The organism is Lutibacter agarilyticus, from assembly GCF_900188235.1.
Lineage (GTDB): Bacteria > Bacteroidota > Bacteroidia > Flavobacteriales > Flavobacteriaceae > Lutibacter > Lutibacter agarilyticus.
Genome location: NZ_FZNT01000005.1, coordinates 173,015 through 283,867, shown reverse-complemented (window position 1 = coordinate 283,867; position 110,853 = coordinate 173,015). Strand labels below are relative to the sequence as shown.

General features: G+C 32.0%; 105 protein-coding genes, 1 pseudogene and 1 riboswitch (1 of these 107 running past the window's edge). Of the genes and pseudogenes, 53 read left to right on the top strand and 53 right to left on the bottom strand.

Annotated features, from left to right (window positions below):
• The 4 genes from CHB67_RS10630 to CHB67_RS10615 all read left to right on the top strand — a co-directional run.
• Positions 1-4,349: tandem-95 repeat protein (locus tag CHB67_RS10630; RefSeq protein ID WP_141119703.1), on the top strand; the 4,349-nt coding region annotated here is incomplete at its 5' end.
• A gap of 66 nt (positions 4,350-4,415) precedes the next feature.
• Positions 4,416-5,318 carry a PorP/SprF family type IX secretion system membrane protein gene (locus tag CHB67_RS10625; protein WP_089381752.1) on the top strand — a complete coding sequence of 301 codons (903 nt, stop codon included), beginning with the start codon at positions 4,416-4,418 and terminating at the stop codon, positions 5,316-5,318.
• 21 nt (positions 5,319-5,339) lie between these two features.
• Complete coding sequence (locus CHB67_RS10620) at positions 5,340-6,956, top strand: OmpA family protein (RefSeq protein WP_089381751.1); 1,617 nt, start codon at positions 5,340-5,342, stop codon at positions 6,954-6,956.
• Between the two features lie 111 nt (positions 6,957-7,067).
• Entirely contained in the window at positions 7,068-8,168 is a 1,101-nt protein-coding gene (locus CHB67_RS10615; protein ID WP_089381750.1) for an OmpA family protein, read from the top strand.
• A 54-nt stretch (positions 8,169-8,222) separates the two neighbouring features.
• On the opposite strand, the gene sufD is transcribed toward CHB67_RS10615, so the two are convergent.
• The 4 genes from sufD to CHB67_RS10595 form a co-directional block, all read right to left on the bottom strand.
• Positions 8,223-9,545 carry a Fe-S cluster assembly protein SufD gene (gene sufD, locus CHB67_RS10610; protein WP_089381749.1) on the bottom strand — a complete coding sequence of 441 codons (1,323 nt, stop codon included), beginning with the start codon at positions 9,543-9,545 and terminating at the stop codon, positions 8,223-8,225.
• Between the two features lie 6 nt (positions 9,546-9,551).
• Positions 9,552-10,289 (bottom strand): Fe-S cluster assembly ATPase SufC, encoded by a 738-nt coding sequence (gene sufC, locus CHB67_RS10605; protein WP_089381748.1) that lies wholly within the window; start codon positions 10,287-10,289, stop codon positions 9,552-9,554.
• A 12-nt stretch (positions 10,290-10,301) separates the two neighbouring features.
• The gene (gene sufB, locus CHB67_RS10600; protein ID WP_089381747.1) at positions 10,302-11,750 is read right to left on the bottom strand and encodes a Fe-S cluster assembly protein SufB; all 1,449 of its coding nucleotides are present in this window, start codon (positions 11,748-11,750) and stop codon (positions 10,302-10,304) included.
• A gap of 174 nt (positions 11,751-11,924) precedes the next feature.
• Positions 11,925-12,254 carry a HesB/IscA family protein gene (locus tag CHB67_RS10595; protein WP_089381746.1) on the bottom strand — a complete coding sequence of 110 codons (330 nt, stop codon included), beginning with the start codon at positions 12,252-12,254 and terminating at the stop codon, positions 11,925-11,927.
• A 144-nt stretch (positions 12,255-12,398) separates the two neighbouring features.
• Between CHB67_RS10595 and thiL the strand changes: the two genes are divergently transcribed.
• Positions 12,399-13,445 carry a thiamine-phosphate kinase gene (gene thiL, locus CHB67_RS10590; RefSeq protein WP_089381745.1) on the top strand — a complete coding sequence of 349 codons (1,047 nt, stop codon included), beginning with the start codon at positions 12,399-12,401 and terminating at the stop codon, positions 13,443-13,445.
• Positions 13,446-13,447: 2 nt separating this feature from the next.
• Here thiL and CHB67_RS10585 read toward each other — a convergent pair whose 3' ends face one another.
• The 4 genes from CHB67_RS10585 to CHB67_RS10570 form a co-directional block, all read right to left on the bottom strand.
• The gene (locus CHB67_RS10585) at positions 13,448-13,963 is read right to left on the bottom strand and encodes a DUF4251 domain-containing protein (RefSeq protein WP_089381744.1); all 516 of its coding nucleotides are present in this window, start codon (positions 13,961-13,963) and stop codon (positions 13,448-13,450) included.
• A gap of 61 nt (positions 13,964-14,024) precedes the next feature.
• Positions 14,025-14,699, bottom strand: coding sequence for a YiiX/YebB-like N1pC/P60 family cysteine hydrolase (locus CHB67_RS10580; protein WP_089381743.1), 675 nt, complete (start codon positions 14,697-14,699; stop codon positions 14,025-14,027).
• Positions 14,683-15,477, bottom strand: coding sequence for an alpha/beta fold hydrolase (locus CHB67_RS10575; RefSeq protein WP_089381742.1), 795 nt, complete (start codon positions 15,475-15,477; stop codon positions 14,683-14,685). The genes CHB67_RS10580 and CHB67_RS10575 overlap by 17 nt, the downstream gene beginning before the upstream one ends.
• 25 nt (positions 15,478-15,502) lie before the next feature.
• The gene (locus CHB67_RS10570; RefSeq protein ID WP_089381741.1) at positions 15,503-16,159 is read right to left on the bottom strand and encodes a hypothetical protein; all 657 of its coding nucleotides are present in this window, start codon (positions 16,157-16,159) and stop codon (positions 15,503-15,505) included.
• Between the two features lie 104 nt (positions 16,160-16,263).
• Here CHB67_RS10570 and CHB67_RS10565 point away from each other — a divergent pair, with 104 nt between their 5' ends.
• Positions 16,264-17,586 carry an aspartate kinase gene (locus tag CHB67_RS10565; RefSeq protein WP_089381764.1) on the top strand — a complete coding sequence of 441 codons (1,323 nt, stop codon included), beginning with the start codon at positions 16,264-16,266 and terminating at the stop codon, positions 17,584-17,586.
• Between the two features lie 114 nt (positions 17,587-17,700).
• Here CHB67_RS10565 and CHB67_RS10560 read toward each other — a convergent pair whose 3' ends face one another.
• A complete protein-coding gene (locus CHB67_RS10560; protein WP_089381740.1) occupies positions 17,701-18,993 on the bottom strand; it encodes an aminopeptidase P N-terminal domain-containing protein in 1,293 nt (430 codons plus the stop codon).
• Positions 18,994-19,148: 155 nt separating this feature from the next.
• Between CHB67_RS10560 and CHB67_RS10555 the strand changes: the two genes are divergently transcribed.
• The 4 genes from CHB67_RS10555 (at position 19,149) to CHB67_RS10540 (ending at position 23,891) form a co-directional block, all read left to right on the top strand.
• Positions 19,149-20,003 carry a ChaN family lipoprotein gene (locus tag CHB67_RS10555; protein ID WP_089381739.1) on the top strand — a complete coding sequence of 285 codons (855 nt, stop codon included), beginning with the start codon at positions 19,149-19,151 and terminating at the stop codon, positions 20,001-20,003.
• Between the two features lie 442 nt (positions 20,004-20,445).
• Positions 20,446-21,123: a succinate dehydrogenase cytochrome b subunit gene (locus CHB67_RS10550; RefSeq protein WP_089381738.1), complete on the top strand. Its 678-nt coding sequence runs from the start codon at positions 20,446-20,448 to the stop codon at positions 21,121-21,123.
• Positions 21,124-21,135: 12 nt separating this feature from the next.
• Positions 21,136-23,139: a fumarate reductase/succinate dehydrogenase flavoprotein subunit gene (locus CHB67_RS10545; protein WP_089381737.1), complete on the top strand. Its 2,004-nt coding sequence runs from the start codon at positions 21,136-21,138 to the stop codon at positions 23,137-23,139.
• Between the two features lie 8 nt (positions 23,140-23,147).
• The gene (locus tag CHB67_RS10540) at positions 23,148-23,891 is read left to right on the top strand and encodes a succinate dehydrogenase/fumarate reductase iron-sulfur subunit (protein WP_089381736.1); all 744 of its coding nucleotides are present in this window, start codon (positions 23,148-23,150) and stop codon (positions 23,889-23,891) included.
• Between the two features lie 86 nt (positions 23,892-23,977).
• Here the strand turns inward: CHB67_RS10540 and moeB are convergent, their stop codons facing one another.
• From moeB to thiS, 8 genes are all read right to left on the bottom strand, one after another.
• Positions 23,978-25,042: a molybdopterin-synthase adenylyltransferase MoeB gene (moeB, locus tag CHB67_RS10535; protein WP_089381763.1), complete on the bottom strand. Its 1,065-nt coding sequence runs from the start codon at positions 25,040-25,042 to the stop codon at positions 23,978-23,980.
• 25 nt (positions 25,043-25,067) lie between these two features.
• Positions 25,068-26,180, bottom strand: a complete 1,113-nt coding sequence (gene thiH / locus CHB67_RS10530) for a 2-iminoacetate synthase ThiH (protein WP_089381735.1) — start codon at positions 26,178-26,180, stop codon at positions 25,068-25,070.
• A gap of 1 nt (position 26,181) precedes the next feature.
• A complete protein-coding gene (locus tag CHB67_RS10525) occupies positions 26,182-26,955 on the bottom strand; it encodes a thiazole synthase (protein ID WP_089381734.1) in 774 nt (257 codons plus the stop codon).
• Between the two features lie 15 nt (positions 26,956-26,970).
• On the bottom strand, positions 26,971-27,615 hold the full coding sequence (gene thiE / locus CHB67_RS10520; RefSeq protein ID WP_089381733.1) for a thiamine phosphate synthase: 645 nt from the start codon (positions 27,613-27,615) through the stop codon (positions 26,971-26,973).
• On the bottom strand, positions 27,605-28,372 hold the full coding sequence (locus CHB67_RS10515) for a bifunctional hydroxymethylpyrimidine kinase/phosphomethylpyrimidine kinase (protein ID WP_089381762.1): 768 nt from the start codon (positions 28,370-28,372) through the stop codon (positions 27,605-27,607). The genes thiE and CHB67_RS10515 overlap by 11 nt, the downstream gene beginning before the upstream one ends.
• A 92-nt stretch (positions 28,373-28,464) precedes the next feature.
• Positions 28,465-29,058, bottom strand: a complete 594-nt coding sequence (locus tag CHB67_RS10510) for a thiamine phosphate synthase (RefSeq protein WP_089381732.1) — start codon at positions 29,056-29,058, stop codon at positions 28,465-28,467.
• Between the two features lie 260 nt (positions 29,059-29,318).
• Positions 29,319-31,178, bottom strand: coding sequence for a phosphomethylpyrimidine synthase ThiC (gene thiC, locus CHB67_RS10505; protein ID WP_089381731.1), 1,860 nt, complete (start codon positions 31,176-31,178; stop codon positions 29,319-29,321).
• A gap of 66 nt (positions 31,179-31,244) precedes the next feature.
• The gene (gene thiS, locus CHB67_RS10500) at positions 31,245-31,448 is read right to left on the bottom strand and encodes a sulfur carrier protein ThiS (RefSeq protein ID WP_089381730.1); all 204 of its coding nucleotides are present in this window, start codon (positions 31,446-31,448) and stop codon (positions 31,245-31,247) included.
• 90 nt (positions 31,449-31,538) lie between these two features.
• Positions 31,539-31,631: riboswitch (TPP riboswitch) on the bottom strand.
• A gap of 192 nt (positions 31,632-31,823) precedes the next feature.
• Between thiS and CHB67_RS10495 the strand changes: the two genes are divergently transcribed.
• The gene (locus CHB67_RS10495) at positions 31,824-32,981 is read left to right on the top strand and encodes a methionine aminotransferase (RefSeq protein ID WP_089381729.1); all 1,158 of its coding nucleotides are present in this window, start codon (positions 31,824-31,826) and stop codon (positions 32,979-32,981) included.
• Positions 32,969-33,748, top strand: coding sequence for an amidohydrolase (locus CHB67_RS10490; protein ID WP_089381728.1), 780 nt, complete (start codon positions 32,969-32,971; stop codon positions 33,746-33,748). Before CHB67_RS10495 ends, CHB67_RS10490 begins: the two co-directional genes overlap by 13 nt.
• 52 nt (positions 33,749-33,800) lie before the next feature.
• On the opposite strand, the gene CHB67_RS10485 is transcribed toward CHB67_RS10490, so the two are convergent.
• The 3 genes from CHB67_RS10485 to CHB67_RS10475 are packed head-to-tail and all read right to left on the bottom strand — an operon-like array spanning position 33,801 to position 36,041.
• The gene (locus CHB67_RS10485; protein WP_089381727.1) at positions 33,801-34,802 is read right to left on the bottom strand and encodes an acyl-ACP desaturase; all 1,002 of its coding nucleotides are present in this window, start codon (positions 34,800-34,802) and stop codon (positions 33,801-33,803) included.
• A gap of 27 nt (positions 34,803-34,829) precedes the next feature.
• The gene (locus CHB67_RS10480; protein WP_089381726.1) at positions 34,830-35,561 is read right to left on the bottom strand and encodes a lysophospholipid acyltransferase family protein; all 732 of its coding nucleotides are present in this window, start codon (positions 35,559-35,561) and stop codon (positions 34,830-34,832) included.
• 45 nt (positions 35,562-35,606) lie between these two features.
• Entirely contained in the window at positions 35,607-36,041 is a 435-nt protein-coding gene (locus CHB67_RS10475) for a hypothetical protein (RefSeq protein WP_089381725.1), read from the bottom strand.
• Positions 36,042-36,184: 143 nt separating this feature from the next.
• Between CHB67_RS10475 and CHB67_RS10470 the strand changes: the two genes are divergently transcribed.
• Positions 36,185-38,005 (top strand): endonuclease, encoded by a 1,821-nt coding sequence (locus CHB67_RS10470; protein WP_089381724.1) that lies wholly within the window; start codon positions 36,185-36,187, stop codon positions 38,003-38,005.
• Positions 38,006-38,576: 571 nt separating this feature from the next.
• Here the strand turns inward: CHB67_RS10470 and CHB67_RS10465 are convergent.
• The 10 genes from CHB67_RS10465 to CHB67_RS10420 all read right to left on the bottom strand — a co-directional run bounded on the left by CHB67_RS10465 (position 38,577) and on the right by CHB67_RS10420 (position 49,068).
• Entirely contained in the window at positions 38,577-39,683 is a 1,107-nt protein-coding gene (locus tag CHB67_RS10465) for a hypothetical protein (RefSeq protein WP_089381723.1), read from the bottom strand.
• Positions 39,684-39,698: 15 nt separating this feature from the next.
• The gene (locus CHB67_RS10460; protein WP_089381722.1) at positions 39,699-42,236 is read right to left on the bottom strand and encodes a TonB-dependent receptor; all 2,538 of its coding nucleotides are present in this window, start codon (positions 42,234-42,236) and stop codon (positions 39,699-39,701) included.
• A gap of 240 nt (positions 42,237-42,476) precedes the next feature.
• The gene (gene pgi / locus CHB67_RS10455) at positions 42,477-44,045 is read right to left on the bottom strand and encodes a glucose-6-phosphate isomerase (protein WP_089381721.1); all 1,569 of its coding nucleotides are present in this window, start codon (positions 44,043-44,045) and stop codon (positions 42,477-42,479) included.
• A gap of 3 nt (positions 44,046-44,048) precedes the next feature.
• Entirely contained in the window at positions 44,049-45,320 is a 1,272-nt protein-coding gene (locus tag CHB67_RS10450; RefSeq protein WP_089381720.1) for a peptidoglycan DD-metalloendopeptidase family protein, read from the bottom strand.
• A gap of 56 nt (positions 45,321-45,376) precedes the next feature.
• Positions 45,377-46,177 (bottom strand): DUF3108 domain-containing protein, encoded by an 801-nt coding sequence (locus CHB67_RS10445; protein WP_089381719.1) that lies wholly within the window; start codon positions 46,175-46,177, stop codon positions 45,377-45,379.
• A gap of 126 nt (positions 46,178-46,303) precedes the next feature.
• Positions 46,304-46,552: a NifU family protein gene (locus CHB67_RS10440; RefSeq protein ID WP_089381718.1), complete on the bottom strand. Its 249-nt coding sequence runs from the start codon at positions 46,550-46,552 to the stop codon at positions 46,304-46,306.
• Between the two features lie 19 nt (positions 46,553-46,571).
• Positions 46,572-47,693: an Mrp/NBP35 family ATP-binding protein gene (locus CHB67_RS10435; protein WP_089381717.1), complete on the bottom strand. Its 1,122-nt coding sequence runs from the start codon at positions 47,691-47,693 to the stop codon at positions 46,572-46,574.
• Positions 47,694-47,801: 108 nt separating this feature from the next.
• On the bottom strand, positions 47,802-48,137 hold the full coding sequence (locus CHB67_RS10430; protein ID WP_089381716.1) for an MGMT family protein: 336 nt from the start codon (positions 48,135-48,137) through the stop codon (positions 47,802-47,804).
• Between the two features lie 16 nt (positions 48,138-48,153).
• Positions 48,154-48,825, bottom strand: a complete 672-nt coding sequence (trmB, locus tag CHB67_RS10425) for a tRNA (guanosine(46)-N7)-methyltransferase TrmB (protein WP_089381715.1) — start codon at positions 48,823-48,825, stop codon at positions 48,154-48,156.
• 45 nt (positions 48,826-48,870) lie between these two features.
• Positions 48,871-49,068 carry a DUF6341 family protein gene (locus CHB67_RS10420; RefSeq protein WP_089381714.1) on the bottom strand — a complete coding sequence of 66 codons (198 nt, stop codon included), beginning with the start codon at positions 49,066-49,068 and terminating at the stop codon, positions 48,871-48,873.
• Positions 49,069-49,108: 40 nt separating this feature from the next.
• On the opposite strand from CHB67_RS10420, the gene CHB67_RS10415 reads away from it, so the two are divergent.
• Complete coding sequence (locus CHB67_RS10415; RefSeq protein WP_089381713.1) at positions 49,109-50,032, top strand: DUF6427 family protein; 924 nt, start codon at positions 49,109-49,111, stop codon at positions 50,030-50,032.
• Here the strand turns inward: CHB67_RS10415 and upp are convergent.
• On the bottom strand, positions 50,027-50,677 hold the full coding sequence (gene upp, locus CHB67_RS10410; protein ID WP_089381712.1) for a uracil phosphoribosyltransferase: 651 nt from the start codon (positions 50,675-50,677) through the stop codon (positions 50,027-50,029). The two genes, CHB67_RS10415 and upp, sit on opposite strands and share 6 nt — an antisense overlap.
• A gap of 332 nt (positions 50,678-51,009) precedes the next feature.
• Between upp and CHB67_RS10405 the strand changes: the two genes are divergently transcribed.
• From CHB67_RS10405 to CHB67_RS10380, 6 genes are all read left to right on the top strand, one after another.
• On the top strand, positions 51,010-51,867 hold the full coding sequence (locus CHB67_RS10405) for a YicC/YloC family endoribonuclease (RefSeq protein ID WP_089381711.1): 858 nt from the start codon (positions 51,010-51,012) through the stop codon (positions 51,865-51,867).
• A 2-nt stretch (positions 51,868-51,869) separates the two neighbouring features.
• Positions 51,870-52,442 carry a guanylate kinase gene (gmk, locus tag CHB67_RS10400; protein WP_089381710.1) on the top strand — a complete coding sequence of 191 codons (573 nt, stop codon included), beginning with the start codon at positions 51,870-51,872 and terminating at the stop codon, positions 52,440-52,442.
• A complete protein-coding gene (nadD, locus tag CHB67_RS10395; protein ID WP_089381709.1) occupies positions 52,443-53,024 on the top strand; it encodes a nicotinate (nicotinamide) nucleotide adenylyltransferase in 582 nt (193 codons plus the stop codon).
• Between the two features lie 84 nt (positions 53,025-53,108).
• On the top strand, positions 53,109-53,978 hold the full coding sequence (locus CHB67_RS10390) for a M23 family metallopeptidase (protein ID WP_089381708.1): 870 nt from the start codon (positions 53,109-53,111) through the stop codon (positions 53,976-53,978).
• Complete coding sequence (locus CHB67_RS10385; protein WP_089381707.1) at positions 53,978-55,474, top strand: GH3 auxin-responsive promoter family protein; 1,497 nt, start codon at positions 53,978-53,980, stop codon at positions 55,472-55,474. The genes CHB67_RS10390 and CHB67_RS10385 overlap by 1 nt, the downstream gene beginning before the upstream one ends.
• Positions 55,471-56,025, top strand: coding sequence for an MOSC domain-containing protein (locus CHB67_RS10380; protein WP_089381706.1), 555 nt, complete (start codon positions 55,471-55,473; stop codon positions 56,023-56,025). The genes CHB67_RS10385 and CHB67_RS10380 overlap by 4 nt, the downstream gene beginning before the upstream one ends.
• Positions 56,026-56,183: 158 nt before the next feature.
• On the opposite strand, the gene mscL is transcribed toward CHB67_RS10380, so the two are convergent.
• From mscL to CHB67_RS10365, 3 genes are all read right to left on the bottom strand, one after another.
• The gene (mscL, locus tag CHB67_RS10375) at positions 56,184-56,600 is read right to left on the bottom strand and encodes a large conductance mechanosensitive channel protein MscL (RefSeq protein WP_217900266.1); all 417 of its coding nucleotides are present in this window, start codon (positions 56,598-56,600) and stop codon (positions 56,184-56,186) included.
• Between the two features lie 62 nt (positions 56,601-56,662).
• Complete coding sequence (alr, locus tag CHB67_RS10370; RefSeq protein ID WP_089381704.1) at positions 56,663-57,772, bottom strand: alanine racemase; 1,110 nt, start codon at positions 57,770-57,772, stop codon at positions 56,663-56,665.
• A complete protein-coding gene (locus CHB67_RS10365; protein WP_089381703.1) occupies positions 57,762-58,379 on the bottom strand; it encodes a thymidine kinase in 618 nt (205 codons plus the stop codon). The genes alr and CHB67_RS10365 overlap by 11 nt, the downstream gene beginning before the upstream one ends.
• 178 nt (positions 58,380-58,557) lie before the next feature.
• Between CHB67_RS10365 and CHB67_RS10360 the strand changes: the two genes are divergently transcribed.
• The 4 genes from CHB67_RS10360 (at position 58,558) to CHB67_RS10345 (ending at position 61,837) form a co-directional block, all read left to right on the top strand.
• On the top strand, positions 58,558-59,391 hold the full coding sequence (locus CHB67_RS10360) for a hypothetical protein (RefSeq protein WP_089381702.1): 834 nt from the start codon (positions 58,558-58,560) through the stop codon (positions 59,389-59,391).
• Between the two features lie 4 nt (positions 59,392-59,395).
• Positions 59,396-60,031, top strand: coding sequence for a hypothetical protein (locus CHB67_RS10355; protein WP_089381701.1), 636 nt, complete (start codon positions 59,396-59,398; stop codon positions 60,029-60,031).
• A gap of 68 nt (positions 60,032-60,099) precedes the next feature.
• The gene (locus CHB67_RS10350; RefSeq protein ID WP_089381700.1) at positions 60,100-61,104 is read left to right on the top strand and encodes a DNA adenine methylase; all 1,005 of its coding nucleotides are present in this window, start codon (positions 60,100-60,102) and stop codon (positions 61,102-61,104) included.
• Positions 61,094-61,837 (top strand): glycosyltransferase, encoded by a 744-nt coding sequence (locus CHB67_RS10345; protein ID WP_089381699.1) that lies wholly within the window; start codon positions 61,094-61,096, stop codon positions 61,835-61,837. The genes CHB67_RS10350 and CHB67_RS10345 overlap by 11 nt, the downstream gene beginning before the upstream one ends.
• A 75-nt stretch (positions 61,838-61,912) precedes the next feature.
• On the opposite strand, the gene CHB67_RS10340 is transcribed toward CHB67_RS10345, so the two are convergent.
• Both CHB67_RS10340 and CHB67_RS10335 read right to left on the bottom strand, forming a co-directional pair.
• Positions 61,913-62,833 carry an outer membrane beta-barrel protein gene (locus CHB67_RS10340; RefSeq protein ID WP_089381698.1) on the bottom strand — a complete coding sequence of 307 codons (921 nt, stop codon included), beginning with the start codon at positions 62,831-62,833 and terminating at the stop codon, positions 61,913-61,915.
• Positions 62,834-62,920: 87 nt separating this feature from the next.
• A complete protein-coding gene (locus CHB67_RS10335) occupies positions 62,921-63,256 on the bottom strand; it encodes an arsenate reductase family protein (RefSeq protein ID WP_089381697.1) in 336 nt (111 codons plus the stop codon).
• 75 nt (positions 63,257-63,331) lie between these two features.
• Here CHB67_RS10335 and CHB67_RS10330 point away from each other — a divergent pair, with 75 nt between their 5' ends.
• Together CHB67_RS10330 and CHB67_RS10325 are read left to right on the top strand one after the other, a co-directional pair.
• Positions 63,332-63,787: a DinB family protein gene (locus CHB67_RS10330; protein ID WP_089381696.1), complete on the top strand. Its 456-nt coding sequence runs from the start codon at positions 63,332-63,334 to the stop codon at positions 63,785-63,787.
• A 46-nt stretch (positions 63,788-63,833) separates the two neighbouring features.
• Positions 63,834-64,568 (top strand): zinc-dependent peptidase, encoded by a 735-nt coding sequence (locus CHB67_RS10325; protein WP_245813511.1) that lies wholly within the window; start codon positions 63,834-63,836, stop codon positions 64,566-64,568.
• Positions 64,569-64,602: 34 nt separating this feature from the next.
• Here CHB67_RS10325 and CHB67_RS10320 read toward each other — a convergent pair whose 3' ends face one another.
• From CHB67_RS10320 to CHB67_RS10310, 3 genes are all read right to left on the bottom strand, one after another.
• On the bottom strand, positions 64,603-65,397 hold the full coding sequence (locus tag CHB67_RS10320) for a THC0290_0291 family protein (protein WP_089381695.1): 795 nt from the start codon (positions 65,395-65,397) through the stop codon (positions 64,603-64,605).
• A 69-nt stretch (positions 65,398-65,466) separates the two neighbouring features.
• On the bottom strand, positions 65,467-67,068 hold the full coding sequence (locus CHB67_RS10315) for an Ig-like domain-containing protein (protein WP_089381694.1): 1,602 nt from the start codon (positions 67,066-67,068) through the stop codon (positions 65,467-65,469).
• Between the two features lie 32 nt (positions 67,069-67,100).
• A complete protein-coding gene (locus tag CHB67_RS10310) occupies positions 67,101-67,787 on the bottom strand; it encodes a ComF family protein (RefSeq protein ID WP_089381693.1) in 687 nt (228 codons plus the stop codon).
• 199 nt (positions 67,788-67,986) lie between these two features.
• On the opposite strand from CHB67_RS10310, the gene CHB67_RS10305 reads away from it, so the two are divergent.
• Together CHB67_RS10305 and CHB67_RS10300 are read left to right on the top strand one after the other, a co-directional pair.
• The gene (locus CHB67_RS10305; RefSeq protein WP_089381692.1) at positions 67,987-68,871 is read left to right on the top strand and encodes a hypothetical protein; all 885 of its coding nucleotides are present in this window, start codon (positions 67,987-67,989) and stop codon (positions 68,869-68,871) included.
• Between the two features lie 107 nt (positions 68,872-68,978).
• The gene (locus CHB67_RS10300) at positions 68,979-70,520 is read left to right on the top strand and encodes a glycine--tRNA ligase (protein ID WP_089381691.1); all 1,542 of its coding nucleotides are present in this window, start codon (positions 68,979-68,981) and stop codon (positions 70,518-70,520) included.
• 71 nt (positions 70,521-70,591) lie between these two features.
• On the opposite strand, the gene CHB67_RS10295 is transcribed toward CHB67_RS10300, so the two are convergent.
• The 5 genes from CHB67_RS10295 to CHB67_RS10275 all read right to left on the bottom strand — a co-directional run bounded on the left by CHB67_RS10295 (position 70,592) and on the right by CHB67_RS10275 (position 76,331).
• Positions 70,592-71,089 (bottom strand): hypothetical protein, encoded by a 498-nt coding sequence (locus CHB67_RS10295; protein ID WP_089381690.1) that lies wholly within the window; start codon positions 71,087-71,089, stop codon positions 70,592-70,594.
• Between the two features lie 21 nt (positions 71,090-71,110).
• Positions 71,111-71,617 carry a DUF3575 domain-containing protein gene (locus tag CHB67_RS10290; RefSeq protein WP_089381689.1) on the bottom strand — a complete coding sequence of 169 codons (507 nt, stop codon included), beginning with the start codon at positions 71,615-71,617 and terminating at the stop codon, positions 71,111-71,113.
• Positions 71,618-71,675: 58 nt separating this feature from the next.
• Entirely contained in the window at positions 71,676-75,002 is a 3,327-nt protein-coding gene (locus CHB67_RS10285) for a hypothetical protein (RefSeq protein WP_141119702.1), read from the bottom strand.
• A gap of 89 nt (positions 75,003-75,091) precedes the next feature.
• Positions 75,092-75,574 (bottom strand): methylated-DNA--[protein]-cysteine S-methyltransferase, encoded by a 483-nt coding sequence (locus CHB67_RS10280; protein WP_089381687.1) that lies wholly within the window; start codon positions 75,572-75,574, stop codon positions 75,092-75,094.
• On the bottom strand, positions 75,564-76,331 hold the full coding sequence (locus CHB67_RS10275; RefSeq protein ID WP_089381760.1) for a TatD family hydrolase: 768 nt from the start codon (positions 76,329-76,331) through the stop codon (positions 75,564-75,566). Before CHB67_RS10275 ends, CHB67_RS10280 begins: the two co-directional genes overlap by 11 nt.
• Before the next feature lie 198 nt (positions 76,332-76,529).
• Between CHB67_RS10275 and CHB67_RS10270 the strand changes: the two genes are divergently transcribed.
• The 5 genes from CHB67_RS10270 (at position 76,530) to katG (ending at position 81,855) form a co-directional block, all read left to right on the top strand.
• The gene (locus tag CHB67_RS10270) at positions 76,530-77,246 is read left to right on the top strand and encodes an energy transducer TonB (RefSeq protein WP_089381686.1); all 717 of its coding nucleotides are present in this window, start codon (positions 76,530-76,532) and stop codon (positions 77,244-77,246) included.
• A gap of 91 nt (positions 77,247-77,337) precedes the next feature.
• Complete coding sequence (locus tag CHB67_RS10265; RefSeq protein ID WP_089381685.1) at positions 77,338-77,790, top strand: retropepsin-like aspartic protease; 453 nt, start codon at positions 77,338-77,340, stop codon at positions 77,788-77,790.
• A gap of 53 nt (positions 77,791-77,843) precedes the next feature.
• A complete protein-coding gene (rbfA, locus tag CHB67_RS10260; protein ID WP_089381684.1) occupies positions 77,844-78,236 on the top strand; it encodes a 30S ribosome-binding factor RbfA in 393 nt (130 codons plus the stop codon).
• A 1-nt stretch (position 78,237) separates the two neighbouring features.
• A complete protein-coding gene (locus CHB67_RS10255) occupies positions 78,238-79,440 on the top strand; it encodes an ABC transporter permease (protein WP_089381683.1) in 1,203 nt (400 codons plus the stop codon).
• Between the two features lie 189 nt (positions 79,441-79,629).
• Entirely contained in the window at positions 79,630-81,855 is a 2,226-nt protein-coding gene (gene katG / locus CHB67_RS10250) for a catalase/peroxidase HPI (RefSeq protein WP_217900265.1), read from the top strand.
• A 74-nt stretch (positions 81,856-81,929) separates the two neighbouring features.
• Here katG and CHB67_RS10245 read toward each other — a convergent pair whose 3' ends face one another.
• From CHB67_RS10245 to CHB67_RS10220, 6 genes and pseudogenes are all read right to left on the bottom strand, one after another.
• A complete protein-coding gene (locus tag CHB67_RS10245) occupies positions 81,930-82,655 on the bottom strand; it encodes an SdiA-regulated domain-containing protein (RefSeq protein WP_141119701.1) in 726 nt (241 codons plus the stop codon).
• Between the two features lie 9 nt (positions 82,656-82,664).
• The gene (dusB, locus tag CHB67_RS10240; protein WP_089381758.1) at positions 82,665-83,645 is read right to left on the bottom strand and encodes a tRNA dihydrouridine synthase DusB; all 981 of its coding nucleotides are present in this window, start codon (positions 83,643-83,645) and stop codon (positions 82,665-82,667) included.
• Positions 83,646-84,039: 394 nt separating this feature from the next.
• Positions 84,040-84,665, bottom strand: a pseudogene (locus CHB67_RS10235) (carbonic anhydrase family protein).
• 27 nt (positions 84,666-84,692) lie between these two features.
• On the bottom strand, positions 84,693-85,493 hold the full coding sequence (locus tag CHB67_RS10230; RefSeq protein ID WP_089381681.1) for a universal stress protein: 801 nt from the start codon (positions 85,491-85,493) through the stop codon (positions 84,693-84,695).
• Positions 85,494-85,499: 6 nt separating this feature from the next.
• A complete protein-coding gene (locus CHB67_RS10225) occupies positions 85,500-87,092 on the bottom strand; it encodes a SulP family inorganic anion transporter (protein ID WP_089381680.1) in 1,593 nt (530 codons plus the stop codon).
• Between the two features lie 84 nt (positions 87,093-87,176).
• The gene (locus CHB67_RS10220; RefSeq protein WP_089381679.1) at positions 87,177-87,476 is read right to left on the bottom strand and encodes a hypothetical protein; all 300 of its coding nucleotides are present in this window, start codon (positions 87,474-87,476) and stop codon (positions 87,177-87,179) included.
• Positions 87,477-87,621: 145 nt separating this feature from the next.
• Here CHB67_RS10220 and CHB67_RS10215 point away from each other — a divergent pair, with 145 nt between their 5' ends.
• The 6 genes from CHB67_RS10215 (at position 87,622) to lepA (ending at position 94,624) form a co-directional block, all read left to right on the top strand.
• The gene (locus CHB67_RS10215) at positions 87,622-88,299 is read left to right on the top strand and encodes a TetR/AcrR family transcriptional regulator (protein WP_089381678.1); all 678 of its coding nucleotides are present in this window, start codon (positions 87,622-87,624) and stop codon (positions 88,297-88,299) included.
• Positions 88,300-88,506: 207 nt separating this feature from the next.
• Positions 88,507-89,175: a TetR/AcrR family transcriptional regulator gene (locus tag CHB67_RS10210; RefSeq protein ID WP_089381677.1), complete on the top strand. Its 669-nt coding sequence runs from the start codon at positions 88,507-88,509 to the stop codon at positions 89,173-89,175.
• A gap of 5 nt (positions 89,176-89,180) precedes the next feature.
• Positions 89,181-91,034 (top strand): SulP family inorganic anion transporter, encoded by a 1,854-nt coding sequence (locus tag CHB67_RS10205; protein WP_089381676.1) that lies wholly within the window; start codon positions 89,181-89,183, stop codon positions 91,032-91,034.
• A 59-nt stretch (positions 91,035-91,093) separates the two neighbouring features.
• On the top strand, positions 91,094-91,705 hold the full coding sequence (locus tag CHB67_RS10200; protein ID WP_089381675.1) for a carbonic anhydrase family protein: 612 nt from the start codon (positions 91,094-91,096) through the stop codon (positions 91,703-91,705).
• A 74-nt stretch (positions 91,706-91,779) separates the two neighbouring features.
• A complete protein-coding gene (locus tag CHB67_RS10195; protein ID WP_089381674.1) occupies positions 91,780-92,757 on the top strand; it encodes a Gfo/Idh/MocA family protein in 978 nt (325 codons plus the stop codon).
• A 70-nt stretch (positions 92,758-92,827) separates the two neighbouring features.
• A complete protein-coding gene (gene lepA, locus CHB67_RS10190; RefSeq protein WP_089381673.1) occupies positions 92,828-94,624 on the top strand; it encodes a translation elongation factor 4 in 1,797 nt (598 codons plus the stop codon).
• Positions 94,625-94,715: 91 nt separating this feature from the next.
• On the opposite strand, the gene CHB67_RS10185 is transcribed toward lepA, so the two are convergent.
• Positions 94,716-95,066 carry a 4Fe-4S binding protein gene (locus tag CHB67_RS10185; protein ID WP_089381672.1) on the bottom strand — a complete coding sequence of 117 codons (351 nt, stop codon included), beginning with the start codon at positions 95,064-95,066 and terminating at the stop codon, positions 94,716-94,718.
• Positions 95,067-95,236: 170 nt separating this feature from the next.
• On the opposite strand from CHB67_RS10185, the gene CHB67_RS10180 reads away from it, so the two are divergent.
• The 14 genes from CHB67_RS10180 (at position 95,237) to CHB67_RS10115 (ending at position 108,876) form a co-directional block, all read left to right on the top strand.
• Positions 95,237-97,093 carry a 2-oxoacid:acceptor oxidoreductase subunit alpha gene (locus CHB67_RS10180; protein WP_176461256.1) on the top strand — a complete coding sequence of 619 codons (1,857 nt, stop codon included), beginning with the start codon at positions 95,237-95,239 and terminating at the stop codon, positions 97,091-97,093.
• Between the two features lie 2 nt (positions 97,094-97,095).
• Positions 97,096-98,106 (top strand): 2-oxoacid:ferredoxin oxidoreductase subunit beta, encoded by a 1,011-nt coding sequence (locus CHB67_RS10175; protein WP_089381670.1) that lies wholly within the window; start codon positions 97,096-97,098, stop codon positions 98,104-98,106.
• A gap of 174 nt (positions 98,107-98,280) precedes the next feature.
• Positions 98,281-98,631, top strand: coding sequence for an NADH-quinone oxidoreductase subunit A (locus CHB67_RS10170; protein WP_089381669.1), 351 nt, complete (start codon positions 98,281-98,283; stop codon positions 98,629-98,631).
• Positions 98,622-99,218: an NADH-quinone oxidoreductase subunit B gene (locus CHB67_RS10165; RefSeq protein WP_089381668.1), complete on the top strand. Its 597-nt coding sequence runs from the start codon at positions 98,622-98,624 to the stop codon at positions 99,216-99,218. Before CHB67_RS10170 ends, CHB67_RS10165 begins: the two co-directional genes overlap by 10 nt.
• An 8-nt stretch (positions 99,219-99,226) precedes the next feature.
• A complete protein-coding gene (locus tag CHB67_RS10160) occupies positions 99,227-99,688 on the top strand; it encodes an NADH-quinone oxidoreductase subunit C (protein ID WP_089381667.1) in 462 nt (153 codons plus the stop codon).
• A gap of 5 nt (positions 99,689-99,693) precedes the next feature.
• Positions 99,694-100,815 (top strand): NADH-quinone oxidoreductase subunit D, encoded by a 1,122-nt coding sequence (locus tag CHB67_RS10155; protein ID WP_089381666.1) that lies wholly within the window; start codon positions 99,694-99,696, stop codon positions 100,813-100,815.
• A gap of 10 nt (positions 100,816-100,825) precedes the next feature.
• Entirely contained in the window at positions 100,826-101,890 is a 1,065-nt protein-coding gene (gene nuoH / locus CHB67_RS10150; RefSeq protein WP_089381665.1) for an NADH-quinone oxidoreductase subunit NuoH, read from the top strand.
• A gap of 3 nt (positions 101,891-101,893) precedes the next feature.
• Positions 101,894-102,370, top strand: a complete 477-nt coding sequence (locus CHB67_RS10145; protein WP_089381664.1) for a 4Fe-4S binding protein — start codon at positions 101,894-101,896, stop codon at positions 102,368-102,370.
• A 4-nt stretch (positions 102,371-102,374) separates the two neighbouring features.
• Positions 102,375-102,923 (top strand): NADH-quinone oxidoreductase subunit J family protein, encoded by a 549-nt coding sequence (locus tag CHB67_RS10140; protein ID WP_089381663.1) that lies wholly within the window; start codon positions 102,375-102,377, stop codon positions 102,921-102,923.
• Between the two features lie 50 nt (positions 102,924-102,973).
• A complete protein-coding gene (gene nuoK / locus CHB67_RS10135; RefSeq protein ID WP_089381662.1) occupies positions 102,974-103,291 on the top strand; it encodes an NADH-quinone oxidoreductase subunit NuoK in 318 nt (105 codons plus the stop codon).
• Between the two features lie 158 nt (positions 103,292-103,449).
• Positions 103,450-105,369: an NADH-quinone oxidoreductase subunit L gene (gene nuoL / locus CHB67_RS10130; protein ID WP_089381661.1), complete on the top strand. Its 1,920-nt coding sequence runs from the start codon at positions 103,450-103,452 to the stop codon at positions 105,367-105,369.
• 167 nt (positions 105,370-105,536) lie between these two features.
• Positions 105,537-107,024 carry a complex I subunit 4 family protein gene (locus tag CHB67_RS10125; RefSeq protein ID WP_089381660.1) on the top strand — a complete coding sequence of 496 codons (1,488 nt, stop codon included), beginning with the start codon at positions 105,537-105,539 and terminating at the stop codon, positions 107,022-107,024.
• A 117-nt stretch (positions 107,025-107,141) separates the two neighbouring features.
• Positions 107,142-108,545, top strand: a complete 1,404-nt coding sequence (locus CHB67_RS10120) for an NADH-quinone oxidoreductase subunit N (protein WP_245813509.1) — start codon at positions 107,142-107,144, stop codon at positions 108,543-108,545.
• Positions 108,546-108,549: 4 nt separating this feature from the next.
• On the top strand, positions 108,550-108,876 hold the full coding sequence (locus CHB67_RS10115; protein WP_089381658.1) for a hypothetical protein: 327 nt from the start codon (positions 108,550-108,552) through the stop codon (positions 108,874-108,876).
• An 11-nt stretch (positions 108,877-108,887) separates the two neighbouring features.
• Here CHB67_RS10115 and CHB67_RS10110 read toward each other — a convergent pair whose 3' ends face one another.
• Positions 108,888-109,493, bottom strand: coding sequence for an alpha-ketoglutarate-dependent dioxygenase AlkB family protein (locus CHB67_RS10110; protein ID WP_089381657.1), 606 nt, complete (start codon positions 109,491-109,493; stop codon positions 108,888-108,890).
• A gap of 56 nt (positions 109,494-109,549) precedes the next feature.
• A protein-coding gene (locus tag CHB67_RS10105) for a cation:proton antiporter (RefSeq protein WP_089381656.1) crosses the window boundary here: on the bottom strand, positions 109,550-110,853 show its 3' portion. 514 nt of this gene lie beyond the right edge of the window; the window shows 1,304 of its 1,818 coding nt (coding positions 515-1,818); its start codon lies off the right edge, out of view; it ends in the stop codon at positions 109,550-109,552.

Below are 110,853 nucleotides of genomic sequence, written 5' to 3'. Positions count from 1 at the left end.
TTCAACCAGCGGTAGTGAATTGTTGGGATAATTTTGTATTCAACACAACAACTTGTTCTTGGGAAAACACAGGAGTTCAAGATGTTCAACCAGCGATAGTGAATTGTTGGGATAATTTTGTATTCAACACAACGACTTGTTCTTGGGAGAATGATCCAATAAATGATATTGATAGTGATGGTATTTGTGATAATGTAGACAACTGTTCAAGTATTTCAAATCCATTACAAGAAGATGCAGATGCAGATGGATTAGGTGATGTTTGTGACTCTGATGATGATAATGATGGTAATCCAGATAGTAGTGATCCAAATCCATTTGTTCCTACTGCATTCGATGACAACATGAATGTTCTTGGAGGAATACCAACTACTTATGATATAATTAATAATGATGATTTTTCAGATAATTTAGACATAAATAATACAGGTATAATCGCAATAACTCAAATTGGAGCTACTGCAGCAGGTTCAGTTATATTTGATGAAAACACAGGTGAAATATCTTATACTTCAGTAGCAGGAGAAGAGGGTACAACAGTAACAGTAAATTATCAAGTTTGTAACATAAATTTGACACCTAATGTTTGTTCTTCAGCCACCGTTTATATAACTATAGTGGTTACACCAGTGAACGATGGGCCAGTCGCAGTAGACGATGCAATCAATGCTACAGAAGATACGTTATTTACATCAACAGTAGACTTAGATTCAAATGACACCGATTTAGATGGAGATGCCTTAAGTGTAACAGCAGGGACATTTACCACAGCACAAGGCGGAACAATTGTTATTGCAACAGATGGTTCTTATGCGTATACCCCAGCTACAAACTTTAATGGAACAGATAGTGTTGATTACATAGTAACAGATGGAAACCTTACGGATATGGGTACATTAACCATTACGGTAGCTTCTCAAAACGATGGACCAGTCGCAGTAGACGATGCAATCAATGCTACAGAAGATACGTTATTTACATCAACAGTAGACTTAGATTCAAATGACACCGATTTAGATGGAGATGCCTTAAGTGTAACAGCAGGAACATTTACCACAGCACAAGGCGGAACAATTGTTATTGCAACAGATGGTTCTTATGCGTATACCCCAGCTACAAACTTTAATGGAACAGATAGTGTTGATTACATAGTAACAGATGGAAACCTTACGGATATGGGTACATTAACCATTACGGTAGCTTCTCAAAACGATGGGCCAGTCGCAGTAGACGATGCAATCAATGCGACAGAAGATACGTTATTTACATCAACAGTAGACTTAGATTTAAATGACACCGATTTAGATGGAGATGCCTTAAGTGTAATAGCAGGAACATTTACCACCGTACAAGGCGGAACAATTGTTATTGCAACAGACGGTTCTTATACGTATACCCCAGAGGTGAACTATACTGGACCAGACATTGTTGATTATACGGTTACTGATGGCTTTTTAATCGATACAGGAACCTTAAACATTACGGTCAACCCCTTGAATGATGCACTTGTAGCAGAAAATGATGTTATCAGTGGTATAGATGGACTAAACGGAGGAACAGCTATTATAAATGCTTTTGATAACGATACATTTGAAAATGTCGCTGTAAATTCTAATGACATTACTCTAACAATTGTTAATGCTGATCCAACAGGTTATGTCACATTAAATCCAAACGGTTCCGTTGATGTTTTAGATGGAACCCCTGCGGGAAACTACAGTATAACTTATAGTATTTGTGAAAATGCAAATATGAGTAATTGTGATACAGCTATGGTGACTGTGAATGTGATATGTAATTCAACTAAGATATCAGGTGTTGTAATGAATATTGGTACAAATACGCCTTTGGCAAATGTACCGGTAACATTGATACCAAATAATGGAACGGCAGGACCAACATTATTGATGGTAACAGGGGCTGATGGATATTATAACTTTACAGGGTTTATTCCTGGGAATTATATTGTACAGGTTCAGGATGCAAATTTAAATACAGCGTATGACTTGTATAATGTAAATTCAAGTTTAGGTTTCTATGATATTGAAAATTGTGATTACGTAGTTAATAACTTTACGTATGATGCCTCAGATCTTCCTGTTCTTGGAAATTTTGTTTGGTATGATGTAAATAACAACGGAATACAAGATGAATGGTTTGATGCTAATAATGACGGGGTGGTAACTCAAAATATTCCAAATGCGAATGGTTCTATAGATTATAGTACTTGGGAATGGATTGATTTTAACGGAGATGGAAGTTATGAAGGGGCTAATAATGAAGGAGAATTAAATGCAGCAGGATTTGGCAGTACAACAACAAGTGTTCCTAACATATATGTAACCGGGCCAAATGGTTTTTCAAAAGAAATTATAGTTGGTATTCAAGGATATTGGCGTACTAGAGGTGAATTAAATGAATGGGGTGAATATGAAGTGCGATTTGATTTTGAAGCAGGTATTGTAGCTGCTGCCAATTTAATGAGAGAAAGTGGATTGGTAAAAGTATTACCTACAGCAGTGTTAGCTAAATCAGGGAAAGTTGTTGAAGCTAAAACATATTCAGTTTGTGGTGTGACAACGGATGATATTAAACTAGCGCAATTAACAGCAACAGAATCAGTTGATAACACATTAGATTTTGGTTTGGTTTGCCAAGTGTTTAATTCGGCTCCAATTGCGAATACAGATGCAATTACAGCCAATGAGGACACGATTATTACCATTGATATAATAGGCAATGACACGGATGAAGATGGTTCTGTAGATATAGCAACAGTTGATTTAGATCCTACAACTCCAGGAATTCAAACAACTTGGAATGTTGAGAATGAAGGGACTTATACGGTGAGTCCACTAGGAGTAGTAACATTTACTCCAGTAGCTGATTTTAATGGAATTGTGACACCTGTTGAATATGTTGTGAATGACAATGAAGGATTAACCTCTAACATTGCTAACATAATGATTACGGTAAGTCCGGTAAATGATTCACCAGTCGCAGTAGATGATGTTGCTGAAGCTGTTGAAAATGTTCCTTTTTTAGGTGGTTTATTGTTGAACGATAGTGATATAGACGGAGATATACTAGTGATAAATACATTACCAATAACTCTTCCAACTAATGGTACAGTAGTTATCAATCCTGACGGCACATATATTTACACGCCAAGCCTTGATTTTGTTGGAACAGATAGTTTTGTATATGAGGTTTGTGATGATACTATTACTCCTATTTGTACAACAGCGAATGTGACAATTACAGTACTTTCTGATAATGAAGGTGATGGTATTGCTGATATTTATGATATTGATGATGACAATGATGGAAATCCTGATGTCACAGATCCTAATGTATTAAAAATAGTTGTTGAGAATGATAATGGTATAATCATGTTTAATGAAACAGGGATTATTGATGTTTTATTAAACGATGATTATTTGCCAAGTACTAATACAACTTTAATCCAAATAGGTGGAAATGCACTTGGAGTTGTGAGTTTTGATTCTTTAACAGGTGAAATGACCTATACACCAAACCCTTCCGAAGCAGGTAAAACAGTAATAGTTGAATATGAAGTTTGTTACATAGCAACTATTGGTGATTCAGCACCAGGAACTTGTCAAACTGCACAAGTAAATATTACTATTCCTGAGGCATCAGATTTAATGTTAAATAAACAAGTGAATAACGATAGTCCAATATCAGGAGAGAATGTAATTTTTACCATTACTTTAACTAATAATGGCCCAAGTAACGCTACAGGTGTTGAAGTAACAGATTTGTTACCTTCAGGATATTCATTTGTAAGTGCATCAGTAACTAACGGAATTTATGATGAATATAGCGGTTTGTGGGATGTTGGAAGTGTTGTAAGTGGAGAAGAAGAAATTTTAACAGTTACGACTAGAGTGAATTCATATGGGGATTGGTTAAATGTTGCAGAAGTAACAGCTGCAAATGAATATGATCCTGATTCAACTCCTGGAAATGGAGATCTTAATGAAGATGACATGGCGAGTGTTATTACAAAACCTCAAGTTTTATTAGTGATTTCTGAAGAGTTTACACCAAATGGAGATGGTATTAATGATGTATTTGAAGTTAGAAATTTACAGGTCTTATATTCAGATTTTAGTATGGGAATTGTGAATAGGTGGGGTAATAAAGTATATGAATATAAACATAATGGGAACTCAACAACAATACCGGATTGGTGGGATGGATATTCAGATGGACGATGGAATATTGGTGCTGGTGAACTACCAGTAGGAACTTATTTCTATACAATTTATTTTAACGATAGAGAAAGAAAACCGCAAACAGGTTGGGTCTATTTAAAACGATAAAAAATTATCTGGAGATATAATATTAAACAATGCTATCTCCTAAACTATATTATTTAAATGAAGTTTATGAAACAAATAAAATTACTTTTAGGAATTTTAGCTTTAATGTCTGCAACAACCATTTTTGGACAGCAAGATGCACAATATACCCAGTATATGTACAATATGGTGGTTATCAACCCAGCGTATGCAGGATCTAAAGGAGTTCCAGCTATTGGCTTGTTAGGTAGAACACAATGGGTAGGAGTTGAAGGTGCCCCAAAAACAGCGACACTTTCATTCAATTCACCTATAGGAAAAGCTACAGGGCTAGGTCTTTCTGTAATTTATGATGAGATAGGTCCTGTAAAGGAAAGTAATGTGTATGCAGATTTTTCGTATACTATTTTCACAAGTGAAGAAGGTCGTTTGGCATTTGGACTAAAAGCGGGAGTTAGTCTTTTAGATATAGGTTATTTAGATACCGTTGATCCAGATCCATTAAACGAACCTATCAATCAAGCTTCTCCTAATTTTGGAGCAGGTGTATATTATTATACAAATAAATTTTATGCTGGTTTTTCAGTACCAAATTTTTTAGAGACACGACATTTAGAAAGTGGTAATGGGTATGTTAGCACAGCTTCAGAAAAGATGCATTATTTTTTAACTGCGGGGTATGTGTTTGACTTGTCAGAAAATTTATTATTGAAGCCTTCAACAATGTTTAAAGCAACTTCAGGGGCACCTTTATCAGTTGATCTTTCATTAAACTTATTGGTAAATCAAATGTTTGAAGTGGGTATGTCGTACCGATTTGATGATTCTATCAGTGGTATGGTTGGTTTCCAAGTAAACGATGATTTTAGAATTGGGTATGCTTATGATTACACAACTAGCAATTTTGGTGATTTTAATTCAGGATCGCACGAGATTATAATGTTGTTTGAATTTAATAGAAAAAATTTAAAGAGTCCAAGATTCTTTTAAATAAAACCAGAGAAACTAGATATGAAAAAATTTACCATACTATTATTATTGTTCTGTATAAGTTTATTAAGAGCACAAGGATTACAAAATACAACTAAAGAGGTTACATTAAAAGGGAATTATACTATAAAAAATATAGCTGTAAACACTAAATACCAAGATTATGGTGTTTCGTATGCAGGTGATAGTACTGTGATATTTACTTCCTCAAGAAAAAGTAAAACGATAAAAAATAGAGTATGGAAAGGTAATGATCAACCTTTTTTACAATTGTATAAAGGAGTGTGTAGTGAAGATGGTGAGATTTCGGAGGTAACACTTTTTTCGAAAAAAGTAAATTCAAAATTTCATGATGCTGATGTTACTTTCTCTAAAGATTTAAAAACGATATATTTTACTAGAAATAACTATTTAAACAAAAAGTTTAAAAAAGATACATTAAATAGGAACCTAAATCAGTTATACAAAGCCAAAATAAAAAATAAAGATGATTGGGAAGTAAAACAAATGCCTTTTAATAATGATAATTACCAAACCGGTCATCCAGTATTAAATGCTGCAGAAGATAAGTTATACTTCATTTCTGATATGTTAGGCGGTTATGGTGAAACAGATATTTATGTAGTAGATATTTTGAATGACAGTACATACAGTGCGCCAAGAAATTTAGGTCCAAATGTAAATACTCAAGGAAAAGAAATGTTTCCTTTTGTAGATGAAAATGATGTGTTATATTTCTCATCAAATGGTTACGTTGACGGTAAAGGAGGGTTAGATATTTACGTGGCCCCTATTCAGCATGGAGAAGTTGTTAAAAAAGCACAAAACATAGGTGAGCCTTTAAACAGTAATAAAGATGATTTTAGTTTTGTACAAAAACCAAATACCAATCTAGGTTATTTTTCATCCAATAGAGATGGAGGTAATGGTGACGATGATATCTACTCATTTGTAGAATTAACGCCTTTAACTTTTAAATGTAATCAGCTGGTACAAGGTGTAATTAGAGATAAAAATACAAACGAATTATTGCCAGGAGCTTTGGTTGAATTATTTGATCATCAAGGAGTTTTGTTAGAAAGTAAAATAACCGATGCTAATGCAACTTTCAGTTTTAACTTAAACTGTGAAACTAATTATAAATTGGTAGGTTCAGAAAAAGATTATACAATTGATGATGAGGAAATTAGTACTTCAAATGTATACAATTCAGAATTTAAAGTAGATTTAAATTTAGCAATAAGTGAATTTGTTTATGTTAGAGATTCGTTAATGATAAAGATTAATCCACTATATTTTGATTTAAACAAATCATATATACGTTCAGATGCAGCTGTTGAGTTAGAAAAAGTAGTTGCAATAATGAGGAAATATCCTGAAATTAAAATTCAATTGAATTCTCATACCGATAGTAGAGCTCCAGATGCCTATAACTTAAAACTGTCTAACCGTAGAGCAAAATCATCTATTGATTGGATTATCAAAAAAGGTATTGATCCTTCAAGAATCACAGGGCAAGGTTATGGAGAAACGCAATTAGTTAATAAATGTTCTAATGATGTTCCTTGTACAGAAGCAGAACATCAATTAAATAGAAGAACAGAATTTGTGATTGTAAATCCAGAAGCTATTAAGTAAAAGCTCTTGTAAAATTGGTAAAAATACTCACTTAAAGCTAAGCTCAATATTTAGTTTTTAAGTGAGTATTTTTTTGTAAATTGTATGAAGTTTCACCACAACTAGTTTCATTTGAAATTTACCACAAAAATAGGTTGTTTAATTATTATTGCTTTATTTTTTTACGGAAATAAATTAGTAGCTCAAGGTTATGAATTAGTGACTATTACGGGGGTTATTTCAGGTAATGAAACTAACAATGCATTATTTAAAGCCTACTCTAAAACCATTCCATCTTTAGCTTACATAAAAGCACAAAGAATAGATGGGCCGCAAAATGGTTTGTTTACACAAAGTGATGATAATATAAGGTATACATCTATTTCGAAGGCTAAAGGAATTCCGGCAAATCTTAGCCGAATTAGATTTACATTTTTACAAGCAGATAAAATAACACCTATTGAGCCCGCAAATTTTAGATTTGGAATTAATGATATTGATGGCCCAAACAATGAAGCGTTGGCTACTAATTGCAATGAAAATTTAAGGTTTTTAGGAACAGCAAATCCTACAAATTTAATTGTTGTTAATATGCCTCCAACTATTATTGCAGTTGGGGCTATTGAAGAAAGTGAAGGTCCAACAAGTAGAGTAATGTTTGAGTTTGATAATGTATCGGTAATTGAGTTAGATAATTATGCCAACGACGGCTATTTAAAGGATTTTGATATGAATGATGATTACCATATCACAAAACCTGTGTTAGTTAGGTGTAAAGGGTATTCAAGTAGTATATATACAGAGCTTGACACCATAAATTCAAAAGAAGAGCCTAGCGAATTTAAAAGTGAAAGAAACTTATTAATGGTAAATACACCTCCAATTTATTTTGATAAAGATAAATTTGAGATTAAAAAGGCGGCCGAAGAAGCCTTAAATAAAGTATTGCATTTACTAAATAAATACCCCAATCTCATTATTGAAATAGGTTCACATACCGATTCTAGAGCTAGTGACACCTATAATTTAGAGCTTTCAGACAATAGAGCAAAAGCGACTATAGGTTGGTTTGTAAGCAAAGGAATTAAGCCTTCAAGAGTCTTTGGAAAAGGCTATGGCGAAACTCAATTAGTAAATAAATGTTCTAATGGAGTTGAGTGTAAAGATTCCGAACATCAATTAAACAGAAGAACAGAATTTGTAATTGTAAATCCAGAAGTTTTAAAACATTAAATCATAAAAAATGTCGCAATTAGCGACATTTTTTATGATTTAATTTGAAGTGTTTTATAATTCAAAACCTAAATTAACACCCAGATTTTTGGCAATTAATTTAGTAATTCGTGTTTTTAATTGTGGAATTTTAATTTTTTCAACTACGTCATTTCCAAAGGCAAATAATAATAAAGCTTTGGCCTCTTTTTTAGGAATACCACGTGATTGCATATAGAATAACGCACTTTCATCCAATTGCCCAATAGTACAACCGTGAGAACACTTTACATCATCAGCAAAAATTTCTAATTGTGGTTTTGCATTGATAGTTGCTCCATCACTAATTAAAATAGTGTTATTTTGTTGAAAAGCGTTGGTTTTTTGCGCTGCTTGTTGTACCAATACCTTTCCGTTAAATACACCGGTTGATTTATCATCATAAATACCCTTATACAACTCGTGGCTTTCACAATTTGGATATTTATGGTTTACTAAGGTGTGATTATCTACGTGCTGCTTATCGTGTAAAATTGAAATTCCATTCAAATTTGAAGTAATATGTTCACCTTCATGATAAAACTCTAAATTATTTCTTGTCATTTTTCCACCAAAAGAATAGGTATGAACCGACGCTACACTTTGTTGTTTTTGCGAAACAAAGGTACTATCAATCATAGATGAATCTTTAGTGTCATCTTGAATTTTATAAAAATCAACAATTGCTCTTTTATGAACAAAAATCTCAGTTACCGAGTTTGTTAACGTTGTGTTTTTTGAAAGATTTTGATGACGTTCAATAATTTGAACATGTGAATTTTCACCAACAACAACCAAATTTCTTGGCTGAAGCATTACTTCGCTTTCTTTTCCTGTAGAAAAGTTTAATATTTGAATTGGCTTTTGAACAATCGTATTTTTTGGAATGTTTATAAAAGCACCTTCTTTGGTAAATGCAGTATTTAATTCCGTTAAACTATTGTTGTCTTTTGCAATGGTGTTGAAATAATTGTCAACAATCATTTTATACTTTGGACGTGTTAAAGCTGAAGATAATACACAAACATCACAGTCGTCATGAGTGGTACTCGATAAAAATGAATTGAAAACACCGTCAATAAAAATAAGGGTGTATGATTCAATATCATTTAATATGTATTCTTTAATATCTTTAAATCCAATAGACGTATCTGTAGAGGGAAATAGGCCTAAATCTTTTTTTAAAATAGATTTTAAGCTTGTATATTTCCATTCTTCATCTTTTTTAGTAGGAAAACCTCTCTTTTCAAAATTTTGAATAGCTTGTAATCTTGTAGCATGTGTTTTAGAATCTAAATCTAATCCACCTTTGTTTTCAAAAGCTAAAAATGAAGCAACTAATTTTTCTTTTAATTCCATAGTATTTTATTTCAACCAGTCGTACCCTTTTGCTTCTAATTCTAATGCCAATTCTTTTCCTCCAGATTTTACAATTTTACCATTGTATAAAACATGTACAAAATCAGGTACAATATAATCTAACAAACGTTGGTAATGCGTAATAACAAGTACAGCGTTGTCGTTGCTTTTTAATTTGTTTACACCATTGGCAACAATTTTTAACGCGTCAATATCTAGTCCAGAATCAGTTTCATCTAGAATGGCTAATTTAGGTTCTAACATGGCCATTTGAAAAATCTCATTTCGTTTTTTTTCACCACCTGAAAAACCTTCGTTTAATGAACGTGATAAAAACTTACGATCAATTTCTAATAAATCTGCTTTTTCACGAATTAACTTCAACATATCCTTAGCAGGTAAATCTTCTAAACCTTTTGCTTTTCTAGTTTCGTTAATGGCCGTTTTAATAAAGTTTGTAACGGTAACTCCAGGGATTTCAACAGGATATTGGAAAGATAAAAAGATACCTTTATGTGCTCTTTCTTCTGGAGCTAAATCTTCCAAATCTTCACCGTTTAAAATAACGGAACCTTCGGTAACATCAAATTCTTCTTTTCCTGCAATAACTGCTGAAAGCGTGCTTTTTCCAGAACCATTTGGTCCCATTATAGCATGAACTTCACCTGGTTTAATATCAAGATTTATTCCTTTTAAAATCTCCTTATCGTTAATACTTGCGTGTAAATTTTTTACTTCTAACATTCTTTATATTTTTTATCCTACGGATCCTTCTAAACTAATTTCTAATAATTTTTGTGCTTCAACAGCAAATTCCATTGGTAATTTATTTAGTACTTCTTTACTAAACCCATTTACAATTAATGCAATTGCTTTTTCAGTATTTATACCACGTTGATTACAATAAAATAGTTGGTCTTCACCAATTTTACTTGTAGTTGCTTCGTGTTCAATTTGAGCAGTTTTGTTTTTTACTTCAATATATGGAAACGTATGAGCTCCACATAAATCTCCCATTAATAATGAATCACATTGTGAGAAGTTACGAGCGTTTGTTGCTCTTGGTCCAATTTGAACCAAACCTCGATAAGAGTTTTGTGAATGCCCAGCCGATACACCTTTTGAAATAATGGTACTTTTGGTATTTTTACCTAAGTGAATCATTTTGGTACCTGTATCTGCTTGTTGAAAATTGTTAGTTACTGCTATTGAGTAAAATTCACCAACAGAGTTATCTCCTTTTAAAATACAACTTGGGTATTTCCAAGTTACTGCACTACCAGTTTCAACTTGTGTCCAAGAAATTTTTGCATTCTTTTCGCACAAACCACGTTTGGTTACAAAATTGTAGACTCCACCTTTTCCTTCAGCATCTCCAGGGAACCAGTTTTGTACCGTTGAATATTTTATTTCAGCGTCATCTAAAGCAATTAATTCTACAACGGCAGCGTGTAATTGATTTTCATCACGAGCAGGAGCAGTACAACCTTCTAAATAACTCACAAAACTTCCTTCATCAGCAATTACGAGCGTACGCTCAAATTGTCCTGTACCACCTTCATTAATTCTAAAATAGGTTGAAAGTTCCATAGGGCAAGTAACGCCTTTTGGAATGTAACAGAAAGATCCATCAGAAAACACGGCTGAATTTAAAGCTGCATAAAAGTTATCGGTAGTTGGAACAATTGTTCCTAAATATTTTTTTACCAATTCAGGGTGTTCTTGAATTGCTTCTGAAATTGGCATAAAAATTATGCCTTTTTCATTCAATGTTTTTTTGAAAGTAGTTGCCACTGAAACAGAGTCAATAACAATATCAACTGCCACATTTGATAAACGCTTTTGCTCATCAATTGAGATACCTAGTTTTTCAAAAGTTTTTAATAATTCTGGGTCAACTTGGTCTAAGCTATCTAATTGTTTTTTTTGAACTGGTGCGGAGTAATAACTTATTCCTTGAAAATCAGGTTTTTCATAATTCACATTTGCCCAGTCTGGCTCTTTCATTTCTTTCCAAACCTTAAAGGCTTCTAAACGCCATAGGGTCATCCAATCTGGTTCGTTTTTCTTTTTAGAAATTGCAATTACAACTTCTTCACTTAAACCTACAGGAAATTTATCAGCTTCAATATCAGTATAAAATCCGTACTCGTACTCTTTGGTTTCGAGTTCTTTTTTTAAATCGTCTTCAGTAAATTTGTTCATAAATTTTATTTAATGATTGAATGTTTAATGATGAAATAGTTCAATCAATTTTACGCTTTCTTAAAATAATTAATAAAAATAGGTAATAGTTAAGAAATATCCTTAATTATTTTCAATAAAAAACAATAGCATTTTAACCTATTATTGTGCTAATTAAGATGTTTCGATCTTAATTTATAATGAAAATGATTCTCCACAGCCACAAGTTCTTGTAGCGTTAGGGTTGTTAAAAACAAATCCGGTACCATTCAATCCTCCAGAATATTCTAACGTAGTTCCTACTAGGTATAAAAAGCTTTTTTTATCTACAATAATTTTTACACCATTGTCTTCAAATACCTTATCATCGTCTTGGTTTTCTTTGTCGAAATTTAAATCATATGAAAGTCCAGAGCATCCACCGCTTTTAACCCCAACTCTTACAAAATCTACCTCAGGATTAAAACCATCGTCTTTCATCAGCTCTACCACCTTCTTTTTTGCTATGTCTGATACTTTTATCATAATTTCTTATATAGATTAATTCTAAATTACCGCAAATATAAGTACAAAAATTCATTTTAACATAGGTTTTAATATGAATATATTTAATAGTACTATAGTTGTAACTTATATAAATGTTTAAAGGAAACGTATTATCTTTGCAAAATGATAGAAGATAAAAACCAATCACGTACTAGTATTTCGGAATTAGGAGAATTTAAGTTGATAGACCATTTAACTCAAAATTTTAAAATAAAGCATACTTCAACCGTAAAAGGAGTTGGAGATGATGCTGCTGTTTTAGCTATCAATGCTAAGCAACAACTGGTAACTACCGATTTGTTAATTGAAGGTGTACATTTTGATTTAAGTTATATGCCATTAAAACATTTAGGATATAAAGCGGTAATGGTTAATTTATCTGATGTGTATGCAATGAATGGTAAAGCTTCACAAATAACAGTGTCTATTGCAATTTCAAATCGTTTTCCTTTAGAAGCGGTAGAAGAGTTGTATGAAGGTATTTATTTGGCATGTAAAGGGTATAATATTGATTTGGTTGGTGGTGACACAACATCATCTGTTACAGGTTTGGTGATTAGTATTACCGCAATTGGCGAGGTTGAAAAAGAAAATGTAGTGTATAGAAATACTGCAAAACCTAACGATTTGTTAGTTGTTACAGGCGATTTAGGTGCGGCATATTTAGGGTTGCAAGTGTTAGAGCGCGAAAAGCAAGTGTTTGAAGTAAATCCAAATTCACAGCCCGATTTATCGGAATATTCTTATTTAATTGAGCGTCAGTTAAAACCTGAAGCGAGAAAGGATATGGTAAAATTATTAAGTGATTTAGAAGTGAAACCTACAGCTATGATTGATATTTCTGATGGTTTGTCTTCTGAAATTTTACATATTTGTACGCAATCAAAAGTAGGATGTAATTTGTACGAAGAAAAAATTCCATTAGACCCACAAGTAATTTCAGCCTGTGAAGAATTTGAATTAAACAGTACTACAATTGCATTAAGTGGAGGTGAAGATTATGAATTGTTGTTCACTATTTCACAAGAAGATTTTCCTAAAATTAAAGGAAATCCACATTTAACTGTTATAGGTCATATCACCGACGAAAGTTTAGGTGCCAATTTAGTAACCAGAGCAGGACAACAAATTAAACTAACTGCACAAGGTTGGAATTCATTAAAACAATAAGTTTATTTAGCTTCTTTTTTTTCTAAAGCTATTGTTTTACCAGAATAGTTCATAACACTTCGGTTATTACTAGTAATGGTAATTGAAGTGTTTCCACCTGCAAAAACGCGAACAATAACATCATAATAGTCGCTTTCACCTTTTACTTTAAATTTTATAGAAACCTCCTGTTTTTTATCATTAAAAGTAACGGTGTAATTTTCTAATTCGTTTTTAAATTCAATTCCACCGCCGTTATAGGCAGATCCTGAAAAGCCAGTACCAAAAAATGGTAAATAACCATCGCCGGTAGTATTGTCAATCTTCATATAAGTAGGATTTGACATTAAATTAATGCGTCTTCCTTTGCTAGATGTAGCCCATTCACCAGTAAACTCGTATTGTTTAGAATTTATTAATTCTTTTGTGCTAATATATTCTTCTTGTTTTTTTGCTGCTTTTAGCTCCTTTTTAGTTTGAGCTATGGATGGACTCACAAAAAAAAGAGTCATTAATAAAAGTAAAAATAATTTATTCATAATTCTATTTTTAAAGACATAAATATAACAAAAAATGTGCCAACATTTTTAAAGATGCAAATTACCTTAATTGCTCTTTTTTTAAGAAATCATAAACAAGCACAATATTTGGTGAAACAGACATTCCATTAGGATTTAAACCGAGTTCACCTTCAGGAATTTCATGATTTAATTCGGCGTAATAATTTAGCCAAAACGTTAGCGTTTCATTGGTTTTAGGATCTTTAAAAGTCATTGGATTTAACTTAAAAGGAATGTTGTTAGGGTTTGAGTAGTGAAACATTTCATACAATAATTCTGAACAATAATAGCTATTGTCTCCAATTATATAAATAGCATCATAAGGTAATCCAATTAAAGATTTTCCGTGTTCAATAGCTTTACTTAGCATAGGTTTAAATTCGGGTTTTAACTCTCCAACAACTACTTTTGGTTTGCCTTTAATCAGGTTTCGATTTAAAAAAACTTCAATATCAGTCAATTGAACTCCAGTTGAAATTGCCTCTAAAACTTTTAAGGTATCCTGTTGTTTAACTACAATGCCAACGTGGGTAAAATTATACGCTAAATTTGTTTTAGTTACTTTTTCAATGGCGTTGTCAATGGCGTCTTTATCTAAATCTTGAAAAAGTATGTCGCCTTCTTTAAACTCAAAATTACTGGAATTACATCCTATTGTTAATATTAGAATTAAAACGAATTTACAAACAGCTAAAAATTTATTTTTTAAAAGCATTTTTTATGAATTTTTGAAATGCGAAAATAAGCTCGTTGGTATTTTCAAAATGACTCATATGTCCGTCAGGAAATTCTGCAACTTCAACCTTGGTGTTCTCTGTTTGAGCAACTAACGAAGCGTAATTCAATGCAGGATCTTGTTTACCAATAATTAACTGAATTGGAAATGTTGCTGAGTTGTAAATTGAAGTTAAGTCTTCTCTAATTTTCATACCTTCTAAGGCTGCAATTATTCCTTGTGGTGAAATTTTTAAAGCCTCATTAGTAATTGTAGTTATTTCTGAAGAAAAAACGGTTCTATTTCCTTCGGAAAACAACATTGGAATGGCTATTCTAACAAAGGTTTTATGGTTTTGTTTCACAGCTACTATGGCTCTGTCTCTGTTTGTTTTTTTCTCTTCATTATCAGGTAAAGCAGTTGAATTCATTAAAGAAATTCCTTTCATATTTTCTGGAAACAGCTTTGCAAATGCCAAGGCAATATACCCACCCATACTATGACCAATTAAAATATATTTTCTAAGTTTTAAGTGATTTAGTACTGCTTTTACCATTTCAGCTTGCGCTTCCATAGTATGTATATATCCTAAATTTTCTGTTTCACCATGACCTAACAAATCAATACAAACAACCCTATATTTTTTTGAAAGTGCTTCTGAAATTGACTTCCACATAGTGCTATTTTCTAAAAAACCGTGCAACAATACCACAGATTTTCCTTGCCCTTTATCTTCATAATGGATGTTGATATTCTTGTAGGTGAGAAAACTAGACATACAATAAATAGTAAATTAAAAGTGCTTAATTTTTCAATCCTTTAATGGCTGAAAAAGCTTTGTCAACTACATCGTCTTCAACTAAAATAGTAAATTCGTTGGTTGTTGAAACCACTTCATATAAGGCAATACCTTCCCAAGCAAGTCGTTTAAAAAATTGATAATACAACCCGGCAATTTTGGTATTTTCCTTCGGAAGACCAATAGTAATTGCAGATAAATGATCTTGGACTGAAGTACAAATTTCAGTTTTGTAATTTTCTTCAATATGTTTTGTTAATCCTGTGGTAATTAGAATGTTACTTTCGTGAACACCGCGTGTAAATGTGTAAAAAATATGCGGATCATCCTTGATTATTTCTAGCGTTTTTAAATGTGCTTGTACTAAACTTGAAGAGTTTTTATACGTGTAGTCAGAAAGATCTGATCGTACGGTAATATCTCCTAAATTTTCAAGTACTTTGTTTAGTTTTACTTTGTTGCCCATTTCTTTTGGTGGGCTATAGCGTCTCAAAGCCATCATAATTGCTCCTGATTTTACAGGTTTACGAAGCATTTTTGAAATGGGGTCTCTCAATTCTTCTGAAAGCGCACTATAATTTAAAATATTACGCGTTAATGCGTCTTCTAAAAAAGGTTGCGAAACTAAAATTTCTTCAACACAGGTTGCTATAGTTCTCATATTGTTAAATAGTTAACAGTTTGTGCAAAATTAGTATATAATTTTTAAATAAATACAATAAGTTGAAAAACATTTTAAATTTGTATTCTAAAAAAGCAAAAAGAATGAAAGTTTTAAAGTTTGGAGGTACTTCAGTAGGTTCTATAGATAACATAAAAAGTGTAAAAGAAATTATTACCGATGGTGATAAAAAAATAGTGGTGCTTTCAGCAATGTCAGGTACTACAAATGCATTGGTAGCGATTTCTGACCAAATAAAAGCAGGTGAAATTGAAGCTGCTGTACAAAGCATTTCTGATTTATCAGTTAAATATGATACGGTAATTGATGATTTATTTGAAACTTCAGCCTTAAAACAAGAAGTAAGTAATTACATCGATCAAATTTTCGATTATTTAAAATCATTAACTTCTGAAAAGCATTCAGAACATTTATATAATAAAATTGTTTCTCAAGGAGAATTAATGTCGACTTATATGTTTACTAAATTCTTAAATCAGGAAGGTGTAAACGCACGTTTATTGCCGGCATTGGATTTTATGAGAATTGATAAGTTAAATGAGCCAGACGATTTTTATATCAAACAAAATTTACAACGTATTATTGATGAGACATTACCTGCCGAAATTTATATTACCCAAGGTTTTATTTGTTTAGATGCTTACGGAAATGTTGCTAATTTACAACGAGGCGGAAGTGATTATACAGCGACCATTATTGGTGGTGTTATAGAAGCTGATGAGGTTCAAATTTGGACAGATATTGATGGAATGCATAACAATGATCCTAGATTTGTTGAAAACACTCATGCCATTTCAAACTTGAGTTTTGATGAGGCTGCTGAGTTGGCTTATTTTGGTGCTAAAATTTTACATCCACAAACAGTAATGCCGGCTCGTGAAGCAAACATTCCTGTACGTTTAAAAAACACCATGGATCCACCATCTTATGGAACATTAATTTCTCAAGATTATGAAGGAGAAGGAATTAAAGCAATTGCTGCAAAAGATGGTATTACAGCCATTAAAATTAAATCGGCTCGTATGTTGCAAGCACACGGTTTCTTGAAAAAAGTTTTTGAAATTTTTGAGAAATATGAAACGCCAATTGATATGATTACCACTTCTGAAATTGCAGTTTCATTAACTATTGATAATGATGCTAGTTTAGCTGCTATTGTTGAAGAGTTAGAAAAATTCTCAAAAGTTGAAGTTGACAATCAGCAAAGTATTATTTGTTTGGTAGGGCATTCAGTAGTGAAACATCATGATACACATCGTTTGTTTCAAGTATTGCAGGATATTTATGTTCGTATGATTTCTTATGGAGGAAGCGATAATAATATTTCATTATTGGTAAATACGAACGACAAAATTTCTGCATTACAGCACTTAAATAAATATATTTTTGAAGGAGTGTCAATATAAAAAATAGCTAAGAGGTTTAACATAATTAAAAAAGGCTCGGATAAATTATCCGAGCCTTTTTTAATTTATTCTTGTTTTAAAAATGCCATGTCAGTCTGAGCTTGTCGAAGACTTTTAAGCGTTCATTAAAGTTTCAATTTCGTCTGCTTCAATAGGGATATCTCTCATTAAATTAAACGGTGCGCCCGATTGATTTATTACAACATCATCTTCAATTCTAATTCCCATATTTTCTTCAGGAATATAAATTCCAGGCTCAACAGTAAAAACCATACCTGCTTTCATAGGTGTTTTTAATGAACCATAATCATGCGTATCTAATCCCATATGGTGAGAAGTTCCGTGCATAAAATATTTTTTATAAGCAGGCCAATTAGGGTCTTCATTTTGAACATCAGCTTTGTCAAGTAAGCCTAAACCTACTAATTCTGAAGTCATAATTTTACCAACTTCTTTATGATATTCAGCCCATGAAGCTCCAGGGACTAACATTTTTGTTGCTTCATTTTTAACTCTTAAAACGGCATCATAAACAGCTCTTTGTCTTTCAGTAAAACGACCGTTAACAGGAATAGTACGGGTCATGTCACTAGAGTAATTAGCATATTCAGCACCAACATCCATCAATAACATATCACCGTCTTTACATTCCTTATTGTTTTCAATATAATGTAATACACAAGCACTATAACCAGATCCAATAATAGGAGTATATGCAAAACCTTTTGAACGATTTCTTAAAAATTCGTGCATATATTCGGCTTCAATTTCAAATTCCATCACCCCTGGTTTAATAAAAGGTAATACTCTTCGGAAACCTTTATTAGTGATGTCACAGGCAGTTTGCATAATTTCAATTTCTTCAGGCTCTTTAACACCACGAATTTGTTGCATTATTTGTCCGCTTTTTTCCCATTTATGTGCAGGGAAATCTATTTTACATTGTTTGATAAAACGATCTTCGCGAGTTTCAATTTCAACCGATTGGCGGTAATGTTCATTCGTGTTAAAATAAACACTTTCAGCTTCAGTCATTAAATCAAAAAATATTTTTTTAAAGTCTGATAACCAATAAATAGTTTTAATTCCTGACACAGCTGTTGCTTCCTCTTTTGAATATTTTGCACCATACCAAATTTCAATAAGCTTACTTGTTTCAGTTACAAATAAAATTTCACGATGATTTGGGTCAATAGCATCAGGAAAAAGCACCAAAATACTTTCTTCTTGGTCTGCACCACTTAAATATAATAAATCGCTACTTTGTTTAAAAGGTAATGTGCTATCGGCGCCCGTTGTAAACAAGTCGTTAGAATTAAAAACAGCAATAGATTTAGGTTTCATTTGAGCTGTAAATTTCGCCCTGTTTTTAATGAAAAGTTGATTGCTAATTGGAAGGTATTTCATTGTATATAAATTTATAGGATAAAATAATGAAGAAATATAAAGCTCAATAAGTTAAAAATGAGTTGTTTGTTTCATTCAGAAGATTTTATTGTATTATTGAGGAACAAAGTTATAAATTTGTTGGTAATGAACCCTTTTTTAATCTAATATTATTTATGCGAAAGTTAATAGTATCTCTACTTGTTCTTAGTTTTTCAACAGTCGTTTTTTCACAACATAAGCTTGCTTACAAATTATACAATGCCAAAGGAAAGCAGGTTTCCTATAAAAAAATGATCAAAGTAATGAGTCAGTCAAATGTGGTTTTATTTGGAGAACATCACAATAATCCTATTGTGCATTGGTTGCAATTTGAAGCTACAAAAGATTTAAGTAAACGAAGCGAATTAATATTGGGGGCTGAAATGTTCGAAGCTGATAATCAAATTCAGTTAAATAAATATTTAGCCGAAGAAATTGATCAAAATGAGTTTGATACGGTTGCAAGACTTTGGAGTAATTATACAACAGATTACAAACCTTTGGTTGATTTTGCTAAGAAAAATAATATGAAATTTATCGCTTCCAATATTCCAAGAAGGTTTGCTAGTAAAGTTTTTAGAGGTGGTTTTGAGAGTTTAGAATCGCTTTCTGTGGAAGAAAAATCTTGGTTGGCTCCTTTACCAATTAAATACGATGCTACTTTACCTGGTTATGTTAAAATGAAAGCAATGATGGGCGGTCATGGAGGTGATAATTTACCAAAAGCACAAGCGGTAAAAGATGCTACTATGGGGTATTTTATTTTGAAAAACAGAGAGGCTGGTAAATTATTTATGCATTACAACGGTTCGTATCATTCAGATAATTACGAAGGAATACATTGGTATTTAAAACAAAGTGAACCTAATTTGAAAGTAGTAACTGTAAGTGTAGTTGAACAAGATGTTGTTAAAAAATTCAATCCTGAAGAAAAATTAAAAGCCGATTTTATCATTGTAGTTCCATCAACTATGACCAAAACATATTAATTATTTTAGAATGTCGTTTGATAGGTTTTCTTCGGAAGCTATCAATATATTCTAACAAAATAGAAATAGATAGAATGTGTAAAATGGTAAACAGACGTATAATAATCGGCTAGATTAAGTTTATAGATTTTTAAAACAGTTTAGGTTTTTGTTTCATTATAACTAAAAGGTTTTCGTATTAATTTGGAACAGTTTTAATTGGAATTACTGCAAGAATTTTTTTAAAATCTATCTTTTTCGAAAAGATAAAAAAGATAAAATACACAACAAAAAGACTTTTTTCATGAGAAGTATGTTAAAGTTATAGTGATTTGTTGCTAATTTAGTACTTTTATGAAATTATTATTTTATAATCATTCTAAATAAAGCAAAGGGGTCATTTTATCTTTTAATACAATAAATGAAAGTGTTATCTTTGTGCCTCTAAAAAAAAATTTAAAAAATGAGCGGATTTTTATCTTCATCAATTGCAAGGAAAGTAGCTATGGCATTATCAGCACTCTTCCTTATCATTTTCTTAATTATTCATTTAGCAGTTAATTTAACTTCATTATTTAGTGCAGATGCTTTTAACGAGGCATCGCATTTTATGGGAACGAATCCAGTAATACAGTTTGCGATGCAACCAGTGTTAATTTTTGGTGTTGTTTTTCACTTTGTAATGGGGTTTGTATTAGAGCTAAGGAATAAAGGAGCGAGAAATGTAAAGTATGCTAAGTTTAACGGAGCAGCAAGTTCAACTTGGATGTCTAGAAACATGGTTGTATCTGGAGCTGTTATTTTAGCATTTATTGTAATACACTTTTTGGATTTCTGGATTCCAGAATTAAATACCAAATATGTCTTAGGTGATATGTCGGGTGTTTTACCTGGCGAAGAAGGCTATCGTTATTTTGCCGAATTACAACATAAATTTGTTCCTGTTTGGAGAGTTGCTGCTTATGTAGTTGCGTTTGTATTGTTAGGGTTGCATTTAGCACATGGTTTTCAATCAGCATTTCAATCAATGGGTTTCAATAATAAATACACAAAATGTGTAAAAACTTTAGGCGTTATCTATTCAGTAGTTATTCCTTTAGGATTTATTATTGTTGCATTATTTCACCATTTTAACCATTAATCTTAAAGAAATATGACGACTTTAAATTCAAGAGTACCAGAAGGTCCAATAAAAGATAAATGGACAACTTATAAAGACAATATTGACCTTGTAAACCCAGCTAACAAACGTAATATAGATATTATTGTTGTTGGAACAGGTTTAGCAGGAGGTTCTGCAGCGGCTTCGCTAGCAGAATTAGGATATAACGTAAAAGCTTTTGCTTACCAAGATTCTCCACGTAGAGCGCATTCAATTGCGGCACAAGGAGGTATCAATGCAGCAAAAAATTATCAAAACGATGGTGATTCAAACTTTCGTTTATTTTATGATACCGTAAAAGGTGGTGATTACCGTTCACGTGAAGCAAACGTTCACCGTTTGGCTGAGGTGTCTGGAGCAATTATCGACCAATGTGTGGCACAAGGAGTTCCTTTTGCACGTGATTATGGTGGATTGTTAGACAACCGTTCTTTTGGTGGTGTATTGGTTTCAAGAACTTTTTATGCTAAAGGGCAAACAGGACAACAATTATTATTAGGATGTTATTCAGCAATGAACCGTCAAATTGCTCGTGGAAAGATTGAAATGTTCAATCGTCACGAAATGTTAGACGTTGTTAAAATTGATGGAAAAGCAAGAGGTATTATTGCACGTGATTTAATTACAGGTGAAATTGAGCGTCATTCTGCTCACGCTGTTGTAATTGCAACTGGTGGATATGGAAATGTATATTTCTTATCAACAAACGCTATGGGATCTAATGCAACTGCTGCTTGGAAAATTCATAAAAAAGGAGCATATTTTGCAAACCCTTGTTTTACACAAATTCACCCAACGTGTATTCCACGTTCAGGAGATTACCAATCTAAATTAACGTTAATGTCTGAATCATTACGTAATGATGGTAGAATTTGGGTGCCTGCTAAAATTGAAGATGCAAAAGCAATTCAAGAAGGTAAATTAAAGCCTACAGAAATTGCTGAAGAAAATAGAGATTATTACTTAGAAAGAAGATATCCTGCATTTGGTAACTTAGTACCTCGTGATGTTGCATCAAGAGCAGCAAAAGAACGTTGTGACGCTGGTTATGGAGTAAATGCTACAGGAGAAGCTGTATACTTAGATTTTGCTGCTGCAATTTTCCGTTATGGAAGTGAAAAAGCAAAAGTACAAGGACTTACAAATGCTTCAAAAGAAGAAATTATTAAATTAGGTGAAGGAGTTATTGAAGCCAAATATGGTAACTTATTCCAAATGTATGAGAAAATTATTGATGAAAATCCATACAAAACACCTATGATGATTTACCCTGCAACACACTATACAATGGGTGGTGTTTGGGTTGATTATAATTTAATGACAACTGTTGATGGTTTATACTGTATTGGTGAAGCAAACTTCTCTGATCACGGAGCTAACCGTTTAGGAGCTTCTGCTTTAATGCAAGGTTTGGCTGATGGATATTTCGTATTACCTTATACAATTGGTGATTACTTATCTGATGACATTAGAACAGGAAAAATTTCGACTGATTCACCTGAATTTGTGGAAGCAGAAAAAGAAATTAAAGAGAAATTAGAATTCTTTGTTAATAATAAAGGAACACATTCTGTAGATTATTACCACAAAAAACTAGGTTTAGTAATGTGGAATAAAGTTGGAATGGCGCGTAATGAAAAAGGATTGAAAGAAGCAATTCAAGAGATTCAAGAAATTCGTGAAGATTTCTGGAAAAACGTAAAAGTTCCTGGAAATTTAAATGAAATGAATACAGAGCTTGAAAAAGCTGGAAGAGTAGCTGATTTCTTAGAGTTAGGTGAATTGTTTGCGAAAGATGCCTTAAACAGAAACGAATCTTGTGGAGGTCATTTCCGTGAAGAATATGTTACTGAAGATGGTGAAGCATTGCGTGATGATAAAAATTATGCTTATGTTGCTGCTTGGGAATACACTGGTAAACCAAGTGAAGCCATTTTACATAAAGAAGAATTAGAATTTAAAGATATCGAATTAAAAACTCGTTCATACAAATAAGAAAGATTATGAATTTAACGTTAAAAATTTGGAGACAAAGAGGACCTCAAGATAAAGGTCAAATGGTCGAATATAAAGTAACTGATATTTCAGAACATATGTCTTTCTTAGAAATGATGGACATATTAAACGAAAGTTTAGTTGAGAAAGACGAAGAGCCAATAGCTTTTGATCACGATTGTAGAGAAGGTATTTGTGGTATGTGTTCATTACATATCAATGGTGAACCTCACGGTCCAGACAGAGGTATTACTACCTGTCAGTTACACATGAGAACTTTTAAAGATGGTGATACTATTTACATTGAGCCTTGGAGAGCAAAAGCGTTTCCTGTAATTAAAGATTTAATTGTAGATCGTAATGCTTTTGAGCGTATTCAACAAGCAGGTGGTTACATTTCTGTAAACACTTCAGGAAATACACAAGATGCAAATGCAATTCCAATTCCTAAATTAGATGCAGATTTATCTATGGATGCTGCAGCTTGTATTGGTTGTGGAGCTTGTGTGGCTAGTTGTAAAAACTCAAGTGCTATGCTATTTGTTTCTGCAAAAGTATCTCAGTTTGCATTATTACCTCAAGGTAAAGTTGAAGCTGCTGATCGTGTTAGAAATATGGTTGCACAAATGGATGCTGAAGGTTTTGGTAACTGTACCAATACTGGAGCTTGTGAAGTTGAATGTCCTAAAGGAATTTCATTAGACAATATAGCACGTATGAACCGTGAATATTTAAAAGCAAGTATTATCTAAAAAATAATTTTTAGTATATATAAAAAGCCTGTTTCATTGTTGAAACAGGCTTTTTTAGTTGTATAAACTTGTTGAAATACTATTCTTTAAATTGAATTGATACCGTTTTTTAGATTTATGAAGGTTGTTTTTAGATTTTTACCTTCTAAAATTTCAATAGCCATTTTACTTCTAACACCTGCTTTGCAATAAACTACAATAGATTTATCTGTTGGAATTTCAACATATCTATTCTCTAATTCATGCAATGGGATATGTAAACCGCCAATATTATAATGTTCTCTTTCCAAATTATTTCGAACATCTAATAAGGTGTAATTTTCAGGTGAATTTTGTAATTCGTTATATGTGATTTCTTGTTGATGTTTTTTTGAAACGCCACAAGAAAAATGATAATCATTTTTTAAACTAGTAATTTTAATCGCATTGTTTTTTTTGAAGTTTAACTTGTATTGCACCATTGTCAATGCATTTAATGTGAGTAATTTTCCAGATAATACGGTTCCTAGCTCACAAATTATTTTCAACACTTCATTGGCTTGAATAGTGCCAATAATACCTGGTAACACACCTAAAACACCAATTTCAGAACAGTTTGGAACCGCATTAGCTTGTGGCGGATTTGGGTATAAACAACGGTAGGTTGGACCGTTATGGTAATTAAAAACAGTCACTTGTCCTTCAAACTTAAAGATAGAACCAAAAACAAGTGGTTTGTTTGTTAAAATAGCTGCATCATTTGCCAAGTAACGTGTTGGAAAATTATCACTTCCATCAACAATAATATCATAACAACTAAATAAATTTAGGGCATTTTGGTTGGTTAATTTTTCAACATACACATTGAAATTTATAAACGGATTTAATGCAGCCAACCTACTCGCAGCAACCTCAGCTTTAAACTTGCCAATATCTTTATGCGTATATAAAATCTGACGTTGCAAATTGGATTGATCTACCGTGTCATTATCTATAATACCAATAGTTCCTACACCTGCAGCGGTTAAATACTGTAAAACAGGACAGCCTAAACCACCAGCGCCAATAACCAACACTTTTGAAGCTTTTAATTTTTCTTGTCCAATTGCACCAATTTCATCTAAAATAAGATGTCGGCTATATTGTTTGTTTTCTTCTTTTGAAAATGCCATTGCTTTTAAAGTGTGTTGTTTGTGATTACTGCCAATTGTTTTCCCAATCTTTCCAAACAACTTCCATTGCATTGGCCTTTAACATTTGGGTAATTTCCTCAGTACTGCGTTCGTCAGAAATTTCAAATTGCTCTAAAGATTGCTCTTCCACAACATAACCTCCCGGATTTGTTTTAGATTCGGCACTCATAGACGTAATGCCAAAACGCACAATATTATCACGAAACAGCTCATTTTCTCGGGTTGAAATAGACAATTCAACATCTTCATCTAACAACCTAAAAGCACAAATTAACTGTACCAAATCAGCATCGGTCATTTCAACTTTAGGTTCTAAGCCGCCTGAATGTGGTCGTAACCTTGGAAAAGAAATAGAATATTTTGTTTTCCAGTAGGTTTTTTGCAAATATTTTAAATGCAATGCTGTAAAAAAACTATCTGCCCGCCAATCTTCTAAACCAAACAATGCACCCAAACCAATTTTATGGATACCAGCTTTTCCTAGCCGATCAGGTGTTTCTAAACGATGGTAAAAGTTCGATTTTTTTCCTTTGGGATGGTGTTTTTTATAGGCTTCTTGATGATAGGTTTCCTGATACACCAAAACAGCATACAAACCACTTTCGGTTAAACGGTAATATTCGTTCTCAGATAAAGGTTGAACTTCAATAGAAATATTAGCAAATTGAGATCGAATAAGTTGAATGGCATTTTCAATATAATCAACTCCAACTGTTTTGTTGGCTTCACCTGTAACTAATAAAATATGATCGTATCCCTTCGATTTTAAAAACGAAACTTCTTTTAAAATCTCCTCATTTGTTAGTGTTCTTCTTGGTATTTTATTGGTAGCACTAAATCCGCAATACGTACAAACATTGTTGCATTCGTTGCTTAAATACAAAGGTGCATACATTTGTATAGTGTTGCCAAAACGTTTTTTGGTGACCACACTACTTAATTGAGCCATTTGCTCTAAATAAGGTTTTGCAGCAGGAGAAATCAATGCTTTAAAATCTTCTAAATTACGTTTTGAATTTCCCAATGCCCTTAAAACATCACTTTCGGTTTTCTCAAAAATACCTTGAAGCGTTTGCTCCCAATTATAAGTATCAAATGTGTCTTTAAAACTTGCCATATTATGCGTTTAAAAAACTAGTTAGCGGACTACTTGCTTCAGCGTGGTGCTTAATAGGGGCTAATTTTGCATTGTATGCCATTCTACCAGCTTCAATAGCCAATTTAAAAGCGTTGGCCATAGCAACCGGATTTTTAGACACCGCAATGGCAGTATTTACCAAAACGGCATCAGCACCCAATTCCATTGCGTAAGCAGCGTGCGATGGCGCACCAATACCTGCATCAACAATTACAGGAACCGTACTTTGATCTATAATAATTTCTAAAAATTCTTGCGTTTTTAATCCTTTATTGCTGCCTATTGGCGCGCCTAAAGGCATTACACATTGTGCACCAACTTCTTCTAAACGTTTGCATAAAACAGGATCGGCATGAATGTACGGCATTACAACAAAACCTAATTTAACCAATTCTTCAGCAGCTTTTAACGTTTCTATAGGATCGGGTAATAAGTATTTTGGATCTGGATGAATTTCTAATTTAATCCAATTGGTTTCTAATGCTTCTCTAGATAATTGTGCTGCAAAAATAGCTTCTTTATAATTTCTTACGCCTGATGTGTTTGGTAATAAATTTATTCGGGGATGATTTAAATGTACTAAAATATCATCGTTTTCATCTTTTACATCTACACGTTTTAAAGCAACTGTAATCAGTTCACTTTCTGAAGCCAATAAAGCTTGTTTCATTACTGCTGAAGAGCTAAACTTTCCTGTTCCTGTAAACAATCTTGAGTGAAACTCTTTATCTGCAATTTTTAAAATATCGTTCATAATCTTGTTTTGTAACTACTCTTTATTTAATTTATAAACTTGTTCTTGGTCTAGGCTGCCAAATGCTTTTCTAATGGTGTGTACTGTATTAAAATTTTGTGTAATTTCTTTAGACATTGCAACACCATAAACACCTGTATCCATAATTTCTGGAATGTCGTTTAGCTTTATACCTCCAATGGCAATAACTGGAATCTCAGATTTTAATTCTTCTATGATTAATTGATAGCCTAACACACCTAATACCGGACTTAAATTCTTTTTGGTTTCTGTAAATTTAAAAGGGCCTAAACCTATATAATCCACTTTTTTACCGACTAAAAGTTTGCAATCTTGTAAGGTGTTTGCGGTTCCGCCAATGGTGTATGATTTTCCTAAATAGGCACGGACTTCTAATGGGCAGCTATCCGTTTTTCCTAAATGAACACCGTCGGCTTTTACTTGTTTTGCTATTTTGTAATGATCGTTTATAATTAAACGTGTTTGAAAATGCGCTGTTATTTCTCGGGCTTGTTGGGCCGTTTTTAACAGCGTTTCATCATCTAAATCTTTTAAGCGAAGTTGCACCCATGCTACGCCAGATGCACATGCTTTTTGAATATTTTCTAAATGCTCATTTGGTGTTGCACCTTGTGATATATACTGTAATTTACCAATCATTTGTTGTGTAATTATGAATTCCCAGTAAGGAATCTGTTGAATTTAAAAATTGTTCGGTGTACCTTTTTGCGTTTCTACAAGCATCTTCTAAAGCAATATCTTTTGCCAAGTTTGAAGCTAAAGCCGCAGCTAAAACACAACCGCTTCCGTGCTTTTCAAATACCGATTCAACGCCTGGTTGAAGATTGATTTGAACAATACCGCTATGGTAAATTTCATCCAATCCTTTTGTGTCGTTTCTATGCCCGCCTTTTAAATAAATATTTGTTTTTTCTGAAATAAATTCAATGGTTTCTTCAATATTTTTAGTTGGAAACAAGCCTTGTATTTCATTGTAATTTGGAGTTATGAAATAACATTTTTCCAATACGTTTTCCAATATTTTTAAGTTTGAAGCCGTATGAAAATCGAATCCTGCACTGGCTTTTAAAATAGGATCAACTATTATTTTTATGTCTGGATTTAAAGCTAGCAATGTGTCAACAACAACCAACAACGTTTCCCAAGATTGAATGATGCCAATTTTTACTACTGAAATAGGAAAGCGCTCAAACAAGGTTTCAATTTGATGTACAATAATCGCTTCATCAATCCAAACACAATTTTTAAATGAAATGTCATTTTGAACTGTTACGGCGGTACAAACAGACAAACCGTACAAGCCATGTGCTTCAAAAGTTTTTATGTCTGAAGTAATTCCTGCACCGCTTGAAGGATCAAATCCGGCAATGCTTACTATGTATGTTTTATTTTTCATTTTTTTATTTGTCATTTCGAGTGAAACGAAGCAATCGTTTATTTGAAAAGATTACCACGTAGCTGTCGCTCCTCGTAATGACGTTATATTTTTTATTGTTCCTCGTAACAACGTTTTATATTTTTAAAACTCTCTAAACAATTTTCACTATTCCAAACACCACCCAAAACTCCAATGCCTTTAAACCCTAATTTTAACGTATCTTTTATGGTTGAAGTGTTGATTCCGCCCATTCCAATAATTTTTTTTGAACTGTTGGTAACATCAAAACCGCGCCCTGCATACCCTTGTTTTGAAATAGAAGAAAACACCGGACTTAATAAATAATAGTCAAATTCGATTTCGCAATTTTCTAGTTCTTGAAATTCATGAAAAGAACTGCTCATTGTTTTACCTATCATATTCAAATTATTAAAATAGCCTTTGCCGTTTTCTAAAACATCGCGTCTTTTTTGTTCCTGAAAATGAATGCCTTTTAAATTAAATTCGTTGATCAATTCGTGAAAATAATGCACTACAATACGGTTGTGATATTTTGTATCTATTTGATTTAAAAACGCAACATGTTCCTGATAGTTTTTAAACGGTTTTCTAAAATGATAATACTGTAAACCAGCTTCAAATAATTGATGCAATATTTTTATTTCATTCGGAATATCTTGTTCAGGAGCTATAAGTACAATCATTTTAAGTTGGGTTTTAAGACTTCTCGATACTATTTTTTCATTCTTCAAAAATCACTCGAAGTGACGTTTTGCATACTATAGTTAATAAAACTTTATTGGAAACTTTTTTGAGTTAGGGATTGCAGTGGCATCCTTTTGCTGTTGGTTCGAGTGAATTTATGCAGTGCAACGGAATAAATTTGTATCGAGAACCAGCAAAAGATATAACGGAAAGCCCGCCTACGCCTTTGAAAAAAAGGCGTAGGAACTTCCATAGTAGTTTACAAATACACTTCAGATCCTTTATCTTTAAACTCTTTTGATTTTTCTTCCATTCCTTTGGCAAAAACTTCATCGCCTTTTACTTCGTTTTCTGCAGCAAAATCACGCACTTCTTGAGAGATTTTCATAGAGCAAAATTTTGGGCCACACATAGAACAAAAATGGGCGATTTTAGCACCTTCGGCAGGCAAAGTTTCATCGTGGTACTCTTTTGCCAATTCAGGATCCAAGCCTAAATTAAACTGATCTTCCCAACGGAATTCGAAACGCGCCTTACTCAACGCATCGTCTCTATGCTGTGCGCCCGGATGCCCTTTTGCCAAATCGGCCGCATGTGCCGCCAATTTGTAAGTTACAACACCTGTGCGAACATCGTTTTTATTAGGCAAGCCCAAGTGCTCTTTTGGGGTTACGTAGCACAACATAGCGCAACCAAACCAACCAATCATAGCGGCTCCAATACCCGAGGTAATGTGATCGTAACCCGGTGCAATGTCAGTAGTTAAAGGGCCTAACGTGTAAAAAGGCGCTTCATCACAAACTTCCAATTGCTTGTCCATATTTGCTTTAATCATGTGCATTGGCACGTGACCAGGACCTTCAATAAAGGTTTGCACATCGTGTTTCCACGCAACTTTTGTAAGTTCACCCAAGGTTTCTAACTCTGCAAATTGAGCTTCGTCATTGGCATCGGCAATAGAACCCGGACGCAAACCATCGCCAAGTGAAAACGCCACATCGTAGGCTTTCATAATTTCGCAAATTTCTTCAAAATGCGTATAAATAAAACTCTCAGTATGATGCGCCAAACACCATTTTGCCATAATAGAACCACCGCGCGAAACAATACCTGTAATACGTTTTGCGGTCATAGGAATGTAGCGCAAACGCACACCTGCGTGAATGGTAAAATAATCGACACCTTGTTCGGCCTGTTCAATTAACGTATCTCGAAAAATTTCCCAAGTTAAATCTTCGGCTTTTCCGTTTACCTTTTCTAAAGCCTGATAAATTGGAACTGTACCTACAGGAACAGGAGAATTACGAACAATCCACTCTCTGGTTTCGTGAATATTTTCTCCAGTAGATAAATCCATAATATTATCGGCACCCCAACGACAAGCCCAAACAGCTTTTTCTACTTCTTCTTCAATGGTTGAAGTGGTTGCAGAATTACCAATATTGGCATTTATTTTTACCAAGAAATTACGACCAATAATCATAGGTTCGCTTTCTGGATGGTTGATGTTTGAAGGCAATACAGCGCGACCACGGGCAATTTCATCGCGTACAAATTCGGGAGTAATTTTTGCAGGAACGCTAGCGCCAAAATTTTGCCCAGAATGTTGGGTAGCTAAACGGGTAATTTCATCTATTCGCTGATTTTCACGAATGGCAACATATTCCATTTCTGGCGTAATAATACCCTGTTTTGCATAATACATTTGCGAAACATTTTTTCCTTTTTTTGCACGCATTGGCTTTTTTAACAACGAAAATCGCAAATGATCTAGGCTTTTATCATTCAAGCGTTGGTTGCTGTATTCTGAAGAAAATGCATCTAATTGCTCAACATCACCACGGCCCAAAACCCAAGACTCTTTAATGCGTTCTATTCCTTGGTGAATGTCTATATTTTTGTTTGGATCGGTGTAAGGTCCCGAAGTATCATAAACAGTTACAGGTTCATTTTTGGTGCGCGTTCCGTTAAGCGAGTCTACGGTATCACTTAATGAAATTTCACGCATTGCCACCTTTAATTGTGGATGAATTTTTCCGGAAACGTATATTTTTTTTGAGTTTGGAAATGGATTTCTTGTAATTTCACCTTGTTTTGGTGCGGTATCTGTTTTTTTCATAATCTGCTTAATTTTTTAGAATTTTTGATCTAAATATGAGTTAATATTTCAGTTTTTGTTTGTTTGTTAGCCGCCTTGTGTAGCTTTGATTATTAAAACAGCATCGTTTTGGTTTAACGTAGTTGTTAACCAATCGGATTTTGTAATAATATTTTGATTTACAGCTACAGCAATGCCGTTTGTTGAAATTTGAAGTTGTTCTAAAATTTCTTGAAGAGAAATGGATGCTAAAAATTGATGTTCTTTAGTGTTTACTTTAATTGTAATCATAAAAATAATTTTGATCCTAACTAGCTAAAGTAGTTGGGGTGTTAATTAAAATTGTGTAAACTAAAAAAGTGCAGTGAAATATAATAGTGCAGATGATGCTTTTCTTTTTCCTACGTTGGTATCAGCCAAATCAGGTTCAAAGGATATTTCTCAAACTATTGCTAGTTACTCCTAAAGTTATGCTACAAATGTATATGATTAAAAATAAAATAAAACTATAATGTGTGTTAATAATTATTTTTAATTTTAAAATGAAAGAAAATTAAACGGTGTTGCATACGATAATTGGATGAAAATATTTTGTGAAATGGGATTGTTTATTTTTGTTTTTTGAAAATAAGAATTCGTAAATTTAAAATCTAATTCAGAAATTTAATGCCAACATATAATTCTCATTTTCAATCAAAACTACCAAACGTACCAACATCCATTTTTTCGGTGATGAGCGCGTTGGCTGCTGAGCACAATGCTTTGAATTTATCACAAGGTTTTCCAGATTTTAAAAGTGATACAAAGCTTATTGAATTGGTAAATAAAGCCATGATACAAGGCAAAAATCAATATGCGCCAATGCCTGGTATTCTTAATTTAAGAAAAATAATTGTTGAAAAAACTGAAGCTTTATATGGTGTTTCTTACCATCCAGAAACCGAAATCACCATTACAGCTGGCGCAACACAAGCTATTTTTACGGTAATTGCGGCTACTATTAAAAAAGATGATGAAGTTATCATTTTTAAACCTGCTTATGATAGTTATGAGCCAAGTATCCAGGTTTTTGGTGGAAAAGTAATTCCGTATCAAATATATCCTGAAACTTTTAAAATTGATTGGAGTGAAGTTAAAAAGCTAATCACTTTAAAAACAAAAATGGTGATTATAAACACGCCTCACAATCCTTCTGGACAAATCCTGTCTAAAAATGATATGCAACAGTTAGCAGCTATTTTAAAAGATACAAATATTGTGTTGTTAAGTGATGAAGTGTATGAACATATTATTTTTGATGAAGCACAGCACCAATCTGCTTGTTTGTTTCCTGAATTAGCTGAACGTAGTTTTATTGTTGCTTCCTTCGGAAAAACATTTCACAATACAGGTTGGAAAGTTGGTTATTGTTTGGCGCCTTCAGCATTGATGGAGGAGTTTAGAAAAGTCCATCAATTTAATGTGTTTAGTGTAAATCATCCAACACAAGTTGCCTTGGCAGACTATTTAAAAACACCAAATAATTATTTAGAACTGGGAGATTTTTATCAGCAAAAAAGAGATTTATTTTTATCATTGATAAAAGGTTCCAGATTTGAATTTACACCTTCACAAGGCACCTATTTTCAGTTATTAAATTTCAAAAATATTACTTCTGAAGGTGATTTTTATTTTGCGAAAAGATTGACCAAAGAACACAAAATAGCATCAATTCCCATATCGGTTTTTAACCAAGATAATTTAGACACTAAAGTGTTGCGTTTTTGTTTTGCTAAAACCGATGAAACATTAAAAAAAGCCGCAGAAATACTATGCAAAATTTAAAAATAGCGTTGATTCAAACCAATATTGTTTGGCAAAACGCAGTCGAAAACCGCAGTCGATATTCAGAAAAAATAAATAATATTCAAGAACAGGTTGATGTATTTGTTTTACCCGAAATGTTTACCACAGGCTTTAGTATGGAGCCTCAACATTTGGCGGAAACTATGGATGGAAAAACTGTTGAATGGATGAAAAATTTGGCTTCAAAAAAAAATGCTGCAATCTGTGGAAGTTTGATTATTTCTGAAGATGGTAATTATTACAATCGGTTTTTGTTTATTGAGCCATCAGGTGAAATACAAATTTATGACAAGCGACATTTATTTACCTTGGCAGGTGAAGAAAAAGTATATACTGCTGGCTCTAAAAAGCTGATAGTTGAATTCAAAGGTTGGAAAATTTGTCCTCTGGTTTGTTACGATTTACGTTTTCCGGTTTGGGCAAGAAATGTAGAAGATTACGATGTGTTGTTGTACGTTGCCAATTGGCCAAAAATTAGAATTGCAGCTTGGGATGCTTTATTAAAAGCCCGCGCTATTGAAAATATGTGTTATGTGCTAGGCGTAAATAGAGTAGGAGTTGATGCAAATAGCTACGAATATAGCGGACACTCTGTAGTGTATGATTGTTTGGGAGAAAAATTAACCCGTAGTATTCCTAATCACGAAGGAATTGAAATAATAGCACTTCAAAAAGCACATATTTCTAAATTTAGAAATAAATTAAATTTTTTAAATGATAAGGATACTTTTGAGGTAAATGTTTAAGGAGGAAATTAAACCTAACAGGTTTTTAAAACCTGCTAGGTTTAATACTAAATTAAGTTAATGGGTTCATCCATTTAAAGTTATACTTTGTATCTGGAATTACAATTCGCTCAGTAATTCTATACATACGCTCAGGTAATTTCATTAAATAATCTCTTGCTTTTTCAGCTTCAGCTGTTAAACCAGTTATTTTATCTATTTCCCAAGTGGCATTTAATTTTTTGATGATGTCAACATAATCAAAACCAGTATAAACACCAGCGCGTTGTGCAACTACAGAAAATTGATCAAAAAGACTTCCTTTGTCTTCACCTGAATGTCTTAAATGCATTGCTGGCATTACAATTTTATGTTTCATCATATGTTGAAAAGCCAACATCATTTCACTTGGATCGTGTTGAAAAATTTGACGTACAAATTCTGTATATGCTAAATGGTGACGCATTTCATCACCTGCAATAATTTTAGACATTTTAGCTAGCATTTTATGTCCGTTTTTACGGGCAATTTTAGCTACATTGTTATGTGAAACATAGGTTGCTAATTCCTGAAAACTTGTGTATACAAAGTTTTTATAAGGATCACGGGCAGTTCCAATGTCAAATCCATCAGATATTAAATGTTGTGTAGTTATTTCAACTTCACGCATATTTACGCGACCAGATAAATACAAATATTTGTTTAATACATCTCCGTGACGGTTTTCTTCACCTGTCCAAGATCTTATCCATTTTGCCCAGCCATTATCTTGACCTCCATTTTCGCCTTGGTGTTGAGAAATACCTTGAACATCTAACAACCAAGATTCGTAAGTTGGTAAAGCTTCTTCAGTAATAGTATCTCCAACTAGAACCACCCAAAAATCATCATTCATTTCTTTTGATAATCCTCGAATTTCTTTTACTTCTTCTAAGAAATCTTCACTTTGTGAGTTTGGTAAAAAGTCGGTAGGTTGCCAAATTTTTTCAGGAGCAATTAAGAATTTATCCACAAAAGTTTCAATATTCTTCTCCAGGGTTAGCATGACCTCTAACCGGATATTGTGTAACGACATGTCTATTTTTTTTAGTTTAGTAGGCCACTAAACTACGGAATTTTTTATTGTACTCTCAACTTTTTGAAACAAGTCTTCAAATTTCATAGACTTAGCCTCTATTGGTTCGTGCACTTCAAAGGTAACATGAACCCCTATTTCTAAAGGAAACATGCCGAATTTATTTAGTTTCCAACAGTTGTTAATTGTAATTGGAACTACATAGGCTGAAGGAGCAAATTTGGTCAACATTTTTAAGCCATTTTCTGAAAAACGCTTAGGAACGCCATCTTTACTTCGAGTTCCTTCAGGATAAATTACAGCTGCGTACTTGTTTTTTTCAATGTATTTTCCAAAGTCTTTAATTGCAGTTAAAGATTGTCTAGGATCTTTTCTGTCAATTAATACAGAACCACCGTGTGTTAGATTATAAGATACACTTGGAATTCCTTTTCCTAATTCAATTTTAGAAACAAATTTAGGATGGTATTTTTTTAGATGACATGCCAAAGGGCAGATATCATGCATGCTTTGATGGTTTGAAACAAAAATCAACGGAACTCCTGTAGGAATATTTTGGTTGTTAATAAAGGTAATGCGTGTTCCTAAAATATACAGTAAATAAGTAAGGCTACAATTCATGATATCAACCGCAGCTTTATGCCCTTTATATCCACCAATGTTAAATCCTAGCCATTGTAGTGCGTGAAAAAACAGCAATAAAAAACCGTAAAAAAAGTAAAATACTACAGATAAAATGTATGTCAATATTTTTTTCATAAGAGATAAAAAAACCTAGGCAAAAATGCTTAGGAGATTAAATTTTTAGTTTGAAAACCATTGTGACCAAGGGATTCTACTTAATATTAATAACAATGCAATACCGTAAAAAGCAGCAATTGTTTTATACTTAGCTACATCTGTAGTTTTCTTTTTATGTTTAGAAAAACCGATTGTAATTAATGTAATAGCTATAATTCCAACCAAAGGATGTTCAATTAACATCTTTCTTAAATCACTATTCTTCATGACTTCTCCCATTCCAACGGTGCGCATCATTTCGTAATAAGTTGAAGTGTAAAAGGCTACAAACCCTATAAGTAATTGTATGTGTGCAGCAATTAAAGTAAATAGCGATATACGCAAGCTTTTATCACTGAATTCTTTTTTTGAAGTCAATCCCATTATTGCGTTTACAACGGCTACAATTAAAATAATTAATACAATGTAAGCCCAATAAGAGTGAATCATTTTTGTCATAATTGATAGTTTTTAGTTGAAACAAAAATAGCAAATTATTATTGAAATCATATTTTAATTTAAGACAGAAAGTTAATATTGCTGTATTATTATTTTAAGTTCTAAAATAGTAATAAATTTACAGCATATTTAAACTTTTTGACGTGAAAAAAATAATACTTTATTTATTACTAGCACTAAGTGTTTCTATTTATGCACAAACAATCCCTGCTTATTACAATGGATTGGATTTTGATAAAACAGGTAACGAGCTATTTTTAGAACTTTCAACTCGATTAACATCTACACACACAGGAATTCCTTATACAGATTCTAGCACAGATACTTGGGATGTATTATCGCAGGTTGATGAAGATCCGACAGTCAACACCAATGTATTGTTAATTTATGGATATAATGATACTGATGGTTTTACAAAAACTGACAGGACTAGAAATAAAACACTAACTGATAATGGAGGTGGTGATGTTGGAAGGTGGAATAGGGAGCATGTATTTGCAAAATCTTTGGCTGATCCACGTCTAGTTACTGATGAACCAGGTCCAGGAACCGATGTGCATAACTTAAAACCTGCTGATGCAGAACAAAACAGCGCTAGAAGTAATAAAAAATTTACTGACGGAAGTGGTGATCCAGGAACCGTTTCAAGTAATGGTGGTTGGTACCCAGGAGATGAGTGGAAAGGAGATGTAGCACGTATTGTAATGTATATGTATGTGCGTTATCATGGAGATGGTTCAAGAATTTCAGAAACGCAATGTTTGCCCATTAAAGTAGGTGTTGGAGAGGGTTTAGCTGTAGATCAAAATATGATTGATTTGTTTTTAAAATGGAACGTAGAAGATCCTGTTTCAGCTTTTGAAGAACAACGAAATCCTGTAATTGAAGGAATTCAAGGTAATAGAAACCCGTTTATTGATAACCCGTATTTAGCGACTTTAATTTGGGGTGGTGCAACTGCAGCAGAAGATAAATGGGAAATGACAAACCCATCTGATACTGAACCACCAACGCAACCAACTAATGTTGTAGCTTCAAATATAACAGATAGTTCTTTAGATTTAAATTGGACTGCTTCAACCGATAATACCATTGTAATTGATTATTTAATTTATGTAGACGGTGTTTATCTTCAAACTGCAAATACCACAGCTACTTCAATTTCAAATTTAAGTGCCAATACAAACTATAATATTACAATTAAAGCACGTGATGGCTCAAATAATTTGTCTGTTGCAAGTGAAAATTTAGCGGTTAAAACAAATGCCTTTACGTTACCTTCTACTAATTTTGAAATAGAAACGATTAGTGAAACGTGTTCAGGTAAAGAAAACGGAATTATAAGCATTTCAGCAATTGCAAATTATAATTACACAACTGAAGTAAATGGTATTAATTATAACTTCTCAACTACTCGAACTATTGAAAATTTACCAGCAGGTACTTACGATTTTTGTATAGCTGTTGCAGCAAAAAACTATGAACAATGTTTTACTGTAAGTATTGAATCTGGAGGAACTATTGCAGGAAAAGCAACTATAAAGGCAAACAAAGCCATAGTTGAGGTTGCTAAAGGTACAGCACCTTTTATCGTTTTTGTGAATGGAAATGAGTTGTTTGAAACTAGTTCTACAAACTTTACCGTGCCTGTAATTAACGGTGATTTTGTTGAAGTAAAGTCTGCTATAGATTGTGAAGGTGCAATTACAAAACAAGTTGAATTATTTGAGACCGTTTTAGCGTTTCCAAATCCAAGTTCTGGTAGATTTGAAATTAGCATTCCTTTTGAAACAGAATTTATTGAAGTTGAAATTTATAATGTTCAATCTTCACTACTAAGTTCAAAAATATATCCTGTAAACTATGGAAAGATTCTTTTAGATATTGAAAACCAACCTTCGGGAGTTTATTATATTCAATTAAATACAAGTGAGCCTCAGTTGTTGAAAATAGTTAAACAATAAATTAATGAAACCTTTTTTAAACTATTAAGGTTTTAGTATATCAACTAGAAACTCCTGAAGTATTAACTTCAGGAGTTTTTTATGATTACCCAATTTATTTCCCTAATAAATTTTGTCTTTTATACGTATAAACATTGTCAATCATGCGCATAAACTTTGTGAGTTACCTGTATAAGTTTTGAAAAAAGACTAGTATATATTTTTAAATATTGTAGAATTATTTTTAAAAAAATGTACAATTAATTTTGAAATTATGTAGATTAAAAACAATCAAATGTTTTGTGTGAAGTTATTTTTAAATAGACTTAAAGTTAATAAATTATTGAAAGCAAACGCTTAGTGAGTTGCTATTTTAATTAACAATAATAACATTATTTTTATTGAATTTAAATTTGTTTTTAACACCTAAAAATGATTTAAAATTGTACTAGTGCCTTTGTTAGGCTTGTTAAATAAATCTTGGTACACTATTTTGTGCTGCAATTTAAAATAATTATTGCTGTTGAAGTTTTATGCATAAAAAAAGGGCTATCATCACAATAGCCCTTTTTACTTATATTAGTATTATTATTTATTGAAGAACGTATGCTCCACCAGATAAAATAACTTTCATATTCCATACTTCAGCAGCACCAGAATAAACATTATAGTCTACACTATATTTTTGACCTTCTTCAGAAGCAGGGAAGTTGTTTAATAAGATTGTGTTAATTTTTTCTAATCGAACTTCTTCAGTTTCTTCAGCTTTACCAGCACGAACATCAAAGTTACCATAACGACCGTTTCCAACTAATTCATAATCAGCTGCAGTTAATGTATAGTTGATAGTGTTGTCTGGTACCCAAACAGATCCATCGTTTCCAAATTGAATAGTTTCGTTGATAATGTTTTCATATTCAACCCAAGCATTCCCATCAAATATGCAGTAAAAAGCATAGCTGTATGCTGTTTTATCATCTGTTTTACCATCACCATCAATATCATCATAATCAGTTTGGTAGATGTTATACATTATTGGTTGTATATCACCCGTTTCAACAGTTTCATATTTTAAATAATCTTTTAGGAAAATTGGGATTCTTTTTTCAGCAACTGTTTTACTTGTAAAGTTGTCGTAATTTTCACCCATTTGATTGTACTCATCTCTAGTAAATCCTTGTAAAAATTGCCATTCACCACTTACGTATATAAATCCGTTTTTAACGGTATTTACACTTCCGTTGTAGTATTTATAAGTTAAAGCAACTAATACTCTATCTGCTGGATTTGGATATTTCCAATCTAAAAAAGTAACGATTTGTTCAAAACTTGAAAAGTTACCATACGTAAATCCTAAATCAGCATAATCACTAGAAGCAACCTTATAAACTACTAAGCTTTTTTCTGTTCTTTTAGGGTTGTATAACTTAAATGTAACAGCCGCTAAAGAACCTGCTCCCCAAACAGGGTATTTGTCCTCTAATAAAGCTGGAATCAATTCTTTTGCATCATCTGTTGAGCTAAAGTTCCCATAACCTTGTTCTAAAAAGTCATAATCGTCGTCGCTTAACTCAAAAGCAACATCTCCTGTGATTACTTTTTCGATGTCACCAATTTCGTCGTAAACATCTTCCATTGGATCACAAGCTGTTGTGAATACCAATGTAAATGCCATTAATAAATAAACTATTTTTTTCATTGTCTTGTATTTTTATTAAAAGTTAATCTTAGCGCTTACAGAAAAAGTTCTTCCGAAACCGTACCATACTAGCGCAGTACTTGAAGTTGAACCAGAACCGTCTAAAGCATCAGCAATATATTCTGTATCAAAAACATTCATCATTCTTCCTGTTAAGGTAGTGTCTAAAGTTCCTAATTTAAATCCGTAACGTAAACTCATATCAAAAGTACTATAGTCTGGAGCTTTCCAAGCCTGAGGCTGTCCTTCAGTTCCTCTATCATTAGGATCGTATTGAGCGTATAAGTTTGCAAAGTAGTTGTAATCAACTGTAAAGTGCGTTTTATCCATAATTTTCCAGTCCATACCTAAAGCAGCAGTAGTTTGTGCAGCATCAGAAACTTTTAAACCGTCAATATATAAATCAACAACATCAACTAAATTTTGATCTTCATCATAGATTTCAACATCTAAAACGTCGTTAGCCCATTCCCAGTTTCCTAAAGAAAGCATTCCTGAAAAAGATAATGCATCTATTGGACGATACGTAAAGTCTATTTCTATACCACTGTGAACTGCATTTACACCTAAAATGTTAGCTGTACTGTTTGTTCCATCTTGGTTTTGAACATTTTGAGTTAATGTTCTATCATTCCAATATGTGTTGTAAAGGTTTACGTTAGCTGCAAATTTTTCACCTCTAAAACCGTAACCAATTTCAAAACTATAGATTTTTTGATTTTCAGCATCTTCGTTAATGTGTTCGTTATCGAAGTTTAAGAAAACAGCATCAAAATTAGCAGCTTTTTCAAAGTAACCTAAGTTTGCAAAAACGTTGTGTTGATCATTAATTCTGTAGTTAGCTCCCCCTTTAACTTGGAAACCTAAGAAATTATATTTGTCAGTTGTTTGTAAATCATCACTATCTAAGTAGTTGAAGTAATCAATTCTTCTGTAAGAAGTATTTGATCCAGATAAGGCTACGAAAGCTGATACTTTTTCGATATCGTATTCTAATTGCGCAAATACACCTTGCCATCCTACTTCACCATCATTATAGTAATCACGTTTGTCACCAACTTTTAAAGCAGCGTTAGGGTTGTTCACATTCCCGTTATCTAAAGCGTAGCTACCTCCTAATAAATCTGTAACTTCAGAAAAGTGTTTACCTGTGTAAGTTCTTAAATCTAAACCAGCAGTTAATTTAAAATCATCTCCTAAATCTGTATCATAAGTTGAAAGCATTCCATACCAGCTATGGTCGTTTCTTGAAGCTCTTAAATAAGCTTCAGAACCTAAGCCTTGCTCACCATTTGCACGGTTAATGTCAACAATATTATCAATATCTACTGGTTGATCGTCTCCACCAATTCTTACTTGGAATAAATCACGGTTTGTACCAGCGGTACCACCACCACCACCATTACCCCAAGAGGCGTAAATAGCTGTAGATAAGTTTGATGTTTCATTAATATCCCAATACCAGTTTAAAGATGTTTGAGATTTGTGGTAAAAGTTGTCTTCAATATGAACTACATTTCCACCTCTCATTCCCCAGTCAGGGTTGAATTTTTTTCCACTTTCAGCATTTTGGATAGTAGAGATTAAACTTCTATTTTGTCTTTGACCGTGACGTTGTGGAGCCCCAAAAGAAGTTAAAGCTATTTTATGATCCTGGTTAACTTGCCAAGATAAGTTTACAAAATAGTTAGTTCCTTTAAATTCAGTTCCATCAACATATCCATCTCCAGTTGTTCTTGCAGCAGAAATAGTTGCTGCTAAACCGCTTTCTAATAAACCAGTTGATACTGTAGCACCTACTTTAAAATAGTTGTCATTACCAAATGTAGTACCAGCACTTCCACCAGCCTCTATATCAGTAGTTTTAGACAAGATATTGATAGTTCCACCAATAGAAGGTACAGCAACTTTAGAAGCTCCTAAACCTCTTTGCACTTGCATAGCACCAGTAACATCTGATAAACCAGCCCAGTTGCTCCAATAAACTCTACCATTCTCCATATCATTCACAGGAACCCCGTTAATTAATACAGCTACGTTTTCAGAGTTAAAACCTCTTAAGTTTAATCTACCATCACCAAATCCACCACCTGATTTAGTAGCGTACACACCTGGTGTAGATTTTAAGATCTCAGGAAATTCTTGAGTACCTAATTTGTTTTCAATTAAACTTGCTTTAATTGTAGAAACTGCTACAGGAGTTTTTCTGTCAACTGCAAATGAAGTTTGGGTAATTACAATTTCATCAAGTGACTCAGCTGAAGGAGCTAATTTAATTGTTCCAAGACTTCCACTTCCGTTAAAAGAAACAGATTTAGATTGGTATCCAATGAAGGAAACAATAAGAGTTCCGCTCTTAATTGAAGAATCGAAATTGAAGTTACCATCAAAATCTGTTGAAGCTCCAATTTTTGAACCTTTAATTACAACCGTTGCGCCTGGCAATGGTTGATTAGTTTCATCCACAACTTTTCCTGAAAGTGCGGTTTGAGAAAAAACAGTAACTGATGTAATTAACAAAACTACTGTTAGCCAATTTTTTAAATTTTTCATTACTTAATTTTAATTTGAATTAAATGTTCTGCAAAAATGAGAACTTTTTATGAGTCAATCATTACTAAATTGTTAAAGTTTTTAACATAATTGATGATTTTATGTTGATAGTTTAACAAAACATTAAGATTTCAGGAAAGTTCACACATAATTAAAACTGCCTGATAACTAAATACCAAGCAGTTTTACTAAAGATGTTAAAATTTTAAAAAGGTTGCTTATGAGAGCTTTTTAAATTGACTATTTTGAAAGATTTTTTTGAGCCAATTCTTTACCTAATTCAACTCCAAATTGATCAAAACTAAAAATATTCCAAATAATACCTTGAATAAATATTTTATGTTCGTAAAATGCAATTAAGCTTCCCAAGGTACGTGGAGTAAGTTTTTCAATTAAAATTGCTGTACTCGGTTTGTTTCCTTCAAAAACCTTGTAAGGTAATAGTGTTTCAATTTCATCTAATTTACCTTGTGTTTTTAAATCTAAATGAGCTTCTTCTTTGGTTTTTCCTTCTGCCAATGCTTGTGTTTGTCCAAAAAAGTTTGCCATTAATTTTTCATGATGATCAACATCACCATATAATGATTGTTTAAACCCTATAAAATCAGCAGGAATTAATTTTGTTCCTTGGTGTAATAACTGCATAAATGCATGCTGAGAGTTTGAACCTGGAGCTCCCCAAATAATGTTACCAGTTTGGTAATTTACACGGTTTCCATTTCTGTCAACACTTTTACCGTTACTTTCCATAATTGCTTGTTGCAAGTAAGGTGCTAATTTGCTTAAGTATTGAGAGTATGGTAAAATAACTTCGCTTTCAGCTTCAAAAAAGTTAGTGTACCAAATACCAATTAAACTTAAAATTACAGGTGCATTTTTTTCGAATGGCGTATTTTTAAAATGTTCATCCATTTCAAAAGCACCAATTAATAATTCTTTAAAATTGTTGTAACCTACAGCCAAGCTTATTGAAAGACCTACGGCGCTCCATAAAGAAAAACGACCTCCAACCCAATCCCACATTGGGAAAATGTTTTCAGAAGCAATTCCAAAGTTTTTTACTTTTTCTAAATTTGTTGAAACTGCCACAAAATGTTTAGCAACATCACTTTCAGAAGCTGATTGCGTAAACCATTTTTTAATGGTAGTTGCATTGGTTAATGTTTCTTGTGTTGTAAATGTTTTTGATACAATTACAAAAAGCGTAGTTTCAGGATTTAAATCTTTTATAACTTCTTGTACGTGATCTCCATCAATGTTCGATACAAAATGTACGTTTAAGTGGTTTTTGTAGAATTTTAAAGATTCAACTACCATGTCTGGTCCCAAATCTGAACCTCCAATACCAATATTTACAACATCAGTAATAGATTTATTTGTGTATCCTTTCCAATCACCAGAAACAACTTTATTTGTGAAAACTTCAATTTTATCTAATGCAGCTTTAATTTCAGGCTTTACATTAACACCATCAACAAAAACTTCATTGTTTGATTGACTTCTTAAAGCAGTGTGTAGCACAGCTCTTTTTTCAGTTTGATTGATTTCTTCTCCTGAAAAATAAGCGTCCATAGCGCTTTTTAAATCTACTTCATTTGCCAATTCAACTAACAAATCGATAGTTTCTTGATTTATTCTGTTTTTTGAATAGTCAAATTCAAAATCGTTTACATTTAAAGTGAAGTCATTTTTTCGGTTACTATTTTCATTAAATAGTGATTTTAAATGTACATCTTTTAATTCGTTAAAATGATTTGATAATTTCCCCCAAGCTTTCGTTTCTGTTGGGTTAATGTTCTTCATTGCCATAATTTAAGAGTTTAATTCATCAGTATGAATACTGATTTTAGTTGTTTTATTTTGGTATTGTATGGAGTCTAATGTTGCTTTTAAAGGCTTTATAAACTCTAAATAATCTGGTTTAATAGTTTCTTTCATTGGCTCGGCAGCTGGTAATTTTTGTCTTAAAGGATCTACTTGTTTGTTGTTTTTCCAAAAACGATAACAAACGTGAGGTCCGCCAGTATTTCCAGTCATACCAATATATCCAATAATATCTCCTTGTTTTACTACTTGCCCTACTTTTACAGCGCGTTTGCTCATGTGCAAATATTGTGTACTGTAGGTTCCGTTGTGTCTTACTTTTACATAATTACCATTTCCACCTTTATATCTCGATTCTGTAACAGTTCCGTTTGCTGTACTCATAATTGGTGTTCCTATTGGGGCGGCAAAATCTGTTCCTTTGTGTGGGCGCACTTTGTTTCCGTAATACGCAATTCTTCTTTTTAAATTGTAACGAGAAGAAATTCTGCTAAATTTCACAGGAGCTTTTAAAAACTGACGACGTAAATTATTGGTTTCGTCATCAAAATAATCAGGGATTCCTAATTTGGTGTCGGCAATATATTTAAACGCGTAAAAAGGTTTGCCTCCGTGTTCAAAATAAGCGGCTTTTACTTCACCAATTCCAACAGGTATGGTATCGTTGATATATAACTGTTCATAAATAAGTTTAAAGCTATCGTTTTTTTGAAGTCTGAAAAAATCGATTGTCCAAGCATAAATGTCTGACATTTCAAAAGCTAAATAACCATTCAATCCTTCGTCGTCAATTGCTTGTGAAAGAGAACTTGTAATTACGCCTGAAGCAGTTTTAATTACTTTACTAACTGGTTTTTTTGCATTAAAAGCAGTAATGATAGAATCTTTAAAATCAACTACGGTATAACGTACCTTAGAGTGTTTGTAAATAAATACTTGAGCTTGTTCTGTTGAGTCGTTTTTTGCTAAAATGGTATAAGGAATACCGCTTTTAATTCTTCGAACGTTAAAAGTATCTCTAACACTATTTACAATTTCTAAAACTTTAGGGTATTCAACATGGTGTCTATCTAAAATTTCACTAAAATTTTCACCTTTTTGAATGGTATCGTGAATTATTTTAAAATCATTTAAATTGTAACCATATTCAAAAACTCTTTCAGGTTCAGGAATTACTGTAGCGGCTATTTCTTCTCCTTTTTTTTCGTCTTTACAAGCGGTAAATACAATAATAACAATCAGTAAAAGTAGTTTCTTCAAGGGTTTTATTTTTACGTATTAATGGTGGTAAAATTTTTAAAACGCAAAAATACAATTTAATTGTTAAAAATAATGTTAAAAGGGTGTGTTAAACCTTTAAACTCGTCTAAATCTGCACGTAACGATCCTACTGCTAGTGAGGCTTTTATGCGAATCGGAATTTTATTTTTATCATCACTAACCCAAATAGTGACGCTTTCTTCTTCTTTAAAAACTCTACCAGACTGAACAATAGGCCTGAAAATTAGTGAATTTATTTCGCCAAATTTTGTTTTAATAACCTCTTTTCCTAAAAAACGAAGTTTAAAAAGATAGGTTTCTTGGTCGAAAAATAGTTTTAATTCAATTTCTTCATTTAAGGATAAGTTTCTAAGATCCTTATTTCTTAAATAATACAATGCCGAAAGCATATCATGAACATCATTGTCTATAGTAAAAGTTTGTTCGGTGTTGTGTTTGTAGTTTTTTACAACAGCTTTATTGGTTTCATGGTCAAATAAAATTTCTTTATCCTTTGTGTAACCCCCTTCATTTATTTTTCTGATAAATCGATATGGTTTTAAAGATTCTTTGTAGAAATAGGTTTGGTAGTCGTCTTTCACCTTGAAAAACAGGCCAATTAACCCTGTAGTTTTACCCTCTCCAATTACATGAAAAGCTTCGTTACTATTGTTTTTAGCTCCTCTAATTTTTATGGTAGCATAACCTGCGTTTAGAAAATTACTATAACTCATTCTAAATTTTAACCATTCTCCTTTTTGAAAAGCAAATTCATTGGAACTATAATTATCAGAATTTGCTTGTCCAAGTAATATGAAACTGCTAAAAAAAAGTAATATGGTAAGTATATTTTTCATAGTATATTCAGCAAATATTTCTTTTACATATTACAATTATTATTCCAAAAATCATAAAAGCTTAACGAATGATGTTAAGCTTTTAGATATTGATTCTATTTTTAAAACGGAAACTTTCGTTATTTTTTAAAAAGTAATTCCATTAATTTCAATAACGCGCTTAATTTGTGGAGCATACTTTTTAATGGTAGCTTCAACCCCGTTTTTAAGTGTCATTTGGTTTACTGAGCAACCTAAACAAGCGCCTTCTAATTGTACGCTAACTGTATCATCTGTAATTTCAACTAAAGAAATATTACCGCCATCGGCTTCTAGGTAAGGTCTTATTTCTTGTAATGCAGTTTCTACATTTAATCTTAATTCTTGTTCGCTCATATATATGTATATATTATAATTAGGAGCTACATCCACTCATAGTTGTAATTCTAACAACTTCAGTTGGAGGTAAATCATCATTTCTTTTAACTAATTCTGATAACGTATTTTTTGTTATTTCAGCAAATGCATTTTCTAAAGGAGTGTTTTCTTGCAAAGCAACAGGATGCCCAACGTCACCAGCTTCTCTTATGCTTTGTACCAATGGTACTTCGCCTAAAAATGCGGTATCAATATCTTCAGCTAAATTTTTAGCGCCATCTTTCCCAAAAATATAATATTTATTGTCAGGAAGTTCAGCAGGAGTAAAATAGCTCATATTTTCAACAATTCCTAAAACAGGCACATTGATGTTTTCTTGTTGAAACATAGCAACACCTTTTTTAGCATCAGCCAATGCAATGTTTTGAGGTGTACTAACAATTACAGCCCCGGTAATTGGCACCGCTTGTACAATTGATAAATGAATATCACCAGTTCCTGGAGGTAAATCAATTAATAAGAAATCTAATTCGCCCCAATGTGCATCAAAAATCATTTGATTTAATGCTTTTGAAGCCATAGCACCTCGCCAAATTACTGCTTGGTTGGCGTCTGTAAAGAAACCTAACGACAATATTTTTACACCATAACTTTCAACGGGTTGCATTTTTGAGCGCCCATCAATTTCTATTGATAAAGGTCTTGCATTTGCAACATCAAACATTAAATGTGTTGATGGGCCGTAAACATCAGCATCTAAAATCCCGACTTTGAATCCCATTTTTTGTAATGAAATTGCCATGTTTGAAGTAATAGTAGATTTTCCTACACCACCTTTACCCGATGCAATTGCAATAATATTTTTAATACCTGGAACTTTTGGTTTTTCAGGTTTAAAAGGTTCGTTTTTAGTTTCAGAAGTAACATTTACTTTTACGTCGGCTTTTTGATCCACGTGTTGGTGAATTGCTTTCATAATTTCAACTTCAACTTTCTTTTTTGCTTGTAATGAAGGGTTTGCAATTGTTACGTCAACAATTATTTCCTTTTCAAAAGTTACAATATTTTTTATTGCTTCACTTTCAACTAAACTTTTACCTTCTCCAGGTGCAGTAATGGTTTCAAGTGCTTTTGTGATATCTGTTTTTGAATATGCCATCTTGTTTATATAAAATCATTCTAAACAACAAATATACACAGTTCAAACGGATTTAAAAATAGGTTAGTTTAAAAAGAAATGTATTTAAGGTTACAGAGAAAATTTTTGTTACAATTCGAGCTCAATTACAGGATCCCAAAAAATGGTTTTAAAATCTTGAATTTGATTTTCGATAACAATAATTCCTTCATTTTCAAGTAATTGTTGCATTAAATTGGTGCCGTCAAAATGTTGTTTTCCAGTTAATAAACCAATTCGGTTTACCACTCTGTGGGCGGGAATTTCATTGTTGTTGTGTGAAGCATTCATAGCCCAGCCAACCATTCGTGCTGAGCGTGCTGCACCCAAATATTTGGCAATTGCTCCGTAGCTTGTAACTCTTCCGTACGGAATTAACTTTGCAACTTCGTAAACTTTTTCAAAAAAGTTGTCGTTAGACTTCATTCATTAAAAATAACAATTAATAACGAATTTTGAATTTTATGTAAGTAATAGGTTTGCCTGTTTCTAAATATTGGCTTTCGTAAAAAGTTTGAGTTGAAGTTACTTCCTCAGGAGAATGTGCGTTTTTGTATATGTCATGATGCGCATATAAAACTTCGTGTCCGGCGCCGTGTAATAATCCTAAAGTGTAACCGTGCATAAATTCACTGTCGGTTTTTAAATTTACAATACCTTCAGGTTTTAAAACTGTGTTGTATTTTTTTAAAAACTCAGCGTTTGTCAATCTATGTTTTGTACGGGTGTATTTTATTTGAGGATCTGGGAATGTAATCCAAATTTCATCTACTTCATTTTCAGCAAACAATAAATCAATTAATTCAATTTGAGTTCTAATAAAAGCTACATTGGTTAAGTTTTCTTCCAAAGCCGTTTTAGCACCACGCCAAAAACGAGCTCCTTTTAAATCGATTCCAATATAGTTGATATCGGGATTTTTACGAGCCAAGGCAATGGTATATTCACCTTTTCCGCAGCCTAATTCTAAAACTATTGGATTGTTATTGTTAAAATGTGTATGCCAATTTCCTTTTAAGGGAAAGCCATCTAATACTTCTTTTCGTTCAGGTTGAATTACATTAGAAAATGTATCGTTTTCACGAAATCTTTTGAGTTTGTTTTTGCTTCCCACAGTTAGTAGTGTGTTAAAAAAGGAACATGTAAATTGAATTTGAAACTATTCGTTTCCTGCTCTTTTGTATTTTCTAAGCTCACCTAGCCAATAGAAAAATGCAATAAAGGTAATTAAAATAAATATCCAACTAACTGTGCTTTGCAACCACCAGTTGTCCATAAATCTAATACTGTTAAAAGGAGCGAATAAAACATTCGTAAAAAAGTCACCTATAACTTTAAAAATATTGTTTGCAATCATATCTTAATTATATTTACAGGCAAAAGTATAAAATATAGTAATGATAGCCAATTTTTTTAATAAAACTAAACCAGTAGTCTTTTTTATTGTTTCCTTAATGCTGTTTTTATACTACATTGTGGCATTGTTTCAGTTTAAATTTGAAGTATTTTCTTTTTTTTGGTTGTTACATAAAATAGGGGTTTTCTTATTGTTTGTTGCTTTTTTATTAATTGCAAGTTTCATAATTAGAAAAAACACCCTCACTCAGAATAATTCTTATGCAATACTATTAATGGCCGTTTTGTTAGGGACATTTTATGAGGCCATGTTTGCAAATGATATTATTATTTCAACTATTTTATTGCTGTTAGGTTTTCGAAAAATTTATAGCTTAAAGTCAGGGTTAAAAACAAAATTGAAATTATACGATGCTAGTTTTTGGTTTGGAGTAGCTGCGTTGGTTTATTGTTGGAGTATTTTATATGTAGTACTTATTTATGTTACACTTATAATTTACCACAGAATTACAATTAAAAATTTTATAATTCCCCTTATAGGTTTAGCTACACCAATTTTTATCTATTTTACCTATTGTTTTTATTTTGATAATTTAGAGCAGTTTTATAATTGTTGGCTTTTTAGGTCTAATTTTAAATATTACAATTACAACGATTTTAGATTATTAATACCAATTGCAGTTACATTGGCTACAGTAATTTGGTCTATTTTAGTTTTAACACCAAAAGTATCGGTAAGTGGTATTAATGTAAGGCGAGCTTGGCGCGTAGTATTAAATCATCTTATTATTTCAGCAATTATAATTGCATTTTCCCCAAAAAAAGATGGTTCGGAAATGTTGTTTATGGTATTTCCAGTAAGTGTTGTGGTAACCAACTTTTTAAGAGTTAGTACTTCTGAAAATTTTAAAAATTTAATTTTGTATTTATTTTTACTGATTTCAATAAGTGTATATTTCTTATAGTTTGCTGCCAAAGCATAAATCACCAGCATCTCCTAAACCAGGTACAATATAACCTTTGTTGTTAAGTGTGGCATCAACCGTTGCAATCCAAAGCGTGGTGTTTTCAGGGAAATGTTTTTGAATATATTCAATGCCTTCTTTTGAACCAATCACACAAGCCAAATGAATTTCTTTTGGTGTACCGTGTTTTTTTAAACCTTCATAAACACTCACCAAACTTTGTCCGGTAGCTAGCATAGGATCAGCTAAAATAAGGGTTTTATCATCTAAACTAGGTGAGGCAAAATACTCAACAATAATTTCAAATTCAGTTTCAGAAGTGTGTTTTCTATAGGCCGAAATAAAAGCATTTTCAGCATCGTCAAAATAATTAAGTAAGCCTGTGTGTAAAGGTAAACCAGCTCTTAAAATTGAACAAAGTACAACATCTTTTTTAGGTAACGGAATTATTTTAGTTCCTAAAGGTGTTTTAACAGCTTCACTGCTGTAAGCCAGTTTTTGGCTTAGTTCATAAGCAATTATTTCGCCAATACGTTCAATATTTCTTCTAAAACGCATCATGTCTTTTTGAATTGTTTCACTTCTTATTTCAGCAATAAATTTATTTAAAATAGAGTTTTTGGAATCTAAAATATTGATGGTCATACCGATTTGATTTTATGCAAAAATAGAACTTTAAAATGATTCTTTTAATAGAAAATAGCACCAAATTTATTAGGAAGTTCAATGTAACTCAACTCAGATCGGCATGAAAAAGGGGAATAACCTCTCAATTCCTCTCTAGATGGTTGTTGAGCAAAGTCGAAATATAGGTACTTATAGTAATTGGTAATCTTTATGATGAGGAGCTAAAATAAGTTCAGAATGAGATTTTTAAGCATTATTTTTTAGTGATAACAGCTGCAGAGGAAATTACAGTTTTAGAAAATAGTTCGCTTATTTTAAAATGATTAAATTTGCCAAAATATTGAATATAGATGATACAATCAATGACCGGATACGGAAAAACCGTATTACAACTTCCTACTAAAAAAATTACGATTGAATTAAAATCGTTAAACAGTAAAAATTTAGATTTAAATGTTCGAATTCCTTCCTATTACCGAGAAAAAGAATTGAATATTCGTAAAAATTTAGCTTCGGCATTGGTAAGGGGTAAAATTGATTTTTCTATTTATATTGAAAATAATGGAGGTGAAACTTCGTCTAAAGTAAATGAAAATGCTGTGAAAGAATATATGAATCAACTTAGAAATATTATTGATTCTAATGAAGTTGAATTGTTAAAAATGGCGGTTCGTTTACCTGATGCTTTAAAAACAGAGAGAGAAGAATTAGATGAGCAAGAATGGGCTCAAATTACAACTGGAATAAACGAAACAATTGTTGAAATCAATAACTATCGTACAGATGAAGGAAGAGCGTTGTATAACGATTTTATTGTTCGAATTTCAAACATTGAAACCTTGTTAGCCAGTATTGTTGAGATGGATCCTCAGCGTATGGAACAGGTGAAGGAAAAATTGAAAAAAGGCATTGATGAGTTAGCCGTAAAAGTGGATCAAAATAGGTTTGAACAAGAGCTGATTTATTATATTGAAAAGCTCGATATTACGGAGGAAAAGGTGCGTTTAAAAAATCATTTAGAGTATTTTAAGAAAACATTAGAATCAAACGATTCCAATGGTAAAAAATTAGGATTTATTACCCAAGAAATGGGACGTGAAATTAACACCATTGGATCAAAATCTAATTTTGTTGAAATGCAAAAATTAGTGGTTCAAATGAAGGATGAACTAGAGAAAATTAAAGAACAAAACCTAAACGTACTATAATTGTGAATAAAGAAGGAAAACTTATTGTTTTTTCAGCTCCTTCAGGATCAGGCAAAACTACCATTGTACATCATTTATTAAAGCAGCCTCAATTAAATTTAGATTTTTCAATTTCTGCAACTTCTAGAGCTTCAAGAGGTGCTGAAATTCACGGAAAAGATTATTATTTTATTTCTTCGGAAGCGTTTCAACAACATATTAATAATGATGATTTTATTGAGTATGAAGAAGTATATACCAATAATTATTATGGAACTTTGAAAAAGGAAGTAGAGCGTATTTGGAGTTTAGGAAAACACGTAATTTTTGATATTGATGTTGTAGGAGGTTTAAATATAAAGCAAAAATTTCCAGCACAAACATTGGCAATTTTTGTGCAACCACCCTCTATTGAAGAAATGGAGCGCAGGCTTAGGGGTAGAAATACAGACAGCGAAGAAAAAATTAATGAACGTATTTTAAAAGCTGAAAAAGAATTGAAATTTGCTAAAGAGTTTGATGTTATTTTAGTGAATGATAATCTAGATACGGCAAAAGAAGAAGCAATTAACTTAGTTCAAAATTTCATCAACTAAATGAAGGTAGGACTGTTTTTTGGAACTTTTAATCCCATACATGTTGGGCATTTAATAATTGCCAATTATATGGTTGAATTTTCAGATTTAGAGGAAGTTTGGTTTGTGATAACTCCGCTAAGTCCGTTCAAGAAAAAAAACTCGTTGCTAGACAATCATCATCGTTTGGCAATAGCCAATATAGCAGTTGAAGACTACCCGAAATTAAAAACTTCAGACATTGAATTTAAGCTTCCACAGCCAAATTATACGGTAAATTCATTAATTCATTTGGAAGAAAAATATCCAAACCATCAATTTTGTTTAATTATGGGAGAAGATAATTTAAAAGGTCTTCATAAATGGAAAAACTACGAAACCATACTTCAAAATTATGAAGTATATGTATATCCGAGAATTTCAGAAGGGGTGACAGAAAACGAACTTTTAAACCATCCAAAAATTCATCAAGTAAGCGCACCAATTGTAGAAATATCTTCAACTTTTATTCGTAAATCTATTAAAGAAAATTACGATATAAGGGCAATGTTAACTCCAAATGTTTGGAAATATATAGACGAAATGAATTTTTACAAGCAGTAAATTTAGCTTAGTTTTAACACTTATTAGCACCTCAAATCAAATTAACGAAACAAATTTTCGTTGTATATTTGTTCTATTCAAAGTATGGCAAAAGATTCAAAAGAAAAAGGGAAAATTAGGCAAAAATTAGTTAATAAATACCGTATGGTAATTATTAATGAAAACACCTTTGAAGAAAGGTTAACGTTTAGACTGACTCGATTAAATGTGTTTATTTTTGGAGGAATTTTTTCTATTTTATTAATTACAGGCACTATTTTTTTAATAGCATTTACCCCTTTAAAAGAATATATTCCAGGTTACTCTTCAACCAAATTAAAAAAAGAAGCTACGCAACTAGTGTACAAAGTTGATTCTTTACAGCAAGTTTTAAAGGTGAATAATTTATATATAGATAATGTAAAAGAATTGCTTACAGGTAAAATTACTGAAGTACAATTTGATAGAGATTCTATACTGCAAAGCGTACAATATGATAAAGATTCTGTGAATTTAGAACCTTCTGAAGCCGATTTAGAATTTAGGTTAGATATTGAAAGTGAAGACAGATATAGTATTTTTAATGAAGCAACTAAGGATGCAGGTATCGTATTTTTCGCTCCAGTTACAGGTACTTTAACCGATGGATATGATCCGAAAACCAAACATTTTGCAGTAGATATTGCTGTTGAAATGAACACTCCAGTAAAATCTGTAGCAGATGGTACCATTATTTTTGCAGCATGGACAGCACAAACAGGCCACGTAATTATTGTTGAACATACAGGCGGTTTTATTTCAACCTACAAACACAATACATCGCTACATAAAGAACAAGGAGATTTGGTAAAATCTGGTGAAGTAATTGCTTTGGCAGGAGATACGGGAGAATTAAGTACGGGGCCTCATTTACATTTTGAATTGTGGAATGATGGATATCCTGTAAATCCAATTAATTATATTGATTTTGAATAATGAGTATTAAATCAATTTTAGCAAAACCATTTGCAAAGCAGGTTACAAAGCGCATTTACAAGCAAAGTAATAATGCTATAAAAGTGCAACAAAAATTATTGAAAAAGTTACTTTCTCAAGCTAAGAATACTGCTTATGGGAAAGATCATAACTTTAGTGCAATAAAAACATATGAAGATTTTAAAAAGCAAGTGCCTATATGTGATTATGAGGCGTTAAAACCTTATGTTGAAAGAGTAGTTGCAGGTGAAAAAGATGTTTTATGGAAAGGACAACCATTGTATTTTGCTAAAACCTCGGGTACCACTTCAGGAGTAAAATACATTCCGCTAACTAAAGAGTCTATGCCAACGCACATCTCAGCAGCTAGAAATGCGTTGTTACATTATATTGAGGAAACTCAAAACACTGATTTTTTAGATGGAAAAATGATCTTTTTACAAGGAAGTCCAGAGTTGGGAGATACCAATGGTATTAAAACGGGTAGACTTTCAGGTATATCTGCACATTATGTGCCAAAATATTTAACCAAAAATAGATTGCCAAGTTGGGAAACCAACTGTATTGAAGATTGGGAAACTAAGGTTGAGGCAGTAATTGACGAAACTATCAATGAAGATATGACCTTAATTGGAGGAATTCCATCGTGGGTGCAAATGTATTTTGAACGGATAGTTGCCCGTACGGGTAAAAGTGTAGGAGAAGTGTTTCCAAATTTTAACCTATTTGTTTATGGAGGTGTAAATTATGAACCTTACCGTAATAAATTTGAAGATTTAATAGGTAGAAAAGTAGATGCAATTGAATTATATCCAGCTTCGGAAGGATTTATATCGTACCAAGATTCTCAGCATGAGGATGGAATGTTACTTTTAATAAAAAATGGTATTTTTTATGAATTTATTCCTTCGGAAGAATTTTTTGATGAAAATCCAACAAGAATTTCAATTGCTGATGTGAAATTAGGTGTAAACTATGTAATTATTTTAAATACAAATGCAGGACTTTGGGGTTATAATATTGGTGATACTATTGAGTTTGTTTCGCTAAATCCACCAAGAATTGTAGTAACAGGACGTATCAAGCATTTTATTTCAGCTTTTGGTGAACACGTAATTGGAAAGGAAGTTGAAAGAGCTATGAATGCTGAAACAGCCAACACAGCTATTCAAATTAATGAATTTACAGTAGCGCCAGAAATTACACCAGCTTCAGGATTGCCATATCACGAATGGTTTGTGGAGTTTGAAAATGTTCCTGATGATTTAGATGGTTTAGCGCATAAAGTAGATGAAAATTTACAACAACAAAACTCGTATTATTTCGATTTAATTAAAGGAAAAGTTTTACAACCTTTAAAAATTACAGTAATTGAAAAAGGAGGTTTTAATAGGTATATGAAATCTGTTGGAAAACTTGGCGGACAAAATAAAGTGCCACGCCTTTCTAACGATCGTAAAATTGCTAATGAATTGTTAAAATTTAAAGTGAAGTGATTGTAAAATCGGTAAATATTGGAGAAAAAAGGGTTGTTAACTATAAAGGAAAAATAGTTGAAACAGGTATTTTTAAATCACCTGTAAACGCACCAATTTTTTTAGGTGAAGAAGATGTTGTGAACGATGCTGTTATTGATAGAAGATATCACGGAGGTATTGAAAAAGCTGTTTATGCTTATTCTGAACAACATTATGAATATTGGAAAGCATTATATCCAAATTTAGATTGGAATTACGGAATGTTTGGCGAAAACCTAACAATTTCAAACCTAGAAGAGACGACAATTTATGTTGGAAGTCAGTATAAACTAGGAGAGGCTATTATTGAAATTACACAACCACGAGAACCTTGTTCTAAACTAGGAATTGTATTTGGCACACAAAAAGTGGTAAAGCAATTTTGGAATTCAACAAAAAGTGGCGTTTACTTTAAGGTACTTCAAACAGGAAATGTTACGAAAGATGATGAGCTTGTTTTACTAAAAAAAGCTAAAAATACGCCTTCTATTTCAGAGGTGTATGAAACTAAAAAATTGCCTAAAAAATAAAGATTGTTATAGGGGTCTATTATCATTTTTGTTGAGATACTGAAACAACACTTCGACTTTGCTCAGTGACCAATTCAATATCACTGTTCGTAACCTATATAACATAAAAAAGGGTTCGCAATTGCGAACCCTTTTCCGTTAATCAAAGAAAGTTTGGTTTATTTCTTAGATAATAAATCTCTTATTTCGACTAATAATTCTTCTTGAGAAGGACCTTTTGGAGCTTCAGGAGCAGGCGCTTCTTCTTTTTTATTTAAATTGTTTAATTTGTTTACACCTTTCACAACCATAAACATTACAAACGCAACAATAATAAAATCAATAACATTTGTTATAAAATCACCGTATAAAAGGGCTACTTCACCAGTAACTTTTCCAGCTTCATCAGCAATTCCATCTTTCAATATATATTTTAAGTCTTTGAAATTCGCATTGAAAATCATTCCAACTAAAGGAGAAACAATACCGCCCGTAAATGAAGTTACAACGCTTTTAAAAGCAGCACCCATTACAAAACCAACAGCAATGTCAACAAGGTTACCCTTCATTGCAAATCCCTTAAATTCTTTAAGCATTCCCATTTTAACAGTAAATTTTAAAATTTAATGTTGCTAATGTAGTAAAAAAAATAGATTTGTTAAAATTTTGTTAACCTTCTATTTACTCTTTGAGAAATAGCGGTGAGTAATTCGTACGAAATTGTATTTGATTTTTTTGCTAAATCAACAATGTGCTGTTGGTTTTTATACACCACAACTTCATCGCCTTCATTGCAATTAATTTCGGAAACATCAACCATAATCATATCCATACACACATTTCCAACAATTGGTGCTATTTGGTTATTAATAAATACATAGCCAATTCCGTTTCCTAATTGTCTTGAAATTCCATCGGCGTGCCCAATTGGTATAGTTGCTGTTTTTATGGTTTTTGTTGCTTTAAAAGCACGGTTGTACCCAACAGTTTCTCCTTCTTTAATAGTGTGAATTTGAGAAATCACAGAAGTTAACCTAAATACACTTTTTAATCTTTTGGTTTCTTTTTCATTATTTCCAAAACCGTACAAGCCAATTCCTAAACGCACCATGTCAAATTCAGCTTCTTCAGTATAATTAATAATGCCAGAGGTATTTAGCATATGTTGAAAAGGTATGTTCTTTAATTTTGAAATCAATTCAGAAGAACTATGTTTAAATAAATCAATTTGCTGTAATGTAAAATCGCGTTCATTTAAATCTTCACTAGCAGCAATATGAGAAAATAGTGAAGAAACCTTAATATGTTGTTGCTTGTTTATGGTTGAAATAAGTTCGGGAATATCAGTTTTTGTAAAACCTAACCTGTTTAATCCGGTATTAAACTTTAAATGGATAGGGTAGTTGGTTAAATTTTTTGCCTTAGCAACTTCAATAAAAGAATTTAGTAAAGAGTTTGTATAAATATTAGGCTCTAGACAATTTTCGATTATTTTTTCCAAATTTTGCTTTTGAGGATGTAAAACTAAAATAGGATTTTCAATACCCACATCTCTTAGCGCAATTCCTTCATCTAAATAAGCAACGGCAAAATAATCAACTTTTTTAGCAAGGTATTTTGCGATTTTTGTTGCACTACTTCCGTATCCAAAAGCTTTTACAACCACTAATAGTTTGGTCGTTTTTTTTAGTTTCGACTTAAAATAATTTAAATTAAAATCAATAGCATTTAAGTCAATATTTAGAACAGTAACGTGATTATTTTCCATTGTTATTTTGTTCAGCTTTTCTTATTTTTTCTTCCTGAATAGCTTTGTAATAAGCAGCTCTACTTAAAGGCTCATATTCTTGTGTTTCACCCAATAAAACCAACTCGTCACTTGCAGCAGTTCTATGGCTGTAATGTGCCAAATTACCTGTGCGTGTACAAACAGCATGTACTTTGGTAACATATTCTGCAGTGGCCATTAAAGCGGGCATTGGACCAAACGGATTTCCTTTAAAATCCATATCTAAACCAGCTACAATTACCCGAATGCCTCGGTTTGCTAAATCGTTACAAACAGCCACAATTTCATCGTCAAAAAACTGAGCTTCGTCAATACCAACCACATCAACATCGTTGGCTAAAATTCGAATATTTCCAGACGAAGGTACAGGTGTTGATCTAATTTCATTGGCATCATGTGAAACAACATTTTCATCATCATACCTAACATCAATTGCCGGTTTAAAAATTTCAACTTTTTGTTTTGCAAACTGGGCGCGTTTTAACCTACGGATGAGTTCTTCTGTTTTGCCAGAGAACATTGAGCCGCAAATTACTTCAATCCAGCCAAATTGTTCAATATGATTTACTGTATTTTCAAGAAACATTTTGTAATTTTATGCTTGAAAGGTTATTGTTTTTTAGTTTTCAAACAAATGCAATACATATATTGTTATATTTTTTTACATTCGTTTATCGTTAAATTTCAAAGTGCTAAAAGGCTTTTTTGAAATCATACAAATTTATTAAAAATAACACACCAAAAACTATTTAATATTTCAACTTATGCACAAAAAATTAGAGGCTGAATTGGTAAGCTTAGCACACAGTATTTTACAGTTAAAAAATAACGATGATGTAACTATTTTACATAAAAAAGCACGTGATATTTATGAGAAACTATCAGTGTTGAAGTTTGTGAATGCCAATTTAAATGAAATGTATGTTGAAGCTGCTGAAGAAGAAATAGTGCCTGAGGTAAAAGAGCTTTTGGTTGAAAAAAGAATTGAAGTTACAGAAAAGGTTGAAGTTGTGCCTGAGATTATAATGACTGAAGAGGCTGTTGAAGAAGTAGCTAAGGAAGTTATTGAAGAGACTGTTGAAGATGTTGTTGAGGTTTTTGAAGAGAAGAAAATTGTTGAAGAAATCCTTGAAGAACCGAAGGAAATACTAAGTAAAGAAGAAGTTGATGCAATTTTTGCTGTTGAAGATGATTTAGTTAAAGATGATATAAAAGACTTAGAAGCGACTCAGTTTACTTTAGAAGATGAATTTAAAGACGCCATTTCTTCAGATGTTGCTACGGAACTTTTTGAAAAAGCTACCAAAGAAAACCCAGTTATTACAACCTCAAAAGAAACAAAACCGCGCTCGCTAAACGACACCTTATTTAGTGCAAATTTACAAGTTGGTTTAAATGATAGAATTGCATTTGTAAAACATTTGTTTGAAGGAAGTCAGGAAGATTTTAACAGAGTTTTATCGCAGTTAAATTCATTTAAAACCGAAGATGAAGCTAAAACTTTTTTACAAGAATTTGTAAAACCCGATTACGATTGGGGCACTAAAGAAGAGTATGAAGAACGCTTTATGACAATAATTGAGCGGAAATTTTTATAGAATTATGAACTATGAATTGCTAGAAAAAGAATTAAAAAAAAGAACTGAATTTGAATATGCTTGGAAAACAAAACAAACTAATCAACTAGATAAACAAACAAATTTTATTTATAAAACTTCGAGTTTTGAAGCTGTTTTAAATAAAATTGAGGGTGTTGTAAAAGAACATTCAACAATTGCAGATATAAAAAATTATGCATTGAATAGGTGGTATAACTTTTGGTCGGCAAAAGCTGTTGAAGCTATTTTTTGTGAACATAAAAATGTTGAACCGCATAAAAATTCAAAAGATAAATACACCGATTTTTATATTTCAACCATACCGTTTGACCATAAAACAACAGTATTTCCAAAAGGATTTAAAAAATCAATTCCGTATGCTATTAAGCATAAACACGAGCTAATTACGTGGTTGTATAACAATCAAAGTCAGCAACAACGTAAGCATTATAAAAACCGACTTTTTATTGTGTTAATTGATTATGAAGATACAAATTCACATTGGAAATTAAAGTCAGAAATTCATTGGTTAAAAAGTCTAATCTCAACTTATTTAAGTAATTTTGACTCCTCAAAATTACCGTGTTTAACTTTAGATAATAAAAAAGTATATGCCGATGTAATTTGGGCAATTAAATGAAGTTAAAAAGTCTGATGGCTGAGCCAAGTTGAAGTCAAGTTGTAAATTAAAATTTCTAATACTAAGCGTTGAATTATATAGGATCAAAACATAAATTATCATCATTTTTAAAAACGGCGATTAAAGAAGTAGTTGGAGACGATTTATCTCAACTAGTTTTTTGTGATTTATTTGCGGGTACAGGTATTGTTGGTCGTAATTTTAAACCGCTAGTAAAGCAAGTTATTGCAAATGATGTTGAATATTACAGCTATGTTTTGAACAGACATTATATTGGTAATTTTCAAGCGTTAAACTTAGATGATAAATTGGAAATTTTAAATAATTTAGAAGGTTCAGAAGGATTTATATTCAAAAATTATAGTGAAAAAGGTAGTGAAAACCGCTTATATTTTTCTTCTGAAAATGGAAAAAAAATAGATGCTATTCGTCAAAAAATTGAAAGTTGGAAAACTTCTGATGAAATTAAGGAAAACGAGTACTTTTATTTGTTAACCGCCTTAATTGAAGCGGCAGATAAAGTGGCAAACACGGCTTCAGTTTATGGCGCTTATTTAAAACAGCTGAAAGCTGCAGCGCAAAAAACAGTAAAATTAGTACTGCCAATTTTTTCAATTACTAAAAATTCGCATCAGGTTTTTAATAAAAATAGTAACGAATTAATTCACGAAATAAAAGGTGATATTTTATATTTAGATCCGCCATACAATGCTAGACAGTACGGAGCGAATTATCATTTATTAACAACAATTGCAAAATACGATGCATTTATTCCGAAGGGGAAAACAGGATTACGTGCTTATTATAAATCGGATTATTGTAAAAAAAATGAAGTGAAGTTTTTCTTCGAAGAATTGATAAAAAATGCTAACTTTAAATACATTTTTTTAAGCTATAATAATGAGGGGTTAATGTCTGAAAATGAGGTTAAAAGCATTATGAGTAGTTATGGGGAATACAGCTTAAAAACAATAAACTATCAGCGATTTAAAGCCGATAAAACAGCAAGCAGAAATCACAAAGCAACTTCAACAGTTGAATATTTACATATTTTAAAGAAACATGGAAAATAACAATAAAATAACCAATTATATATTCTGTATGAAATGGGGAACCTTGTATGGTGCAGAATATGTGAACCGATTGCACTCCATGGTTAAAAAGAATTTAACCTACGATTTTAAAATGGTTTGTTTTACCGATGATGAGTCTGGAATTATAGATGAGGTACAATGTTTTCCTATTCCAGAGATTGATATTCCGTCTAACTTGCCAGAGCGTATGTGGAAAAAATTAACCACACTAAAGGAAGATTTATACGGTTTAGAAGGGCGTGCTTTATTTTTAGATTTAGATATTGTAATTGTAGATAATATTGATTGCTTTTTTGATGTTGAAGGAGAGTTTAGAATTATAAAAGACCATAGCTGGAGAAGTTGGAGAATTACTGGAAACTCATCGGTTTACAGGTTTGATATTGGAAAACACGGTTATGTTTTTGAAAATTTCATTAACAATTTTGAAAAAGCGATTAAAGAGCATAGAAACGAACAGGAGTTTTTAACGCACGAAATAAATAATAAAGGCAAATTACAGTATTGGCCAAAAGAATGGTGCCCAAGTTATAAATACGATTGTAATTCGCGCTTTCCTATATCTATTTGGAAAAAACCAACAATTCCTGAAGGTGCTAAAATTATTATTTTCCACGGAGAAATTAATCCGCATAAAGCCGTTGAAGGTGGTTGGGGAAAATGGTATCGTTATGTGCATCCAGCACCGTGGGTTGCAAAATACTGGAAGTAAAATTTAAAACTATTATTAAAGTAAAAAAGCCTTTTCAAATTTGAAAAGGCTTTTTTACTTTAATAATAAGCTATATTATTTAGCTTCTTTTTTTGAAAATGTATACGTAATACCAATATTTATTCCAAAAGAAGAATAAGGAGCAACAGATGATAATGATTTTGAAGGGTCATTGTTTGGTTCAGGCAATGAATCTACATAGTCAATTTCTGAAGGAGCATAAATTGGAACAATAGTTTCTTGTGGTAATCCAGGAACCTCTGAAAGCCATAGGTAAGGTGCGTCTCCTAAGTTCCAAGTGTTAGATGGTACAGCAGGTGAACCAGGGTAGAAAACATCTCCAGGTACATTAGGAGTTGTAATTGTTAACTCAGCAAATTCAGAAGTATCTCTTGTAACGTTAATTCCTAAATATTCTAATTCAGCAAATAAATTTAAGTTATCGGTTAATTTATATTTATAACCAAAAGCAGCTGTAAATCCTAATGGTGGTCTACCGTGATAATCATTAACTCCTTCTGCAACAATTGGTCCGAAAGGAGTAGGAGTTGTTCTTGTAAATGTAGCTTCCGTTTTTCCGCCTAATTTAGAAACTACCCCAATTTTTCCGTAAAAGTTTTCGTTAAAGTTATATGCAAGTGCCAAGTTAATTCCAAAGGCTTCAGCATGTGCATTACCATTAGTAAACTCTTTAATATCACCATCATCATTTTTTAAATAATTAGAAATATTTTGATCTGATCCACCTAAGTAACCTAAAGATAATTCAAGACCAAACATTTTGTTAAAGAAATAACCACCTCTAAGTTGTGTGTTAAAACCTTCACCATAGCTACCATAATGGTTTGTTGCTTTGGTTTGAGCATCGTTTAATGAAGTTCCTGTTAAAATTCCAGCAGAACCTATGCTATATCCACCACTAGCTGAAACATAGAATTGGGCAAAAGCTACATTGATTGTGCAAAAAGCAACAAGTAATAATAAAATTTTTCTCATAATATAATTAAGTTTGATTTGTATTTCAAAAATAGTTTTAATTTTTAATAATAGTAAGCTAATAGTCTTATTTATTTAGATTCTAGATTAGCTGAAAATGTCGACTCTTTTTTTGGTATTTCCTACTAAAACTTTATGTTCATTTATAATTACAGGACGTTTTAAAAAGGTGTATTCATCTAAAATAAGTTGACGATAATCTTTTTCAGATAAATCTTGGTTTTTTAAATCCATTTCCTTGTATTTTTTTGCTCTTCGGCTAAATAAAACTTCATAACTATTGGTTAAACTATAGATTGCCTCTAATTGTTCAACCGTTATAGGATCTGTTTTAATATTTTGTAACATATAACCTGTAGTGTCCATTTCTTTTAAAATTCTTCGGCAAGTATCACAAGTTTTTAGGTAGTATATTTTTTTCATTTTTTAAATTTTAAATTGAAGTAAATTAAGGGGTTTTATCTTAAATTTGAAAACTAATGAATAAATATTTTAAGCATGCAAAAACGATTTGACACTTTATTAAAATCAAGACAACTAACCTTAAAAGTAATTAATAATCTTACAAACGAACAACTAAATAAAATTCCTACAGGATTTAAAAATAATATAGCGTGGAATATAGCCCATTTAGTAGTTACACAGCAATTATTATGTTATAAACTATCAGGTTTAGATTGTTTAATTTCAGAAGAATTTATTGAGAAATTTCAAAAAGGATCAACGCCAAGTTATACGCTTTCAGAAACAGAATTTGAAACTATTAAAAAGCAATTGTTGCAATTTCCTGTTGTTTTAGATGAAGATTATGCGAATGGAATTTTTAAAAATTATACGGAATATACTACAAGTGTAAATGTTACTTTAACGTCTATTGAAGATGCTATAGATTTTAATTTATTTCACGAAGGAATTCATTTAGGGGTAATTCTTCAACTGTTGAAATTTATTTAAAGCGAAATTATTTTTTTGAATTAAGATTACATTTTAAAACTAAAGTTTGAATTTAAAGTATCAACTTATTGGCTCTTTTTTTAATCAACGTACTAAAAATGAATGCCACAAGGTGTTAATTGCAAACAATACGTATTATAAAAACCTTTCTGAAGTAAATAAGAAAACGTTTCAAATAAGAACACTTGTGTTTCTTTGGACTACTAATTTTAGTTCAGAGCGAGGATTTTTGTTAACCAACAAAATGAAAATAATTGTCTCAAGTGCTTTTGTGCAAATTACTTTTGGCTTAAAAATGAATACACTTAAAAAGTTCAATGCTATTTTTATTGCACCAAGATCTTATTCGTATAAAAATAACAAAGCGTTATTTAATGGAGATGTAAATTTATATACTAAAAAAGTAAATTTATCTTGGCCTGCTGTTGCGCATGGTTTTGAAGTATCAGACGATGCCATGAATTTAACAATTCATGAATTTGGGCATTGTTTAATTTTTGAAAATGCTAGCAATACTTATTTTTCTAAAGTTTTTGAAGACAAAGAGTTTGAAAATTGGAAAAAACAAGCCGCAATTAAATTTCAAAAAATTAAATTGAAACAAAATAAAGTGTTGAGGTCTTACGCAGGTACAAATCTTATAGAATTATTTTCAGTTGCATTAGAAACATTTTTTGAACAACCAGATTTTTTTGAACAGCATGAGCCAGCATTGTACAATAGTATGACAAAGTTGTTAAAACAAGATCCAAGGCATAAATTAAACCCTATTGAAAAATAGAAAAGAGGGATGTTAATTTTACGAAATATATGATTTAATTTAAGTAGTAAACATAACCTACGTGAACATACAACAACCAATCATTGTATTTGTTTGCAGGGTCGTCTTTTGCATTCAAACCATCAACCCAGTTTGAGAAGAAATATTGCCAGCGAGATTCCAAAAGAATGTCGCTATATTCGCCAATTTTAAATCGTGTACCAATACCACCGGTAAGTGAGCCTGTAAATCCGGCTGAAGTATCAACAGTTCCTGGTACTGCCCATTTAGGGTATAAAACACTTGGGTCTTCTCTCCAATCACCTAAGTCAGATTCTAATTCAGGATTGTAAAAGTCACCCATTAAGCCAAGACTTAGATAGGGTGAAAATTTTAAACGAGGAATTCTTCTTGATCCAAAATCAACAATATCTACAATATGAAATTCAAGTTGTGCACCAAAATTAAACAACTGTGTTTTACCATGCATTGCTCTTAATTGCTCACCGGCATAAGAGTCAGTTTCAGCATAAATACCATAGTGATTTAATTTAGCGGTCATATAAGAAAATTCAGTTCGAATTCTAAAATGTTCAGACCAGTAATTTGTACGTTGATTCCAACGATAGCGGTAATCAGTAAAATTAATATAATAAATAAGACCTAACCCCGGACCTACATTACCCCCAACGTTTGATTGAAAATCATGACGTTGACCGTAATCGGTTGTAAAAGAGGCTGAACCAGAGATAATGCCAATTTCATGACTACTTTTATCTTGTGCAGAAACTGTTGCTATAAAAAAGCAATAGATGATAGGGGCAAGTATTTTAAATATGCTCTTTGTCAAAAGTTAATTTTATAGGGTCAAATGTAATAAAATCTTTACCAATATTTAATTTATTAAAAAATAACGCAATTATTTTAACAAAAAGGTTTCATTATAATCCCAATTTGCACGAACTTCTAATAATTTATCAAAGTATATTGTTTTTTCTGGGTGCGTTTTTAGTAAATAATTTCCAGTATCCCATTTACCATTTTCGTTGTCATCAAAAATAGCCCTTGCAATGTATTTCTTCGGAAGTAAATTTTTAAACGTAACTAGTTGGTTGCTACTTATTGCTTTTGAAGCAATCAGCTCATCCTTTTCAGTAATAATTTGTATAATTATTGGTGATGTAACATTTGAAACTTGTAAATTAATAACACCATAATCTTCAAGTTTTTTAGTTCTTAAATTATAGCTTAGCGTATCGTTTACATCGCCAAAAGCATCTGAAATACCGTTAGGTAATACTTTTATGGCGTACTGTTGTTCAAACTGTTGTTCAAACTTTAAATAGAGTTTATTTTTATATGAATTTACTTCAGAAGTAAAAGGAATAGCAATGGTGTCTTTATCAAAAATTGAAATTTTAGAAGGGTCTATTTTTGAAATAGGAATTCTCGACCTAATAGCAAATGTATCTCTTGGGTTTAGTGTATTGCTTTTTAGTGCGCTTGTTAATACTAAAGAATCTTTTTTTGCAGACTTTAATTTTACAGTAATTGTATCTTTATAATTTAAATTCGTTACTTCAAAAAGTAAGGAATCCTTTTCAATAGCTTTAAACCAATAACTCAGTGTATCTTTCTCTTGTTCAAAAACAATTTCAGGTTTAAAGTTTGAAGGTACCGTATCTAAAAGAGTTACAGATAAATTTTCTGCATTACCTTCGTAACCAAAAATAATATGACCTTTGGAGGTTTCTAGTGCTTTTACCAATTTAAAAGGTAGTATTTCTTTAAACAACGAAATTTTAAATGTAGTATCTATAGGTAATGTTATAGGTTCTTTATAAAAGCCAATTTTATCTTGTTTGGGTTTGTAAATATAATTATTGTTGGGCTGTTTTAATGCCATTAAAAGATATTTACCTTCTTTTAAATTTGTTAATTCAAAATTGGTACTGTCTAAGGTACTGGTAACATATGTTGGTTTTTCTTTGTAAATAATAGAATCATTAAATGTTGAATCCATTTCATAAAGCATTACCAAAATATCACTTGCTGTTTTTCGACTAAAAGCATCTGTTATATCTCCTGAAATTTGAAGGGAGTCTACATGTTTTCCTGTTGAAAAAACATATTTAAAACTCTCAAGTATATTGCCTTCATTATTATCTAAAATGCTATTTCCAAAATTAATAGTATATGTTGTGTTTTCTTTTAAAGTATCTAAAAGTTTTATAGTAATTACTTTACTGGCTGTTCCAACGGGCGTAATATCAGGTGTGTATTTTAAGGGAGGTGAAATAATTAATTTTTTATTTAAATCCTTAAATTTCACATATTCATCAAAATAAATTCTAATTTTTGTAGCATCAAACTCAATACTTTCTTGTGAAGGAGATGCACTAATTAAAATAGGGGGAATTTCATCTTTTTCTCCACCTGTTGGTCGCCCTCTTTTTGCACATTTAGTGAAAGTAAGTGCGATTAAAAATACGATAAGAATTTTAAAAAAACGATGGTTCATTACTAAAATTTTAGTGCAAAATAACAATTTATTTATTTAGTGTATGCCATACAGGCAATACTAATTTTTATATTTTTCGTTTTTTCAAAAGCTTTACAGCAAGCTTCAAGGGTGGCGCCGGTTGTTATAATATCATCAATTAGTAAAATATGCTTGTTTTCTAATACTTTTTGGTCTTCAACAAAAAATAATTCGTGTACGTTATTCCACCTGTCAAAGCGAACTTTTTTAGTTTGGGTTTTTGTGAAAGAAATACGTGTTAAAATAGTTTCGTTAAATGGAATTTTTAAGATTTTTGCCATGCTTTTTCCAAAAAAAGAAACCTGGTTGTACCCACGGGTTTTTAATTTGTTTTTATGAAGTGGTACGGGTATAATATAATCGATACTAGAAAATCGGTTACTTTCAACCAATTCACTCCCAAGCCAATTTCCCAATAATGTGCCAACCTGTTGTTGGTTTTTATATTTTAATGCGTGTATTAGATTTTGAATTTTACCTTTTTTAAAAAAATAAAATAAAGCGGTAGCTGTTTCAATTTGAATTCTACCATAAAATGATTTTTCAACCAAGTTATTTTCTTCATTGGTAAAATTTGTGAGTGGTAAATCATGTCTGCAATTTACGCAAACTGTTAATTCGTTGCTAGTTAGGGTGTTATTACAGCAAGCGCACAGCTCAGGATAAAACAATTCATAGATGTTTTTTAAAAAATTCATAGCAAAACGTTTTTAAAAACCTACAATTTATAATATAAATGATGAATTCTATTAGATAAGGCTCAATTAATTATAAATTCAGAAGTAAAAGTAGTAAATTTATAATTCCTCAGAACAAAAAGTATACCTCTAATTTCTCACTCTAATATAATTTATTGACGTAAATTGCGTTGAATTATAAAACCCTAAAATTTTAAAGATGGAACAAGACAAAAAATCGAACAATAAGTTAATTATGATAGTACTTGGAGTACTATTAATTGCTGCCTTAGGTTACACTTTTTATGCTAATAGTGAGCATAATAAATTAACCAATGCTATTGAAGATGAGAAAGCAGAAATTGAGATGAATTTAGATAGCATGATTGTAAAATATGAAGATGCTATTGGTGAAAATACATCAATGTCTAATGAATTAGCTTTTGAAAGAGACAAAATTATTGCGCTAAGAGATTCAATAAAAGATTTAAAAGCTACAAATTATAGCTTAATTCGTAGATACAGAAAACAAATTGAAAAGCTTGAAGCTGACAATTTAGAGTTATTTCAAATGAATGATGAGTTAACTAAAAAAAATGAGTTATTAACTCAAAATTTAGACAGTGCAAATGTTGAAATTACAAGCCAAATTGCTAAAAATGACACGTTAGCTATTCAAAATATGAAGCTTGGTGAAAAAGTAGCTATTGGTTCAATTTTGAAAGTGAATGCAATTAAGGTATTGGCAATGCGAGAAAAATCTAGCGGAAAGTTAGTAGAAACTGCTAGATCTAAAAATACAGATGCGTTTAGAATTAATTTCACTATTGATAAAAATGCAATTGCTGAGCAAGGAGAGCGTAGTGTGTATATTCAAGTGCTTGATATGCAGGGAAATACCATAGGGAGTAAAGGTGAGCTTACGCTGTTAGATGAGTCAACTATTTCATACAGTGATAGAACATTGGTTAATTATTTAAATGAAGATATTGCAATAATTTCACTAGTTGAAGTAAACAGTGACAATATTAAAAAAGGCGTTTATACAGTAAATGTATATATTGATAATTTACTTGCAGGAGTGAGTACAGTTACCTTAAAATAAGAAAGGCAACTCCAGTTAATGTTATTTAATGTTAATTAGGTGGAAATAGTTTCGGCTATTTCCACTTTTTTGTTTTATAGTACTAAAAGCTTTACTATTTTTGCAGCATGGCAAATCAAGAAGATAAATTTAAAAAAGTAGTTTCGCACGCAAAAGAGTACGGTTACGTATTTCAATCAAGTGAAATTTACGATGGTTTGAGTGCAGTGTACGACTATGCTCAAAACGGTGTTGAGTTAAAGAAAAACATTAGAGAATACTGGTGGAAAGCGATGGTGCAGATGAATGATAATATTGTTGGATTAGATGCTGCAATTTTTATGCACCCAACAACTTGGAAAGCTTCAGGCCATGTAGATGCTTTTAATGATCCGTTAATTGATAATAAAGATTCTAAAAAAAGATATAGAGCCGATGTTTTAATTGAAGACTATGTTGGGAAATTAGATGCTAAAATTGAAAAAGAAGTAGCTAAAGCAGCAAAACGCTTTGGTGAATCTTTTGATAAAACAGAATTTTTGGCAACCAATACACGTGTAGTTGGATATAAAGCAAAAGGTGAGGCAATTTTGCAACGTATGGGGAAATCTTTAGAAAAAGAAGATTTAGCTGATGTAAAACTGTTAATTGAAGAATTGGAAATTGGTTGCCCATTGTCTGGTTCAAAAAACTGGACAGATGTTAAGCAATTCAACTTAATGTTTGGAACTAAATTAGGTGCATCTGCAGATACTGCAATGGATTTGTATTTACGTCCAGAAACTGCCCAAGGTATTTTTGTGAACTTTTTAAATGTTCAAAAAACTGGTCGAATGAAAATTCCTTTCGGAATTGCTCAAACTGGTAAAGCCTTTAGAAATGAAATAGTGGCCCGTCAGTTCATTTTCCGTATGCGTGAATTTGAACAAATGGAAATGCAATTTTTTGTACGTCCTGGAACACAAAAAGAATGGTATGAGCAGTGGAAAGAAAATAGATTAAAATGGCACCTTTCCTTAGGAATGGGTGAAGATAATTACCGTTTCCACGATCACGATAAATTAGCACATTATGCTGATGCAGCTGCCGATATTGAGTTTAGATTTCCTTTTGGATTTAAAGAATTAGAAGGAATTCATTCACGTACAGATTTTGATTTAAAAGCACACGAAGAGCATTCAGGTAAAAAATTACAATATTTCGATCCTGAAATTAACGAACGTTACGTTCCTTATGTAGTTGAAACTTCTATTGGTTTAGATCGTATGTTTTTAGCAGTCTTCTCAAACTCTTTACAAGAAGAAGCGTTAGAAAATGGTACCACAAGAACGGTTTTAAAATTACCAGCAGTTTTAGCACCTACAAAAGCGGCTGTTTTACCTTTAGTAAAAAAGGATGGTTTACCAGAAATTGCTAAAAAAATAGTGGAAGATTTAAAATGGGATTTTAATGTTGCTTACGATGAAAAAGATGCGGTAGGAAGACGTTATAGAAGGCAAGATGCAAATGGTACTCCATTTTGTATAACTGTTGATCACGATACGTTAACCGATGATTCTGTAACGATTCGTCATAGAGATACTATGGAGCAACAACGTGTTAAAATTTCTGAATTAAAAGCACTAATTAAAGAAGAGGTTGATGTAAAAAACTGGTTAATGAAAATGTAATTTTTTATTAAATAGTATATAAAAAAAACTCCGAAGAAATTTCTTCGGAGTTTTTTTATTAATTTTTTTCATTAAAGTCTATACCCAATATTAATTCCTGCTCTTGGTACAATTGAAGGTGCGTATGAATTAAATAAATTTCTACCTATTCCGCCAAAAATATCAATTACAAATCCTTTTGGTGATACATATTTTGTACCTATAGCAACACCTAATGCACCATCGGTATAATCCTTATAAGTGTTTGGAGCATCATTAATTTTAATTTCTTTTTCACCACTATTTATACCAACAAATACTTCTCCAAAAAATCTCCAACTTGTTCTTGAAGGAAAATGGTGACGAAAATAAGGAGTAAACATTGTTTTTTCATTGTAACTAAAACTAGCACCTTCATCAAGGTTAAAAAAAGCTGAAATACCTATTGATGATTCTTCGTTTAAGAAATGTTCGTAGGAAACTTCAATAGATTTTAAAACCAAACCATCAAATAGGTCAATTTTAATTTCATTTTGAGCTTGGCTAAGTGTACAAGTTAAAATTGTGAAAGCAACTATTATTTTTTTCATTCTATCTTTTTATTAAATTCATTAAAATCTTTTTCCAATTGTTACTCCTAGCCTAGGAACAAAATCTACACTATCAGTATTCAATAAATTCCGTCCAATACCACCATAAATTTCAAAAGTAAAGTTATTATTGGTTACAAATTTACCACCAAGCGAGAAACCAAGAGCAAAATCCGTTTCATCAGTATAGTCGTAAACATCAAATCCATTGTAAGTTTCAGTTTCAATGGTGTTTAACATACCAAAGCCTTCAACAAAAAAACCATTAGCTATATCATTCCCAAAATAAAAACGATAATATGGAGTAAGTGCAAATTTTAATTCAACATCTCCAACAATATTAAATAATAGGTCAATTCCTATGGAAGATTCTTCATTTATAAGATGTGCATATCCAATTTCAGGAATCCCAGCTAATAGATAGGCTGCATTTAATTTTATTTCGTGTTTTGGAATTTTTTCATCTTCTTGAGAATTAGCATTCAAAAACAAAAATACTAAGCAGATTGATAAGATAATTTTTTTCATAATTTGTTTGAGTTTAAGCAAAAGTAGTATCAATAATTTAACCGAACTAATTATTAATTTAAAAATGTGCTTTTAGCTGAACAGAACCTGTATGAATAGTTTTTGAAGTTTCACTTTTTCTTCCTAAATAATCAATGTTTAAATTTAAAAATGAAAACAGTTTTCGTTGAAATAACAAACTCCAAGTATAATTCTTTCCAGGTTGTAAACCTTCTAGCATTTGGTAAGCAACTGGTGAATTGCTATTTCCTATAAATTTATTATTGAACAGGTTGAATTCCAATTTTATCAACGATTTTTCATTATTGAAATAATTAGCTAATACGCCAATATTTGATGTTTTTAAAGTCTCAAAATCACCAATGGTATTCTCTTTGTTTTTATAGTGATAAAATACGGAGAAGTAAGAATTTTTAGTGTAATAATACGAGATTTTAGGAAGGTAATTGTTGCTATTAATGGCGTAATTCCTATTTGAAAAATTGGTGGAATTCATCTTGTTTTTTGAAGTGCTTGCATCTAAATTTAATAGCCAAAAATTAGCTATTTCATGTTCAAATTGCAATTGGTGTAATTCAAGATTATTTTCTAAACCATCAATAGTGGTTGTGTTAATATTCTGATTTTTAAAATACCTGTAAGTGGTTGAAAAATCTTTTTTCCCTCTGTTGAAATAAAAACTATTATTGAAATTAAAAATGAGTCCTAATAAATTTTCATTGTTAATATTAAAAGGATTTAAGTTGAATTTATTGTCTGTTTTCTGTTGTTTACTGTCAATTATAATAGCGGTTTGATTGTAAAAGTGGGAGAGTAGTTTTTTAAAACCGCCACTAGAAGCCCATTGTTGAGGATTCAACAAAAGGTTTTGACTAAAAATATTTTGATGTGTTGCAATATAATTCACCGTTGGTAATACCACTCTTAAATATCTTGCTTGATCAGGAAATTGCGCAATTTCAAATTCATTCAATTCTTTTATTCCATTGTTATTGTAATCAATCCAAGTGTAAAAACCTTGTCCGGGTTCGGTTTCAATATAAGTGTAATCTTGAAGCGGTAATGTTCCCGAGCGTGTTTGGTAAACAGTATTAAATGAAACAAACTGATTCCATAGTTGTTGTTTGTAAGTAATTTTAGAATTTAACGACTCTTCGTTGGCAAAATTCACATTTTCAACGGATCTATAATTTAAATAAACATTTAAATTGGTTGAAGTTGAATTTATAAAACTCGATTTTAAATAATAGGTTTTTGAATTATTTACTTGCTGAAATTCATTTTGTTGAATACTATCGGTTATTCTATAATTTGCACCAATTTCAACCTTTATGTTGGTGGAATCTCCAATGCCAAAAAAAGCATCAAAGTCGTTAAATTTATGGCTTAGTGTGTTTAAATTATTGGTAGTTTTATTGATTAGTTTGTTTTTTTCGCCACTTAAATTTACGCCAAACCAACTTTTATTTAAATTGTATTTTGTGTTTATATAATAACGCCAAAAATTTCCATCTTCAATGGCATCGGTATTATTTAAAGTACTTCCATTAAAGTTTACCAACCAGTTGTTCTGCATAAAAACACCAGCTATTTTTTGATTGTAACCGTTGTAATCATCACCAAATTTTAAGTTTGAAAACTCATAAGTTACTGCATTTTTTTTGTTGTTATCTAGTACTAATGCAGCGCTAATTAGTTGTTGATTTCCATAAACACGCTCAATATTCCAATCTCTATTAAATTCAATACTTTGAATACGTTCAATGGTTTTAAAATCTTTGTGTAAATAATCGTATTTTAAATGGCTTTTTAATTTCCATTTTTTTTCAAAAAGCACTTGTTCCCAACCAATTTTTGTAGCAATACCATTGTTATTATCATTGTCAATTGTAGAAAATAAATTTTCGTCGCTATTGCTAAATGCTGCCTCAGCATACATATTTGTTTTTTCTGAAGGATTGTAAGCTCCGTTAAATACAGCAACTTGTAATTTGTCAGGCGCTTTTAACTGAATTACAGGTGCATAATCTCCTGAATTTTGGCCAACATATTCATAAATTTTCCCAGTAGCAATTACTTCTTTTAGTTTATAGCTTGCTAAATTTTCACCAACATATGAAAAAGTGACATTATAAAGAGGTGAAGTTTCCTCCGTTGAATATTCGTAAATTTCATTGGTTCCTTGCAACACCTTTTTATATAAAATACTATTTTCAGAATACAATTCTTCTTGCCCTGAAGGTGAAATCATAGCCAACGTATTATCACCAGCATCTGCTAAAATTTGTTTTTGTTCATTCGTAAGTTCAGGATTTAACGATTGATTTTTTAAATCATTTTCGTTGTAAAAATAACCGCCAATACTAAATTTTTCAGCATTGTAATTTACATTGTTGTAAGTAATAAAACGGTTGTAAACTTTGTCGCTGTATTGGTATTCAGCAGTAATTCGCATATTTGCTGTGATGGGAAAAGTGGTGTTAAACGTAACTTCACCATTATTATAATCAATAATATAATCGTTGTTTTCACCTCTTTTTAACAACAAACCATTCACATAAATTTCTTCAGTTCCAGAAAGTATTAACACATAGGTGTCGGTTCCAAAGTTACTCAATCTATAAGGTCCTTGGTTGCCTTCTGTAGCTGTAAACTGAACTTTATTGTATTTCCCCCTAACAAAAGCCCCTGAAACACTGGCTTTTATTTCGGCATTTTCGGTGTCTATAAGTGCATTTACTCCTAAGCCCGAAACTTGTTTGTCAAACCTTAAAAATTCAGTTTTACGATTGTTTAAAAAAATATCACCTGCATTAACGCTCCAGGTTTTACTAGATAATTCTATGAAAACCCGATCAAATTCATTTAACTCATACGTGTTTCCGTTTTCCTGAATGGGTAAATTGGTGTCAATAATTGAAGCTTTTAGGGTAACGTTTTCAGATAATTTTCCTGCTATTTGTAAATCTAAAGAGGAGTTTGCAACAGCATTTTGGTTGTTACCTACAGTAATGCCTCGTGTAATATTTCCGGCAGCCTCCAAACCATCAAAAGGTTTATAAGCAGTTTTTTTCTCATTGGTTGTTAAACTGTATAATTGCGATTGGTTGTTGGCATTTGGAACAATTAATTTTTTGTTGAATTTGAAATATCTTTTAGTTAAAAAATTGGGGTACGATGTATATTGTATGATTACCTTTTGATAGGAAGTATTTTTAAAAACTACTACAGATTTTGAAAAATCAATGCTGTAGTTTGTTGTGTCTATTTCTTTATTTTCTTCTGAAAAAATTTTAAAATTACTCGGGCTAATACTCACCGTATCTATTCGAACGCTATCATTTTGCACCAAAAACAACTTTTTATGAAAGTTTTTGGATTGCATTTGCGCTTGAATTTGTACGCTAATGAATAAAAGAAGTACCAGTAAACTATTTTTCATTATGTAACTAACGTTGAAAGCGTAAAAATAGTTTAAAATAATGACTGTTGTTGTGAAGGATTTTCGTGTTGTAACAACCATTTTTTTCGCCAAAGTCCGCCTGCATATCCTGTTAAAGATCCATCGCTTCCAATAATTCTGTGACAAGGAATCAATATCCAAACAGGGTTTTTACCATTTGCTGAAGCTACCGCTCTAATGGCTTTTGCATTGCCCAAACTTTTAGATTGTGCTAAATAAGTACTGGTTTTTCCAAAAGGAACATTTAATAATTCAGCCCAAACTTTTTGTTGAAAATCAGTTCCTTTCGGATTTAGTTTTACCGTAAACTTAGTTCTGTTTCCATTAAAATATTCATCTAGTTGTTGCACACAATTTTTTAAACAATCAGGTATGTTTTTTGAAATTTCAACTTCAGTATCTAACACCGAAACAGAAGAAATTCCATCTTCATTTCCAGTAATTTTTGCAATTCCTATAGGTGTTTTATAATATGTGGTTTGGTTAGATTCCAAAAATATCTTTCGAGTTTTGTGTGGTTGTTTTAGCAACTTCTTCGTTAGAAATTTGGTAAATATCAGCCAATTTTTCAACAACTTTGGTAATATAACTAGTTTCGTTTCTTTTTCCTCTAAACGGTGTTGGCGCTAAATACGGAGCGTCGGTTTCAACTACAATATGTTCTAACGGAATTTCATTTAAAAACTGATCAATTTTTCCATTTTTAAAAGTTACTACACCACCAATTCCCAATTTCATATTGTAAGAAATAGCTTGTTTCGCCTGTTTTAAATTTCCTGTAAAACAATGAAAAATTCCAAATAAATCGGCTCCTTTTTCTTCCTCTAAAATTTCAAAAATTTCATCAAAAGCATCTCTACAATGAATAGCGATGGGTAGTTTTTTTTCTTTAGCCCATTTTATTTGTTGCCTAAAAGCATATTGTTGTTGCTTTAAAAAAGTTTTATCCCAATACAAATCAATTCCAATTTCACCAACCCCATAAAACGTGCGTTTGTCTAACCAATTTTTCACAAAAGCTAATTCTTCTTCAACATTTTCTTTTACATGCGTTGGGTGTAAACCCATCATTAAAAAGGTGTTTTCAGGAAAATCTTTTTCCAATTGTAGCATGCTATCTAAATAAGTTGAATCAATTGCAGGAATAAAAAATCGAGAAACATCAGCGTCTAATGCACGCTGAATTACGTCATTTCTATCTTCGTTAAATTGCTCGCTATATAAGTGTGTGTGGGTATCTGTAATAATCATTTCGCAAAAATAGGTAATAACAATTATAAAATACAGAAGCCACCTAAATTTAGGTGGCTTCATTTTTGGCATGTTTCTTGTAGTTAACAAAATTTTAACAGTTATCCGGTATATAGTTGCAACACATTAATTAAACAAATTCCACTTCACTAATTAATAATTGCGGTTTATAAAACGATAACACAAAAATCTTTTCACATGAAAACAAAAAAACATCCAAAAGCAAATTTAGAAAATTACACCAAGTTATTTGCACAATTAGGTCTAGTATTAACATTAGTTGTTGTTTATGTACTAATTCAAAGTAAAACGTATGCAAATGATTTGATAGTGTTGAACGATTCAAATTATCAAATGGAAGATGATACAGAATCAATTATTGAATACGTTGTTGAGCCTCCAAAAGCACCACCTGTTCAAAAACCTGTAATTGTTGAAGTTGTAAAACAGGTTGACGATGAAACGGATATTATTGAAACTATTTTTGTTGGAACTGATACTGAAGCGCCTGTAGAAGTTAGTGATATTGATGAGGTTGAAGTTGTTGAGGATATTATTAAAGAAGTTCCTTTTATTTTAATTGAAGATGCGCCTGCTTTTCCTGGTTGTACAGGAAGCAAATCTGAAATGAAGGAATGTTTTACTTCAAAAATAACAAAATTTATAGGTAAGAACTTTGATAGTGGTTTGGCTACTGAATTAGGGTTAGCGCCTGGCATAAAAAGAATTTCAGTTATGTTTAAAATTGATAACAATGGAAATATTGTTGATGTGCAGGCAAGAGCTCCTCATATTAAATTACAACAAGAAGCTGTTAGAGTTGTTAATTTATTGCCAACAATGGAACCCGGAAAACAACGCGGAAATCCTGTTGCAGTAAAGTATGCATTGCCAATAGTATTTAAAGTACAATAATTTTAAGGCTGAAAGTTAGGGTGGAAGACTTTCAGCCTTTTTGTGTTAGTTGAGTTTAAAAACTGTAAATTTGACCTCAAATAAGTAAGGGATGAATTTGAAGAATTTACTGGTAAGAAAAGGGTTTGTAAAAATTAAATTAAAAAAAATAAACACCAATCATTTTGAAATTAAAGCTACTGTAAACGACGTAAAAGGTCGTTTTATTTTAGATACAGGTGCTTCTAATTCTTGTGTAGATATTTCTTTAGCAAAAAATTTTAATCTTGAAGTTGAAGATTCTGAAACCAAAGCAGCCGGAGCCGGAGCTATTGATATGGAAACCAAAATTTCTTCAAAAAACACCTTGAAATTAAAAGATTGGCAATTTAATAGTTGTACTTTGGTGTTGCTAGATTTAACACACGTAAATACCGCTTTAACAACGCATGATGCAAAAGCTGTTCACGGAATTATTGGCGCAGATATTTTAGAAAAAGGAAATGCGATTATTGATTATAAAAAAAAATGTGTGTATCTAAAAAAGATCGTTTACAAATTTTAATTGTTTAAAAATAAACTAAATGTAGTTTGCATTTAACTACGTATCTTTGCACTATGGAAACAAATAGACAAAAAAAAATAGCAGGTGTTTTGCAAAAAGATTTAGCTGATGTTTTACAACACGCTGCGCAAGACGGGATGAAAGGAGTGATTATATCTGTTACCAAAGTAAATGTTACTTCAGATTTGGGGCAAGCTAAAGTTTTTTTGAGCGTTTTTCCTCAATTAAAAAGAGAAATTATACTAAAAGGAGTTCAAGAAAATACGGCAACCATACGTTACGAAATGGCAAAACGTACTCGTAATCAATTACGTCGTATGCCAGAACTATCATTTTATATTGATGACAGTTTAGATTATATTGAAGATATTGACAATGCGCTTAAGGGAAAACTTGATAACCCAATTAAAAATCCAGATGTTTTAGATAAACGCCAAAAGCGATAATTTGAACTTTCCGCTTTACATAGCAAAACGATATTTATTTTCAAAAAGCAGTAATAATACCATTAATATTATAACATTAATTGCAACTGTTGGTGTAATTGTGGGTACGCTAGCACTGTTTATAGTCCTTTCAGGGTTTTCAGGCTTAAGAGAATTTAGTGTTGGTTTTTTAAACGTATCGGATCCTGATATAAAAATTACTTCGGAAAAAGGGAAATCTTTTTTATTTACTAATGAAATAGAAGTAGCTATTAACAATCAAAAAGGGATTGCATTCTATTCAAAAGTAATAGAAGAAAGAGCCTTTTTCGACTTTAATAACAAAACACATATTGCTTATATTAAAGGTGTTGATGCCAATTACACGCAGGTTAATAGTATTGATACTACTGTTTTTATTGGAACTTGGCTAGATGAACAAATTCCTTCAGGTGTGGTGGTAGGTAATCGTATTTCTAACACCTTGTCTTTAGGTGTTTTTGATTTCTTGGAACCCTTAAAAATTTATGTTCCAAAACCAGGAAAGGGATATATCACCAATCCTAATAAAGCCTTCAATCAAATAAATACACAGCCAATAGGTATTTTTGGTTTAACTGATGAAATTGATCGAAAGTTCGTTTTTATATCTTTACAACTCGCGCAGGAGTTACTAAGTTATAAACCTGAACAACTTTCAGCAATAGAAATTAAAGTTGAAAATAGCAGTGATAGAGCAGCTGTAATTAGTGATTTAGAAAGCAAATTAGGATCAGCATTTAAAATTGAAACCAGAGAGCAATTAAATGCAGTTTTTTATAAAATGTTGAATACTGAAAATTTAGCCTCCTATTTAATCTTCACCTTAATTTTAATCATTGCGTTGTTCAATGTAATTGGCGCAATTATTATGATGATTTTAGATAAGCGCGACAACTTAAAAACATTGTATAGTTTAGGCGCAACCATAAAAGATATTAAACGCGTATTTATACTGCAAGGCTTTTTGTTATCGGTACTAGGTTTAATTATTGGTCTTTCCACTGGAATTATACTAGTAATACTTCAAAAAGAATACCAACTATTTATGATTACACAAAATTTAGCATATCCTGTTGAATTTACTTTTTACAATGTATTTTCAGTAGCAATTACCATTCTTATTTTAGGTTTTTTAGCTTCAAAAATAGCCAGTAGTAGAATTTCTAAAAAATTGGTTGAATAAAAGTTGAACTTTTTTTTAAAAAGTGAAATTATTCTATTAAATTTACTTAGCTATTATTCTGTTGGATAATAGTTTGCACTTCACTCCAAAGCTTTAAATATTTATTTAAATATAAGAAATATCTATCGCCATCTTTTATCGATAACTATTTTTTATACTTAATTTGTTGTAACTTAAAAATTAAAAATCATGAGCAGTTCAAAAGACGGTAAATGCCCAGTTGACCACAATCAATCTACAAGTAAAGAGGAAAACATAAATGAAATGGGAAAATGTCCTGTAATGCACGGTGCAAATACTTCAACAGATAAATCTGTAATGGATTGGTGGCCTAAGGCATTAAATTTAGATATTTTACACCAACACGATACAAAGACAAATCCTTTAAAACTCAATTTTAACTATCGTGAAGAATTAAAAAAATTAGATGTTGCAGCTTTAAAGAAAGACGTACATAATTTATTGACAGACAGTCAGGAATGGTGGCCTGCAGATTGGGGGCATTATGGCGGATTAATGATTCGTATGGCTTGGCACTCAGCAGGTACCTACAGAACAGCTGATGGACGTGGTGGAGGTGGAACGGGAAATCAACGTTTTGCGCCACTTAATTCGTGGCCAGACAATGTGAATTTAGATAAAGCACGACGTTTGTTGTGGCCAATTAAGAAAAAATATGGAAATAAAATAAGTTGGGCCGATTTAATTATTTTGGCAGGAACCATTGCTTATGAAAATATGGGCTTAAAAACGTTTGGTTTTGCTTTTGGACGAGAAGATATTTGGCATCCTGAACAGGATATTTATTGGGGAGCAGAAAAAGAGTGGTTAGCACCAAGCGATAGTCGTTATGAAAATTTAGAAGACCCTGCAACTATGGAAAATCCGTTGGCAGCGGTACAAATGGGGTTAATTTATGTAAATCCTGAAGGGGTAAATGGAGTGCCTAATCCTTTAAAAACAGCAGAGCAAGTACGTGAAACATTCAAAAGAATGGCAATGAACGACGAAGAAACTGTTGCTTTAACAGCAGGTGGGCATACCGTTGGAAAAGCGCATGGAAATGGAGATGCAAGTATATTGGGCCCAGTTCCTGAAGCTGCCGATGTTGAAGAACAAGGCTTGGGTTGGTCAAATCCAAACAAAACAGGGAAAGGTCGTTATACAGTATCAAGTGGTTTAGAAGGAGCTTGGACTAGTAATCCAACCAAATGGGATAATGGTTTTTTTGAAATGTTATTTAAACACGATTGGGAATTGCAAAAAAGTCCTGCAGGAGCTTGGCAATGGGAGCCTAAAGCAATAAAAGAAGAAGACAAGCCTGTAGATGTTGAAGACTTTACAATTCGTTACAATCCTATGATGACGGATGCGGATATGGCAATGAAAGTTGATCCAACGTATAAAGAAATTTCATTAAAATTTATGAATGATTTTGATGCTTTTTCTGATGCTTTTGCACGTGCTTGGTTTAAATTAACACATCGTGATATGGGGCCTAAATCCTGTTATTTTGGTCCAGATGTTCCTAAAGAAGATTTGATTTGGCAAGATCCTATTCCTAAAGGGAAAACAACTTATGATGTTGCTGCGGTAAAAGAAAAAATTGCAAATGCAGGATTAAGCATTTCTGAAATGGTTGGGACTGCTTGGGATAGTGCTAGAACATTTAGAGGTTCAGATAAACGAGGAGGAGCAAATGGCGCAAGAATTAGATTAGCGCCTCAAAAAGATTGGGAAGGAAATGAGCCAGAAAAATTAGCAAAAGTACTATCCGTTTTAGAACCTATTGCAGCTGAATTTGAAATAAGCATTGCAGATACCATTGTATTGGCTGGAAATATGGGTGTTGAACAAGCAGCTAAAAAAGCAGGAATAGCGATTTCAGTTCCTTTTACTCCTGGACGTGGTGATGCAACTGATGAAATGACAGATGAAGTATCGTTTGAACCGCTAGAACCATTAGCTGATGGTTATAGAAACTGGTTGAAAAAAGATTATATAGTGAGTCCAGAAGAATTGCTATTAGATCGCACACAATTAATGGGTTTAACTGCTCCTGAAATGACGGTGTTGTTAGGTGGAATGCGTGTAATGGGAACCAATTATGGTGAAACCAAACACGGTGTATTTACAGATGCTGTTGGAACTTTGTCTAACGATTTTTTTGTAAACTTAACAGATATGGGCTACGCTTGGGAGCCTTCAGAAAACGGATTGTATAATATTCGTTGTAAAAAAACGGGAAAAGTAAAATATACAGCTACACGAATTGATTTGGTGTTTGGTTCAAATTCAGTTTTACGTTCATATGCTGAATTTTATGCACAAGACGATAATAAAGAACAATTTGTAAACGATTTTGTGAATGCTTGGGTAAAAGTAATGAATGCAGATCGATTTGATTTAAAATAAATATAAATTCTAAATAGTAAAAAGCAGTTTGAAATTTTCAAACTGCTTTTTTTATGAATTATAATATGAGCTTGTTAGTTAACCATTTCAAACACATATAAGGTGTTTTGGGAGTCACTAACCACATACATATGGTTTTTATAAATTACAATCCCTTCACCTTTTTCAACGTTAATTTTATGCTTTTTTAAAAGCTTTCCTTTTTTTGAAATTTGATAAATAGCACTTGATTCATCGCTAATTATCCATAAGCAATTGCTATTTTCATCAAAACAAATGCCCGAAACATCTTTAGAAAAATTTAAAGGATAGGTGTTTTTAATTTCACCTTTTAAATTCAATGCTAATAGTTGTTTAGGCGCTTTTTCATTTACAGCAAATAACCTTTTTATTGAGCTGTCAAAACAAATGCCTTCTAATCCGCTATTCGTTGTTTCTTGTTCCCCTTTAATTTTATGCTTATTTAAAAACTTGCCTTTTAAATTTAAGTAAATAAGGGAGCGTTTAGCTTCGTTAACAATGGCTATTTTTTTGGAAGAAGGAATAATGGTAATTCCTTCTAAATCTTTGTAGTTTGTCTTAATTTTTTTTACAACTTCTCCTGTTAAGGTAGTTTTGTATATGCCACCATTTTGGTCGCTAACAATGTACAAGTGTTTTTTATAAGCTGTAATTCCTGAAGGTTCAGCAATTTTAAGCTTTATAGTGTTTACCAATTTTAATTCAGCTTGCGAGGTTGCTTTATCAGCACAGGCAATAAGCATAAATGATAATAAAACAGTAAATAAGATTTTTTTCACTAGTTAAAATTAGGCAAATTTTTGCAGAACTTCATCAAAAGCATCGTAAACATCTTGTGCTGCATCTGAAGTCACCATTTTCATACGGTAAGGTTTAAAATCTGGAATTCCTTTAAAGTAGTTGGTGTAATGTCTACGCATTTCCATAACGCCAACAATTTCACTCTCTTTCCAATCAATTTCCATTTCTAGGTGGCGTTTTGCCATTTCAACACGTTCAGCAATGGTAACTTCGGGCAAGTGTTCACCAGTTGCTATAAAGTGTTTTACTTGTTTAAAAAACCAAGGATTTCCAATGCTAGCTCTTCCAATCATAGCGCCATCTAAACCAAATTTATCACGCATTTCAACCGCGCGTTCTGGAGTATTTACATCGCCATTACCAAAAACAGGAATGTGCATTCTCGAGTTGTTTTTTACTTCTGCAATAGGTGCCCAATTGGCATCACCTTTATACATTTGCGCACGTGTACGCCCGTGAATAGAGATCGCCGAGCAGCCAACATCTTGCAAACGTTCAGCAACTTCAACAATTTTTATGGATGATTCATCCCAACCCAAACGCGTTTTTACTGTAACAGGTAATTTGGTGTGTTTCACCATGGCGTCGGTTAGTTCAACCATTAAATCAATGTCCTTTAAAATTCCTGCGCCGGCACCTTTGCTAACCACTTTTTTTACCGGACAACCAAAATTAATATCAATAATATCAGGCTTCGATTGTTCAACAATTTCAACCGTTCGCAACATGGATTCTAAATTCGCTCCAAAAATTTGAATACCAACCGGACGTTCCTTTTCGTAAATGTCCAATTTTTTTCTACTTTTTGCAGCATCTCTAATCAAGCCTTCGCTCGAAATAAATTCAGTATACACCACATCAGCACCTTGTTCTTTGCACAATGCTCTAAACGGTGGATCGCTCACATCTTCCATTGGCGCTAACAATAGCGGGAAGTCATTCAATTCAATATCTCCTATTTTTACCAAACCTAAAATTTTTGGCTGCAAAATTACTAATTATTTTTGATACGGTTATTTTTGGGCGTTCCCTTGCAGGTCGGGCTTTCCGCTGTATCTTTTGTTGTAATTCCACTTCGTTACATTTCAAAAAAAGGATGTCGCTGCTATCCCTAACGCAAACCAAGTAGGATTTTACTTTTGTTTATATAAATTGTACTTTTGAAATATGTGGATGCTACATTAAAACTTATGAACTAAAAAATGAAATGCTATGATTCAAGTATTATTGGCCTTATTACTATTTTTAATGCAAAACATGTTTTTGTAAAAATTTAAATAGTTATTCCTACTTTTAATTGGGTAGATTAAAAAAACCTAACAGGGTTTAAAACCTGTTAAGTTTCTTTATTAATTTTATAGACTAAATAAATGTTACTGCTCCTGAATGAACATTATACATTGCTCCAACAATTTTGATTTCACCACTGTTATGCATCTCAGCCAAAACCGCGCTATCCTTCAAAATTTTATCAATAGTTAGCAATACATTTTGTTCAGCAACATTGTTTACAAACTCTAAATTTCCAGAGTTTCTTAAACTAGCGTCTTCAGGTGATGTTACCGCATTAACGGCTGGTTTAATTTTAGCTAACATTCCGGTAAGTTTTCCTAATTTGGCATCGTCACAAGCTCCTTTTACGGCTCCACATGCGGTATGACCTAAAACCACTAAAAGCTTGGTTCCGGCCAATTTACATGCAAATTCCATACTTCCTAAAATATCATCATTTACAAAGTTTCCTGCAATACGAATACTGAAAATATCTCCAAGTCCTTGGTCAAAAAGTAACTCTGGGGGTACTCTAGAATCTATACAGCTTAAAAATGTTGCAAATGGAAATTGCCCCCACTAGTATCGTCTACTTGTTCTAAAAGGTTACGATTTGCTTTTAAATTATTTTGAAATCGTAAGTTCCCTTCTATTAAGTATTCTAATGACTTTTCAGGGGTCATTGTTGCCTGTGTTTCTTGTGTATGTGCTTTCATATGTGTTTTGTAATAATTAAAATTAAATTATGCTTCTGAAACTAATAACGAAACGTTTAACTTGCTTACTACTTCTTTTAATGATGTATCAGCATTTATAGTGTTATTTGCTTTGTTTTTATCTCTGTCTACACATAATAAATTAATGTTGTTTTTTTGTAAATACGAAGAAAGTGTTGTCATAGCATTATCATTTTGCTCAAAGACATACTCGACCATTTTTTCTTCGTTTAATTTAGGCGTGTTTAAGTTTTGGCTATTAAGAATTCTAAAAGATTTTAATGGCGCTTTTGAATGCGTTATTAAATCGTTAGAAAGCTTGTTTTTTAAAAATTTAGTAGAACCATTTAAAACACCTAAAGCTACTTTTTCATTTGGGACTAACGTGTTTTCATTTGAAGTAATCATTATAATTCCTTTAAATTTTTTTAATATAAAGCGCGTAATGCTATCGCCAAGAAGTTTAAAAGGAGCTGGTTCACGTTGACCTAAAACAATTATATCAGGATTGTGAATTTGTATTTGTTTTTCAATTTCTTCTTTCACTTTTCCAAATGCATAATCACCATTAATTTTTACATTATATTCTTTTGAAAAGTCGTTAACTATAGTATGTATTTTCTTTTTGATATTCTTATGTTCATCATTTAAAGTTCTCATTGAAGACAATTGATTATCTCTTTTTAAAATGTCAATGTGTTCTTTTACATGAAATAATGCTATTTCTGCATCAATCATGTTGGCTAAACTCACGCTGCTTTTTAAGGTTGAACTTGCATTCTTCTTTAAGTCTGAAAGTACAAGAATTTTGTATTTATAATTTTTCATTTCCTTCTAACTTAAACTTATATTTGACTTAGGTCTCAATTGAAAAAACTCAATAAAACTAGATGGGTTTTCAACAATACCTCTTTTTGAAATTAACTTAATATCAATATTTCTTTCTTTGGCTTTAAATGCAAAATCCTCTAAAATCTCAATAATATCATAGTCCAAGTATCTGGTTTTAGTAACATCAAATTCTAAATAAGTATCTCTAGGTAAACTATCTAATTCTTTTAAAATAGCACCTTTGTTAAAGAAGGTTACTTCCTCTGCAAGTTCCATTTTAATTTTATGTTTTCCGTTGCTATTATCTTCAATATGAAGAAAGTGAGAGTTTTGATAACTTTTTAATAAAATAACAATTATACCAACTAATAAACCTAATCCAATACCAACCAATAAATCAGTAAATACAATACCAATTACAGTAACAAAAAACGGCACCGATTGTTTCCATCCTAAATTGTACATTTGTTTAAATAATGCTGGTTTAGCTAATTTATATCCCACAATAAAAAGGATGGCTGCTAATACCGAAAGCGGAATTTTGTTTATGAGTCTTGGAATAAGAATAACTGCCATAAGTAATAAGAGACCATGAATAATTGCCGACATTTTAGTTCTCCCACCAGATTGAATGTTCGCAGAACTTCTTACAATTACTTGTGTTATTGGTAAACCTCCAATTAACCCAGAAATTATATTACCAGTTCCTTGTGCTAATAACTCTCTATTTGTAGGAGTAACATTTTTATGTGGGTCCAACTTATCTGTAGCTTCTACACATAATAAAGTTTCTAAACTAGCTACCAATGCTATGGTAAATGCTACAACCCAAACTTCTGGGTTTGTAATTTGAGAGAAATTTGGGAATCTAAATTGTCCTAAAAAAGAATCCAAATTATCTGGTACAGGAACACTTACTAAATGAGAAGAACTAATACCAAACTTTGAATTAGAACCAGCTACCAAAAAGTAAATAATACCTGCAACTACAGCTACTAACGGTCCTTGAATTAATTGAAAGAATTTTCCTTTGTTAGATAGAACATTGCTCCAAAGTAATAAAATTCCTAAACCAATGAAGCCAATAATAGTTGAGCCTAGGCTAATATTATTTAACGCTAAAAAAATTTCCGAAAATGTATTTTCTCCGTCAACTTGAAAAAAGGCAAAATCACCTTCCGGATCTGCATCATAACCAAAAAAATGTGGAATTTGCTTAAGAATAATGATAATTCCAATTCCTGTTAACATTCCTTTTATTACAGAAGAAGGAAAATAATATCCAATAATTCCTGCTTTTAAAAAGCCGAAAATTAATTGAATAACTCCACCCAAAACAACAGCAACCAAGAAGTTTTCAAAACCTCCTAAAGTTCCAATTGCAGTTAAGACTATGGCGGCCAATCCTGCAGCCGGACCACTAACTCCTATTTTAGAGCCACTTAAAGCGCCTACTACTGTACCACCTACAATTCCGGAAATTAAACCAGAAAAAAGAGGTGCGCCACTGGCTAGTGCAATACCTAAACATAATGGTAAGGCAACAAAAAATACGACTACACTTGCTGGTAAGTCACTTTTAATACTTTTAAACATATTATATATAATTTTACTCTTAGTTACTTTAAACTAAAATTTGATAAATGTGATGATTGTTTCTAATTAAGATATTGAACCGATTTATAGAGTGTAATAATCGGGTGGTGGAGAAATAAGATCTAGATAAGGTTTACCATATTTTTTATTGCAATGCAGTAAACTATTTTTTGAATAGGATAGGACAATGCCTGAACTATTTGATTTTACATGGGGAAATATGACTTGAAAGTCCAAATTCTTTTCACTTTCTTCATCATCGGTAGAAGTAGAAATAATTAATGAAATATCAATAGAGTTATCAACCATGGTAAGAATAGTTGGTAAGCCTATAAATAGGAGAAAAAGGATTGAGAAAACTAAAGAAATTCCTCTTTTTTTCATTTCATTTTTGTTTTATTGATGCCAAATATAATAATACTTTTCATAATAATAGTATTACTATCATAAAAAATTGTTAAGCTTCCGTATATTTGTGTTAAATTTGAATTACTTCTTTATATAAATAACTTAATAGATACCTTTTAAAATGAGTGTAGAAATAAAAATATCATTAAATAAAGGCTTGTATCTTAAAGAACCACAAGACTCAAAACTTGGAAGGAAAATGATAAAGCATAGTATAATGCTCATTGAAAAGTTCGGTTTTGAGGCATTTACTTTCAAGAAATTGGCGAAAGAAATAAATTCAACAGAAGCTTCAATTTATAGATATTTTGAAAATAAGCACCTATTACTTCTTTTTTTAGTGAACTGGTATTGGGAATGGGTGAGCTATTTAATAACTATGAACACCATGAATGTAATTGACCCAAAATTAAAACTTAAAATTATAATACATTCATTTGTTGCAGCGCATAAAGAAAACCCGAATGTTGAATATGTAAATGAAAGTAAACTCCATAATATTGTAATTTCTGAAGGAATGAAAGCATATCATACAAAAGATGTTGATAGTGAGAATTCTAAGGGCTTTTTTAAGAGTTATAAGAATTTGACAACTTCAGTTTCAAAAGTTATTTCAGAGGTTAACCCAGATTTTAAATATCCATATGCATTGGCTACAAATCTATTTGAAATGTCAAATAATAGCATCTATTTTGCTCAGCACCTTCCAAAGTTAACCGATATATCACTTAAAGAAAATAAAGTTGTTGAAGTTGAAGATATGTTGCTGTATTTTACAAACAAATTATTGAAGAAATAGCTCAACTATTTTGTAATTCTCAAAACACAAAAATTAAAGAAGGTTATTATTCAAAAAAGTAAGTAACATTTCTAATAAGATAATTGGTTTTGTTAACTAATTTATCCTCTCTTTTTCATTTTTTATCGATTATTTAAATTAATAGTTGTTATATTTTCATTTTTACTAGTAATCCTATTATCTTTACATGAAACACTTTCACTGTTAATGAATAATTTAAAGATAAATATTGAAGTAAATCAGGAATTATACTGTAAAAAACCAGATTCCTCAGACTTGGGACAAAAAATATTGTCCAAGAGTATTGAAATGATAAATGAAATTGGGTTCGAAGCTTTTACTTTTAAAAAGTTAGGAGACGAAATTCATTCCCCTGAAAGCTCAATTTACCGGTATTTTAAAAATAAGCATATTTTATTGGTTTATTTAACAAGTTGGTATTGGTCTTGGATTGAGTATGAGCTTGTTTTTGCAACAACAAATATTCAATCTCCAGAAGATAGGCTTTTAAAATGTATACATATTTTAACAAAGCCAACCATGGAAAACACAACAATTCCTTATATAAATGAATCGCTGTTAAGCAATATTATTATTTCTGAATCCATAAAATCTTATCATACTATAAACGTTGATGAAGAGAATAAAAAAGGGTATTTTAAGTCTTACAAAATGGTTGTGCAAAGAGTTAGTGATATTTTATTAGAGATTAAACCAAACTTTCAATATCCACATATGTTAATTTCAACTATTATTGAAGGCTCACGTCATCAAAAATACTTTGCAGAACATTTACCAGCCTTAACAGATGTAGATAAAGAAAACGATACCATTGAAAATTTTTATAAAGAAATGGTACTAAATTTTATTAAATAAAAAACATGAAAAACTTATTTGACTTTAAGCACTTTAAAGGTGATTTATTTGGTGGTATTACCGCCGGAATTGTGGCGTTGCCATTAGCGTTAGCATTTGGTGTAAGTTCTGGGTTAGGTCCAAGTGCGGGACTTTACGGTGCTATTTTTGTGAGTTTCTTTGCAGCTCTTTTTGGAGGTACAAATACACAAATTTCTGGGCCAACAGCACCTATGACAGCCGTTAGTATGGTGGTTATTGCAGGTATGATTGCTGGTTTTGATGGAGATGTTTCAAAAGCATTACCTGCAATTTTAACGGTGTTTTTGTTAGCAGGGTTAATTCAAATTGGACTAGGTTTTATAGGTCTCGGAAAATATATTAAGTACATCCCTTATCCCGTGGTTTCAGGTTTTATGACGGCCATTGGAGTCATTATTTTGGTGACTCAAATTTTGCCTTCAGTAGGTTATTACCCAAAAGAAGATGCTCAGTTTGTTGATCAGTTTAAGCCTTTTGCAGAAGAAATTATATTAGATAATATTTTAAAAGAGGAAGCTTCAGAAGGCTTTTTAGTATTAGAAGATTTTCAAGAAACGATAAAAAGAGCTGAAACTATTACACTTGAGCAGATAGAAAAAGAATCTCAAACTTTGGCAGGAAAAGATGCTTCAGGAGTAATTGGATCCTTAAAAGTATTGCCAAGAGCATTAAAGAATATCAATTGGCTTGAGTTTATTCTAGCTACTGGTACGATTTTTATAATTTATGGTTTTAAACGAATTACTACAAAGGTGCCAAGTACATTGGTTGCACTTGTTGTCATGTCTGGTATAGCCATTGGTTTTAATTTAGGTTATAGGCCTATTGAAGAAATACCAAGTGGTTTGCCAATTCCTAATTTAGAAATTTTTACAAGTTTTAAATTGGGCAGTATTACTCCTTATGTATTTACGGCATTAACGTTAGCACTTTTAGGAGCAATTGACTCGTTACTAACTTCTGTGGTGGCTGATAATATGACCAAAACAAAGCATAAACCAAATAAAGAATTAATTGGACAGGGGATAGGAAATAGTATTGGAGCCATATTTGGAGGTATTCCAGGAGCCGGAGCTACCATTAGGACCGTGGTAAATATCAATGCAGGTGGTAAAACTAGATTATCTGGAATGACGGCAGGTGTTTTATTATTTATAGTTTTATTAGCATTGGGACCAATTGCATCTCAAATTCCAGCTGCTGTTCTTGCAGGAATTTTAATAACAGTTGGTATTGGTGTGATGGATTATAAAGGCCTAAAAGCGATTCCTAATATGCCTCGTGCAGAAGTTGTTATTATGCTCGTAGTGTTGGTTTTATCATCCGTATGGAATTTGGTATATGCTGTGGGTATTGGATTGGTAATTGCTTCATTAATGTTTATGAAAAAGATTGGTGATGTAACAGCGGAACATTCAAGTATAGAATCGTTTGATAGATCAAAAGCTTGGCCAGACGAAATTGATTTTCCAGAAAATTTAAAAGACAAAGTGTTTATTAAACACATTAGGGGGCCACTGTTCTTTGGTTCTACGAGTTATTTTCAACAGTTAGTAAATCAAATACCAGATTCAACATCTACTATCATCATAAGAATGGGAAGAATGCAATATATAGATCAGTCTGGTTTATATGCGTTGGAAGATGTTTTGGTAGATTTGGTTAAAGAAGGAAAAAAGGTGTTGTTAGTTAAAGTTTTAAGTCAACCAAGATATATGATGGAAAGTATTGATATCATTCCAGATTTAATACCAGAAGATCAAATTTTTGATAATTTCAAAGATTGTTTAGTATGGGTTAAAGAAGATGTTAAGAGTGGAAGTTTAAAGTTAGAATAGAAGTTCTAATAGCGTAATTACATTCATTTAATTAAAAAAAACTAAAAAAACTAAAAAAGATGAGAACACAAACAAAAGAAATTCAGGATAATTTAACACCTAAATGTGCGCATGATATTTTAGTGCAAGGAAATAAAAGATTTGCAGAGAACTTAAAGGCGCAACGCAATTTAAAAGATCAGGTGTTTGAAACTAGCAAAGGTCAATTTCCTTTTGCTGTAATATTAAGTTGTATAGATTCTAGAGTACCTGCAGAATTAGTTTTTGACCAAGGAATTGGTGATATATTTAGTGTTAGAGTTGCAGGGAATGTTGTTAATAAAGATGTTTTAGGTTCTATGGAATACGCTTGTAAAGTAGCCGGGTCTAAAATATTGGTTGTTATGGGGCATACTAAATGTGGTGCTGTTACAGCAGCTTGTAAAAATGTTAAATTAGGAAATGTAACTACATTACTTGAGAAAATAAAGCCTGCGGTTGATGCTATTCGTAAAAATGATGACGAATTAACAGCTGAGCAAATAGAAGAAGTAAGTTTTGAAAACGTGAACGTTTCTATTGATAGAATACGAAAAGAAAGTCCGATTTTAGCTGAAATGGAAGAAAATGGTGAAATTGAAATTGTAGGTGCATCATATGATGTAAACACAGGTTTAGTTGAATTTCATTAATAACGATATATTTTCATAAGTGTAGTATTTTATTTAACTTCAAAAGTATAAATTTGAAGTTGAAAATTACACTTATGAAAACATACAATTGGGCTATTTTAGGCTGCGGAAACATTGCTGAAAAATTCGCCACAGAATTAAAGGGATTGCCAAATGCAAATTTATACGGAGCAGCCTCTAGAAGTCTAGAAAATGCACAGAATTTCGCTAATAAATTTGAGTTTGAGAAATCTTTTGGCTCTTACCAAGAAATGGTTGAAGACCCCAATGTTGATGTTGTTTATATAGCTACACCACATAATTTTCATTTTGAACATACACTACTTTGTTTAAAACATAAAAAAGCGGTATTGTGCGAAAAGGCATTCGCAATAAATGCTAATGAAGTTGAGCAAATGATAGCTGCTTCAAAAGAAAATAACACATTTTTAATGGAAGCATTTTGGGTGATTTTCAGGCCAAAATACTTAAAAGTTAAAGAAATTATAGCTTCCGAAAATTTAGGAAAACTAAAATTTGTAAAGTCCGACTTTATGTTCAATGGTGAATTCAATCCAAAAAACAGATTGTATAATATTGATTTGGGTGGAGGTTCATTACTAGATATTGGGATTTATTCAATATTCACGGCACTAATGTTTTTAGGTTCACCAGATGAAATTAAAACCATTCCGCATTTTAGCCCAACAGGTTCCGAAGAAAGTATTTCTATGTTATTTGGATACAAAAATGGAGCAACAGCCGTATTAACCTCTAGTTTTGATTCAGAATATAAAAACGAATCTGAATTGTGTTTTGAACATGGAATTATAAAATACGATCGTTTTTCTAAAGATCCTATTTTATTAATTAAGAATGAAAAAATAGTTGAAATTCCTTTTGAAAATGGTCCAAATTTGGGCTATCAATTTGAAGCCATTCACGTAATGGAATGCTTGGATAAAAACTTAAAAGAAAGTCCCGTTTTACCACTTTCATTAAGTTTAGAGCTAATGAATATTTTAGATAATGTTCGTAAAGATACTGGGATTGTTTTCCCAAATCACGACTAGATTTTATTTTCAATTTTGGAACAAATAATTAGTTATCTTTGCGCAAAATAAGAAGATAGGAACACGAAGTATGAAAAACATCAGAAATTTTTGTATCATAGCACACATTGATCACGGTAAAAGTACCTTGGCCGATAGATTATTAAGTTTTACAGGAACTACAACGGCTCGTCAAGAGCAAGCCCAACTACTAGATAATATGGATTTGGAGCGTGAACGTGGTATTACTATAAAAAGTCACGCCATTCAAATGGATTATACTTTTGAAGGCGAAAAGTATGTTTTGAACTTAATTGACACTCCTGGTCACGTAGATTTCTCGTACGAAGTTTCTCGTTCAATTGCAGCTTGTGAAGGTGCTTTGTTAATTGTTGATGCAGCTCAAAGCATACAAGCACAAACAATTTCTAACTTATATTTAGCTTTAGAAAACGACTTGGAAATAATTCCAGTGTTGAATAAAGTAGATTTACCAGGTGCAAACCCAGAAGAAGTAACAGATGATATTGTTGATTTATTAGGTTGTGATGCTGATGAAGTCATTCACGCAAGTGGAAAAACTGGATTTGGTGTTGAAAATATTTTAAAAGCAATTATTGAAAAAGTACCTGCTCCAAAAGGAGATGTGAATGCTCCATTACAAGCACTTATTTTTGATTCTGTTTATAATTCTTATAGAGGTGTTGAAACCTATTTTAGAGTCATGAACGGGGAAATTAAAAAAGGGCAACGTATTAAGTTTGTAGCAACTGATAATGAATACAATGCAGATGAAGTTGGTACCTTAAAGTTAACACAGGTTGCTAAACAAAGCATAAAAGCAGGAGACGTAGGTTATTTAATTACAGGTGTAAAAACAGCAAGTGAAATTAAAGTAGGAGATACCATTACAGATGCTTTAAACCCAACTCAAAATATTATTGAAGGATTTGAAGATGTAAAACCAATGGTATTTGCTGGTATTTATCCAGTTGATACAGAAGATTATGAAGAACTTCGTAATTCCATGGAAAAATTACAATTAAATGATGCTTCTTTGGTATTTGTGCCTGAAAGTTCAGCAGCCTTAGGTTTTGGTTTTAGATGTGGTTTCTTAGGAATGTTGCATTTAGAAATAATTCAAGAGCGTTTAGAGCGCGAATTTGATATGACTGTTATTACCACAGTACCTAACGTATCATACCACGCATTTACAAATAAAAACCCGAATCAGGTTTTATTAGTTAATAATCCATCAGATTTACCAGAGCCTTCTAAATTAAATAGAGTTGAAGAGCCATTTATAAAAGCTACAATTATTACCAAAGCCGATTTTGTTGGACCAGTAATGAGTTTATGTATTGAAAAAAGAGGCCAAATAACAAACCAAACATATTTAACTCCTGAAAGAGTTGAATTAACTTTTGAAATGCCTTTGGCTGAAATTGTATTTGATTTTTACGATCGATTAAAAACAGTTTCAAAAGGATACGCTTCTTTTGATTATCACCCTGTTGGTTTAAAAGCTTCTAAATTAGTTAAAGTTGATATTTTATTAAACGGACAATCAGTTGATGCACTTTCAGCATTAATTCACGCAGATAATGCCTACAACATTGGTAAAAAAATGTGTGAGAAATTACGTCAGTTAATACCGCGTCAGCAATTTGATATTCCTATCCAAGCAGCTATTGGCGCTAAAATTATTTCGAGAGAAACGGTTAAAGCGCTTCGAAAAGATGTAACAGCAAAATGTTATGGAGGTGATATTTCACGTAAACGTAAATTATTAGAAAAACAAAAGAAAGGTAAAAAGCGTATGCGCCAGGTAGGTAATGTTGAAATTCCTCAAGAAGCATTTATGGCAGTATTAAAATTAAACGATTAATAAACCTTTTAATAGATTTAAGTTGTATTTAAAAATAAAAAAAGCCCTTAAAGTTTAAACTTTAAGGGCTTTTTTATGATTCACAATGAGATTACTCTCCGTGCATCCAAGCTTTTTTAGCTAATAATTGCTCATCAGTTTCTTCGTTATCTTCATCAGGAACACAACAATCAACTGGACATACAGAAGCACATTGAGGTTCGTCATGGAAACCTTTACATTCTGTACATTTGTCAGTTACAATAAAGTAAAACTCATCAGATAGAGCTTCATTCATTTCATCAGCATCAGCTTCACCACCACCTGGTAAAGTAATTGTTCCGCTTAAAGCAGTTTCATCAGCATACGCCCACTCACTATCTGGTTCGTATATTGCATTGTTTGGACACTCTGAGATACAAGCATCACAATTAATGCATTCGTCTGTTATTTTAATAGCCATATTAAATTAAATTAAAATTAAATGATTAAACACAAATTTAGGAATTTTTAACCAAATGAGTGTGACAAAAGTCATTTATAGATTTAAAAAGTAACTATAAATTTGATAAGGGCACAAAGTCTGAAAAAATTTCTATAAATTTAAATAAATTTTTTTAAGTAGCATATATTATGAATACAGCTAAAATTAAAGAGCAACCTGAAGTACTAGAAGCAGTAATTATACGCTTTGTGGGCGATTCAGGTGACGGAATGCAGTTAACTGGAACTCAGTTTTCTGATACATCAGCTATGTTTGGGAATGATATTGCAACATTTCCAAATTATCCTTCAGAAATAAGGGCGCCGCAAGGCAGTTTGTATGGTGTTTCGGGTTTTCAAGTACACATTGGAAGTGTAGAAATTAGCACCCCAGGAGACGAGGTTGACTTATTAGTTGCCATGAACCCTGCAGGCTTAAAAACAAATTTACATGCTGTAAAACCCGGTCATACTATTATTGTAGATACCGATGCTTTTACAAAAAAGAATCTAGAAAAAGCGCAATACGAGTCAAATCCGTTAGAAGATGATTCTTTAGAAAATTATCGAATTATTGAAGTTTCAATGACTTCATTAACAAAAGAAGCCTTAAAAGGAGTTGAAGGTTTAGATAATAAATCAATTACACGAAGCAAAAATATGTTTGCTTTAGGTATGGTATATTGGATGTATGATCGTTCAACAGAACATACAGAAGATTTTTTCAACAAAAAATTTAAATCAAAACCCCATGTAATTGAGGCAAATACACGTGTTTTAAAAGCAGGTTATAATTATGCCAATACATTGGAGTTGATTCCGAATTCATATACGATTTCGCCAGCTAAAATGTCTTCTGGAACCTATAGAATTATTATGGGGAATACAGCCACTGCTTGGGGGTTTTTAGCCGCTGCTGAAAAATCTGGTTTAGAATTATTTTTAGGTTCTTATCCTATTACTCCTGCCACAGATATTTTGCATGAATTGGTAAAGCATAAGCATTTTGGAGTAAAAGCTTTTCAGGCCGAAGATGAAATTGCTGGGATCGCTTCAGCAATTGGCGCTTCATTTGCAGGTGATCTCGCCATTACAACTACTTCAGGGCCAGGCTTGGCTTTAAAAGGGGAAGCTTTAGGTTTGGCTATGATGATAGAATTGCCTTTAGTTGTGGTAAACGTTCAGCGTGGTGGTCCTTCAACAGGATTGCCAACAAAAACTGAACAATCTGATTTACTACAAGCAATGTATGGCCGTAATGGAGAAAGTCCTGTAATTGTGATTGCTGCAAGTACACCAGCTGATTGTTTTGATTTTGCGTATCAGGCGTGTAAACTTGCTTTGGAGCATATGACACCAGTTATTTTGTTAACAGATGGATATATTGCAAATGGTTCAGCTCCGTGGAAAGTAAAATCTGTTGCAGAAATGCCTGAAATTAAGAATAATTTGGTTATAGAAGTGAAAGAAAATTGGCATCCGTATGATAGAAATGAAGAAACCTTAGCACGTAATTGGGCTGTTCCAGGAACTGCAGGTTTAGAACATAGAGTTGGTGGTTTGGAAAAAGATAAAGTTACAGGAAACGTTTCTTATGTGCCAGAAAATCATGAATATATGACGAATATTAGAGCCGAAAAAGTTCAGCGTGTTCAAAATTATATTCCAAACATTGAAACTGAATTTGCTGAAACAGGAGATTTGTTGGTTGTTGGTTGGGGAGGTACTTACGGATCATTACATACAGCTGTAAAACAAATAAATGAACAAGGTTATAAAAAAATTGGATTAGCTCACTTTAATTATATTAACCCGTTGCCAAAAAACACCAAAGAGGTTTTAAGCAGGTTTAAAAAGGTACTGGTTTGCGAGTTAAATAATGGGCAATTTTCAAAAGTGTTAAGTAGTAATTTTAGTGGAATTGAATTGTTACAATTCAATAAAGTACAAGGCTTGCCTTTTGGAAACGGCGAACTAATTCAAAAATTCAAACAAATAGTAGCATAATTATGGAAACAACTGTAAAAAAATATACGTTTAAAGATTTCTCTAGTGATCAAGAGGTGCGTTGGTGTCCAGGTTGCGATGATTATGTTATTTTGCGTTCTATGCAAAAAGCATTGCCAGAAATGAATGTTAAAAAAGAAGATGTTGTTTTTATTTCGGGTATAGGGTGTTCGTCACGGTTTCCATATTATATGAATACCTACGGAATGCACAGTATTCATGGTAGAGCACCCGGAATTGCTTCAGGAGTAAAATTAGCAAACCCAGCGTTAAGTGTTTGGATTATTACTGGTGACGGTGATGCCATGGCCATTGGTGGAAATCATTTTATTCATGTATTACGAAGAAATATAGATTTAAATATTGTGCTATTTAACAATGAAATTTACGGTTTAACTAAAGGGCAGTTTTCTCCAACTTCATTGGTGGGGCAAAAAACAAAATCTTCACCTTACGGAAACACACAGCCGCCTTTTTCACCGGGTGAATTAGCATTGGGGGCGCAAGCTCGGTTCTTTGCAAGAATAGGAGGTAACAACCCCAAAGAAATGTCAACTATTTTTGTTGAATCTCATAAGTTTAAAGGAACATCTTTAATTGAAGTGCTACAAAATTGCGTAATTTTTAACGATGGATGTTTTAAAAATGTTACAGATAAAGAAGTTAAAGAAGATCAACAAATTTATTTAGAACACGGTAAACCTATGATTTTTGGTAAAGAAAAAGACAAAGGTTTGGTGTTAAATGGGTTGAAGTTAGAAGTTGTTACTATTGGTGAGAACGGAATTACCCAAGAAGATTTGTTAGTGCACAATGCCAAAGAAGAAGATCCAACACTACATCAAATGTTGGTACGTATGAAATATCCTGTAGCAACAGGTATTATTAGAAGCTTTGATGATGTAACTTTAGAAGAAAGAATGAATGATCTTACGGCGCAAGTAAAAGAAAATTCTAATTTCAAAAAAACAGACGACCTTTTCTTTTCAGGTGAAACGTATGAAGTAAAATAACTAATAAACCGTTAATATTTATAAATTGTAATATACTTTTTGCAGTTGTAACTGGTATTAACGGTTTTATAGTACGTATTTTTATTCAGTCTAAATAAAATAAAGTTTAAAATTTATTTGTAAATCCGATTAATCTACTACTTTTGTAGACTAACTAAAAAAACTAACTTTAAAATGGGCTCAGAAGCAATTATTGTATTTCTGTTAGCTGGCATTGTACTAGTTGCTGGTGCAAACTTTTTGTCGAATTTAATTTCGCATAAGTCAGATAATCCACAAAAACGAGAACCTTACGAAAGTGGTATGACCACAATTGGCCCAACTTGGGTGCAATTTAAAGTAGGTTATTACTTATTTGCCATTCTATTTTTAATATTTGATGTTGAAGTTGCATTTTTAATTCCTTGGGCAGTTGTTTTTAAGGATGTAGGAGCTGTGGCTTTTATTGAAATACTGGTATTTCTAGTTATTTTAGGGTTAGGTTTATTATACGCTTGGAAAAAAGGAGCATTAAAATGGGAGTAGATAAAAAACGATTTATAAGCGAATTGGAACCAAATATGGAAGTTCCAAAAGTTCCAGATGATTTTCCGGGGAAAGTAATTCCTGCCGGAAATGGAGCAAATGTAGTAGTTACAACCTTAGATGAAGTAATTAATTGGGGAAGAGCAAATTCTCTTTGGTCGCTTTATTTTGGTACAAGTTGTTGTGCTATTGAAATGATGCAAACAGGTGCCGCAAAACATGATTATTCAAGATTTGGATTTGAAGTTGCACGTCCTTCACCGCGTCAAGCTGATTTAATTATTATTGCCGGAACCATAGTAAACAAAATGGCGCCAGTATTACGAAGACTGTACGATCAAATGGCAGAACCAAAGTATGTAATTGCAATGGGAGCTTGTGCTATTTCTGGAGGACCGTTTTTTTACAATTCCTATTCAGTAGTAAAAGGAGCCGATCATGTAATTCCTGTGGATGTGTATGTTCCTGGTTGCCCACCGCGCCCAGAATCTTTGTTAGAAGGAATGCTAATGCTTCAAAAGAAAATAAAAACTGAAAGTCTAAAAAATAAAGAAAATCCTATTGATGGATTTGATGAAGGTAAATAAGAGCAGTTATGACGAACGAAGCATTACAAAAATTAATGAGTAGCTGGAATTCTGAATTAGAATTCATAGAAGAAGGCTCTCAATTTTTAAATATTTCAGTAAAAGCAGCAAATTTTCACCAATTAATGTCGCAATTAAAAAGTAATTCAGAAACAAGTTTTGATTATTTGTTTTGTGTTACTGGTATAGATTTGGGAAAGGAATTAGGGGTGATTTACCATTTAGAATCTACCACACACCGACATATTATTGTTATAAAAGTAAAAACAGACGATAGAGAAAACCCAACGTTTGATACCGTTTCTGATATTTGGAAAACGGCCGATTTTCACGAACGTGAGGTTTTTGATTTCTTCGGAATAAAATTTAACAACCACCCAAATTTAAAACGTTTGTTTTTAACCGATGAGTGGGAAGGATTTCCTTTAAGAAAAGATTATGTAGATGAAGTTAATATGGTAATAAAATAGTTAATATGGATACAAATAGTGCAAATAGCAACTTAAAATCTGAAGATTATTTTATAAATATGGGGCCTCAGCACCCTGCAACCCACGGTGTTTTGCGTTTATTGTTAACCATAGATGGTGAAATAATTAAAAAAGTTGAACCAGATTTAGGATACATACACCGTTCTATTGAAAAAATGTGTGAGCGAGATAGCTACCAGCAAATTGTTCATTTAACTGATCGAATGGATTATTTATCTTCTCACATTAATAACGAAGCAGTTTGTTTAACTGTTGAAAATGCTTTAGAACTTGAAGTTCCTGAACGTGTAAAAGTGATAAGAACCATTATAGGAGAATTAACACGTATTGCTTCGCACTGTTTGTGGTGGGGAGTTATGGGAATGGATGTTGGCGCTTTAACAACTTATTTTTACGGTTTTAGAGATCGTGAAATGATCAACGATATTTTTGAAGAAACCTGTGGTGCTCGTTTAACTATGAACTACAATATTCCAGGTGGTTTAATGTTTGATATTCATCCTAATTTTGTGAAAAGAACCAAGGATTTTGTCGCTCATTTCAAAACAAAAATACCGGAATATGATAAGTTACTAACCAATAATGTAATTTTTCAGAAGAGAATGAAAGGTGTTGGAATTTTAAGTAAAGAAGATGCTATTTCTTTTGGAGCTTCGGGTCCTGTAGCACGTGGTTCTGGGTATTCTTGTGATGTAAGAAAATATCATTCGTATAGTGCATTGGATAAAGTAACGTTTAATGAAGCTTTAAAATCCGATGGAGATAGTTTGGCGCGTTACGAAGTTAGAATTCAAGAAATGTGGGAATCGCTTTCTATTATTGAACAGCTAATTGATAACATTCCAGAAGGAGAACATAAAATTGCTACAAATGCGGTGATAAAATTACCAAAAGGTGAGTTTTATCAAAAAGTAGAAACCGCAAGAGGCGAGTTGGGTGTATTTATTCACAGTACAGGAACTAAAAACCCATATCGATTGAAGTTTCGTTCTCCTGGTTTTTCAAATTTATCATTGTTAAACCATATTGCTGTTGGTGGTAAAATAGGAGATTTAGTAGCATCTATGGCAACATTAGATTTGGTAATTCCAGATATTGACAGATAAAATTTAGACAATGAAAATAGCTTTAAATATAACAAAAACCATACAAGATTTGCTCTTAGGATTTATGCCTGAAGGTACAGCAAGTATTTTAGCAATGGTCATAATTGCGCTAATTTATTTAGCCATTTTTTCTGTTGCTGGTTTAATGTTGGTTTTAGTAGAGCGTAAGGTTGCCGCTTGGTTTCAATTAAGAATTGGACCAAATAGAGTAGGACCTTGGGGATTGCTACAAACAATGGCTGATGCATTAAAATTAGTTTCAAAAGAATTAACAGGAACCGTAAAAGCAGATATGTTTTTATACAATTTAGCGCCTTATTTTGTGATTGTTTCATCCTTAATGGCGTTGGCAGTTTTTCCTTTCACACAAGAATTTCAAGCGTTTGATATCAATATCGGAATCTTCTTTTTAATTGCCATTTCTTCCATAGGTGTTATTGGAATTTTATTAGGAGGTTATGCTAGTAACAATAAATTCGCGTTAATTGGCGCCATGCGAAGTGGAGTTCAAACGATAAGTTATGAACTTTCGGTAGGATTATCGTTATTAACAATGATTTTGATTACAGGTTCTTTACAGCTTTCTGAAATTGTTGAGGTTCAAAAAAATGGGTGGTTAATTGTGCAAGGTCACATACCTGCCGTTATTGCTTTTATGATTTATATGATTGCCGGAACTGCGGAAACGAACAGAGCACCATTTGATATGGTAGAGGCTGAAAGTGAATTAGGAGCTGGTTTTCATACCGAATATTCAGGAATGAAATTTGCGTATTTCTTTTTAGCTGAATTTATAAATATGTTCATTATTGCTGCTGTTGCTGCTACCGTATTTTTTGGAGGGTGGCTTTCTCCTTTCGGAATTACGGATTCAATTCCTTGGTTAGGTGTTTTTTGGTTTTTAGGAAAAACATTTGCCTTGGTATTTTTAATGATGTGGTTTAGATGGACTTTTCCAAGATTAAGAGTTGACCAATTATTAACATTAGAGTGGAAATATTTATTGCCACTTAACTTGCTAAATATTGTGCTTATGGCATTAATTGTTTGGCTAGGTTTAACAATTCAATTGTAGTTTATGAGTTATTTTGGAGATATATACAAGGGAATTAAAACGCTACTTTCGGGTATGAGCGTTACCGGAAAGGTGTTTTTAAATAATAAAAATAATGCCATTACCCAACAGTATCCAGACAATAGAGAAACCTTAAAAATGTTTGATCGTTTTCGTGGTGAAGTAGTAATGCCACACAACGAAAATAATGAACATCGTTGTACTGGCTGTCAGAAATGTGAAATTGCTTGTCCAAACGGAACTATTGAAATTATTTGGGACCGACAGGTTGATCCTGAAACAGGAAAAAAGAAAAAAATGATAGACCAACATATTTACCATTTAGGAATGTGTACTATGTGTGGTTTGTGTATTGAAGCTTGCCCAACCGATGCTATTTTGTGGGCGCAGAATTATGAAAATTCAGTTTTTGATAGAACATCATTAACAAAAGTTTTAAATCAGCCAGGTTCTAAAATAATGCCTGGAGTAGAAGACTAAACCTATGGAAAGATACATATTTTACATATTGGCAGTGCTTTTAATTGTTTCGGCAATTGCAGCTGTTTCAAGCAAAAAAATGTTACGCTCGGTGATTTACTTGTTATTTACACTTTGTGGAATTGCTGGAATTTATTTCTTAATTGATTATAACTTTTTAGCAGCAATTCAACTAACAGTGTATGCTGGCGGAATTATAGTTTTAATCATATTTTCTGTAATCCTAGTACATCATATTGAAATGGAATTGGAAGTTGCAAAGCTTTCAAAAAAGCTATTGGTTGGAGCTGCTTGTGCGCTTGGACTAGGGGTATTTTTAGCAACTATTTATGCGCACGATTTTAAGGTGGTTGAAAATTTTAACACCACCACTACCGAGCAGATCGGATTAAAATTATTGAGCTACGAAGCAGGTGGTTTTATATTGCCTTTTGAATTAATTAGTGTGTTATTACTAGCATCAATGATTGGGGCCATTGTAATTGCAAAAGGGAAAAAGTTGGTCAAAAGTGAAAAGTCAAATGTCGAAAGCATTCAAAAAAATAATAATTAGGGTATGAAAGAACTTATAACTTCAAATTACAAACTTCAAACTTTAAAAACATGATAGCCGGAATTAGCATTTACGAAATACTGACCGTTACTTCTATCTTATTTTTTATTGGAGTATATGGTTTTTTAACACGAAAAAATTTGATTTCAATATTAATGTCAATTGAATTGATATTGAATGCATCGGTTATAAACTTTGTTGTGATCAACAAATATTTATATCCCGATATGTTACAAGGAGTTATTTTCTCCATTTTTATAATTGCCGTTGCCGCTGCCGAAACAGCTTTAGCAGTTGCCATTATTATTAATTTGTACCGACAAATTGCTTCTGTAGAAGTGAAAGACACTGAAATTATGAAGTATTAAAAATAGTAAAAAGGAAAGCAATGAATTTAAAAACAAACGTCAACTTGAACTTGATTCAGGTTCTCAAAAAATTTTGTATTTACAATCATGAGATTCTGAAACAAGTTGAGAATGACGACCAACTAAATTTCATTTAGGTACTTAAAATATACGAAACTATGAATTTTACTTATATCATATTAATCCCCTTAATTCCTTTAGCAGTTTTTTTTCTGTTAGGAATTTTCAATCAAAAAATTAAACCTGCAGTTTCAGGTTATATTGGAGTTGCAGGGTTATTGACTTCAGGAATTTTATCATTTTACACAGCTTATCAATACTTTTTTGTTCACGGAAAAGTAGCCGGAGTGTATCAAACATTTGTTCAAAAAACAACTTGGATGAATTTTACCGATACTTTAGCCATTGATATGGGGGTATTAGTTGATCCAATTTCAGTAATGATGTTAATTGTTGTTTCCATAATATCATTAATGGTACACATTTATAGTAGAGGTTATATGAAAGGTGATGAAGGATATACCAAATTCTTTGCTTATTTAGGGTTGTTCTCCTTCTCAATTTTTGGATTAGTGTTGGCTACAAATCTATTTCAAATTTATATTTTTTGGGAATTGGTAGGGGTTTCATCATATTTACTAATAGGCTATTATTATACAAAACCTTCAGCAGTTTCCGCAGCAAAAAAAGCATTTATTGTGACTCGTTTTGCCGATTTAGGTTTTTTAATAGGAATTTTAATTATTGGTTATTACACAGGTACCTACGATTTTGAAACATTAAACAATCCTGAAGGAAGTGCCATTTTAAACTGGGCTGCTACTTCATTTATGGGGTTGTCAGCGTTAACTTGGGCTTTGATATTAATTTTTATTGGTGGTGCAGGAAAATCTGCCATGTTCCCTTTACACATTTGGTTGCCAGATGCAATGGAAGGGCCAACACCCGTTTCAGCATTAATTCACGCAGCTACAATGGTTGTCGCAGGTGTATATTTAGTAGCTCGACTCTTTCCAATGTATTATTTTATTGAAGACGGATTTGCTTTGAATATTGTAGCATATGTTGGCGCATTTTCTTCATTATTTGCCGCAATTATTGCAATTACACAAACTGATATAAAACGAGTATTGGCATTTTCCACAATGTCGCAATTGGGTTATATGATGTTGGCTTTAGGTGTTTCAGGTTATGAAGGACACGATGGTTTGGGGTATATGGCTTCAATGTTTCATTTGTTTACACACGCCATGTTTAAAGCGTTATTATTTTTAGGTGCTGGTTCGGTAATTCACGCAGTGCATAGTAACTATTTAAAAGATATGGGCGGATTAAGAAAGTATATGCCAATTACAAATGTTACTTTTTTAATTGCTGCATTATCAATTGCTGGTTTTCCTTTAACTGCAGGGTTTTTTAGTAAAGATGAAATTTTAGTTGCTGCTTTTGAACACAATAAATTAATTTATGGAGTTGGAGTTTTAGTTGCAGGTTTAACAGCCTTTTATATGTTTAGAATTTACTTCGGTATTTTCTGGGGAAAAAACACACAATACAAACACACACCACACGAATCTCCATTATCAATGACAATTCCTTTAATAATTTTAGCTTTTCTAAGTTTATTTTCAGGATTTATTCCTTTTAGTGAGTTAGTAACTGCAGATAGAATTGGTTTTGAAGCGCATTTAAACTATCCGCTTGCAGCAATTGCTGTCACAGTTGGATTGATTGGAATTGGATTGGCTTGGGTATTCTACAAAAAAGAAAACGACTTGTCAGATAAATTCGCCAATGTCTTTGGTCCTTTTTACAAATGGGCTTATCACAAGTTTTATTTTGATGAAATTTATATGTTTGTTACCAAAAAGATTTTATTCAACGGAATTGCTGGAAACATAGCCAAATTCGACAAGAAAATTGTAGATGGTACTATGGAGGGAATTGGAAATAAAACGGTAGTAGTTTCTGAAAAAATAAAAGGAATGCAATCGGGTAAAGTACAAGATTATGCATTTGCGTTTATTGCTGGAGTTGTAGTTTTAGCAATGGTTTTTATTTATTTATGGACAAACTAAAAAATTAATAAAATGAAATTGTTTAATAATAGAGTTTTCGTCATTCTGAACTTGTTTCAGAATCTCATCATTACCATATTGGTTTCAAATCATTATGCGAACCTGAATCAAGTTCAGAATGACGAGGTTCACAAACCAATTTCAACTATTATTTAGAAAAAATAATTATGGATATTTTATCACTTTTTGTCACCGTTCCTGTGTTAACAATTATAGCCTTGGTTTTTACCAAAGGTTTAAAACAGGCACGTGTTGTTTCAATGGTTGGAAGTTTAATTCAACTTGTAATGGCTATAAATTTAGTTTTTGCTTACTTCAAAGAAAGAGCATTGAACAACAGTATTATGGTGTTTACCAAAGATGTTGTTTGGTTCAAACAATTCAATATACATTACGCTATTGGTGTTGATGGAATTTCGGTGGCTTTACTTTTATTAACAGCAATTGTTGTGTTGGCAGGAGTTTTTATTTCTTGGAAAATGGCCGTTTTACCTAAAGAATTTTTTATTTCACTCTTAATTTTGGCAACAGGAGTTTATGGGTTTTTTATTTCTATTGATTTGTTTACCATGTTTGTATTTTATGAAATAGCCGTAATACCAATGTACTTATTAATTGGTATTTGGGGAAGCGGTCCAAAAGAATATTCAGCAATGAAATTAACGTTGATGCTTATGGGAGCATCAGCCGTTTTACTAGTTGGAGTTTTAGGAATTTATTTCAATTCAAATGCTGATGGAGGTGCTTTAACTTTTAACATTTTAGAAATAGCACAAGTAAACATTCCTTTTGAAGCACAAAAATTATTTTTCCCTTTAACTTTTGTGGGCTTTGCAGTGCTGGGTGCTTTGTTTCCTTTTCATACGTGGTCACCAGATGGTCATGCTTCGGCACCTACAGCAGTATCAATGTTGCACGCAGGTGTATTAATGAAATTAGGAGGTTACGGTGTTTTTAGAATTGCCATGTTTTTATTGCCTGAAGGCGCTATGCATTGGTCTTGGTTCTTTATCATATTAGCAGCAATTGGAGTGGTTTATGGGGCTTTTGGAGCAATCAAACAAACCGATTTAAAATACATAAATGCATATGCTTCTGTTAGTCACTTAGGCTTGGTTTTATTTGCCTTATTAACATTAAATAAAATTGCCTGGAACGGAGCGATCCTTCAATCTTTATCACACGGATTGTTAACCGCTATGTTTTTTGCCTTAATTGGGATGGTTTACGGAAGAACGCATACAAGAGATATTTATAAATTAGGTGGCTTGATGAAAATTTTACCATTTATTGGGGCAATATATGTAATTACTGGGATGGCTTATTTAGGTTTACCTGGCTTTAGTGGTTTTGTGGCAGAGATGAATATTTTTGTTGGTGCTTTTGAAAATCCAAATATGTTCAATAGAATATTAACGATTCTTGTAGTTTCATCAATTGTTGTTACAGCGGTTTATATACTTAGACTTGTTGGTAAAATTATGATGGGACCTTTATCAAATGACGAATTTAAAGATTTGCCAAAAGCAACTTGGTTTGAAAAAACAGGTATTTTACTGTTGCTAATTCCAATTGTTGCTATGGGAGTTGCACCACTTTGGTTAAGTGACATGATTTTTGAAAGTTTAGAGCCGTTTATTCAAGGAGTATTGTAGAGAAAGAAGTTTAACGGTTACTGAGCCTTTCGACTTGCTCAAGATAAACTATAGTTGAAGTGATTTTTATTAAAAACGAAATAAATTAAAAGAATGAATTTTAGTAATTTTTTAATAATGAGACATGAAATTTTACTGTTAGCAATAACATTGTTATTGTTGGTAGGTGAAATTTTTATACCTAAAAACAAAAAAGAAAGTTTGGTTCATTTGGCCATTTTCTTATTTGGAATTCATACCGCTGTTGGGTTTTTACAACTTGATGAAAGCACCCTGTTTGGAGGTTCGTTTAGAACAAACAACCTGATTAATTTCTTTAAAAACATATTGAATGTTGGAGTTTTAATCATATTGTTACAATCTGCAGATTGGTTGCAAGAAAAAATTGTAAATCAAAATAGAGGAACGGAGTTTTTTATATTATTATTCTCGTCGTTATTGGGTATGTACTTTATGATTTCTTCAGGTGATTTCTTAATGTTCTATATTGGGTTAGAATTGTCTACATTGCCTGTTGCTGCTTTAGCTGCTTTTGAAGTGTCTAAAAGAATTTCAAGTGAATCAGGCATCAAATTAATACTTTCGGCAGCATTGGCTTCCGGAGTATCGTTATTTGGTATTTCACTATTGTATGCAACATCAGGATCTATATTTTTTGAAGCTATTATTGAAGTCATTACGGCAAACAACTTAACCATATTAGGATTTATTTTATTCTTTTCTGGATTATCATTTAAAATTTCATTAGTTCCGTTTCATTTTTGGACGGCTGATGTGTATGAAGGCGCTCCAATTAGTGTTGCTTCGTATTTATCAGTTATTTCAAAAGGTGCTGCAGTATTCATTTTAATGATTTTAATGTTTACGATTTTTAAACCATTAATGCATGTTTGGGAAAACATGGTGTATGTTATTGCTTTAGCAACTATGTTTATTGGTAACTTATTTGCGCTTCGACAACAAAATATGAAACGTTTTTTAGCATTTTCATCTATTGCTCAAGCTGGTTTTATTCTATTAGGTTTAATTTCAGGAACGCAATTAGGTGTTGCTACAATTGTGTATTTTGTGCTGATTTATATATTTTCGAACCTTGCTGCTTTTGGAGTTGTACAAGCAATTTCATTAAAAACAGGAAAAGAAAATATGAACGATTATAATGGTTTATACAGAACAAATCCAAACTTAAGTTTGGTAATGCTATTGGCATTATTTTCATTAGCTGGTATTCCACCAGTTGCAGGTTTTTTTGGTAAGTTTTTTTTATTTACTGCAGCTGCAAGTAAAGGATACTATCTACTGGTATTTTTAGCGGTTGTGAACGTAACCATTTCATTGTACTATTATTTATTAGTTATTAGAGCAATGTTCATTAGAAAGAACGAAAATCCTATTCCGTTTTTTAAGAACAAAATTTATATGCGTTTAGGATTAATAATTACGGTTATTGGAATTTTGGTGTTAGGATTATACAGTCCGTTGTACGATTATATTTATGAATTAAGTAGCGTTTTAAATTAAGAATATGGGATTAGCAGGAAAACATACTTTTGGAAGTATTGGAGATACCAGAGTTACGTTTGTTGAAAAAAAGATTGATGAGAACCGTAAAGATTTTCTTCAGAAATTATTAGTGCACAATGGTTTTGAAGTTATCATTCAAGAAGAAAAAAGAAAAACGGAAGAAGAACCTCAATTGTTTACTGTTGCTGTTACAGATATGGTTTTTAACCCTACAATTTGGGTATTTGAACGCAAGCTTAGAACTTTAGACGGTAGAAAAGTAACGCAAGATTACTGGAATCAAAAAACAGAAGATACCAATCCGCATTATTGGAAATTCGCTGATTAAAAAAGGTGCTGCTATACATTATGAATATACCGAAACGTTAAATTTATTCTAGGCTTTAAAACTTTTTTGCTTTTAGGCAAACTATGCAGCCATTTATCCTGCGTTTCACCTTTCATAAGTAGCATACTACCCGTTTCTAAAATTACAGCTACGTTTTTTTGGCTTTCGATATGTTTAAAATAAAATTTTCTTGTAGCACCTAAACTTAATGATGCAATTACAGGGTTTTTCCCCAGTTCTTTTTCATTGTCTTGATGCCAACCCATTCCTTCATTGCCGTTGTGGTATAAATTTAAAAGGCAAGAATTAAATACTTCACCTGTTTTTTCTTCAACTAATTTTTTTAAAGTAATTAATTCTGAAGTCCAAGGTATTGCTTGTTTTATTGAGCTCGAATAGGAGTATTTATAATCAATATCACCAAACCAAGCTACTTTTCTATGGGTAATAATGTGTTTCCCAAAGATGATAAGTTCATCAGGTTCCCAAAAATTTGCAGCTAAAAATGTATTTAAATATTGGTTACATTCATTTCTAGATAAAATCAAGCCATAATTTAAGACTTCACCATCAAAAGGTAACATATTTTGAATGCTATTGGTATTGAATAAATCCATTTTAGACCACTTAAACACGTTTTCAGCCTTGGTTGAAATTACAATGAAGCTAAATACTAAATAATTGTTTTACCAACATAGATTAAAACATTTCCTTTTTCAATTTTGAAGTTTTCTTTAAGAGATGAAATGATATGAATTACCCCACTATTATCTTTTAGAAACATAGGAGAAGCCTGAGGTTCTTCGTAAATTTCATCCATTAATTTTAGGTAGTGCTCATTAGAACTAACAATAACTTCATTAACCAATGGAAAATCACGCACAATTTCACCTAAATTTAAAAAGTCATCTTTATTGGTAAATAAGTTTTCGGCTTGCGTTGTTTTTCCTTCAACCAATTCTTCCGTAGTAATAATTCTAAAAGCTCCTTTTTCACCAAAAATAGGTGCGAATTTTTTAATGGCATATTCGTTTACAGCACCACCACCTGTTAGTGCTAGTAAATAACCAATGTCGTTTAGTTCAATATTTCTTGTAAGTTCATCGGCATAAATATCAGCCTGAATAGCTTCTAAGTCGAGCGATTTTGCTTTTTCAATATGCTTGGCATTATTATCAATTAAAACTACACGGCGACCATTTTTTGTTAAATATTTGGCGATTAATCTTGAAAAATTAGAAGCTCCAATAATCATAATTCCGTCAGAAGATTTTAAAAAAACGCCAACCATTTTTGAAAATAAACGGGCAGTTGTAGCGTTTAATAGTACGGTTCCAAGCACAATCATAAATACCATTGGCGTAATGTATTCAGCGCCTGGTTCGCCTTGCATTTCTAATTTCAGTCCAAATAATGAAGCTATTCCGGCAGCAACAATTCCACGGGGACCAACCCAACTGATAAATAATTTTTCATTGAATTTTAAACTAGACCCAGCTGTACTTAAAAACACACCAACAGGTCTTAGTACAAAAACTACTACTGAAAAAAGTATCAATGTTTCCCATTTATATAGCAGTAATAAATCGTCAACGCTAATATTTGCAGAAAGTAAAATAAATAAAATAGAGATTAAGAGGATGCTTAATGACTCTTTAAAATAGAGAATTTCTTTTAATTCAGCCACTTTCATATTTCCAAGTACCATTCCCATAACAACCACTGCTAATAAACCAGACTCATGCGCAAACAAATCAGCTAAAACAAAAACAAATAAAACACTTGCTAGTGTAATTACGTTTAATAAATAATGCGGAATAATATTAAATCTTAAAGAATAGTAAAGAGCGTAAGCAGCTGTAAAACCTATTGAAAGTCCTATAATTACAATTTTCATAAACTCAAGTAAGGCTTCTTTTGTATAATCGTAACCGTAGCCAACACTTATAAATTCAAAAACTAAAACCGACACCAAAG

What these genes read in the sequence shown, in the direction of transcription:
- CHB67_RS10465 (WP_089381723.1), bottom strand. Translation starts at nt 39,683, where the DNA reads ATGAAAAAAATAGTTTATTTATTAATGGCATTTACATTGGTATTCACA.
- CHB67_RS10515 (WP_089381762.1), bottom strand. Translation starts at nt 28,372, where the DNA reads ATGAAAAATAAAACATACATAGTAAGCATTGCCGGATTTGATCCTTCA.
- CHB67_RS10550 (WP_089381738.1), top strand. Translation starts at nt 20,446, where the DNA reads ATGAGCGGATTTTTATCTTCATCAATTGCAAGGAAAGTAGCTATGGCA.
- CHB67_RS10420 (WP_089381714.1), bottom strand. Translation starts at nt 49,068, where the DNA reads ATGATTGCAAACAATATTTTTAAAGTTATAGGTGACTTTTTTACGAAT.
- katG (WP_217900265.1), top strand. Translation starts at nt 79,630, where the DNA reads ATGAGCAGTTCAAAAGACGGTAAATGCCCAGTTGACCACAATCAATCT.
- CHB67_RS10545 (WP_089381737.1), top strand. Translation starts at nt 21,136, where the DNA reads ATGACGACTTTAAATTCAAGAGTACCAGAAGGTCCAATAAAAGATAAA.
- CHB67_RS10110 (WP_089381657.1), bottom strand. Translation starts at nt 109,493, where the DNA reads ATGGATTTATTCAATACCAATAGCATTCAAAATATGTTACCTTTTGAT.
- CHB67_RS10540 (WP_089381736.1), top strand. Translation starts at nt 23,148, where the DNA reads ATGAATTTAACGTTAAAAATTTGGAGACAAAGAGGACCTCAAGATAAA.
- CHB67_RS10155 (WP_089381666.1), top strand. Translation starts at nt 99,694, where the DNA reads ATGGATACAAATAGTGCAAATAGCAACTTAAAATCTGAAGATTATTTT.
- CHB67_RS10225 (WP_089381680.1), bottom strand. Translation starts at nt 87,092, where the DNA reads ATGTTTAAAAGTATTAAAAGTGACTTACCAGCAAGTGTAGTCGTATTT.
- CHB67_RS10210 (WP_089381677.1), top strand. Translation starts at nt 88,507, where the DNA reads ATGAATAATTTAAAGATAAATATTGAAGTAAATCAGGAATTATACTGT.
- CHB67_RS10460 (WP_089381722.1), bottom strand. Translation starts at nt 42,236, where the DNA reads ATGAAAAATTTAAAAAATTGGCTAACAGTAGTTTTGTTAATTACATCA.
- CHB67_RS10575 (WP_089381742.1), bottom strand. Translation starts at nt 15,477, where the DNA reads ATGTCTAGTTTTCTCACCTACAAGAATATCAACATCCATTATGAAGAT.
- nuoL (WP_089381661.1), top strand. Translation starts at nt 103,450, where the DNA reads ATGAATTTTACTTATATCATATTAATCCCCTTAATTCCTTTAGCAGTT.
- upp (WP_089381712.1), bottom strand. Translation starts at nt 50,677, where the DNA reads ATGACCATCAATATTTTAGATTCCAAAAACTCTATTTTAAATAAATTT.
- CHB67_RS10435 (WP_089381717.1), bottom strand. Translation starts at nt 47,693, where the DNA reads ATGGCATATTCAAAAACAGATATCACAAAAGCACTTGAAACCATTACT.
- CHB67_RS10445 (WP_089381719.1), bottom strand. Translation starts at nt 46,177, where the DNA reads ATGAAAAATATACTTACCATATTACTTTTTTTTAGCAGTTTCATATTA.
- CHB67_RS10265 (WP_089381685.1), top strand. Translation starts at nt 77,338, where the DNA reads ATGAATTTGAAGAATTTACTGGTAAGAAAAGGGTTTGTAAAAATTAAA.
- pgi (WP_089381721.1), bottom strand. Translation starts at nt 44,045, where the DNA reads ATGGCAATGAAGAACATTAACCCAACAGAAACGAAAGCTTGGGGGAAA.
- CHB67_RS10180 (WP_176461256.1), top strand. Translation starts at nt 95,237, where the DNA reads ATGAATACAGCTAAAATTAAAGAGCAACCTGAAGTACTAGAAGCAGTA.
- CHB67_RS10440 (WP_089381718.1), bottom strand. Translation starts at nt 46,552, where the DNA reads ATGAGCGAACAAGAATTAAGATTAAATGTAGAAACTGCATTACAAGAA.
- CHB67_RS10195 (WP_089381674.1), top strand. Translation starts at nt 91,780, where the DNA reads ATGAAAACATACAATTGGGCTATTTTAGGCTGCGGAAACATTGCTGAA.
- CHB67_RS10480 (WP_089381726.1), bottom strand. Translation starts at nt 35,561, where the DNA reads ATGAAAAAAATATTGACATACATTTTATCTGTAGTATTTTACTTTTTT.
- CHB67_RS10120 (WP_245813509.1), top strand. Translation starts at nt 107,142, where the DNA reads ATGAGACATGAAATTTTACTGTTAGCAATAACATTGTTATTGTTGGTA.
- CHB67_RS10170 (WP_089381669.1), top strand. Translation starts at nt 98,281, where the DNA reads ATGGGCTCAGAAGCAATTATTGTATTTCTGTTAGCTGGCATTGTACTA.
- CHB67_RS10560 (WP_089381740.1), bottom strand. Translation starts at nt 18,993, where the DNA reads ATGAAATACCTTCCAATTAGCAATCAACTTTTCATTAAAAACAGGGCG.
- CHB67_RS10340 (WP_089381698.1), bottom strand. Translation starts at nt 62,833, where the DNA reads ATGAGAAAAATTTTATTATTACTTGTTGCTTTTTGCACAATCAATGTA.
- CHB67_RS10220 (WP_089381679.1), bottom strand. Translation starts at nt 87,476, where the DNA reads ATGAAAAAAAGAGGAATTTCTTTAGTTTTCTCAATCCTTTTTCTCCTA.
- CHB67_RS10490 (WP_089381728.1), top strand. Translation starts at nt 32,969, where the DNA reads ATGCAAAATTTAAAAATAGCGTTGATTCAAACCAATATTGTTTGGCAA.
- CHB67_RS10595 (WP_089381746.1), bottom strand. Translation starts at nt 12,254, where the DNA reads ATGATAAAAGTATCAGACATAGCAAAAAAGAAGGTGGTAGAGCTGATG.
- CHB67_RS10310 (WP_089381693.1), bottom strand. Translation starts at nt 67,787, where the DNA reads ATGAATTTTTTAAAAAACATCTATGAATTGTTTTATCCTGAGCTGTGC.
- nuoH (WP_089381665.1), top strand. Translation starts at nt 100,826, where the DNA reads ATGAAAATAGCTTTAAATATAACAAAAACCATACAAGATTTGCTCTTA.
- CHB67_RS10200 (WP_089381675.1), top strand. Translation starts at nt 91,094, where the DNA reads ATGAGAACACAAACAAAAGAAATTCAGGATAATTTAACACCTAAATGT.
- thiL (WP_089381745.1), top strand. Translation starts at nt 12,399, where the DNA reads ATGATAGAAGATAAAAACCAATCACGTACTAGTATTTCGGAATTAGGA.
- CHB67_RS10625 (WP_089381752.1), top strand. Translation starts at nt 4,416, where the DNA reads ATGAAACAAATAAAATTACTTTTAGGAATTTTAGCTTTAATGTCTGCA.
- CHB67_RS10145 (WP_089381664.1), top strand. Translation starts at nt 101,894, where the DNA reads ATGAGTTATTTTGGAGATATATACAAGGGAATTAAAACGCTACTTTCG.
- CHB67_RS10300 (WP_089381691.1), top strand. Translation starts at nt 68,979, where the DNA reads ATGGCAAATCAAGAAGATAAATTTAAAAAAGTAGTTTCGCACGCAAAA.
- CHB67_RS10485 (WP_089381727.1), bottom strand. Translation starts at nt 34,802, where the DNA reads ATGTCGTTACACAATATCCGGTTAGAGGTCATGCTAACCCTGGAGAAG.
- CHB67_RS10270 (WP_089381686.1), top strand. Translation starts at nt 76,530, where the DNA reads ATGAAAACAAAAAAACATCCAAAAGCAAATTTAGAAAATTACACCAAG.
- CHB67_RS10620 (WP_089381751.1), top strand. Translation starts at nt 5,340, where the DNA reads ATGAAAAAATTTACCATACTATTATTATTGTTCTGTATAAGTTTATTA.
- CHB67_RS10330 (WP_089381696.1), top strand. Translation starts at nt 63,332, where the DNA reads ATGCAAAAACGATTTGACACTTTATTAAAATCAAGACAACTAACCTTA.
- CHB67_RS10525 (WP_089381734.1), bottom strand. Translation starts at nt 26,955, where the DNA reads ATGAACGATATTTTAAAAATTGCAGATAAAGAGTTTCACTCAAGATTG.
- sufD (WP_089381749.1), bottom strand. Translation starts at nt 9,545, where the DNA reads ATGGAATTAAAAGAAAAATTAGTTGCTTCATTTTTAGCTTTTGAAAAC.
- lepA (WP_089381673.1), top strand. Translation starts at nt 92,828, where the DNA reads ATGAAAAACATCAGAAATTTTTGTATCATAGCACACATTGATCACGGT.
- CHB67_RS10215 (WP_089381678.1), top strand. Translation starts at nt 87,622, where the DNA reads ATGAGTGTAGAAATAAAAATATCATTAAATAAAGGCTTGTATCTTAAA.
- CHB67_RS10565 (WP_089381764.1), top strand. Translation starts at nt 16,264, where the DNA reads ATGAAAGTTTTAAAGTTTGGAGGTACTTCAGTAGGTTCTATAGATAAC.
- alr (WP_089381704.1), bottom strand. Translation starts at nt 57,772, where the DNA reads ATGGAAAATAATCACGTTACTGTTCTAAATATTGACTTAAATGCTATT.
- sufC (WP_089381748.1), bottom strand. Translation starts at nt 10,289, where the DNA reads ATGTTAGAAGTAAAAAATTTACACGCAAGTATTAACGATAAGGAGATT.
- CHB67_RS10495 (WP_089381729.1), top strand. Translation starts at nt 31,824, where the DNA reads ATGCCAACATATAATTCTCATTTTCAATCAAAACTACCAAACGTACCA.
- CHB67_RS10160 (WP_089381667.1), top strand. Translation starts at nt 99,227, where the DNA reads ATGACGAACGAAGCATTACAAAAATTAATGAGTAGCTGGAATTCTGAA.
- CHB67_RS10345 (WP_089381699.1), top strand. Translation starts at nt 61,094, where the DNA reads ATGGAAAATAACAATAAAATAACCAATTATATATTCTGTATGAAATGG.
- thiS (WP_089381730.1), bottom strand. Translation starts at nt 31,448, where the DNA reads ATGATTACAATTAAAGTAAACACTAAAGAACATCAATTTTTAGCATCC.
- CHB67_RS10585 (WP_089381744.1), bottom strand. Translation starts at nt 13,963, where the DNA reads ATGAATAAATTATTTTTACTTTTATTAATGACTCTTTTTTTTGTGAGT.
- CHB67_RS10290 (WP_089381689.1), bottom strand. Translation starts at nt 71,617, where the DNA reads ATGAAAAAAATTATCTTATCAATCTGCTTAGTATTTTTGTTTTTGAAT.
- CHB67_RS10390 (WP_089381708.1), top strand. Translation starts at nt 53,109, where the DNA reads ATGGCAAAAGATTCAAAAGAAAAAGGGAAAATTAGGCAAAAATTAGTT.
- CHB67_RS10205 (WP_089381676.1), top strand. Translation starts at nt 89,181, where the DNA reads ATGAAAAACTTATTTGACTTTAAGCACTTTAAAGGTGATTTATTTGGT.
- CHB67_RS10140 (WP_089381663.1), top strand. Translation starts at nt 102,375, where the DNA reads ATGGAAAGATACATATTTTACATATTGGCAGTGCTTTTAATTGTTTCG.
- nuoK (WP_089381662.1), top strand. Translation starts at nt 102,974, where the DNA reads ATGATAGCCGGAATTAGCATTTACGAAATACTGACCGTTACTTCTATC.
- CHB67_RS10175 (WP_089381670.1), top strand. Translation starts at nt 97,096, where the DNA reads ATGGAAACAACTGTAAAAAAATATACGTTTAAAGATTTCTCTAGTGAT.
- CHB67_RS10510 (WP_089381732.1), bottom strand. Translation starts at nt 29,058, where the DNA reads ATGATTGTACTTATAGCTCCTGAACAAGATATTCCGAATGAAATAAAA.
- CHB67_RS10360 (WP_089381702.1), top strand. Translation starts at nt 58,558, where the DNA reads ATGCACAAAAAATTAGAGGCTGAATTGGTAAGCTTAGCACACAGTATT.
- CHB67_RS10115 (WP_089381658.1), top strand. Translation starts at nt 108,550, where the DNA reads ATGGGATTAGCAGGAAAACATACTTTTGGAAGTATTGGAGATACCAGA.
- CHB67_RS10295 (WP_089381690.1), bottom strand. Translation starts at nt 71,089, where the DNA reads ATGAAAAAAATAATAGTTGCTTTCACAATTTTAACTTGTACACTTAGC.
- sufB (WP_089381747.1), bottom strand. Translation starts at nt 11,750, where the DNA reads ATGAACAAATTTACTGAAGACGATTTAAAAAAAGAACTCGAAACCAAA.
- CHB67_RS10125 (WP_089381660.1), top strand. Translation starts at nt 105,537, where the DNA reads ATGGATATTTTATCACTTTTTGTCACCGTTCCTGTGTTAACAATTATA.
- CHB67_RS10555 (WP_089381739.1), top strand. Translation starts at nt 19,149, where the DNA reads ATGCGAAAGTTAATAGTATCTCTACTTGTTCTTAGTTTTTCAACAGTC.
- CHB67_RS10475 (WP_089381725.1), bottom strand. Translation starts at nt 36,041, where the DNA reads ATGACAAAAATGATTCACTCTTATTGGGCTTACATTGTATTAATTATT.
- CHB67_RS10580 (WP_089381743.1), bottom strand. Translation starts at nt 14,699, where the DNA reads ATGCTTTTAAAAAATAAATTTTTAGCTGTTTGTAAATTCGTTTTAATT.
- CHB67_RS10315 (WP_089381694.1), bottom strand. Translation starts at nt 67,068, where the DNA reads ATGAACCATCGTTTTTTTAAAATTCTTATCGTATTTTTAATCGCACTT.
- CHB67_RS10405 (WP_089381711.1), top strand. Translation starts at nt 51,010, where the DNA reads ATGATACAATCAATGACCGGATACGGAAAAACCGTATTACAACTTCCT.
- CHB67_RS10385 (WP_089381707.1), top strand. Translation starts at nt 53,978, where the DNA reads ATGAGTATTAAATCAATTTTAGCAAAACCATTTGCAAAGCAGGTTACA.
- rbfA (WP_089381684.1), top strand. Translation starts at nt 77,844, where the DNA reads ATGGAAACAAATAGACAAAAAAAAATAGCAGGTGTTTTGCAAAAAGAT.
- CHB67_RS10185 (WP_089381672.1), bottom strand. Translation starts at nt 95,066, where the DNA reads ATGGCTATTAAAATAACAGACGAATGCATTAATTGTGATGCTTGTATC.
- CHB67_RS10285 (WP_141119702.1), bottom strand. Translation starts at nt 75,002, where the DNA reads ATGCAATCCAAAAACTTTCATAAAAAGTTGTTTTTGGTGCAAAATGAT.
- CHB67_RS10230 (WP_089381681.1), bottom strand. Translation starts at nt 85,493, where the DNA reads ATGAAAAATTATAAATACAAAATTCTTGTACTTTCAGACTTAAAGAAG.
- moeB (WP_089381763.1), bottom strand. Translation starts at nt 25,042, where the DNA reads ATGGCATTTTCAAAAGAAGAAAACAAACAATATAGCCGACATCTTATT.
- CHB67_RS10415 (WP_089381713.1), top strand. Translation starts at nt 49,109, where the DNA reads ATGATAGCCAATTTTTTTAATAAAACTAAACCAGTAGTCTTTTTTATT.
- thiE (WP_089381733.1), bottom strand. Translation starts at nt 27,615, where the DNA reads ATGATTGGTAAATTACAGTATATATCACAAGGTGCAACACCAAATGAG.
- CHB67_RS10355 (WP_089381701.1), top strand. Translation starts at nt 59,396, where the DNA reads ATGAACTATGAATTGCTAGAAAAAGAATTAAAAAAAAGAACTGAATTT.
- thiC (WP_089381731.1), bottom strand. Translation starts at nt 31,178, where the DNA reads ATGAAAAAAACAGATACCGCACCAAAACAAGGTGAAATTACAAGAAAT.
- CHB67_RS10365 (WP_089381703.1), bottom strand. Translation starts at nt 58,379, where the DNA reads ATGTTTCTTGAAAATACAGTAAATCATATTGAACAATTTGGCTGGATT.
- CHB67_RS10275 (WP_089381760.1), bottom strand. Translation starts at nt 76,331, where the DNA reads ATGATTATTACAGATACCCACACACACTTATATAGCGAGCAATTTAAC.
- CHB67_RS10430 (WP_089381716.1), bottom strand. Translation starts at nt 48,137, where the DNA reads ATGAAGTCTAACGACAACTTTTTTGAAAAAGTTTACGAAGTTGCAAAG.
- CHB67_RS10165 (WP_089381668.1), top strand. Translation starts at nt 98,622, where the DNA reads ATGGGAGTAGATAAAAAACGATTTATAAGCGAATTGGAACCAAATATG.
- thiH (WP_089381735.1), bottom strand. Translation starts at nt 26,180, where the DNA reads ATGGCAAGTTTTAAAGACACATTTGATACTTATAATTGGGAGCAAACG.
- nadD (WP_089381709.1), top strand. Translation starts at nt 52,443, where the DNA reads ATGAAGGTAGGACTGTTTTTTGGAACTTTTAATCCCATACATGTTGGG.
- CHB67_RS10305 (WP_089381692.1), top strand. Translation starts at nt 67,987, where the DNA reads ATGGAACAAGACAAAAAATCGAACAATAAGTTAATTATGATAGTACTT.
- mscL (WP_217900266.1), bottom strand. Translation starts at nt 56,600, where the DNA reads ATGCTTAAAGAATTTAAGGGATTTGCAATGAAGGGTAACCTTGTTGAC.
- CHB67_RS10335 (WP_089381697.1), bottom strand. Translation starts at nt 63,256, where the DNA reads ATGAAAAAAATATACTACCTAAAAACTTGTGATACTTGCCGAAGAATT.
- CHB67_RS10570 (WP_089381741.1), bottom strand. Translation starts at nt 16,159, where the DNA reads ATGAGAACTATAGCAACCTGTGTTGAAGAAATTTTAGTTTCGCAACCT.